The following is a 110,662-nucleotide window of genomic DNA, read 5'->3' as shown; positions in this document are numbered from 1 at the left end:
GGGCCTCTTCCGGCGCGACGCCCGGATCGTCCGGGAGATGCGGCAGCCCCGCACCCTGGTCGATTGTTTCCGCCTCACCAACAGTTTGAGCCGCCGCTCTATCCTTCTCGCCGCCATTCGTCGATGCCGGCTTCCCGGCCGGAGCATCGGCAACGATGTCAATCGCCTTTTCAGCGGGTGCGGCCGAAGGCGCGGCGGCAACCGCCGGCACCGCGACATCCGCGTCGCTTTCGATCAGGTGGCCGAGCCGCTCCATCGGCGCGCGCCAGGTGAAGGCGTCGAGCTTGCCGGTGACCGGCGACACCGGCGCCCAGCGCTCGGAGATGACGCCGTCCGCCACCCAGGCCGGATCGCGCGGGGCGCGCACGGCTTTGGACAGCAACTGCCGCACCTTGCCCTGGTCGCCAGTCTCGGCTTCCTCGATATCGGCGAGCAGAAGGTAGGCGCCTTCGCGGCGGTCCATGCGGATCGCGGCCTCCGCCTCGCGCCGCGCGGTGGCGTAGTCCTGCGCGTCGAGCGCCGCGCGCGCCACGGCCATCGACGACTCGGGGTGGTTTCTCTTCAATTCCTGCAGCTTCTTCGCCCGGTTGAGGCGGTCGAGCACCGCGTCGCCCGACCTCGCATGCGTGTAGAGCTCGGCAATGTCGGGATGCGGCTCGGCCTTCCACGCGGCTTCCAGGATCTTGGAGCCCTTGCGTACATCGTTTTGCCGGATAACCAGATCGGCGGCGATCACCGCCGCCGGCGCAAAATCGGGCGCCAGCTTGTTGGCTTCGAGCGCAGCGGTGCGAGCCGCGTTCGGGTCGCTGTCGACCAGCGCCTGCGCCTTGGCAGTCAGCAGCACGGCGCGGCGGCGGTTGGCGGCGTCGCGCTCGATCTGTCGCGTCGATTTCTGCGCCTCGACCAGCTTCAGCGCGCCATCCCAATCGCCGCGTTCGGTCAGCTCCTCGAGTGTCGATTCGGCCGCCCAGGCCAGCTGCGGCGCCACCGCGGCGGCACGGCCGGCATAGTGGCGCGCGGCGTTGCGGTCGCCGAGCCGCTCGGCCTCCAGATAGAGGCCGCGCAGGCCGAGCAGCCGCATCTCGGGATCGTCGAGCATGCGCTCGAATTTCTCGCGCGCGCCCTCATGGTCGCCTTCGAGCAGAGAGGCCTGCGCGTCGAGCAGGTTGATCAGCGGCTCCTGGTCGGAGCTGATCAGCTTCGCCGCTTCCTTGGTCTTCTTGCGCGCCAGCGCGCCGTCGCCGGCCCCGGCGGCGATCATGCCGGTCGACAGCGCCTGGTAGCCGCGGTCGCGGCGGCGCACCCGGAAATAGCGCGAGATCGTGTAGGGGCTGTTCCACAGCGACTTGATCAGCCACCAGACGATCATCACCGCGGCGACCACGGCGACGATCGCCACCGCCGCCACCATCAGCGTGAGCTGGTACTGGTAGCCGTTGAAGGTGACGAGCATCTCGCCCGGACGGTCGGCCAGCCAGGCAAAGCCGAGACCCAGCGCGAAGACGACGGCGAGGAAGGCGAGAAGGCGGATCATCTTGTCTTCCTCACGCCTTCGTCGCGCCGGCGATCAGCGCTTCGAGCTGCTTTTCGACCTCGAGCCGCGCCTTCAGTTTGCCGGCAAAATCGGCGCCGGCCGCCTTCACCGCATCGGGAAGCGTGTCGTACTCGCTGAGCGCCTTGGCGTAATCGCCCTTGTTGACCGCCACTTCCATGCGGGCGACGGTTTCCGGCGCGCCCTTGCCTTCGACGGCGCCGACCGGCCTTACCTTGACCAGCGATTCCGCGCTGGAGACAAGGCTCTGGAAGAAGCCTGCGTTCTGGTCGACCGGCGTCGCCGCCTCGACCATGGCATTGGCGGCGGCATCGACCTCCGAAGCGATGGCGGCGCGGGTCGGCACGCCCTTGTCGGCGTAAGACCGCAGGGCTGCGAGCTCCGGCGCATCCGGCGCGATGGCCGCGAAGGTGTCGAGCTCGGTGGCGAAGGGCGCGCCGCGATCGAGCGCCGACTTCAGCGCTGCGGCCGCGATCGCCAGCGCGATCTTTGGCTGCGAGGCCTGGGCCTCGACCTTGCTGGAAAGCTGCGACACCGATTGCTCAAGTGCTGCAACCCGGCCGTCCGCGGCCTTGGCCGCGTCGCCGGTCGATTTCACCAGCGCGTCGAGCCCGGCGATCTTCTCGTTGAGCGGCCCGAGATCGACGGGCGCCGCGTTGCCGTTCTTCTGCAGCTCGGCGATCGTCGTCTCGATCTGGCCGACCTTGTCGCTGAGCGCCTTGAGCGCGCTGCCGTCGCCGCTTTGACCGGCCGAGGATTTCAGCGCCGCGACATCGGTCTTGACCTGCTCCAGCGCCGAGGAAAGGCCCTCCACCTTGGCGAAAGCGCCGGTGTCGCCGTTTTCCTTCAGCGCCGCGATTTGGCCCTTCAGCGAAGCAATCTCGCCATTGACGCCGTCCAGCGATCCGCCGTTCGACCCCGGCGCGCCAATCAATCCGACCGCCTGCAGCAGGCCTGCGCCGGCAAGCGCGATCACGCCGCCGATGACGCCCGCGGCGATGGCGTTGACGCCGGCTTTGCGCGATGGCTGCGGCACACGATCCTCGCCCCGTGTCTCGCTTCTTGTCTCGCTTGGCTTCGCTGTCGAGGCGCCGGCGCTGGCAGCCGGTGCATCCTCGAAATTGTACTCGAAGCCCTTGGGTTTGCTTTTCGGCGCATCGGAGCCGCCGGGATACGGCGCTTCCGGCTCGTCCTTGCCGGCCTCGGGCTTGTCAGCCGCTGCCTGCGCGGCGTCGCTGTGCTCCCACGGCTCGATATCGGCCTGCTCGGCATGGATCGGCTCGTCCGGAGCCTCCGGCTGCGAAGCCGCGGCCGCCTCTTCCGCCTTCGCCTCGTCGGTCTGCGCGGCTTCAGCCTTGGCGGCATCCTCGTCGGTGATTCGCGAGACGGCGCCGGGCTCGAGTTCGATGGTCACCGGCTCGCGCCGGGTCTTCGAATGTCGCATCTTCGGCGTCTTGACCATGCTTAGGCTCCGCGAACTGGCTTGGGGATGGTTCAAAGGGTCTCGAGCGTCAGGATGCTCTAGCACATCACCAAGCGGTGAAAAGGGGCGGTGTGATGACGCGGTTTAGAGCAATTCCAGGAAAAGTGTGAGCGGTTTTCCGTCCGGAATTGCGTAAAAACAAAGAGATAGGGCATTTCACCGTTTCCGCGAAACGGTGAAATGCCCTAGCGCGGTTGCGACAAAAGCGCGAGAAGCGCGTCTTCATCCGGTCGCGGCGCGATCCGAATCCTGCGCCCGGCTGTCCCATCCAGCGGCTCGGCGACACGCGACGAAAGCGCCAGAAATTCTGTCTTTTCAAAGAGATGCTTCAGGGCCGGTCGCGCAATCAGGCTGGACAGCGCCGCACTGGCCTTGGCCGAATAGAGCAGCGCCGCCCCGACCGGCTGTTCCGACAGGCGGGCGAGCACCTCGGCATCGCCATAGTCGATCCGGGTCGTGTCGTAAGTCTCGATCGCCTGGACGCGCATGCCCGCTTCCGCCAGCCGCCGTTCGAACGCCGGGAAGCGGACACGGCCGCACAAATAGACGATCGCCTTGCCGGCAAGGCCGCCGGCGATGGCGTCGGCCAGCGCTTCGGCGTCGCCTTGCCCTTCCGTGACGGATGAAAATCCCGCCGCGCGGCAGGCTTCGGCCGTCCTTTTGCCAACCGCGTGGCATGGCAAGCGTGCGAGCGCCGCGATCAGCGCGTTCGGCGCATGGCGCACCGCATTGGCACTGGTGACGGCGACCGCCGCGGCATCGGCGGTGATGGTCGCCTCGACCGGCAAGGCGCGCGTCTCGGTCAGCGGCAGCAGGACAGACTGAAATCCCTCGGTTTCGAGGCGTCGCGCCGTGCGCGACGCGTCGGGCTCGGGCCTCGTCACCAGGACGCGGACCATGTCAGGCCCAGCCGTCGAAGAATTTCGCGCCAGCCCGGGCGCGCACCGTCCGCGCGGCATCCATGCCTATTTCCGCCGCGTCCGCGGCCTCGCCCTCCAGCCGCACCTCATGCGATTCCGTGCCGTCGGGCGAGATGATCAGCCCGGCAAAGGACAGTTTCTCGCCCGAGACCGTCGCATGGCCGGCGATCGGCGTGCGGCACGAGCCGTCGAGCGCGGCGAGAAAGGCGCGCTCGCAGGTGAGCGCCTGGCCGGTCGGCACGTGACGGATCGCCGCCAGCATTTTCTCGACGTCACGGTCGCCGATGCGGGTTTCGATGCCAATCGCGCCTTGCCCTGGCGCCGGCGGGAAATCCTCCAGCGGCATGAGGTCGGTGACGACATGTTCCAGCCCGAGCCGCTTCAGTCCGGCATAGGCGAGGATCGTGCCTTCGGCGACGCCCTCGTCCAGCTTGCGCAGCCTGGTCTGCACATTGCCGCGAAAGATCACCACATCGAGATCCGGCCGCATCCGACGGATCAGCGCCTGGCGGCGCAGCGACGAGGATCCAACCGTCGCGCCATGCGGCAGGTCGGCGATCCGCGTCGCCCTCTTGCCGATGAAAGCATCGCGCGCATCCTCACGCGGCAGGAAGGTGCAAAGCTCCAACCCGTCGGGCAGCACCGTCGGCATGTCTTTCGACGAGTGCACGGCGATGTCGATGCGGCGATCGAGCAGCGCCTCCTCGATCTCTTTGGTGAACAGGCCCTTGCCGCCGGCCTCCGACAGCGGCCGGTCCTGGATGCGATCACCGCTCGTCGAGATCGGCACCACCTCGAACGCCTGCTCCGGCAAGCCATGCGCCTTCATCAGCCGCGACCGCGTCTCATGCGCCTGAGCCAGCGCCAGCGGGCTGCCGCGTGTTCCGATTTTCAAAGTTTGCATGGCGCGCGGTCCGTGATAACCCCCGGGCATACGAGGTCTGCCGGGTTTTGTCCTATCTACTAAACGCCGGTCAGACAATCTTCGAGGATAGCGACCAATTGATCCGCGTTCTGGGCATTGAGACGAGCTGCGACGAGACCGCGGCCAGCGTTGTGGCGCTGGACAGCGTCTCCGCGCCCGAAATCCTGTCCAACGTGGTGCTGAGCCAGATCGAGGAGCACGCGGCCTTCGGCGGCGTCGTGCCGGAGATCGCAGCTCGCGCCCATGTCGAGGCGCTGGACGGGATTGTCGAGGCAGCACTTGAAGATTCCAACGTGTCGCTGGATGAGGTCGACGCGATTGCCGCGACCGCCGGTCCCGGCCTGGTCGGCGGCCTGATCGTCGGCCTGATGACGGCGAAAGCAATCGCCGCCGCCGCCAACAAGCCATTGATCGCTGTCAATCATCTCGAAGGCCATGCGCTGACGGCGCGGCTGACCGACGGTCTCGATTTTCCCTACCTGCTTCTGCTCGTTTCCGGCGGCCACACCCAGATCGTCGCGGTGCGCGGCGTCGGCGATTACCAGCGCTGGGCGACCACGATCGACGATGCGCTCGGCGAAGCCTTCGACAAGACGGCCAAGATGCTCGGCCTGCCCTATCCCGGCGGCCCGAATGTCGAGAAGGCGGCAGCGACAGGCGACGCCGGCCGCTTCCCATTCCCGCGCCCGATGAAAGGTTCGGCGCAGCCGGACTTTTCCTTCTCCGGCCTGAAGACGGCGGTGCGCCAGGCGGCGACCGCGATCGCGCCGCTGAGCGACCAGGACGTTGCCGACATCTGCGCCTCCTTCCAGGCGGCGGTGGCCGATGCGCTGGGCGATCGTGTCGCCCGCGCGCTTGCCCGCTTTCGCCAGGAATTCCCCGACCAGGCAAAGCCGGCGCTGGTCGTCGCCGGCGGCGTCGCCGCCAACCGCACCATCAAGGCGACGCTTGAAGCGCTGTGTTCGCAAGCCGGCTTCGCCTTCGTCGCGCCGCCGCAAAAGCTTTGCACCGACAACGCGGCGATGATCGCCTGGGCCGGCATCGAGCGGCTGCGCGCCGGCATCGCCGACGAAAACACCGCCGATTTCGTGCCGCGTTCGCGCTGGCCACTCGACAGCGTTTCGGCGCCCCTTGTCGGCTCTGGCCGTCGCGGTGCCAAGGCATGAGCGCGAAGGCAGCGAGCGGCCGGAAATCGGGCAACGGCTGGCGCGTTGCCGTGCTCGGCGGCGGTGCCTGGGGCACGGCGCTGGCGCTCGCCATGCTGCGCGCCGGCCATGATGTTCGACTCTATGCGCGCGACGCCGAGACCGTCGCCGCCGTCACCCGCGGCGAGAACCCGCGCTATCTGCCTGGCATCAGGATCGAGCTCGGCATCACGGTCACCAGCGATGTGGCTGCCGCGCTCGACGGCGCCGACTGCGTGCTGGCCGTGACGCCGGCGCAGTCGCTGCGCGCGGTCCTGGCCGCTGCTCGTAGCCATGTGCCTCAGGGAGCGCCGCTCGTGCTCTGCGCCAAGGGCATCGAGCGCGACACCGGGGCGCTGCTCTCGACCATCGTCGCCGAAACCCTGCCCAACAATCTCGTCGCAGCCCTTTCCGGTCCGAGTTTCGCCAGCGATGTCGCGCGCGGCTTGCCGACGGCGGTTGTTGTGGCCGCGAGCGACGGTGAACTGGCCGCCGAGCTGGCCGCCCGCTTTTCGGCCGAAAACCTGCGCTGCTATTCCAGCGACGATCTGATCGGCGTCGAGATCGGCGGCGCGCTGAAGAACGTCTTCGCCATCGCCGCCGGCGCCGTCACCGGTGCCGGGCTCGGGGCCAGCGCCCAGGCCGCCATGGTAACGCGCGGCTTCGTCGAATTGCGCCGCATCGGCGCCGCCTTCGGCGCCAGGCCGGAGACGCTGATGGGGCTTTCGGGCCTCGGCGACCTGCTGCTCACCTGCTCCTCGGCGCAGTCGCGCAATTTCGCCTATGGTCTAGCCCTCGGCCAGGGCAAGCCGCTTGCCGGCCTGCCGCTCGCCGAAGGCGTGCCGACGGCCGGCATCGCCGCCCGCATCGCCGCCGAGCGCGGCATCGAGGCGCCGATCATTTCCGCCGTCGCCGCCATCCTCGATGGCAAGGTGACCATCGATCAGGCCGTGACCGCGCTGATGACACGCCCGCTCAAGACCGAAACCGACATCTGAACCATCGGAGTTTGAAAGATGCTGTTTGCGTTGATTTGCAAGGACAAGCCCGGCAGCCTGCAACTGCGCGTCGACACGCGGCCGGCGCATGCGGCGTTCCTGGAAGGCCTGATCAGCGAAGGCAGGCTTGCCTTTGCCGGTCCCTTCCTCGACGCCGACGGCAAGCCGGACGGCAGCTTGGTGATGATCGAGGCGTCCGACATGGCTGGCGCCCAAGCGCTCGCCGCCGCCGATCCCTACGCCAAGGCCGGCTTGTTCGAAAGCGTCCAGATCCGTCCATGGAACTGGGTCTTCCAGAAGCCTGCCGGCGCATGATCGTTCGCCGCTCTCGCCGCGGCGACGGCGACAGAGTAAGCATAGACGGGAACGCCATGCGTGGCGGTGCGACAAAGCGAATGGGACAATCGATATGAACTACTGGCTGTTCAAGTCCGAACCCTCGGTCTTTTCCTTCGAGGCGCTGAAGGCCAAGGGCAAGGCCGGCACGCAGTGGGACGGTGTGCGCAACTACGCCGCCCGCAACAACATGAAGGCGATGCAGATCGGCGATCTCGGCTTCTTCTACCATTCCAACGAGGGTCTCGACATCGTCGGCATCGCGGAGGTCTGTGCGCTGGCGCATCCCGACAGCACCACCGACGATCCACGCTGGGAATGCGTCGACATCCGCGCCTTCAAGGACGTGCCGAAGCCGGTGACATTGGAACAGGTGAAGGCCAATCCCAAGCTCGCCGACATGGCGCTGGTGCGGCTCGGCCGGCTTTCCGTGCAGCCGGTGACGCCGGCCCAATGGAAAGAGGTCTGCCGCATGGCCGAGCTCAACCCGGCGCCGTGACGAAGCTCACGCCCAAGAACGCCAAAAAGTTCATCCTCGACAACACGGCGCTGATGGCGCCGCCGCACGTCCCGGAAGTGCTTTTGCATCTTGCCGACGAGGCGCATGACCTTTGGCTGCGCACCGAGGAGGAGCTGGCCGAGATCGGCCTGCCACCACCCTTCTGGGCCTTCGCCTGGGCCGGCGGCCAGGGTCTCGCCCGCTATGTGCTCGATCATCCCGGAACCGTGCGGGGAAAACGCGTGCTCGATTTCGCCTCCGGCTCGGGCCTCGTCGCGATCGCGGCGATGAAGGCGGGTGCTGCGGAAGTCATCGCCGCCGACATCGACCCGTTTTGCGCGACGGCGATCGCGCTCAACCTTGAAGCCAATGCAGTCGTAGTAGAATTCCTCGGCGCGGACTGTGTCGGCTCCGACGATGGCTGGGACGTCGTGCTTGCCGGCGACGTCTTCTACGACAAAGCCTTCGCCGACAGGCTCATGCCCTGGTTCGCGGACCTGCGGGCGCGCGGCGCCGAGATCCTCGTCGGCGACCCCGGCCGCGCCTACCTGCCCAGGACCGGACTGCAGCCGCTTGCCGCCTATGAGGTCCCGGTGACGCGGGTGCTGGAAGATGCCGAGGTCAAGCGCACGACTGTCTGGCGCCTTGCTTGACGCGACGGGCGAACAAGCGTTCCATCGCATTTCGATTTGGAGGGGAACGCATGGATTTTTCGGTCGTGAACTGGCTGGCGGTGATCGTCGCCGCCATCGTCGCATGGTTGTTCGGTGCTGTCTGGTACATGGGTTTGAGCAAGCCCTGGTTGAACGCGGCGAAGCTCGACCCGGCGACCATGAAGCGCTCGGCCCTTCCGTTCGTCGTCAGCTTCATCGCCGAGCTGGTCATGGCGCTTGTCCTGACATTGGTGGTGGGGGCAATCACCGGCGGGGAACCGAATCCGGTCGCCGGCCTGCTGTTCGGCTTCGTGCTCTGGCTCGGCTTCATCGCCACCACCTTGACCGCCAACCACCGCTATCAGGGCTTCGGCTGGACCCTGACGCTGATCGACGCCGGCCACTGGCTGGGCGTGATGCTGATCATCGGCGCCGTCATCGGCTGGTTCGGCGCGCCGGCAGCCCCAGCGGGCTGACGAAAAGGTCTTATGTCGGCGTTTTCGCCACCTCGTCCAACAGCCATTCGCGGAAGGCGATGACCCGCGCGTCGTCCTTCGCGGCCTCGGGATAGACCAGGAAATAGGCGAATTCCGGCGCGACCTTGATGCCGAGCTCGAAGGGCCGCACCAAGCGCCCCTGCGAAAGATCATTGGCCACCATGGCGAAGTCGGCGAGCGCCACAGCGTTGCCGTCGAGCGCCGCCTGGGTGGCATCGGTCGAGGAGCCGAAAACCAGCGTGCGGCTGTCGTCGAAATCGTCGACGCCGGCTGCGTGCATCCACATGCTCCAGTTCGGCCAGGTCACGCCCTGCCGCGACCATTCGATATGCGCGAGCGTGTGGTTGAAGAGGTCGCGCGGCTCCTTCAGCGGCGGACCCGACACCAGCAGCGCCGGGCTGCACACCGGGATGATGATGTTCTCGAACAGCCGGTGCGCGACGAGCCCCGGATATTTGCCGGTGCCGAAGCGGATGCCGATATCGACATCGTCGCGCTCGAAATCCCTGACGTCGTAGGTGATGTCGAAGCGCAGCTCGATACCGGGCTTCTGCTGGCGGAAATCGTCGACGCGCCGCATCAGCCACTTTGTCGCGAACTGCGCGTCGAGCGTCACTTTCAAAAGCGACGTGCCGCGCGTCATCTTGCGCGCGCGGCTGACCGCGCGATTGAGCAGATCGAGCGCATCGATCGACGCGTCGTGAAGCACGCTGCCCGCCTCGGTCAGCCGGATGGTGCGGCTGGTGCGCGTGAACAGCACCAGGTCGAGCTGATCCTCGATTTCCTTGATCTGGTGGCTGACCGCCGCCGGCGTCAGGCCAAGCTCGTCGGCGGCGCGGGTGAAATTGAGGTGCCTGGCGGCCGCCTCGAACGTCCTTAGAGCGCGCGTCCCGGGCAGCAGCTTGGACATCCGATCTCCAAATAAAACTTGATAATCAGAAAAGAACTACTCGTTTCCTGTTTGATTTTCAATCGGGCATTCTGGCTTCATCGAAACACCATCAAACCAGATTTGACGTCCGGAGAACACGGGATAAAGCCATGACCGAGATCGTTCTGAAGCCCTGCACCACCCTGGAATCCCCTTCCGGCCTCGCCCTTTGGCTGCGTTCAGCACGCGATTGGTTGCGCCAGGCCAGCGTCGCCGCCCGGCTTTCCCAGGAGTCGGTCGAAGACCTCTCCGACAGCCAGTTGCGCGACATCGGCGCCGAACGCCGGGATATCTCGAAGGCAATGGACAGGGAGCTTGGCCGCATCGGCTTGCTGGACGCCGGCTGGCAGCGTCCGCGTCGATCCCATCGCTAGAGCAATTCCAAGAAAAGTGTGACCGGTTTTCCGTCCGGAATTGCGTAAAAACAAAGAGGTAGAGCGTTTCGGCGTTTTCGTGAAACGGTGAAACGCTCTAACGCGGGCTTTGGGCCGCGGGTCAATTGACTCAAGGAGAATTCGCATGCGTGGCCACTGCTTGTGCGGCGCCATAGCTTTTGAAGTCGATGGTCCGGTACAGGCCTGCGTGGTCTGTCATTGTGAAAGTTGCCGGCGGCAATGTTCTGCGCCGATGACCGCCTACATTGGCGTCTTGGACGACCAATGGCGGTGGCTTAACAAGCCGCCAAAGGTTTTCAATTCTTCACCCGGCGTGGAAAGAACATTTTGCGATCACTGCGGCACGCCGCTGTCTTTCCGCTCGAAGAAGATGTCCGACGTCATGCATTTCTTTGCCGCGGCAATGGAAGAACCGGAAAAATATGCGCCCACGCTGCATGTCGCTTTTGAAGAGAAGCTCCCCTGGCTGAAACTCGCCGACGGCCTGCCGACACGTTTTGGGCCTGACTACACGAAAGGCTAGGGCACCGGACTCGCGAAGCGGCCAAATTCGGCGCCTCCCGAGACGGCCATTCGCAGGCCGGCCTCACCTTACCGCACCACCCTCACCACCGTCTTGTCCGACAACAGTGGAAGCAGCCTTGCCATGGTCCGCGCCGTCACCGCGACACAGCCTTGGGTCGGCGTGAAGCCCGGCCGCGCCAGATGGAAGAAGATCGCGCTGCCGCGCCCCCGCAAGCGCGGCGCGATGTTCCAGTCGAGCACCAGGCAGACATCGTAAAGCCGGTCGTCGCGCTTCATCCGCTCATGGCTCGCGCCATAGGGGATCTTCACCGGGCGGTTGTAATTGCGGTCGTCCGGCACCTCGCACCAGCCGAGATCCGGACCGATCGGCGCCATCGGCAGCCTTGTCCGGCGCCCGCCCGAAAAATGATCGTTGCGGAAATAGCCCGACAGGATGCGCATCGACGCCAGCGGCGTCGCGCCATCCCCTTCATGCTTGTTGGCGGTAATCCCGCTGCGCCCCAGGGAGCAGGGAAACACCGTTTTGCCGGCTTGCAGGAAGCCTTGCGCTGGATTGCCGGGCCGCGCCCGCACGACCAGAACACGCAGGCCTTTCGGCAAAAATTCGCCCGCCTCATTGCGCGCGCCTTTTTTCTTGTATGATTGTTTCACGGAACAAATCACTGTGATCGGCTGTTGCGCCGGTGAGCTTCCGCATAAATGGGGGGAGGTCAACTGAATATTCTTTTTAAAACAACGGATTGATATCCCATGACATCACGCACCATTCTGATCGTTGACGACGACGACGACTTGCGAGCCACGCTCGTCGAGCAGTTGGCGCTTTACGAGGAATTCGACGTCCAGCAGGAATCGACCGCCGCAAAAGGCGTTGCGGCGGCGCGCGGCGGTGTTGTCGACCTGCTCATCATGGATGTCGGCCTGCCCGACATGGACGGCCGCGAGGCGGTGAAGATCCTGCGCAAGGGCGGCTACAAGGCGCCGATCATCATGCTGACGGGACACGACACCGATTCCGACACGATTCTGGGTCTCGAGGCCGGCGCCAACGATTATGTGACCAAGCCCTTCCGCTTCGCCGTGCTTTTGGCGCGCATCCGCGCCCAGCTTCGCCAGCACGAGCAGAGCGAGGACGCGACCTTCTCGGTCGGTCCCTATACGTTCAAGCCCAGCCAGAAGCTGCTGATCGATCCGCGCGGCGCCAAGGTGCGGCTGACCGAGAAGGAAGCCTCGATCATCAAATATCTCTATCGCGCCGACCAGAAGGTGGTGACGCGCGATGTGCTTTTGGAGGAGGTCTGGGGATACAATTCCGGCGTCACCACGCACACGCTGGAGACCCATGTCTACCGGTTGCGCCAGAAGATCGAGCGCGATCCTTCCAATGCCGAAATTCTTGTGACAGAAAGCGGCGGCTACAAGCTGGTTCCTTAAACATTTCATGATCTAGAGCAATTCCAAAGGTGTGAAGCGGTTATCCGGCCGGAATTGCGTCAAAACAAACAGATGTTGCGGTCAGGGCGGGACCGCTTCGGGTACGATCCTGGTGCTGGAGGGTGATGGATCGGCTCGATGGACGCGTCACATGATGCGTGGACTGGAAATGTCGGAGCGTTTGTCGCGCGTCCTTAAAGGACGCGCCGCTCCAAAGGAGGGACTGGACTGACCGCTCGGGGACAAAGCTAGGATGGCGCTGGATGACGACATCCGCATCCTGTCCAGTGTGAAGCTTTTCCAGGGCTTCGCGCAGGAACAGTTGCGCCTGCTCGCTTTCGGCGCTGAGACCACCGTGCTGCAGGCCGACCATAAGCTCTACCGCGAGGACGACGTCGCCGATTCTGCCTACATCGTGGTCAGCGGCTTGATCACACTTTATCGCGAGCTAGGGGGCGAACGCGTCCCGATCGGCACTGCGGGTCCGGGCACCATGCTGAGCGAACTGGCGCTGATCGCCGACACCAACCGGCTGACCAGCGCCTCCGCGGCAGTCGACTCGGAAGTGATCCGGCTGAGCCGCAAGATGTTCCGCCGCATCCTGGAGGAATATCCGGAGATCGCGGTGCTGTTGCATGAGCGCATCCTGGAAGAGTTCCAGCAGATGATCGCCCGCATCGAGGCGTTGGCGCCGCGGTTTACGGGGTAGGCGCCGCCGGGAGGCGGGCTGAGATTCAGGTCAGGCCGAGTCGAAAATGGTGGGTTCCGAGGACCGGTCTACGCCGGCCGTAGCCTTCATCGAGCGAAGGCACTTATGAGGGCTTCGGCGGCGAAGGCCGGAGCGGAGCGTACTTGAAGTACGTGAGCACCGGAAGCGGAGGAAGTCGCCATTTGCAGGCCGGCCTCACCTGAATCTCAGCCCGCCCTAATCCAGGTCGAACCGCGCGATCACCGGCACATGGTCCGACGGCTTCTCCCAGCTGCGCGCCGCCTGCAGGATCTCGTAGCCGGTGAAATTCGGCACCAGATTGGCGGACGACCAGACATGGTCGAGACGGCGTCCCCGGTTCGACGCTTCCCAGTCCTTCGCGCGATAGCTCCACCAGGTGTAGAGCTTCTGCTCGGCCGGCACGTTGAGCCGCATCAGGTCGACCCAGCCGCCGGCCTTGCGCATCGCCTCGAAGTTTGTCGTCTCGACCGGCGTGTGGCTGACGACGTTGAGCAATTGCTTGTGCGACCAGACGTCGTGCTCCTGCGGCGCTATGTTCAGGTCGCCGACCAGGATCGACGCCGATGATTCGTCCCCGCTTGCCGGCACGCCGTTCATCTCATAGACGAAATCGAGCTTGTGCCTGAATTTGCGGTTGATCTCCGGATCCGGCTCGTCGCCGCCGGCCGGCACATAGAAATTATGCACCAGCACCGACCTGCCGCCTGCCTGGACTTTGACCGACAGATGCCGGCTGTCGTCGATTTCGCAGAAACGCCGCTTCTCGACCAGCTCTATCGGCCGGCGGGCGACGGTGGCGACGCCGTGATAGCCCTTCTGGCCGTGGAACAGGATGTGCTCGTAGCCCGCCTTGCGGAATGCCTTCTCCGGGAAGAGCTCGTCCGGTACCTTGGTTTCCTGCAGGCAGAGCACGTCCGGCGCATGCTCTTTCAGCAGCCGCTCGACGATCGGCATGCGCAGGCGCACGGAGTTGATGTTCCAGGTGGCGATGGTGAAGGGCATTCAGGCGAGTCCGGGACGGCTAAGTCGCCGAACTAGTGCCAGCCACGCGCCGGAAAGACAAGCCAACCTTTGCAGCGGCTATCTTGCACCAGCGGCCCTGATTCAGGTCAGGCCGAGTCGGAGCCGAAGACAGGCGCGAAGCGACCAAACTTGGTGGTCTCCGAGAACCGGCCTACGCTGGCCGTAGCCTTCATCGAGCGAAGGCACTTATGACGGCTTCGGCCGGCGAAGGCCGGAGCGGAGGGTACTTAAAGTACGTGAGCACCGGAAGCGCAGGAGACCGCCATTTGCAGGCCGGCCTCACCTGAATCTACCGGGTCTTGGTATTCAGCTCTCTGTTCGCCGTATAGTCGATGGCAAAAGTGTCCGGCGGGAAGCTGACGCCTTCCTTGGTGTTGAAGATCATCACCGTCGTATCTTTCCCTTGGGCATCCGTGATCGTCCACTGGCGCAGATCGTAGGTCTTGGGGTCGAACATCATGGTGATCATCGCATTGCCGAACACCGACTTGTCGGAAAGCTTGATCGTGGTGAGGTCGTCCTCTTCCTTGACGGCCTTGACGCGCCCGCCGGAGAGATCGATGCGGTCGTCGAGCAGCAGTTTCAGCGGCGTCTTCGACAGCGGATAGAGGTCGGAGGTGTTGAGCTTCTTGTTGAGGATCACCACCGACTTGCCGTCGGAGATGACGCGGAAGTTCGAGGCGCCGTCATAGTTGAAGCGGATCTTGCCCGGACGTTCGAGGAAGAACTTGCCGCCGGTCTGCTCGCCCTTCGGGCCGAACTGCACGAATTCGCCGCTCATCGACTTCACCGAGGAGAAGTGGTCGGCGATCTTCTGCGCCGCAGGCGGCACCGCCGCCTGCGCGGCCGCCACGAGCTGGTATCCGGGCACGAGGTTGAGAGCCGCGGCTCCGCCAAGCATCAAGCCGAGGCCGAGGAGCTGGCGGCGGGTGAGGGCGAGTTCGGTCGGGGTTTTCATGCCGGTCACATCCTGTGATTCGTGTCGCCGCAGTATCTGGGCTCCCACTAGGGCCTAAGTTTGGCGGGTACGCGACAGCTTCGCACAAACGCGCCAGACGATTTCCGGTTGCCTGAAGCAGGCAGCCGGAGCTGCCCAGCTAAAACTTGTCGTCCTCCGTCGGCACCAAAATCTCGCGTTTGCCGGCATGATTGGCCGGGCCGACAATGCCTTCCTTTTCCATCTTCTCGATGATCGAGGCGGCGCGGTTGTAGCCGATACCGAGCCGGCGCTGGATGTAGCTGGTCGACGCCTTGCCGTCGCGCAGCACCACCGCCACCGCCTGGTCATAGGGATCGTCGGAATCCTCGAAGTTGCCGCCGCCACCGCCGCCGGAACCGCCCTTGCCCGACGGGCCGTCCTCGTCCTCTTCCTCGTCGTCCTCGGTGATCGCGTCGAGATATTCCGGCACGCCCTGCAGCTTCAGGTGCCCGACGACCTTCTCGACCTCGTCGTCAGAGACGAACGGGCCGTGCACGCGCTGGATGCGGCCGCCGCCGGCCATGTAGAGCATGTCGCCCATGCCGAGCAGCTGCTCGGCGCCCTGCTCGCCAAGGATGGTGCGGCTGTCGATCTTCGACGTCACCTGGAAGGAGATGCGGGTCGGGAAGTTGGCCTTGATGGTGCCGGTGATGACGTCGACCGACGGGCGTTGCGTCGCCATGATGACATGGATGCCGGCCGCGCGCGCCATCTGCGCCAGGCGCTGCACTGCGCCTTCAATGTCCTTGCCGGCGACCATCATCAGGTCGGCCATCTCGTCGATGATGACCACGATATAGGGCATCGGCTCGAGTTCGAGATCCTCGGTCTCGTAGATCGCCTCGCCGGTCTGGCGATCGAAGCCGGTCTGCACCGTGCGCGAGATTTTTTCGCCCTTCTTCTCGGCTTGCTGCACGCGCGCGTTGAAGCCGTCGATGTTGCGCACGCCGACCTTGGACATCTTGCGGTAGCGGTCCTCCATCTCCCGCACGGTCCATTTCAGCGCCACCACGGCCTTTTTCGGATCGGTGACGACCGGCGTCAAAAGATGCGGGATACCGTCATAAACCGACAGTTCGAGCATCTTCGGGTCGATCATGATCAGCCGGCACTCCTGCGGCGTTAGCCGGTAGAGCAGCGACAGGATCATGGTGTTGATGGCGACCGACTTGCCCGAGCCGGTGGTGCCGGCGACGAGCACGTGCGGCATCTTGGCGATGTCGACGATGACGGCTTCGCCGTTGATGCTTTTGCCAAGGGCAAGCGCCAGCTTCATCTTGGTCGTCTCGAAGTCGCGGCTGGCCATGATCTCGCGCAGATAGACCGTCTCGCGCTTGGCGTTGGGCAATTCGATGCCGATGGCGTTGCGGCCGGGCACCACAGCGACGCGGCAGGCGATCGCGCTCATCGAGCGGGCGATGTCGTCGGAAAGGCCGATGACGCGCGAGGATTTGATGCCCGGCGCCGGCTCCAGCTCGTAGAGCGTGACGACCGGACCGGGGCGGACATGGATGATCTCGCCCTTGACGCCGAAATCCTCCAGCACGCCTTCGAGCAGACGCGCATTCTGCTCCAGCGCATCCTTCGAAAGGCTCGCATCCTTGGCGATGTTCTTCGGCTCCGACAGGAAATGCAGCGACGGCATTTCGAACGAGTCGGAGCCGATCAGCGACGTCTGCGCCTCGCGCTGGACACGTGAGCCGGGCACGGGACGTGCCGCCGGGGCCGCGACACGGGTAGCGGCGTCCGAGCGGAAATTCTGCACCCTGGCGCCTGCGCCGCGCCGCTGCACGGGCGCCTCGTCGTCGAAGCCGTCGAGATCGACCTCTTCGTCCTCTTCGTCATAGATATCCGCATCGACCGGATCGACCGAGGCGCTGCGGTCGTTGACCATGGCGGCGAAGAATTCCGGCTCGACGCGGGCGCGGCCGCCCGGACTCATGCGCGACTCGGCGAACTCGGCCGATTCCACCCGCTCGGCGGCGCGCCGCCAGGCGCTGGCCTTCGGCTCCATCGGCGGCTCGAACTCGTCGCGCTCCTGCCTGCGCCGCGCGGCGCGGCGATGCAGGAAGGCGCGGAACGACAGCCACCAGTGGGTGATGGCGCCGAGCGCCAGTATTCCCTCGTCGCCCTCGTTCTCGTCCTCGTCGAACAGCATCTCGTCCTGCTCGCGCGGATCGGGCTGGGCGACGCGCTCCATCACGGCAAAGCCGTTCTTGCGGGCAATCAGCGCCGAGCCATAGGCAAACAGCCACAAGGTGGGAGCGGCAAGGATGAGCGCGATGATGCTGGCGAAGAGCCCCTTCGGGTAGCCGCCGACGGCGATGCCGGGGATCTTCAGCACCATGTCGCCGAAGACGCCGCCAAGGCCGGTGGGCAGCGGCCAGGTGTTGGGCGGCGTCACGCAGCCGGCCATGGCCGCGGCAAGCAGTGCGAAGCCGAACCAGGCGAAGCCCCGCTTCGGCAATTTGTCGACGCCGCGCGCCGAAAACAGAAGGAAGCCCCAGATCACCGCCGGCACCAGGCCGGCGACGGCCGCTAGACCGAAGAACTGCATGGCGAGGTCGGAGAACACCGCGCCGGCATAACCCATCGCGTTGGTGACGACGTTGCTGGTGGCGTGCGAGAAGCTCGGATCGGCGACGTTCCAGGTGGCTAAAGCCGCGATGCCGAAGGCGGTGAACAGGAACAGGCCGGCGCCGACCAGCCGCCCGACCTGGCGTCGCGCGAATGCCTGGATGCCGTGCCCCGTATCGGTCAGCGCGAGCGGTGCTGAAGCGCCTGAACGCATGCTCTTCCCCGTGATCGTTGCCTGGCCGGGCGCATGGCGCACCTCGGCAGATTCGAACGCCAGACTATCGGGGGGAAGGTTAAGGCCGCATTAACCATGGCCTTTTACCGAACTTCATCCGCAACAAGGGATGGCGGGCTTGCAGCCCGCCATCCCTTGTGTAAACGGCGAAACGATCAGGCCCTTGCGGAACCCGATCCTCACAGGCGCGATCAAGTGAGAAACGGCTTGGATGGCCAGCTGACAAAAAAGGAGGCCCGGAAGAGTGTTCCGGGCCTCAAGGCGTGAGCCCCTTTCGAGAGCGTCACGACGGGATCTTGGGAGGACTTCCGGGCCGGCGGGAGGAGGATCCGCCGGCCCTCGGGGCAATTCCAGGAAAAGGATGAAATCTTCCGGAATTGCGCCCTGGTAAGGGGCAAAGGCGGCCTTACGGCACCACTTCGCCGTGCTGAGTGACGTCGAGACCTTCGACCTCTTCTTGGGTGGACGGACGCAGGCCGACCAGCGCCTTGACGATGTAGAGGATCACGAAGGTGGCGATCGCCGTCCACAGGATGGTGAAGATGATGCCGTAGATCTGCTTGCCGACCGAAGCATCCTTGCCGAGCGCGTTGATCGCCGGATCGGCGAGCGCGCCGGTGAGCAGAGCGCCGACGATACCGCCGATACCATGCACGCCGAAGGCATCGAGCGAGTCGTCATAGCCAAGCGCATGCTTGAGCTTGACCGCCGACAGGTAGCAGATGACGCCGGCGAGGATACCGACGATGAAGGCGCCGGTCGGGTTGACGAAACCGGAAGCCGGCGTCACCGCGACTAGGCCGGCGACGGCGCCCGAGATGATGCCGAGCACCGAAGGCTTCTTGGCGACGATCCATTCGGCGAACATCCAGGCCAGCGCTGCCGCGGCGGTGGCGACTTGCGTGTTCATCATCGCGGCACCGGCGAGGCCGTCGGCGGCAAGTTCCGAACCAGCGTTGAAGCCGAACCAGCCGACCCACAGCAGCGAGGCGCCGATCACCGAATAGACGAGATTGTGCGGCGCCATGTTGGTGGTGCCGTAGCCTTCGCGCTTGCCCAGCACCAGCGCGCAGACCAGGCCCGCGACACCGGCGTTGATGTGGACGACCGTGCCGCCTGCGAAGTCGAGCACACCAGCGGCGCCGAGGAAGCCGCCGCCCCATACCCAGTGCGCGATCGGCGCATAGACGAACACCAGCCACAGGCCCATGAAGAGCAGCAGCGCCGAGAATTTCATACGCTCGGCGAAGGCGCCGGCAATCAGCGCAGGGGTGATGATGGCGAAGGTCATCTGGAACATCGAGAAGACAAACTCGGGAATGTTCGAGACACCCGGCAGCCAAAGCGTCGAGACGGTGATGCCGTGGTGGAAGAAGCGCGAGAAGCCGCCGATATAGGCATTCATCGACGCCGAGTCATTGGTGGTGAAGGCGAGTGAATAGCCGAACATGAACCACAGCACCGTCACCAGGCAGGTGATGGCGAAGCTCTGCATGATCGTGGCCAGCACGTTCTTCTTGCGCACCATGCCGCCATAGAACAGCGCCAGGCCCGGGATGGTCATCATCAGCACAAGCGCCGTCGAGGTCAGCATCCAGGCGGTATTGCCGGTGTCGAGAACCGGGGTCGGCGCGGCCGGTGCCGCAGGCGCCGCCGCCGGAGCAGCCTCCTGCGCGAAGGCGGCGGCGGTGCTCAGCGCTACGAGAGCGAGCGAAGCGGCCGCGCGTCCCGTCGTCTTCAAGGTGGAAGGAATATTCATTGAACTCTCCGTTGGAATGGATGGTCGCCGCTCAGAGCGCGTCGGTGTCTGTTTCGCCGGTGCGGATGCGCACCGCCTGGTCGATGCCGAAGACGAAGATCTTGCCGTCGCCGATCTGGCCGGTCTTGGCGGCCGAGGTGATGGCTTCGACGGCCTTGTCGACGATGTCGGCGCCGACGGCGACCTCGATCTTGATCTTGGGCAGGAAGCTGACCGCGTATTCCGCGCCGCGATAGATTTCCGTGTGCCCCTTCTGACGCCCGTAGCCTTTGACTTCGGTGACGGTCAGGCCCTGGATGCCGACTGCGGTGAGCGCTTCGCGCACCTCGTCGAGCTTGAACGGCTTGATGATTGCCATCACGATTTTCATAAGGTTTCACCCTTTGCTGTTGCGGTCCCCCGCGATTGCACACCTACACCGATCCCGAGGAGAGCCGGAGAGTGATCCCCAGGATTCAAGCTCCGTGCCAATTCGATGAGCCGGGCGTTAACCCGTTGTAAAGAAAGGGAATGTGCGGCCGGTGCACATCATTCGCGCACAGCGGGGTCAACAGTACTGATTAAAAAATAGGCAGAAAATCAAAAAAGCCCGATTACCAGGCAATCGCTTGAAGCCGGCTCAACGCTTCAGCCGGATCAGGCCTTCCTGGGCGACCGAAGCGATCAGCGTCCCGTCACGCGCGAACAGCGATCCGCGCGTGAAGCCGCGCGAGCCTTGCGTCGACGGGCTGTCCTGATTGTAGAGGATCCAGTCGTCCAGCGAGTGGCTGCGGTGGAACCACATGGCGTGGTCGAGGCTGGCGGCCTGGATGTCGCGGTCGAAGATGGCGCGGCCATGCGCGAAGGTCGAGGTGTCGAGCAGCGTCATGTCCGAAAGATAGGCAAGCACAGCTGCCTGGATGGCACGGTTTTCCGGCACCGGGCCGGTGGTGCGGATCCAGATGTTTTGCTGAGGCTCCAGCTTCTCGCGGCTGGTATAGTGCTTCAGCATCACCGGCTTCATCTCGATCGGCCGGTCGCGCTCCCAGTAGTGCCTGATGCCTTCCGGCACCGCCTCGCCGAATTTTCCCAGAAGCTCGCGCTGGGAGAGCAGCTTGTCCGGCGCCGGCACGTCGCGCGGCATCGGCAGTTGATGTTCCAGCCCGACCTCGTCCTGCTGGAACGACGCCTCCAGCGAGAAGATCGCCTGGCCATGCTGGATCGCCACCACCCGGCGCGTGGTGAAGGAGCCGCCGTCGCGGATGCGGTCGACCTCATAGACGATCGGCAGCTTGGTGTCGCCCGGCCGCATGAAATAGCCGTGCAGCGAATGCACATGGCGTTCCGGCTCGACGGTGCGCTGCGCGGCGACCAGCGCCTGCGCGATCGTCTGGCCGCCGAACACGCGCTGCCAGTCGACCTTGGGGCTGCGACCACGATACAGATTGTGTTCGAGCTGCTCGAGGTCGAGAATGTCGAGAAGCTCGTCCATGGCCGCGGTCATGTTTGAAATCCTTCAAAGATGTGCCATGGCCGGTTTCGGACAGGACGTGCGGGCAGTCAAGACCGCAACGGCGCCAGAGCGAAGCCGCGAAAGGATGATGCCATGGTCAACCGCAAGCCGGATGAAGCAGGGGCCGATGGGAATCGCGAGCGTCCGCTCGACGTGCTCATCGCCGGGGCGGGCTATGTCGGCCTCACCACCGCCGTGTCGCTGAAGCAGGCCCGGCCGGGCCTCGGCATCGCCATCGTCGATGCTGCCCCCGCCGGCGTCTGGCAGAAAGACGGCCGCGCTTCGGCCATCGCGGCGGCCGCCAGCCGCATGCTGGAACAACTTGGCGTCTGGGACGAGATCGCGCCGCAAGCGCAGGCGATCACTGAAATGATCATCACCGACTCGCGCGCCGCCGATCCGGTGCGTCCGGTGTTCTTGACCTTCGACGGCGAGGTGGCGCCCGGCGAGCCTTTCGCCCACATGGTTGCCAACCGCGATTTGAACGGCGCGCTGCGCCGGCGCGCCGAAAAGCTCGGCATCGACATCATCGAAGGCATGGCGGTCAGCGCCTTCGATCTGAACGGCGCCGGCATCACGGTGCACCTGGCCGACGGCGCCACGCTGAGGGCGCGGTTGCTGATCGCCGCCGACGGCGTCAATTCCAAGCTGCGCGACATGGCCGGCATCAAGACGGTGAAATGGGAGTATGGCCAGTCCGGCATCGTCTGCACGGTGGCGCATGAGCGCCCGCACAACGGCCGCGCCGAGGAGCATTTTCTGCCCGCTGGCCCCATCGCCACGCTGCCGCTGAAGCCGGACAGTGATGGGACCAATCGCTCGTCGATCGTGTGGGTCGAGCGCACGGAAGATGCAAAGGTGCTGGTCGAGGGCGACGAGTTCGTCTTCGAGCACGATCTTGAGCAGCGCTTCGGCCTGAAGCTCGGCGATATCCGGGTCGTCGACAAGCCACGCGCGTGGCCGCTCGGCCTGACGCTGGCGCGCGCCTTCGTCGCGCCGCGCATCGCGCTCGCCGGCGACGCCGCCCATGGCATCCACCCGATTGCCGGCCAGGGCCTCAATCTTGGCTTCAAGGATGTGGCCGCGCTCGCGGAAGTCATTGTCGAGGCCGACCGCCTCGGCCAGGACATCGGCGCGCTCGACGTGCTCGAGCGCTACCAGCAATGGCGCCGCTTCGACACGCTGCAGATGGGCATCACCACCGATGTCTTGAACCGGCTGTTCTCCAACGACATCGGCCCGCTGCGCGCCGCGCGCGACCTTGGCCTCGGGCTGGTCGAGCGCATGCCGAGGCTGAAAGAATTCTTTATCCGCCAGGCCTCGGGCCTGTCCGGCGACACGCCGAGGCTGCTCAAGGGCGAGGCGATCTGAAGGTCTGGCGATTGCGTAGGCCTTCGCGGAGCGAGAGGCGTTTCGGCCAATCACGAAGGCAGGCGATCCGGCCGTTGCTGCTTCAGCTCAGTTCACTTCGAACCCCAGCTTCTGCCGCAGCCTCAGCATTCGCTGGTCCGGTATCTTCAAGCTCTGCCCGCCGCCCTGCGCGACACGGTTCAGCATCCTGAGCAGATCGTCGCGCTCATGCGGATCGAGGCGCTCGCGCAGGAAGGGTCCCAGCTTGTCGATGACAATCGTCGTGTCGTCGACCTGCGCGGCTGCCCATTTGCCATAGACGACGGCCTCGTCGGTCTTCTTCTTGGTGTCGGCGATCTGCGCGATCACCTCGCGCAGCACCGACTCGCGCTGCGGCAAGACCGGTCCTTGCTCGGCGACGATCGCGGTGATCAGCGTGGCGGCCGCCACCACCGGGTCGTCGATCGCGGTTAGCGGCGACAGCGCCGCCTGCTTGCGCAATTTCTTGCGCCGGATATTGCCTTGCACGCGGCCGACGACGTCGGCGACCTCACGCGCGGCGTCGCTCATATATTTCAGCCGGTACCACCAGATGGCGGCCGCTCCGAGCAGGCCAAGTATCGCAATAAGAATAGGCATGCCGAATTCCCCCGAAATCGCGGCGACGATAAGAGAAGCGCGGCCCTGCTTCAACACGCAACGGTTGCGACCGGTGAAGAAAAGCTGAACATCGCGCCGCAACCGCCGTAGGCCGGCATCATGAACCCGGTATGTCGTAGATCGCCCGGACCTCGACTGTGCCGAGCTCGGCCAGCGGAATGCCTTCCGCGATCTTCAGCGCCTCGGCAAGGTCGGCCGCCTCGATCATGACGAAGCCGAGCAGCTGCTCCTTGGTCTCGGCGAACGGCCCGTCGGTGATCACCGCCTTGCCCTTGCGCCGCCTCAGCGATTTCGATGTCTTCACCGATTGCAATGCCTGCGCGATGATCAGCTTGCCTTGCCGCTCGAGTTCCCTGTCATAGGCAAGCGAGTCGGCATCGAGCCTGGCCGCCCGTTTCGGGGTAAGCGCGTAAAGGTCCTTCTCCTCGCCATAGACCAGCAGGACATATTTCATCTCGAGCTCCCTTCGATGGCCACGTTATAAGAGGCAGAGGCGGTGGTGTCAGTTTTGCTTGCCGTGGCCATGTGATCGAGCAGGCATGCCGCGACGCCAACAATAGCGATTGCCGCAACCAGTCGACCGAGACCGGGCGCCGGCGGATCCAGCCAGAACTCTTCCGGTCGCCGGACTCCCGGCTTTCCCCAGATCGCAACAAACAGATTGTCCATCTCAAATCTCCATCGGCCGTGAGTGGCCGCCCGCAGGACGGTCGGGCCGATGCGAAGTCGACATTTTGCACGCACTTTTTTCGAGAATTTGCCCTGCCCAGTCAAAGCAGCGGGGAGGTGCGTTGAGATTCAGGTCAGGCCGTGTCGAAAATGGTGGCTTCCGAGAACCGGAGCGGAGCGTACTTTTCGTACGTGAGCACCTGAAGCGCAGGGAGCCGCCATTTGCAGGCCGGCCTCACCTGAATCTCAACGCGCCGGAGGATGGCCTTCCGCCGCGCCCGCGCTATAGTTCAGAAGAACGTCGGCACCCGCCGGCGCAACCCCGACAGACCAGGAGGACTCCATGGACCGCACCGCAAACGCCGTCTGGAAAGGCAATCTGAAGGAAGGCCAGGGCACGCTCGACACACAGAGCGGGACGCTGAAGGGCACGCCCTATTCGTTCAAGGCGCGCTTCGAGGACGAGAGCGGCAAGTCGGGCACCAATCCGGAAGAGCTGATCGCCGCGGCGCATGCGGGTTGCTACGCCATGCAGCTCTCGCACTTCCTGGCCGAGAACGGCACGCCGGCCGCCGAGCTCGACGCCAAGGCGGTGGTGACGCTGGTCCCCGGCACCGGCATCACCGGCAGCGCCATCACCCTGGTCGGCAAGGTGCCCGGCATCGACGCGGCGAAGTTCAAGGAATTGGCCGAGAAAGCCAAGGCCGAATGCCCGGTGTCGAAGGCGCTGGGAGCGATCAAGGTTTCGCTCGATGCAAGGTTGGGGTGACTGGTTTTAGAGGGCGACGATCCTTCGCCCCCCTCTCTGCCCTGCCGGGCATCTCCCCCTCGAGGGGGGAGATTGGCAGCTCGATTGCCGGCTCACCCATTTCAACGTTGGTGATTGGCGAAAGCCGGCGCGACATCTGATCTCCCCCCTTGAGGGGGAGATGTCCGGTAGGACAGAGAGGGGGGCCTCGCGCCAACGTTTCCGGTGAGCTTACCCGCCCAGCGCCTCGACCTTCGCTCGCAAAGCCGCGACCTCTTCCTCCAGCGCCTTGACCCGCGCTTCGAGATCAGCATCCACAGCTGACGCCGGCGGCTGCCACGGCGCCGCCACTGCGGCCGCTTCCACCGGTCCGCTCAGCAAATGAACGTACCGCTCCTCGCGCTGCCCCGGCGCGCGTTCGAGCAGCTGGATCAGCGGCGGCCGGCGGCCGATCATCAGGTCAAGATTGTCGCGCAGCTCGTCGATCGATGCAAAGCGCGCCATGCGCTCCGAACGGGCCAGCAGTTCATGGGCTGTCTGCGCCCCGCGCAGGAGCAGCAAGCCGACCACCGCGATCTGCGGCGTGGTCAGTGAAAAGCGCTGCGCCATCAGATGCTCGTAACGCTCGACGCGCGAGGCAAATGCCTGTCGCACCAGCCCTTTCTGCTCGAGGGTGCTCAGCGCCCGCCTGATCTCGGTCAGTTCCAGCGCCATCACCGGCTCGCGCGCGGTCTTCTGGTTGGCGGCCTGGTGCGCGCCGTTGAGCGTCAGCGGATAGACGTCCGGCGTCAATTCCTTCTTCTCGATCAGCGAGCCGAGCACACGCGCTTCGATGGCGGAGAGGATAGGAAGATCGGTCATTGGGTTTCTGCCTCCCTGCGATAGAAATCGGTCGCCAGGGCGCGATTGCGCGCCTGCCGCGCCTCGTCGCGGACCGAACCGGCCAGGTTCATCTCGTGATGACCATAGCGCGCTTCGAGATAGCGCGCGATCGCGGCCGGGATAGGCCCGGTGCCCAGCTCGCGCGTCTCGCGCTTCTTCTCGATCAGCCGGCGAATTTCACTGGCCGCCTGTGCCGGAACCGCGGTCTCGGCCAGGCAGTCGACCATGTTCATCGGCGGCAGCCTGGCGAAGTCGCGCTGTTCCATCCAGTCCAGCGCGACGATCGGCCGGATCAGGTAGAACAGCTTCTTCAATTTTACTTCGCCGGCGAAGCTTCCAGTCTTGGCGACATGCGAGCGCGCCAAGCCGAGATAGTGCCGCGACACCTTAGCGGGATCGACGATCTCGGCCAGCAGATCGAGCAGGCGCTGGCGGAAGCCGGGCATCTCTTCATAGACGATCAACGACTTCGCCCATTCCACGATGACCGCATTGCCGCCAAGCGCCAGAAGCAGGGCCTTGCGCAAATCCCAGCCGCCGGCATCGATCTCACCCTCAAGCGGAAACTCCAGCACGTCGCGCGGCTGCTCCAGCACCAGATGATCGGCGACCGGGCGGATATAGACGAAGCGGCAGTCGTAGTCGCTGTCCGGCGACGGAAACCCCCAGGCCCGGCTGCCGCTTTCGATAGCGAACAGGATTTTTGCGCCCTGCGCGCGGGCCATGTCCAGCCGCGCGCGGATCGCCGCGACCGCGTCCGGCGCGAAATCGGCAGGCAGGGACATTGCGGGGCTAGACGCGGCGCTCCACCATCATCTTCTTGATCTCCGCGATTGCTTTCGCAGGGTTCAGGCCTTTGGGGCAGGTCTGCGCGCAATTCATGATGGTGTGGCAGCGATAGAGCCGGAACGGGTCTTCGAGATTGTCGAGCCGTTCGCCCGTCGCCTCGTCGCGGCTGTCGATCAGCCAGCGATAGGCCTGCAGCAACGTGGCCGGGCCGAGATAGCGGTCGCCGTTCCACCAATAGCTCGGGCAGGAGGTCGAGCAGCACGCGCACAGGATGCACTCATAGAGCCCGTCGAGCTTCTCGCGGTCCTCATGGCTCTGCAGCCATTCCTTGGCCGGCGTCGGCGAGACCGTCTTCAGCCACGGCTCGATCGAAGCGTGCTGGGCGTAGAAGTTCGTGAGGTCGGGCACCAGGTCCTTGATCACAGCCATGTGCGGCAACGGATAGACCTTCACGGCGCCTGAGATGTCATCCGCGCCCTTGGTGCAGGCCAGCGTGTTCGAGCCGTCGATGTTCATGGCGCAGGAGCCGCAGATGCCTTCGCGGCAGGAGCGGCGCAGCGTCAGCGTCGGATCGATCTTGTTCTTGATCCACAACAGCGCGTCGAGAACCATCGGACCGCAATCGTCCATGTCGACGAAATAGGTGTCCATGCGCGGATTCTCGTCATCGTCCGGCGACCAGCGGTAGATGCGGTATTCGCGCAGATTGGTCGCGCCTTCCGGCTTCGGCCAGGTCTTGCCCTGCTGGACCTTGGAATTCTTGGGAAGCGTGAGTTCGACCATTACCTGCGGTCCTTTCGGATGACGAGCTTCAGCCCGGACCAGATTTCGTTGACGGCGGCGACCTTGACGTCGACCAGGTCGCGCTTCAGCGCTTCGGACCGGATGACGTCCTCGGTGACGTCGGTCGGCACTTTCGACGCTTTCTTCGGCCATGAGACCCAGACCATGCCGTCGCGCTTGATCGCCGTCTCGATGCCGGCCAAGCCGTCCTCGATCTCGGCGCGGTGCCGGGTGAAGGCATGGACGGCATCGTATTTCCGGTTGCCCGAGATCGCCGACCACTTTGACAGCCGATCGACGCCGGCAAAGGACACGGCCTCGGTCAATTCGTCGAGTTCCGGCGGCAGCGCGATGAAGGCGGCGACCATGCCGTCCTTCAGGCCGAGCTTGGCCGGAAGGGGCGTGCCGGAATATCCGGTGGCCGCGAGCGCCATGATCAGTATACCCGCGCCTTCGGCGCGATCTTGGCCGGGTTGATGCCGCCGTCCTTTTCCGCCAGCAGCGTCTCGGTGTGCACCGGCCGGTAGGTGAGCGTCACCTTGCCATCCTCGCTGAGGCGGGCAAGCGTATGCTTGCGCCAGTTGGCGTCGTCGCGCGCCGAGAAATCTTCCCGCGCATGCGCCCCACGGCTCTCCTTGCGCGCCGCGGCGCCATAGACCGTGGTGATCGCGTTGGCCATCAGGTTTTCCAGCTCCAGCGTCTCGACGAGGTCGGAATTCCAGATCATCGAGCGATCGAAGACCTTGATGTCCTTGAGCTCGCCCCAGATTTCGGAAACGCGCTTGCAGCCATTGTCGAGCGATTCCTGGGTGCGGAACACCGCCGCGTCCTCCTGCATCGCCTTCTGCATCTTTTCGCGCAGCACCGCCGTCGGCGTCGAGCCGTGGGCATGGCGCAGCCGGTCGAAGCGGTCCATGATCTTCTCGACCGAGGCCGCGTTGGGCGACGCGATCGCCGACTTGCGGTCGATCACCTGGCCGGCGCGCAGCGCCGCCGCGCGGCCGAACACGACAAGATCGATCAGCGAGTTCGAGCCCAGCCGGTTGGCGCCATGCACCGACGCGCAGCCGGCTTCGCCCACCGCCATCAGCCCGGGCAACACGCGATCCGGACTCTCAGGCGTCGGGCTGAGCACTTCGCCCCAATAATTGGTCGGCACCCCGCCCATATTGTAGTGCACCGTCGGCAGAACCGGGATCGGCTCCTTGGTGAGGTCGACGCCGGCGAAGATCTTGGCCGATTCCGAGATGCCGGGCAGCCGCTCATGCAGCACCGCCGGATCGAGATGGTCAAGATGCAGGAAGATGTGATCCTTCTTCGGCCCGACGCCGCGGCCTTCGCGGATCTCCATCGTCATGCAGCGCGAGACCACGTCGCGCGAGGCAAGGTCCTTGGCGGACGGCGCATAACGCTCCATGAAGCGCTCGCCTTCGGAATTGACCAGATAGCCGCCCTCGCCGCGCGCGCCCTCGGTGATCAGGCAGCCGGCACCGTAGATGCCGGTCGGGTGGAACTGCACGAACTCCATGTCCTGCAGCGCGAGCCCCGCGCGCGCGGCCATGCCGCCGCCATCGCCGGTGCAGGTATGCGCCGAAGTGGCGGAGAAATAGGCGCGGCCATAGCCGCCGGTCGCCAGCACCACCATCTTGGCCGAGAAGCGGTGGATGGTGCCGTCGTCGAGATTCCAGGCCACCACGCCGGTGCAGGTGCCGTCCGGCTCCGTGATCAGGTCGAGCGCGAAATATTCGATGAAGAACTGCGCATTGTTCTTCAGCGACTGTCCGTATAGCGTGTGCAGCATGGCATGGCCGGTGCGGTCGGCGGCCGCGCAGGTGCGCTGCACCGGCGGGCCCTCGCCGAAATTCATCATCATGCCGCCGAAGGGCCGCTGGTAGATCTTGCCCTCTTCGGTGCGCGAGAACGGCACGCCGTAATGCTCGAGCTCGTAGACCGCCGCGGGCGCCTCGCGCACCATATATTCCTGCGCGTCGATATCGCCCAGCCAGTCCGATCCTTTGACGGTGTCGAACAGGTGCCACTGCCAGTTGTCCGGGCCCATATTGGCGAGCGAGGCGGCGATGCCGCCCTGCGCGGCAACCGTGTGCGAGCGGGTCGGGAACACCTTGGTGATGCAGGCGGTGCGCAGGCCCTGCTCGGCCATGCCGAGCGTGGCGCGCAGGCCGGCGCCGCCGGCGCCGACGATCACGACGTCGAACTTATGGTCGACAAAAGTGTAGGCGGAAGCCGTGTTTGCGTTGGCCAAGACGTCAGCCTCCGAATGCGAGTTTGAGCAGGGCAAACAGCGAAGCGACGCCGATTGCCACGCAGAAGAAGGTGTTGAGCGCGATCAGCGCCAGCTTCATGCCTTCGCCATGCACATAATCCTCGATGATGACCTGCATGCCGATGCGCATGTGGTAGAGGCCGGAGACCAGCACCAGCGCCAGCACCAGCGCCACGAAGGGATTGGCGAGCGACGCCCGCACATCCGTGTAGCCGTGGCCGTTGACCGCGATCAGGAAGCCGACGAAGAACAGCAGCAGCGGGATGTTGGCGATCGCCGTCAGCCGCTGGCGCCAGAAATGTTGCGTGCCTTCGCGCGCCGAGCCCAGGCCGCGCACCTTGCCGAGCGGCGTGCGCATATCGGTGTTGTTCGCAGTCATCAGAAAGCCCCCCGCGCCGCGTAGCCGGCTACCCAGATCAGGAGCGTCAGCACGATCGAGCCGGCAAGCGTCGCCCAGGCGATCTTCGAGGCGGTGTGCTTTTCCAGCCCCGCGCCGGTGTCCCAGATGAGATGGCGCAACCCGCCAAGCATGTGGTGCATCAGCGCCCAGGTGTAGCCGAACAGGACCAGCCGGCCGAGCCAGGAACCGAAGGCCCAGTTGACCCAGTCGAAGGTGGCCTGCGAGCTCGAAGCGGCGATCAGCCACGCCGCCACGAGCAACGTGCCGAAATACAGCGCGCCGCCGGTGATGCGATGGATGATCGACATCGTCATCGTGATCGGCGGCCGGTAGATCGTCAGATGCGGCGAGAGCGGCCGTTCACGTCTGGCTACTGCGCGGGTGGCTGGTGATTTGCTCATGGCTGCCCCAGTTCGGCGTCCTGGATGCCGCTACCGAAGGAGCGGCGTTTTCCACTCTCATCTATGGCTCCGGACAGCCGGTTTCTAATGCTCTTTTTGCACCGCGTCAAAGCCGGAAAATCGTTTTGGAAACGTCATTTAGTCTGACAAACTGGCGGTCGCGCGCTTCAATCGATTAGCGGCTGTTTTGAAGCCGGCGCAGCGCTTCGCTGCAGTGCGATAAGATCGCGCGCCGGGTGGGTTGAGATTCAGGTCAGGCCGAGTCGAAAACGGCAGGTTCCGAGAACCGGAGCGGAGCTTACTTAAAGTACGTGAGCACCGGAAGCTGCCGTTTGCAGGCCGGCCTCACCTGAAGATCAGCCCACCCGCTATCTTCGACAAGTCTGCGGGGTGGATCCTCGCTTCATCACCAGCGCCTCGCGCCCGTCGATCACGATTGCGTCATGCGTCACCGCTTCCTGGTAGCGGCTGCTCTGATTGGCGGGCGAGGCGGCGAATTCCTCTGTCGTGCCGTCCGCCCGCGCCACGCGTAGCGCGCTGCCCAGATTCTGGATGGTGACCGTGCCGCCATTGCCGCATCTGTATGTGGCCGTGCCGATACCAGATCGCGGCGTGGTGAGGTCGGTAACGATCTTGGTTGGCGGCGCGGCGGGTGGCGCCACAGGTTTGGCCGGGGCCGCCGAGGGCGCCGCAAGCATCGGCGCTGCCGCGGCGGGTACGGCCGACTGTTGGACTGGCGCGGGCGAAGCCGCCGGCGCCGCGGCACTGGCCGCCTTCGGCGCGTTGTTCTGCGGCACGCAGGCCACGGCCGCGAGAAGCAGCGGGATGGTGATCGACACCCGAACCGTGTGGCAAAAACTCATGCGCTGCCCCTTTCGTGCGCGGCACGCTAGCTACGCGGCGCCGCAAGATCAAGTTCACCCGGATTCGGCCGGCTCCATGCCTGCCCCGCGGCAGGCAGGAACCGGACCCTCCAAAATTAACCATGTTCCTTAAGAACCGCCGCCGGAAGCCTCCGGCCTCTTAACAAAGGTTAAGAAACAGTTAATTTCCTGATTCGAACCGGATTTCCAGGCGCGATCTCGCGCCGATCAAGGGAGAGCGACATGCGTTCGAACTCAGTGCGGACAAGCATTGCCGCGGCAGTACTGACGGGACTGGTCTTGGCGATCGCCGCGCCGGCCGAAGCTGGCTTGCGCCATCACGACCGCGTCTATGCCGATTCCTTCGGCAACCTCGTCGTCGACAGCGCCGCCGGCTACAAGCGCATCATCGTCGGCGAAGGCAGGTTCGCGAAGAAGCTTTCCGAGTTCACCAGCGCCGGCCAGCCCGCCGTGGTCTATGACGATGCCGACGAGCCGGGCTCGCCCGGCTGCTATCAGCCGCCGGTGCTGGTGAAGGGCCGCTCCTATATGTACGGGCTTTCCGACGGCGAGATGCCCAATCTCAGCCCTTGCCGTTGACGACCGCCGGCGCATGGCGGCGCCACGCGGTGCCTGACACGCGCACGCAGTCGCGGCCGGCTTTCTTGGCTTCGTGAGCGAGGCGCCAGCGCGCCGCAAAAGATCGGGCAAAAGATTGGCGAAATCCTCGTCGGTAGCCAGCTCCGCCACGCCGAAGCTGGCGCTGCAGGCATGGCTGAAGGACCGCGGACCTCAGCGATCGGCTGCAAGGGTCAAGCCCGTGGATGACGAAGGCGGGGGTGTCCACCTGCCTCACCCAACGGCGAGCGGCACGGCAACGAACGACGTTTCGGGCCTCTCATAGGAAAGCCGGACGCTGTCGCGGCCGTTCTGCTTGGCCTTGTAGAGCGCCTCGTCGGCGCGCCGCATCAATGGCATCAGCCCCTCTTTGCCGGTGCGGGCAGCGACGCCGAAGCTTGCAGTGACCCTAGTGCCGGGCGGCAGGCCGTCGACCGTGCCGGCCGAATAGAGGGCGCGGATCGCTTCCGCGAAGAGCCTTGCCGCTGCGAGGTCGCTGAGCGGCAGAAGCACGGCGAACTCTTCGCCGCCGATGCGGCCGGCGGCTCCGCGCGCGCCGGTGGCGGAACGCAGCTTGGCGGCAAAGTCGGCAATCACCCGGTCGCCGGCCTCATGCCCGTGCCGGTCGTTCAGCGCCTTGAAGTGATCGAGGTCGGCCAGCACCAGGGCGACGGGAAAGCCGGCCTTGCCACATTGATCGAGCAGGAGCGTCGCCCGCTCCTCGAAGCCGCGGCGGTTGAGGATGCCGGAGAGCGGATCGGTGTGGGTCTCCGCCTTGAGCGCCCGCATCACATCGAGCGCCGCGGCGGTGAACAGGCAAAGCGCGATCAGCAGCGACATAAGCGCGTGCGAAAGCAGCGCCGTCGTCCAATAGGACGAGCCGTAGAAGCCGTCATAGCTCGGGAACGGGCCGTGCGCGATGACGACGACCAGCGTGCGGACGATGAAGTTCAGCCCGGAAAGCAGCGACAGCGCGAACAGGATCTTTTCGGTCGGACCGTTGTTGCGCACCGTTCTCAGTTCCGCCGCGACCAGCAGGCTGAGCGCGCCGAAGCCGAAATTCATGACGAGCACGCGCCAGGTGAGGTCCGGCTGGACGAACATGAACCACAGGAAGGCGGCGAGCCCGCCGCCGGTCATGACGGCGATGCCGACATAAGGCACGCGCCGCCCGTAGCGCGCGATGATCCCGCTGGAAAGGCAACAGGCCGCGATCGTGAAGCAGCCGTTGGAGACAAGCTTGGTCAGCGCAAGGCCGATCGGAAGCGTGAAATATTGCAGCAGGAACCCCGGCGCCGACAGGCAGTAGCTGGCGCCGAGCACGGCCAGATACGGACGATGGCGCTGATAGGACCACAGCACGAGGAACGCAGCGCCAAGCGCCAGCGCTATCGTCGGATTGAGCAGCGCTATGAGCAGACCGGTGTCCAAAGGACTGCGACTTTCCCCAACTTACCCAAGGGCAGATACTAGGAGTTAAGCCCAAACAAGCGGTTAAGCCCTCTCGATAAAAAGGTCGCAGAGCCATGCGGAACCGGCCTGCCGGAGCGGCGTTGTCCGGCCAGATCAGAGACGCCAGACAGGAGACGATCGAGATGGCCGGCACGATCACTTTGACCGATCATGATGAAATCCGCTCCTGGGCGGCGGCGCGGGCCGGCTTCCCGGCCATTGTCGACGTCTCGCCCGAGGCCGGTACGCAGCCCATGCTGCGGCTGGTTTTTGGACAGCAGGCCTATGAAGACACCGACCGTCCTGAACGTCCGATCAACGCCGGCGGCTACGAGCTTGTCGAATGGGACGAATGGTTCAGGATCTTCGACGAGCGGCAGCTGGCATTGGTCGTCGCCGCCGACGAACCCGGCCGGCGCGAGGAATTCCACGAGATCGTTCGCAGATAAGGATTGTTGAGAAGCAAAAGGCCCGGACAAAGCGTCCAGGCCCTTTGCATTTGAAGCCGGCGACTACTTCCAGTCGCGGATGTCGACGAAGTGGCCGGCGATCGCGGCGGCCGCGGCCATGGCCGGCGACACCAGATGGGTGCGGCCCTTGAAGCCCTGCCGGCCCTCGAAATTGCGGTTCGAGGTCGAGGCGCAGCGTTCATGCGGCTTCAGCCGGTCGTCATTCATGGCCAGGCACATCGAGCAGCCCGGTTCGCGCCAGTCGAAGCCGGCGGCGAGGAAGATCTTGTCGAGGCCCTCGGCTTCCGCCTGTTCCTTCACCAGGCCGGAGCCGGGCACGATCATGGCGTTGACGCGCGGATTGACCTTCTTTCCCTCGACCACCTTGGCGGCGGCGCGCAGATCCTCGATGCGGCCATTGGTGCAGGAGCCGATGAACACGCGATCGAGCTCAATGTCGGTGATCTTGGTTCCCGGCGTCAGCCCCATATAGTCGAGCGCGCGGATCTTCGAGCTGCGCTTGTTCTCGTCCGTGATCTCTTCCGGATTGGGCACGATGCCCTGCACCGAGACGACGTCCTCGGGCGAGGAGCCCCAGGAGACGATCGGCGGCAGTTTCTGCGCGTCGAGCACGACCACCTTGTCGAAATGCGCGCCTTCGTCCGAATGCAGCGTCTTCCAATAGGCGAGCGCCGCGTCCCACGCCGCGCCCTTCGGCGCGCGCGGCTTGTCCCTGACATAGGCGAAGGTCGTCTCGTCCGGCGCGATCAGGCCGGCGCGCGCGCCGCCCTCGATCGACATGTTGCAGATCGTCATGCGGCCTTCCATCGACAGCGAGCGGATCGCTTCGCCCGCATATTCGATGACGTAGCCGGTGCCGCCGGCGGTGCCGATCTCGCCGATGATGGCCAGAATGATGTCCTTGGCGGTGACGCCTTCCGGCAACTGGCCGTCGACGCGCACCAGCATGTTCTTGGCCTTGCGCTGGATCAGCGTCTGGGTGGCGAGCACATGCTCCACCTCGGACGTGCCGATGCCATGCGCCAAGGCGCCGAAGGCGCCATGCGTGGAGGTGTGGCTGTCGCCGCAGACGATGGTCATGCCGGGCAGCGTGAAACCCTGCTCCGGCCCGATGATGTGGACGATGCCCTGGCGGATATCGTTCTCGGAATAATATTCAATGCCGAAATCCTTGGCGTTCTTGGCCAGCGCCTCGACCTGGATGCGGCTTTCCTCGTTCTTGATGCCGAACTTGCGCTCCGGCGAGGTCGAAACGTTGTGGTCGACCACGGCCAGCGTCTTTTCCGGATGGCGAACCTTGCGGTTCGACATGCGCAGGCCTTCGAAGGCCTGCGGGCTGGTGACCTCATGCACAAGGTGGCGGTCGATATAAAGCAGGCAGGTGCCGTCGTCCTGGCGATCGACCGTATGGTCGTCGAAGATCTTGTCGTAGAGGGTGCGCGGTGCGCTCATGTGCGTAAATCCGTCGATATGAGAATGGGAAAAGCACGCCGGCAATCCGGCGCGACGACTGCGATCGGTCGGCTCAGCGAAGTCGGCTGGTCAGCGCGCCGCAAACGCGCGCGGAGAAACGCGACGGCAGGCGCTTTCTGTCCTGCAGCACGAAACCCTTATAGGCCGGATCGCTGAAAAGCTTTTCCATGGCGGGGTAGATAGCAATGTTTTGGCTTTTCGGCAATTGCGGCGGGGCGCCCCCTTCTCCCCTTGTGGGAGAAGGTGGATCGGCGCGCAGCGCCGAGACGGATGAGGGGTGTTCCAGCGGAGTGAGACGCCGGCATTCCCTGGAGCACCCCTCATCCGGCCGCTACGCGGCCACCTTCCCCCACAAAGGGGGGAAGAAGAGGCTGGCGCTCACACCACCTCGAACACGAACGTCTTCACCAGCGCTTCCGGATCGCCGATCGCGTAGCAGCGGAACCACGGGCTTTGCTCCACGAGCCGCCATCTCCCTACCCGCTCCAACTCATCGAACACCGACTTGAAACCGCCGCTCTCGAAAACCTGGTCGCGCACTGTGAAGATGGCGTGGCCGCCGGTCCGGGTGATGCGCACAAGTTCGTGCAAGCCGGAGGCCGGCGCGTGGCCGATGGTGAAGACGCCGGTCGAGAAGAAGGCTCGGAAATGCCGGTCGGGCCAGGGCAGCGGCCCGCCGAGCATTGCCTTTTTCAACACATTGTAAGCGCCGCGGCTGCCGGCGAGCTTCAGCATGTCGTCGGAAAGATCGAGGCCGGCGATGTCGCCATAGCCCAGCGCCTTCAGCGACGGCCCCGACAGGCCGGTGCCGCAGCCGGCGTCGAGCAGCGGGCCTTCGCCCGCCGGCACGTGCCGTGCCACCCAGGCGGTGATCAGGAACGGCAGTAGGTAGCCGAGCGAGGCGGTCTCGCTGTCATAGGTCGCCGCCCAGTCGGCATAGGCCTTGGCCAGCGCTTCCGGCGTTTCGGCCGCATAGACGGAATCCAGCGCCGCATTGGCCTTGTCGAAATTCATGGGGCGTCTCCTCCGCCGGATGCCTGTCGTCCAAGGTAGAGGAATTCCGGGAAAAGTGGGACCTGGTTTTCCGTCCGGAATAGCGTCAAAAACGAAGAGATGCCAGCTGGCTATTCCTGATGCTGCCGGCGCAGCCGCTGCTCCAGCGCCCTGAGCGCCAACGACAGGCCGACGGTCAGGATGAGGTAGATATAGGCGACGATCGAATAGGTCTCGAAAAAGCGGAACGAGCCGGCGGCATAGACCTTGCCGATCTGGGTGATGTCGGAAACGCCGAGCACCGACACCAAAGAGGAATCCTTGACCATGGCGACGAAGTCGTTGCCGAGCGGCGGCAGGATGGTGCGGATCGCCTGCGGGAACACGATCAACCGAAAGCGCTGCACCCGCGTCAGCCCGAGCGCCTTGGCGGCTTCGATCTGGCCTTTCTCGACCGACTGGATGCCGGCGCGGAACACTTCCGAGATGAAGGCCGAGTAGCCGATGGTCAGCGCCATGATGGCGCGCCACAGCAGCGAGACGTCGCGCACCAGAAGTTCGCCGATGAACCCGGCGCTCTGCAGCGGCGCGGTCAGCGCGTTCCAGGCGGCGACGACGGCCGGCGCGCCGGCAAAGGCGATCCAGAACAACAGCACCAGGATCGGCACGCCGCGGATGATCTCGACATAGAAGCGCGCGATCTGGCGCAGCCACTGCGATCCCGACAGCGCCATCAGCGCGATGCCGAGCCCGAGCGCGGAGGCGAGCGCGAAGGCGACCGCGGTGACGAAGATGGTGATGCCGATGCCCTTGGCAACGGTGGCGAAGACCTGCGCGTAGAGATCGCTGGACGCGATGGCAAGCGCCGCGGCCAATGCGAGGACGAGCGCGGCGGCAAGCCACCACGGGAATTCGGGTTTGGTGATGGTGGTAGCGGGTGTCGGCATCAGGCGGTGCCAGCAAGATAATTGCGAAGGTCGCGTTCCGGCACACCCCCCTCTGCCCTGCCGGGCATCTCCCCCGCAAGGGGGGAGATTGGCAGCTTCACCGCCGCTTTGCCTTCAACGTTGGAGATTGGCGAAAGCCAACGCGACATCCGATCTCCCCCCTTGCGGGGGAGATGTCCGGCAGGACAGAGGGGGGTGTGAAGGAATGAGGCCTCTGGATACTTAGCCCCGCTGTCGCGCATCATTGGCAACAACAGCGCTCACTGCCCCATCTTGTAATCGAGGAACCACTTCTTGTTGAGCTTGTCGAGCGTGCCGTCGGCCTTGAGCGAGGCGATCGCGGCGTTGACCGGCTTCACCAGGTCCGAGCCCTTCGGAAAGATGAACCCAAAGTCCTCGGTGCCGAGCGGCCCGCCGATCAGCTTCAGCTTGCCTTCGGAGGCGTCGACATAGCCCTTGCCGGCGGTGCCGTCGGTCAGCACCACGTCGACGTCGCCCGCCTTGAGCGCCTGCACGGTGGCGCCGAACGTCTCGAACAGCTTGATGCGCGGGTTCTGCTCGTTGCCGTCGAGCACGCTGTAGACGGCGGTGTAGAAGGGCGTGGTGCCGGGCTGGGCGCCGATCAACCCATCCTTGAAGGCGCCAAAACTCTTGGCGTCGGTGAAGCGGCTTTCATCGCCGCGCACCAGCATGAACTGCTCCGAGCGCATATACGGATCGGAGAAGTCGACCTTCTCCTTGCGGTCGTCCTTGATGGTGATGCCGGTCATGCCGATGTTGTACTGGTTGTCGGAAACCGCCTGGATCATCGCGTCCCAGGAGGTGTTCTGGTACTCGACCTTGAAATTCAGCCGCTTGGCGATCTCGTCCATCGCGTCATATTCCCAGCCGATCTGCTTGCCGGTCTTCTTGTCGATGAACTGCAGCGGCGGATAGGCGTTCTCCGTCACCACCACGACCTTCTTGCCGCCGAGATCGGGTAAATTGTCGGCGAGCGCGGCGACGGGCGCCAGAAGGCAGGCCACCATGGCGGCCAGCAGCAATTTCGACTTGGTCATGACAAATCTCCGAAGGTGCGACCGCGCTGCAATTTCGCGGCCTGAGAAAATCCGGCGCCGACTTTAGCTTGCCGCAAGCGCCTTGCAAGCCGGTGCGCTGCGACGTTGCGCGCTATACGCAAATCCAATGCTCTTCGGAAATGGTTTTGTGGATGGCCGTTGCCGGATCACTCCTGATCGGCGGTGGCCTCGCGCAACCCGGCGACCAGCCGTGTCAGCGTGCCGTGCAGAGCCTTCAGTTCGGCCCGGTCCAAAGGCATGGCGCAGCCCAGTCCTTCCTGCACGTCCTTCATCTTCGCCCGCAGCGCCTGACCCTTCGCGGTCGGCTCGACCAGGACCCGGCGCTCGTCGGCATGGTCGCGCCGGCGCGTCACCAACCCGCCGGCTTCCATGCGTTTGATCAGCGGCGTTAGCGTCGCCGAATCGAGACCCAGTGCCGCGCCAAGCTCGCCGATCGTGCTCGGCGAATGCTGCCACAGCGCCAGCATTGCCAGATATTGCGGATAGGTGAGGCCGAGCGGCTCAAGCAGCGGCCGGTAGAGCTTGGTCATCAGCCCGCTGGCCGAATAGAGCGCGAAGCAGAGCTGCTGGTCGAGGCGCGGCACGGCGATAGCCCCAGCGTCCTGAGCCGGGGCTATCTTGGCCATGGTTTCGGTTGTCGTCGTCATGCTGCCTTTGCCGGAAGCGCCGTGGCGGACAGCACCACGTCGATATTGCCCCGGATCGCGTTGGAATAAGGGCAGATCTTGTGCGCTTCCGATACAAGCGCCTCGGCGCTCGCCTGACCAAGCCCCTTGATTTCAGCCGCCAGCGCGACGCCGAGGCGGAAGCCGCCCTGGTCGTTCGGATGGAGGCTCACTGTGGAGGTAATCGAAGCGTCCTCTAGCGGCAGCTTCTGCTGACGGGCGACAAAACGCACCGCGCTCTCGAAGCAGGCGGCATAGCCCACCGCGAAAAGCTGCTCGGGATTGGTGGCGCCGCCCTTGCCGCCGAGTTCCTTCGGCATAGCAAGATCGACCTTGAGTAGGCCGTCGCTGGTTTCGCCGTGACCGTTGCGGCCGCCGCTAACGTGAGCCTGGGCGGTGTACAGTGCAGACATCTTGATCTCCATTTGATTTGTACACGATTATTTAGTGTACAAGATAATGATTGTCAACGATGGCGTCGCGGTTTTCCTGCGGCAAGCGATCACAGTTCGGTGAAAAAACGAAAAAGGCGGCCGAAGCCGCCTTTCCGAACCAATGCTGTCGAAGCGCCTTATTCGGCGGAAGCGGCCTCGGCGGCCTTCTTCTCGGCGGCTTCCTTGGCGGCCGTCTCGGCGGCCAGCGCTTGGGCGGCGGCGACCTTCTCGGCCTCGATGCGGGCGCGCTCGGCGTTCAGCGCGTCGCGCTCTTCGTCGTTCAGCTTGCGGGCGCGCACGCCGGTGTTTTCCGAAATGCGGGCCGACTTGCCGCGACGGTCACGCAGGTAATAGAGCTTGGCGCGGCGCACCTTGCCGCGGCGCACGATCTCGACGCCCTCGACCATCGGCGAGTAGACCGGGAAAACGCGCTCGACGCCTTCGCCGTAGGAAATCTTGCGGACGGTGAAATTCTCCTGGAAGCCGGAGCCGGAGCGGGCGATGACGACGCCCTCATAGGCCTGGACGCGGGTGCGGCTACCTTCGGTGACGCGCACCTGGACGCGCACGGTGTCGCCCGGCTGGAATTCGGGCAGCTTGCGCTTGGCTTCGATCTTGGCGGCCTGTTCGGCCTCGAGCTGACGGATGAGATCCATCTCAAATATCCACTTCTTGTTCTTCCGACAGTCAGAGCGTCCTCAACTCGCCTTGCAGTTCCAACGACCGCTCGGCTATGCCCTTTGTCCGCGATAGGACATTGGGCAGGGACGGCTACACCGTCATTTGTTGACGGGTCCAGAAGATCGTTCTTCCGGTTCGGGCGGCGACATACAGCTATTTCGGCGCTTTGTCACCTCTTCGAGGCATATTTTTTGCGCTTGATGGCCCCATGACATGGCCGCCGTGACAGGTTGCGCGCGCGCCGCAAGCTTTCTAAGCGGGGGAAATGAGTCTTTTCGATGCCGCCTTGCTGTTTCTCGCGGGTTTTGTCTCCGGCGCCGCCAATGCGGTCGCCGGCGGCGGCACTTTCCTCACCTTTGGCGCCATGACGCTGGTCGGGCTGCCGCCGATCGTCGCCAACGCCACCTCCTCGGTGACGCAGCTGCCGGGCTACATCACCTCGACGCTCGCCTATTGGACCGATATCCGGCATTTCTGGCGGGGCGCCCTGCTGCTTTGCCTGATCTCGGCGCTCGGCGCGCTGGCCGGCTCGCTCATCCTGCTCGCCCTCTCCAATCCGTCGTTCCGCGCCCTTGTGCCCTGGCTGCTGATCGCCGCGACCGCCCTGTTCGCCGCCGGACCGTGGCTGAAGCCGGCGGCGGGGCCGGAACACCAGGCCTCGGTCGGCTCGCTCGCCGGTTCAATCGCGCAATTCGCGACCGCGGCCTATGGCGGCTTCTTCGGCGCCGGCATGGGCGTGATGATGCTCGCCACCCTCGGCCTGACGCAGGCCGGCGACTACCACCGGCTCAACGCGCTGAAGAACATGCTGTCCATCGTGATCGCGGTTGTCGCCATCCTGGTGTTCGTTTCCGGGGGCGTCGTTGCCTGGCCGCAGGCGATCGTCATGATCCCGGGCGGGGCGCTCGGCGGCTATGCCGGGGTATGGATCGCCAAGCGCGTGCCGCAGGCCGTCGTGCGCGGTTTCGTCGTCGCGGTCGGCCTGTTTCTGGCTTTCTACTATTTCACCAAGGGCTGAGGCATAGCGCCAAGCAAGTCCGGCCGCCGTTCCCGCGTCAGCTTCTCGGCCTCGGCGCGTCGCCATTCGGCAATCTTCTTGTGGTTGCCCGAAATCAGCACATCCGGGATCGGCCGGCCCTCGAACTCCTGCGGCCGCGTATAGTGCGGATGCTCGAGCAGGCCGTTCTCAAAGCTTTCTTCGTCACCCGAGACCGCATTACCCATGACGCCCGGCAGCAGCCGCACCACGGCGTCGAGCAACACCAGCGCGGCCGGCTCGCCACCGGACAGGATGAAATCACCGACCGAGACCTCCTCCAGCGCCCGCGCCTCGATCAGCCGCTGGTCGACGCCCTCGAAGCGGCCGCACAGGATGACGGCGCCAGGCCCGGCGGCAAGCTCGCGTACGCGCGCCTGCGTCAGCGGCTTGCCGCGCGGGCTCATCAACAGGCGCGGGCGCGGATCGCCGGGCGGCGAGGCGTGGTCGATGGCCTTGGCCAGCACGTCGGCGCGCATCACCATGCCGGCGCCGCCGCCGGCCGGCGTGTCGTCGACGGTGCGATGCTTGTCGGTGGCGAAATCGCGGATCTGGATCGCTTCCAGCGACCATGTCCCGGCCTCCAGCGCTCGGCCGGCAAGCGACAGACCGAGCGCGCCCGGGAACATTTCCGGATAGAGCGTCAGCACCGAGGCGATAAAGTTCAACGGTTGCCCCCGGCATCCTTCGGTCCGCGCGGCCTGCCCTTCGGGTCGAAGCGGGAACGGCTCGGCGCTTCGTCCTCCTCGTCATCGACCAGTCCCGCCGCCAGCGGATCGACCTGGACGAAACCCTCGGCGATCGAGACATGCGGCACCGCGGCCTGTGTGAACGGGATCAGCACGCCCTTGCGGCCGGCAAGCGTGACATCGAGGATGTCGCCGCCGCCGAAATTATGCACGGCGACGACCTTACCGATGACGCCGGTATCGTCCCTGACATCGAGCCCGATGAGATCGGCGTGATAGAACTCGTCCTCCTCGCCGTCATCCGGCAGCACTGAGCGGTCGACGAAAAGCTCTGTGCCGGCCAGCGCCTCGGCGGCATTGCGATCGTTTATACCCTTGAAGCGCACGACGACGACGGTGCCCGCCGGCCTGATATCGTTGATCTGGAAGGCGCGGCCATCCTTGGCATAAAGCGGGCCATAGTCGGCCAGCGCCAGCGGATCGCCGGTAAAGGTCTTTACCCGGAGCTCGCCCTTGATGCCGTGCGCGGCACCGATGACGGCCATCTGTACGGGGTTTTCGAGCTTCGACATCGGCGGCGCTTCCTTTGCCCTGCTCTATCCCCCTCAAGCCGTCATTTCAATGACCGCCTCTTCACCGCTTCCTAACCCGGATGCGTGAAACTGGCGTGATGCAGGAATTCCTCATCCCGGCAAAACCCGACCTTCAGGCGGCGCGCGAGACCTGGCTGAAGACGCTGGCGCGTGAGCGCCGGCTGTCGCCGGAAACCGTCGAGGCCTATGAACGCGACACGCGCCAGTTCTTGCATTTCCTGACCGGACATTGCGGTGGCCCGCCGGGCATTTCCGACATCGCCGACCTGCGCCCTTCCGACCTGCGCGGCTTCCTCGCCAAGCGTCGCAATGAAGGCGCCGGCGCCCGCACGCTGGGGCGCGGCCTTGCCGGCATCCGCTCGCTGCTGCGCTTTCTCGAAAAACGCGGGATGGTCAACGCGGCTGGCGTTGCGGCACTGCGCGCGCCCCGCCAGCCGAAGTCGCTGCCCAAGCCGCTGACGGCAAGCGACGCCAGAAAGGTCGTGGCGATGGAGGGCCAACTCGCGGAAGAACCCTGGATCGCCGCCCGCAATGCCGCAGTGCTGACATTGCTTTACGGTTCCGGCCTGCGTATTTCGGAAGCGCTGGGGTTGGCCGGCGCCGATCTCGCTTCAGAAGACGATACCGTGCTGCGCGTCACCGGCAAGGGCGGCAAGACGCGACTGGTGCCGGTGCTGCCTGTGGCCCGCAAAGCGGTCGCCGAATACCGCCGGCTCTGCCCTTTCCATATCGACCCCAAGGGCCTTTTGTTCCGCGGCGCCCGCGGCGGACCGCTCAACCCGGCCATCGTCCAGCGCGAGATGGCGAAGCTGCGCTCGGCGCTGAACCTGCCCGACACGGCGACGCCGCATGCGCTCCGCCATTCCTTCGCCACCCATCTGCTCGGCCGTGGCGGCGACCTGCGCACCATCCAGGAACTGCTCGGTCACGCCAGCCTGTCGACCACCCAGATCTATACCGGCGTCGACACGGCCAGGCTGCTCGACATCTACGAGCGCGCGCATCCCCGCGCCTGATCCCCTGACGTCGTCATACCAGGGCGGAGCAGGAGCGAAGCTCCGTCGCGGAGACCCCTGGTATCCATGCGGTGACCCCGGCGCTCCGCAGCGGTGCAGAATTCTGCACCGCCGCATTCCTCGGCTCAGGTAACGGACTGGATCCTCGGGCCTCCGCGCGTCGCTCCGCTCCTTGCTCCGCCCGTGGATGACGACGCAATGGGCGTTTCAACCAATCGTCACGGTATTCGATCCGAATACCCGAGCGGACGTCAAAACCGACCGCACCGGGGACAATTTCATTCTCCGGATTAACCGTTTTGCCGCTTTTCAGCGCTATGACGCTTCCCCATGAAACGCGTCATCGCCATCGCCGACCGCGCGGCCCTTGTCTCGTTGAAGCTGCTTGCAGCGCTCAACCTGCTGTTTTTCCTGTCTTTCCTGGTCGTTCTGCTGCTCGCCAGCCGTGCTCATGCCGAGGTGCCCAATTGCGTCGGCACCGATCTTTTGGCCGCGCTGGAAAAGAGCGATCCCGCCGCCTTCGAGAAGGTCGAGACCGAAGCGGCGGCCGTTCCCAACGGCAAGGGCCTGTTGTGGAAGCTGGAGAAATCGGGCGAAAAGCCGTCCTACCTGTTCGGCACCATGCACATGACCGACACGCGTGTCACCACGCTGCCGGCGGCCGCCCAAAAAGCCTATGACGACGCCGGCACCATCATCATTGAAACAACCGATGCGCTCGACAAGGCCAAGATGATGGGCGCGATGGCCAGCGAGCCCGGCCTGATGATGTTCACCGACAACACCACGCTGTCGTCGCTGCTCTCGCCGGACGATGCGGCGGCGCTGAACAAGGGGCTCGACGCCCGCGGCATTCCGCCGGCGAGCGTCGCAAAGATGAAGCCGTGGATTCTGTCGGCGATGATGGCATTGCCGGCTTGCGAGGTGGCGCGCCAGAGCGCCGGCGAACCCGTGCTGGACGTCAAGCTCGCGTCGGATGCCAAGGTTTTAGGCAAGGACGTCGAGGGGCTCGAAACCGCAGTCGATCAGCTGCGCGCAATGGCCTCGCTGCCGCTCGAATTTCACATGAAGAGCCTGGTCGAGACGATGAAGCTCGGCGACAAGGTGAATGACGTCAACGAGACGATGATCGTGCTCTACCAGCGTGGCGAGGTCGGCATGTTCTGGCCGCTGTTCAAGGCCGTGCTGCCGGACTCCTCGGACGACAAGGCCGGCTATGCCGCCTTCGAGCAGACGATGATCACCAGCCGCAACAAGGTGATGGCGGCGCATGCCGGGCCGATTTTGGCCAAGGGCAATGTCTTCATGGCCGTTGGCGCCATGCATCTGCCCGGTCCGGACGGACTGGTCGAGGATTTTCGCAAGGCAGGGTATATTGTTACCGTCGTCAACTGAGTCGCCTGGCGATTGGCGGGCCCGAAAACGTCGGTTTTTCAGCGCTTTCGGTCCGTCCGTGTGAAACCCATTGCGGGATCCGCGCGTTGATGGCTGTTATTTTGATGCTTTCATCCAAGGAGGACACGTTTCATGGCGAACCCTAACGACCCCTTCACCCCTTCGAGCACGCCTCCCACATCGGGGGGTGGTGGCGGCAGCGGGTGGCTGATCGCCCTAGTTGTCATTATCCTGGCCATTGTTGCGTATTATGTCTTTGGCAGAAGCGGCGGCGAGCATGCCCCGGCTCCGGCTGAGCCGCCGGCCGCCAGCACGCCGGCCCCCCCGCCTGCGACGCCTGCCCCGGCTCCAGAGCCGGCACCAGCGCCTGCGCCCGCTCCGGCGCCAGCCCCGGCTCCTGCTCCCGCGCCGGCCCCCGCGCCAGCTCCTGCACCTGCGCCCGCTCAGTAATCGGGTTACAGCTTGAAAACGAACGGCCCGCCGAAAGGCGGGCCGCTTGTTTTGTGTCGCTGTCTCCAGCTCCGGAAACCGCCGTTGCACCATCCGGGAATTGCTCTCGAGCATGATGCCGAAAAGTGTGAGCGGTTTTCCGTCTGGAATTGCGTCAAAACAAAGAGCTAGTCATGCGGCATAGAACTGGCGGGCCAGGGCGACCGATGGCGCAGCTCTTCGACCAGGACCCGCTCATTCTCCGAATAGTCGATCGGAACGACGACGAGATTGACCCCGCCCGCGGCAAAGGCCTGCTCCAGGGCCGGTCTCAGCTCGGCGATGGCGCCTACCCTGGTGCCCTTCGCGCCGTAGGCTTCGGCATAACGAACGAAATCGGGATTCCCGAAGGTCATACCGAAATCGGGAAAGTCGTCCACCGCCTGCTTCCAGCGGATCATGCCGAAGGCATGGTCCTCAATGATCAGGACCACGAGGTTGAGCTTCAGCCTGACGGCGGTTTCCAGCTCCTGGCTGTTCATCATGAAGCCGCCATCGCCGCAAACCGCCATGACGCGGCGTTCCGGAAAAAGCATTGCCGCCATCATCGCCGACGGCAGGCCGGCGCCCATCGTGGCCAGCGCATTGTCGAGCAGCAGCGTGTTGGCGACGCGCGTGCGGTAGTTGCGCGCGAACCAGATCTTGTACATGCCGTTGTCGAGCGCCAGGATGCCGTCAGCCGGCATCACTGCGCGCACGTCGTGCACCAGGCGCTGCGGCGTGAAGCGGTCCTCGCTGTCGCGCGCCGCAGTGCGGCTCAATATCCCCTCGCGTAGCGGCAGCAGTGCCTGTGCGTTGGGGATGTTGCCTTCCAGGCGGTCGGCCAACAGCCTGAGCGACGCGCCGATATCCCCGATCACCTCGGTTTGCGGGAAATAGACCTGTTCGACAGTGGCCGGCTGGTAGCCGACATGAATGACCTTCGGCCCGTCGGCGCCCATGATGAAGGGTGGCTTCTCGACCGTGTCGTGGCCGATCGTAATAATGAGATCCGCCTGCTCGATCGCCTCATGCACGTAGTCGCGCTCGGACAGGGCGGCTGTGCCCATATAGAGCTCGGTCCCACCCGGCACCGTGCCCTTGCCCATCTGGGTGGTGAAATAGGGAATGCCGGTCCGCAGAACGAACTGGGCGAGGTCCGAGGTCGAGCGCGGCCGCGAGGCGGCGGCGCCCATCATCGCCAGCGGCCGCTCAGCCTCGATGATCATCCGCGCGGCGCGATCGAGCGCGAGCGGGCTCGCCAACGGCAGCTCGACCGGATGCGGCGGAATCGGCGCGACCGGGTCACACTCCTCGGCGGCGATGTCCTCGGGCAGCTCCAGATGCACCGGTCCCGGACGCTCTTCGCCCGCCACGCGGAAAGCCTCGCGCACCACGCCTGGGATCATCCTGGACGAAACGATCTGACGCGAAAGCTTGGTCAGGGGTTTCATCGCCGCGACGACGTCGACGATCTGGAAGCGTGCCTGCCTGGACGACCGGATCCCCTTCTGCCCAGTGATCATGACCATGGGCATGGCCCCGAGCAGCGCGTAGGCGGCGCCTGTCGTCAGGTTCAAGGCCCCCGGGCCAAGCGTGGTGATACAGACGCCGGGCCTGCCGGTGAGCCGGCCGTGGGTGGCGGCCATGAATGCGGCCGCCTGCTCATGACGGGTCAGGATAAGCTCGATCGAGGATTTGCGAATGGATTCGACAACGTCGAGGTTCTCCTCGCCCGGTATGCCGAAAATGCGGTCCACGCCTTCATTCTCGAGGGCAGCAACAAGCAGATCGGAGCCTTTGGACACGAGGTATCTCCTGGGCGAACCCTGCGAGACGAGCCATACCAATGCTGACGGGCGTATCGCCCTTCGGTTCGGATGACGCCCTAGATATGAATCGGCTTGAAGAACGTCGCCAGCGCCGCTTCCTTCACCGCTTCCGACATCGTCGGATGCGCGTGGCAGGTGCGGGCGAGGTCTTCCGACGAGCCGCCGAACTCCATCAGCACGGCCGCTTCGTGGATCATCTCGCCGGCGCCGAAGCCGACGATATGGACGCCGAGTACGCGGTCGCTGGCCTTGTCGGCCAGGATCTTCACGAAACCGTCGGTATGCAGCATGGCGCGCGCGCGTCCATTGGCGCTGAACGGAAACTTGCCGACCTTGTAGTCGATGCCGGCCTTCTTCAGCTCCTCCTCGGTCTTGCCGACCGAGGCGATTTCCGGGCTGGTGTAGACCACGCTCGGGATGACGTCATAATTCACGTGCCCGGCCTGGCCGGCGATGGTCTCAGCGACTGCCACGCCCTCGTCCTCAGCCTTGTGCGCCAGCATCGGGCCGGCGATGACGTCGCCGATGGCATAGATGCCCGGCAGGTTGGTCCTCAGATGCCCGTCGGTCTTGACCCGGCCGCGCTCGTCGATCTCGACGCCGGCTTCCTTCAGCCCGAGGCTGTCGGCATAGGGGCGACGTCCAGTCGCGACCAGAACGACATCGGCTTCGATGGTTTCGGCCGTGCCGCCCTTTACCGGCTCGAAGGTGACCGTCGCGCCTTTCTTGGTCTTAGCGACGCCGGTGACCTTGGCGCCAAGCTTGAACTCGAAGCCCTGCTTGGAGAGCAGCCGCTGGAACTGTTTCGACACCTCGCCGTCCATGCCGCCCAGGATGGTGTCGAGATATTCGACGACCGTGACTTTGGCGCCCAGCCGGGCCCAGACCGAGCCAAGTTCCAGCCCGATGACGCCGCCGCCGACCACCACGAGGCTGGCGGGCACCTTGGCCAACGACAGCGCACCGGTGGAGGACACGATGACCTTCTCGTCGAAATCGACTTTGACGCCCGGAATGCCGGCGACGTCCGAGCCGGTGGCGATGACGATGTTCTTGGTCTCGATCTCCTCGACCTTGCCGTCCTCGCCGGTCACCGAAACCTTGCCGGCGGAAATCACCTTGCCGGTGCCGCGGAATGAATCGATCTTGTTCTTCTTGAACAGGAAGGCGACGCCGTTGACGTTGGAGGCGACCGTCGTGTCCTTATGCGCCATCATCTTCTTCAGATTGAGCTTTGGCGCCGGTATCTCGACGCCCAGCGTATCGAAGGCATGGCCGGCTTCGGCGAACATCTCGGAGGCGTGGAGCAGCGCCTTAGACGGGATGCAGCCGATATTGAGGCAGGTGCCGCCGAAGGTGGCGTTCTTCTCGACCACCGCCGTCTTCAGGCCGAGCTGCGCCGCCTTGATGGCGCAGACGTAGCCGCCCGGCCCCGATCCGATGATAACGACGTCATAAGCCATAATAGAAACCCTTCTTATCCGGCCTTCAACGGCCGCCGCTCACATTGAGGATCGCGCCCGTTATATAGGAGGCCGCGTCCGACAGAAGATAGAGAACCGCGCTGGCGACTTCGTCCGCCGTGCCGGCGCGTTTCATCGGCAACAGCTCCTGCATCCGCGCCACGCGGTCGGGCTGGCCGCCGGAGGCATGGATTTCGGTCTCGGTGATGCCGGGGCTGACGGCATTGACGCGGACGCCTTCCAGCGCGACTTCACGCGCGAGCCCGATGGTCAGCGTGTCGATCGCGCCCTTGGAGGCGGCGTAGTCGACATATTCGCCTGGCGAGCCGAGCCTGGCCGCCGCCGACGAAATGTTGACAATGGCGCCGCCCTTGCCGCCATGCCGCGTCGACATGCGCTTCACCGCCTCGCGTGCGCACAGGAACGAGCCTACGACGTTGATGCGCATCATGCGCTCGAGCCGCTCCGCGCTCATCTCATCTACGCGCGCCTTGACGTCGACGATACCGGCATTGTTGACGAAGGCGTCCAGCCGGCCGGAGGCCCGGTCGACGGCTTCGAAAATCGCGATGACATCGGCCTCGTTGCCGACATCGCCCTTCACTGCGAAGGCATCGCCGTCCGCAGCCTTGAGCTCGTCGACCAGCGCATCCGCGGCCGCTTGGTTGGAAACGTAGTTGACCGCCACGCGATAACCGGCCTCACTCGCCTGCCGGCAGATCGCCGCGCCGATGCCGCGGCTGCCGCCGGTGACCAGCAGTGTTTTCTTGTCGGCGCTCATTCCTGGCAGCCTTTCAGCACGAAGATGTCCCATGACACTTTCGAAAAGCCGGCGGGGCCATAGGCGGCCGACATTTCGAGCGACGGCCCGAGATCGGGCAGGATCAGGCTTTTCGGCGCGTCGGCGCCCTCGGCCGGCAACAGGCCGACGCCACCTTTCTCATCGGCGCTGTAGATGACGCCTTCCCAGATCGTGCAGGCGGCGAGTTCTTCGCCGGTGACGTCGCCGGTCGGGCATTTGTACATCAGCGAGCCATGGGGCCGCCCGGCCGAGCCTTCGGTCCACATCGCGATGCCGTCGAGCACGACATTGTTGTCGAGGATCACGCGGAAGGCATTGGTGATCGTCGCCGAGGTGCCGGCCGGCGTGAAGTCGATCTCGGCCCCGCTCTGCGCCTCGCCATAGACGGCAAGCTGGATCGGGCAGGCGGCTTGGGCATCGACGGCCGCGAGAGCTATGCCGGCCGCAAGCGAGACCGGTCTTGCGGCGCCGAGCAAATGGGTTCTCATTCGCCGCCCCGGCCGCATGCCGCCATCACGCCACCTCAGAGATCAAGCACCAGCCGCTCGGGATCCTCCAGGCTTTCCTTGACGCGCACCAGGAAGGTCACCGCTTCCTTGCCGTCGACAATGCGGTGGTCGTAGCTGAGCGCCAGATACATCATCGGGCGGATGACGATCTGGCCGCCGACCACCACCGGCCGGTCCTGGATCTTGTGCATGCCGAGGATGCCGGACTGCGGGGCGTTGAGGATCGGCGTCGACATCAGTGAGCCATAGACACCGCCATTGGAGATGGTGAAGGTGCCGCCCTGCATGTCGGCCACCGACAGCTTGCCGTCGCGCGCGGCAAGGCCGAGGCGTCCGATCTCCTTCTCGATCTCGGCGATCGACATCTGGTCGGCGTCGCGCACCACCGGCACCACCAGGCCCTTGTCGGTGCCGACGGCGACGCCGACATGGGCAAAGTTCTTGTAGATGATGTCGGTGCCGTCGATCTCGGCGTTGACCGCCGGGATCTCCTTCAGCGCATGCGTCACCGCCTTGGTGAAGAAGCCCATGAAGCCGAGCTTCACGCCATGCTTCTTCTCGAACACGTCCTTGTACTTTGCCCTGAGCGCCATCACCGCGCTCATATCCACCTCGTTGAAGGTGGTGAGCATTGCGGCGGTCGACTGCGCTTCCTTCAAGCGGCGCGCGATGGTCTGGCGCAGCTTGGTCATGCGCACGCGCTCCTCGCGCGGTGCATCCTCGGCCGTCGACGGCGCACGGGCAGCGACCGGCGCCGGAGCGGCCTTCGGCGTCTCGGCCGGCTGCGACGGGGCGCCCTTGGCGATGGCGTCGAGCACGTCGCCCTTCAGCACCTGGCCGCGCTTGCCCGAGCCGGACAGTTGGTCGACCGAGAGATTATGCTCCGCGATCAGCTTGGCCGCAGCGGGCGCCGGCGGCATGGTGCGCGGCTCGATCTGGCCGGCGTCACCGGCGACCTTGGCGGTCTCGGCGGCGGCCTGCTTGGTGGTGGAAGCGGCATCCGGGCTGGAGGCCTGCGCCACCGCCTGCGGCTTGGTCGTCGGGGCGGCGGCGCCGCCAGCCGAAATCGAGCCGAGCAGCGCGCCGACATTGACCGTCTCGCCTTCCTTGACGGTGATCTCAGCCAGTGTTCCGGCGCCCGCGGCAGGCACTTCCACCGTCACCTTGTCGGTTTCGAGCTCGACCAAGGGTTCATCGGCGGCGATCGCGTCGCCGACCTTCTTGAACCACTTGCCGACGGTCGCCTCGGTGACGGATTCACCCAGCGTGGGGACGCGGATTTCGGTAGCCATTGTGCCTGTCCGTTGTCTTCTTGAGGTCTGTTTCGTCCGGTCTGCCTATTCGCCCAGCGCGCTATTCGCCGAGAGCATCATCGAGCAACGCGGCGAGTTGGCTGAGATGCTTCGACATCAAGCCGGTCGCCGGCGAGGCCGAGGCTGGTCGGCCGGTGTAACGCACCCGCTGATGCTTGGCGTCGATATGCGCCAGCACCCATTCGAGATAGGGATCGATGAACGACCAGGCGCCCATGTTCTTGGGCTCCTCCTGGCACCACACCATCTCGGCGTTGCGGAAACGTGACAATTCGGTGATCAGCGCCTTGGCCGGGAACGGATAGAGCTGTTCGACGCGCAGCAGATAAATGTCGTTGATGCCGCGCTTCTCGCGCTCTTCGTAGAGGTCGTAATAGACCTTGCCCGAGCACAGCACGACGCGGCGGATCTTGGAATCCTTGACCAGTTTTATCGGCTGGTTCGGCAGGAGCTGCGCGTCGTCCCACAGCAGCCTGTGGAACGAGCTTTCGCCCGCCATTTCCGACAGCATCGACACCGCCCGCTTGTGGCGCAGCAGCGACTTCGGCGTCATCAAGATCAGCGGCTTGCGGAAGTCGCGCTTCAGCTGCCGGCGCAGAATGTGGAAATAGTTAGCCGGCGTGGTGACGTTGGCGACCTGCATATTGTCTTCCGCGCAGAGCTGCAGGAAGCGCTCCAGCCGCGCCGACGAATGTTCCGGCCCCTGGCCTTCATAGCCATGCGGCAAAAGGCAGACGAGGCCCGACATTCTGAGCCACTTGCGCTCGCCCGACGAGATGAACTGGTCGAACACCACCTGGGCGCCGTTGGCGAAGTCGCCGAACTGCGCTTCCCACAGCGTCAGCGCCTTGGGCTCTGCCAGGCTGTAGCCATATTCGAAGCCCAGCACCGCCTCTTCCGACAGCATCGAGTTGATGACTTCGTAGCCGGCTTGCGCCGCCGACAGATTGTTGAGCGGGATATAGCGGGTCTCGTCGCGCTGGTCGTAAAGCACCGAATGGCGCTGCGAGAAGGTGCCGCGCTCCGAATCCTGGCCGGAGAGCCGGATCGGGTTTCCGTCGAGCAGGATGGCGCCGAAGGCCAGCGCCTCGGCCGTCGACCAGTCGATGCCTTCGCCGGACTCGATCGCCTGGCGGCGGTTTTCGAGGAAGCGCAGGATCGTCTTGTGCGCGTCGAAATCCTTCGGCACCTCGGTCAGCTTTTTGCCAATCTCCTTCAGCGTGCGCACCGGCACGGCGGTCTTGCCGCGGCGCTGTTCGTCCTGGTTGTCGGCGGTGCGCAGGCCGGACCACGCGCCATCCAGCCAGTCGGCCTTGTTCGGCTTGTAGCTCTGGCCGACTTCCCATTCTGATTCCAGATGCGCGCGCCAGTCGGCCCGCATCTTGTCGACCTCGGCCTGGGTGATGTGGCCTTCGGCGATCAGCCGGTCGGCATAGATCTGAACCACCGTCTTATGGGTGCGGATGTTGCGGTACATGATCGGCTGGGTGAAGGCCGGCTCGTCGCCCTCATTGTGTCCGAAGCGGCGGTAGCAGAACATGTCCACCACCACAGGCTTGTGGAACTTCATGCGGAACTCGGTCGCGACCTTCGCCGCATGCACCACGGCCTCCGGGTCATCGCCGTTGACGTGGAAGATCGGCGCCTCGATCATCTTGGCCACATCCGACGGATAGGGCGAGGAACGCGAGAAGCGCGGATTGGTGGTGAAGCCGATCTGGTTGTTGATGATGACATGCAGCGTGCCGGCGACGCGGTGGCCGCGCAGGCCCGACAGGCCGAGGATCTCGGCGATCACGCCCTGCCCGGCGAAGGCGGCGTCGCCGTGCAGCAACAGCGGCATCACCTTGGCGCGCTCCGACAGCGGCACGACCTCGCCACGCTCGCGGCCGGCGAACTGGTCCTGCTTGGCGCGCGCCTTGCCCATCACCACCGGATCGACGATTTCCAGATGCGAGGGGTTGGCCGTCAGCGACAGATGCACCTTGTTGCCGTCGAACTCACGGTCCGACGAGGCGCCGAGATGGTACTTCACGTCGCCCGAGCCTTCGACCTCGTCGGGCGCGGCCGAGCCGCCCTTGAATTCGTGGAAGATGGCGCGGTGCGGCTTCGCCATCACCTGGGAAAGCACGTTGAGGCGGCCGCGATGCGCCATGCCGAGCACGATTTCCTTGAGACCGAGCTGGCCGCCGCGCTTGACGATCTGCTCCAGCGCCGGAATCAGCGATTCACCGCCGTCGAGGCCGAAGCGCTTTGTGCCCTTGTACTTGACGTCGATATACTGCTCGAAGCCCTCGGCCTCGACCAGCTTCGACAGGATCGCCTTCTTGCCGGTTGCAGTGAAGGTGATCTCCTTGTCGGCGCCTTCGATGCGCGCCTGGATCCACGCCTTCTCTTCCGGATCGGAAATGTGCATGAACTCGACGCCGAGCGTCGAGCAATAGGTGCGGGCCAAGATGTCCAGCATCTGCCGGATGGTGCCGAATTCGAGGCCCAGCACATTGTCGAGGAAGATCGGCCGGTCGTAATCGGCTTCGGTGAAGCCGTAATTCTCCGGCGACAGCTCGTTGTAATCCTCGAGCGGCTTGGCGATACCCAGCGGATCGAGATTGGCATGCAGATGGCCGCGCATGCGATAGGCGCGGATCATCATGATGGCGCGAACCGAATCGCGCGTCGCCTGGTGCACATCGGCGTCAGAAAGCACGGCGCCGTTGACAACCGCCTTTTCCTTGACCTTCTTTTCGATCGTCTTTTCGACGAGGCCCCAATTGCCGTCGAGCGCCGAGACCAGCTCGCCATTGGCGGTGAGCGGCCAGGAGGGCTTCGCCCAGGAGGCGCCCTTGGCGTTCTTGCGCACATCGCCCGCGTCATCCTTCAGCGCCGCGAAGAAATCCTGCCATTCCGGATCGACCGAGGCCGGATTGTCCTCGTAAGCCGCGTAGAGCGCGTCGATATAGTCGGCATTGCCGCCATAGAGGAATGAGGTGAGCGAGAATTGGTCGTTGGCCTGATCTTGTCTTGCCATTTTCGTCTGCGGAGCCTGGCTCCGTCTCCTTAGTTGGAGGGGAGTAGGGCAGTAGGGGAGTAAGGCAGTAGGGAAACTGGCAATTGTCGCCGCGCGTCCCGTTCTTCCTATTCCCTTACTCCCCTACTGCCCTACTCCCTTACTGCCTTAACCCTTGATCGCCTCGACCAGCGTCGTGCCGAGCCGCGCCGGCGAGGGCGAAACCTTGATGCCGGCCGATTCCATCGCCGCGATCTTGTCTTCCGCGCCGCCCTTGCCGCCGGAGATCACCGCACCCGCATGGCCCATCGTGCGGCCGGCCGGCGCGGTGCGCCCGGCGATAAAGCCCGCCATCGGTTTCTTGCGGCCGCGCTTGGCTTCGTCCTTGAGGAACTGCGCGGCGTCTTCCTCGGCCGAGCCGCCGATCTCGCCGATCATGATGATCGACTTGGTCTCGTCGTCGGCGAGGAACATCTCCAGCACATCGATGAATTCGGTGCCCTTGACCGGGTCGCCGCCGATGCCCACCGCCGTGGTCTGGCCGAGGCCGACATTGGTGGTCTGGAAGACTGCCTCATAGGTAAGCGTTCCCGAGCGGGAAACAACGCCGACCGAGCCCTTGCGGAAGATGTTGCCGGGCATGATGCCGATCTTGCATTCGTCGGGCGTCAGCACGCCAGGGCAGTTCGGTCCGATCAGCCGCGAGGTGGAGCGGTCGAGCCGCGCCTTGACCTTGACCATGTCCATCACCGGGATGCCTTCGGTGATGCAGACGATCAGCGGGATCTCGGCCTCGATCGCCTCGATGATGGCTTCGCCTGCGCCCGCCGGCGGCACATAGATGACCGAAGCGTTGGCGCCAGTCTTCGCCTTGCCTTCGGCGACCGTGGCGAAGATCGGCAGGCTCTCGCCCTTCGAGCCCGTCCAGGTCTCGCCGCCCTTCTTCGGATGGATGCCGCCCACCATCTTGGTGCCGTGATAGGCCAGCGCCTGTTCGGTGTGGAACGTGCCGGTCTTGCCGGTCAGACCCTGCACCAGCACCTTGGTATTCTTGTCGATGAGAATGGACATCGCGGCCCTTTTCTAAAAACCGTTGATCGTGGAAGGCGAGACGCGCCGGTAGAGGCCGCTCACCATGTCTTGCCAGGCATCGCTGCCCGCTGGTCTGAACTCAAGTTTCATGCGGTAGGTATCGGCGCCTTCAAAACCATACGAAACGCGGGCGGCGCCGCGCGGCGACGATCGTTCGAGCGTAAGCTCGCTGCCGTTCCACATGCCCGTGGCCGGCGATATCGGCACGAACCCCATCGAGTCGAACTGATGCATGCTGACGAGGCCGTTCTGCTGGTCGAAGCCGAACACATTATGCGCGCCGAACGAGATTGTGCCGTCGCGGCGCTGGCGATAGCGCTGCACCACGAACAGGCCGCCGAACTGGGCCTCCGCCAGCACTTCCGAGGTAGCCGTGCCGGCATCGGTCCATTGCGTCGCCGCGACCTCTTCCTCGCCACGCCACGCGCCGACCAGCGCCTGCAGGCGTTGGTGACCGTCCGAAAGAGAGGAGAAGGCGTTCATGGCTCAGAGCCGCTTGAGGTCGGTGACGGTCAGATCGCTCTTGGCGTTGCCGGTGTTCAAGGTCGTCGCCGGCTCGAACATCAGCACCACCGGCTCCTTGGTCAGCGAACGCGGCCGGTGCTCGACCCCGCGCGGCACGACGATGAAGTCGCCCTCGGCGAGCTCGACCGGCCCGTCGCGGAAATCGATGGCGATCCTGCCGCGCAGCACGAGGAACGCTTCGTCCTCATTGTCATGCGCGTGCCAATCGAAGATTTCGCCGAACTTGGCGACCTTGGCCTGGGCATCGTTGACGTCGCCGGCAATATGCGGATCGAAGACCTTGGCGATCTTCTGATCCGCCGCCTCGACCAGGTTTATCTTGCGCGGAGGCATCGACTTGCTTCCTCATTCACAGTTGCAGGGGATTTGCTGATAGAGCACGACGGCATCCGAAACCTCTCCCGCATGCGCCTGCATGGCTATGCCGCCAAACACAATCGCACACAGAAGCCGGGACGAAATCATCGACTCCTCAACCCTTCACCGCCTTGACGATCTTCTTGGCCGCGTCATCGAGATCGTCGGCCGAGACGACGTTGAGGCCGCTGTCGTTGATGATCTTCTTGCCGAGCTCGGCGTTGGTGCCCTCGAGGCGCACGACCAGCGGCACCTTCAGGCCCACTTCCTTGACAGCCGCGATCACGCCCTCGGCGATGACATCGCACTTCATGATGCCGCCGAAAATGTTGATCAGAATGCCTTCGACCGCCGGATCCTTGGTGATGATCTTGAACGCCGCCGTGACCTTTTCCTTCGAGGCGCCGCCGCCGACATCGAGGAAGTTAGCCGGCTCAGCACCATAGAGCTTGATGATGTCCATCGTCGCCATGGCGAGGCCAGCGCCGTTGACCATGCAGCCGATATTGCCGTCGAGCGCGACATAGGCGAGGTCGTATTTCGACGCCTCGATCTCCTTCTCGTCCTCTTCGGTGGTGTCGCGCAGTTCCATCACGTCCGGGTGGCGGAAGAGTGCGTTGTTGTCGAACGACACTTTGGCGTCGAGCACGCGCAGATGCCCATCCCTCATGACGATCAGCGGATTGACCTCGAGCAGGCTCATGTCCTTCTCGACAAAGGCCTTGTAGAGCGTCGGGAACAGCGTGCCGCCGTCCTTGGCCGCGTCGCCGTCGAGCTTCAGCGCGCCGTTCAGCGTCTTCACGTCATCGGCCGTCACGCCTTTTTCCGGGTCGATGGCGACGGTGACGATCTTTTCCGGCGTGTCATGCGCGACCGTTTCGATGTCCATGCCGCCCTCGGTCGAGACGACGAAGGCGATGCGCCCGACCGAACGGTCGACCAGGATCGATAGATAGAGCTCGCGCTCGATGTCGGCACCGTCCTCGATATAAAGGCGGTTGACCTGCTTGCCGGCCGGGCCGGTCTGCTTGGTGACCAGCGTGTGGCCGAGCATCTCGTTGGCGTTGGTGACGACCTCGGCCGCCGACTTCGCCAGCCGCACGCCGCCCTTGGCGTCGGCGCCGAGCTCCTTGAACTTGCCCTTGCCGCGGCCGCCGGCATGGATCTGGCTCTTCACGACATAGAGCGGGCCGGGCAGCGCCTTTGCGGCGGCTTCCGCCTCGCTTGCCTTGAACACCGGAACGCCGCTTGCCACCGGCGCGCCGAACGTCTTCAGCAGCGCTTTGGCCTGATACTCATGAATGTTCATGCGCTTGATCTCCGAAGAGGACGGTTACTTGCCGGCGAGATGCGGGGCGATCTTGGTGCAGGCCTCGGTCAGGCCCTGCACCGCCGCCACCGAATTGTCGAACATCTTCTGCTCGGCCTTGGAGAGGTCGATCTCGATGACGCGCTCGACGCCGCCGGCGCCGATCACCACCGGAACGCCGACATAGGTGCCCTTGACACCATACTGTCCTGACAGGTGCGCGGCGCAGGGCAGCACGCGCTTCTTGTCCTTGAGGTAGGATTCGGCCATGGCAATCGCCGAGGCCGCCGGCGCGTAATAGGCCGAGCCGGTCTTCAACAGGCCGACGATCTCGGCGCCGCCGTCACGCGTGCGCCGCACGATCTGATCGAGCTTCTCCTTCGAGGTCCAGCCCATCTTGACGAGGTCGGGCAGCGGGATGCCCGAGACGGTCGAATAGCGGATCATCGGCACCATCGAGTCGCCATGGCCGCCGAGCACGAAGGCGGTGACGTCCTCGACCGAAACCTTGAACTCTTCGGCCAGGAAGTAGCGGAAGCGGGCGCTGTCGAGCACGCCGGCCATGCCGACGACATGGCTGGTCGGCAGTCCCGAGAATTTCTGCAGCGCCCACACCATCGCGTCGAGCGGGTTGGTGATGCAGATGACGAAAGCCTTTGGCGCGTACTTCTTGAGGCCCGCGCCGACCTGCTCCATGACCTTGAGATTGATGCCGAGAAGATCGTCGCGGCTCATGCCCGGCTTGCGCGGCACGCCGGCCGTGACGATGCAAACATCCGCGCCCTCGATGCCGGCATAGTCGTTGACGCCGGTCAGTCGGGAATCGAAGCCGTCGACAGGGGAAGACTGCGCGATATCGAGGCCCTTGCCCTGCGGAATGCCCTCGGCGATGTCGAACAGCACCACGTCGCCGAGATCCTTGAGGCCGATCATATGGGCGAGCGTACCGCCGATCATGCCCGAGCCGATGAGCGCTATCTTATTGCGTGCCATGTGAGGATGTTTTCCCTTGTCTATGACGAGACGGTGACGTGGCCGGGGAGGCCGAAAGGATGCGAAGAACCGCAAGAATTAGCCGCACCGAATAACTCCGGCCGAAGCAAAATTCAAACGATTATTTTGAGCCCAGTGTTTTCAATCGGTTAGATGCTTCGGGAGTTACGTAAACGTCAAAGTTTGTGAGCCGACTGAGGAGAATTTACACGATAAACGTCGAAATCCGAAGGCTTCATCCCGGCGATGACGCCCTTGTGACCTGGCGACGGGATACTCTGAAAAGCGGCGAGGCGGATGGCGTTGGCCTATGCCTGCCTTGCTTCGGCGGCAGGCGCCTCGTCGCGCCGTTCAGCCCAGCCGTCCAGCCAGTCGCGGCTCTGCATCTCGACCAGGCGGGAGGCGGTGCGCTCGAATTCGAACACTTCGTTGCCGCGCCTGGCGGTGTAGAGCCCTTGCGGAGGCGCCGCGGCGCTCATCACCAGCCGCATGCGATGGTCGTAGAGCGTGTCGATCAGCAGGATAAAACGCTTGGCCTCGTTGCGCTTGCCTTCGCCAAGCACCGGCACATGGTCGATGAACACGGTCGAGAAACGGTCGGCGATCGCCAGATAGTCGCGCGCGCCGAGCGCCTTTTCGCACAGATCCGCAAAGGAAAAGCGCGCCGCGTCGCCGACGGCGCGCGGCACGACCAGATGACGGCCCTTGAGCGTCAAAATGACCTCACCGGCCGGCTGGCCATGGGTCATCGCCTTCCAGGCCTCGTCCAGCGCGCGGTCGGCCGCCGCATCGTCCGGCGTGACATAGACGGGCTGGCGGTTGAGCTTTTCCTGCCGGTAGTCCTTCTCGGCATCGAGCGTCATCACTCGGGCATTGCGCTCGAGTAGCGAGATGAACGGCAGGAAGAGCTGGCGGTTTAGCCCGTCGCGATAGAGGTTCTCCGGCGCGACATTGGAGGTGGCGACCAGCACCACGCCCTCGGCGAACAGCGCCGAGAACAGCCGCGACAGGATCATCGCGTCGGCGATGTCGGTGACCGAGAATTCGTCGAAGCACAGCACCCAGGCCTCCGCGGCGAGCGCGCGTGCCACCGGCGGGATCGGATCGTCCTCCTTGACATCGCCGTTCTTGCGCGCAGCCCGATGCTTCTGGATACGATCCTGCACGTCGGCCATGAAGTCGTTGAAATGCACGCGGCGCTTGCGCCGCACCGGCAACAGCTCGAAAAACATGTCCATCAGCATGGTCTTGCCGCGACCGACGCCGCCATGGATGTAGAGGCCCCTGACCGGCTCGCGCGGCTGCCGTTTGGCCGCGAACAGCCAGCCCAGCGCGCTCGATTTCTGCGCCAGCCTTTTGGACGAGATCTCGTCGATCAACCGGTCGAGCGCGGCAACGATCTGCTCTTGTGCCGGATCGCGCGCGACCGCACCGCTTTCAACCAGATGGTCGTAGCGCTGCCTGACGGTCGCATGGGTCTGGATGCCGTCACGCAGATGCATGGGTCCGGTCATTTGCTTTTTGAGCGGCACGCTCGAGGAATGGCCAGAGTGTGTTGAGATTCAGGTCAGGCCGACTCGAAAATGGTGGTTTCCGAGAACCGGAGCGGAGCGTACTTTTCGTACGTGAGCACCGGCCTACGCCGGCCATAGCCTTAATTTGACTTCCGCGCCAGTCATAAGTGCTTCGGCCGGCGAAGGCCGGAAGCGCAGGAAGCCGCCATTTGCAGGCCGGCCTCACCTGAATATCAGCACACTCTCGCCCTACCTTGTAAGCGAGATCGGCTGCCCATTGGAAGTCTGGCCGTCGAACTTTTCGCCGCCCGAGGAATACAGCCTGGCCAGCGTGCCGCCGTTTTCGTCGTAAAGCGTCAGCTGCTTGCCGGCGACATTCCAGGACTTGATGCCGTCGATGGGCGCCGGGCAGTGCAGCGGACCGGCGCGGTAGCCGGCGCCGAACTTGGTCTGCGGCGTCGCCACCTTGCAGCTCTGCCCGGAGACATTGGCGTTCCACACTCCGGCGACGCTAGCCGCGGTGAGATCCGTTGCGCCGGCGGGCGGCGCGCCATCCGCCGGCAGCGAGGCGACCTGAGTGTTCTTCGGCGCGGTCGGGAATTGCGACGCATCGGCGGTGCCGGGAGCTGCCGGCGGCGGCAACTGGTTCTGCGTCACCGTGCCGGACGGAGCCGGCGTCAGCGGCGCCGGCTGCTGGTCATCCATCGACGAGAAGCGCGAGGTCGTGCAGCCGCTCGCAACCAGCGCGGCCAGCGATACGGCCGCAAGACCGCTCTTTGAAAAGAGGCTGGGCCTCGAAAAGGGGCGGGTCATTGAAAATTTCATCCAAACCTCCGTCGGATCCGGCCGGGGGAGCCCATCCGCGTAATCTCCGCTCCACCAAGATGGCGAAGGTGGCAGAATTTCAACCTGATATGGTTAAAATAGGGTTTTCGGAGCTGCTGTTGCAAATTTATCGCAGCCGGGGACCGGCGCCGGAGAGTCGTCGGTAGCAACCGTTTAAGCGATTGAAATATAACTATTATATTCGCGAGCTCGGCACGAACACATAGCCGTCCGGGCCGACGATGTAGCATTCGCGTAAGCCATGCAGCTTGTCGATCGAGCCGGCCAGCACGATGTGGCCGAGCGCCGCCGCCTTTTTCTCGACCATATCCGGATCGGCGCCGTAAAGGCGAAGTTCGATCCCGGCCCCGCGCGTTTCGGCGTCTGCGGTGACGCCGGTCATCGGGTTGTCGAGATAGGAATGATCGGCATGCAGCATGAAAACCGAGCCCAAAAGCTCGATCGCCGCGAAATCCTCGTCCGCATAGATGATCCGGGCGCCGAGCACGTCGCGGCAGAAGGCCTCCATCTCCGCCATGTCGGTGACCAGCAGGTTGACGCCCAGCCCAAGCGGTAGCGAGCGACCGAAATCCTCGGCCTTCATCCACGGTGTCTTGGTTCGCTTCATCGCCATGGCGGTCGTCCCCCGTCCCGCGATCCTAGATGAAGCGGGCTTCGCCCATTGGCATTCGCCAGCAAAATGCTTGCGCCAGCCAGGCGCGCCCTTATTTCAGGAAGAACCGAGCCGGCGGGAGAGAGAATGGCCGCGAGAACGAGAACCGCCAACCGCTACTATAACGGCCCCCTGAGCGATCATTTCGACGGCAGCTTGTTCTTCAACCCCGGCGGCAGGCCGCCCGGGCGCTTCGCCGATCTCCTCAAATGGCAATTTGGCGGCGGGCGGGCGAAATGGCCGGCCACCTTTCCGAGCCCTTATCCGCCGGCAAAGCCAGAGAGCCGGGTGGACGGCGGCGCGCTCAGGCTGACGATGGTCGGCCACGCCTCGCTGCTCATCCAAACCGCCGGACTGAACATCCTGACCGACCCCGTCTGGTCCGAGCGCGCCTCGCCTTTCGCCTTCGCCGGCCCGAAAAGGGTCAATGCGCCGGGGATTGCATTCGCCGACCTGCCGCCGATCGATCTCGTGTTGGCCAGCCACAATCACTATGACCATCTCGACCTCGCCACGCTGAAGCAGCTGAAGAAGAGCCACGACCCGCTGGTGATCACGCCGCTCGGCAATGACGCTGTCATCGGCCGCGCCGTGCCCGGCTTGCGGCTCGCCGTGCATGATTGGGGCGACAGGATCGATTTCGGCGCGGCCACCATCCATGTCGAACCGGTGCATCACTGGTCTGCGCGCGGCGGACGTGACCGCCGCATGGCGCTGTGGGCGGGCTTTGTCATCGAAACGGCCGCCGGCAAGATCTATTTTGCCGGCGATACCGGCTTCCATGACGGCATCAACTACCGGCTGATGGCGCAAAGGCATGGCGGCTTTCGCCTCGCAATCCTGCCGATCGGCGCCTATGAGCCGCGCTGGTTCATGGCGCCGCAGCACCAGAACCCGGACGAGGCCGTGCAGGGCATGAAGCTCTGCAACGCCGCCTTCGCCGCCGGTTGCCATTGGGGCACCTTCCACCTCACCGACGAGCCGATCGAGGAGCCGGCGCGGAAGCTGGCCGAGGCATTGGCGGCCGAAGACCTGCCGCCGGAGCGCTTTCGTGCCATGCGGCCGGCGGAGGTGTGGGACGTGCCGGGCATCTGACGAAGGAACCCTACCCGATGAAACGCGTTGGTTCACAACGCAATTTCGCTCGGAGTCTTCCATGATCAGGTGGATCATTATCCTTTTAATTGTCGCCGCCGCCGCGAGCCTGCTCGGCATGCCGGCGCTGGCCGGAGCCGCCGCCATGGGCGCGCGCGTGCTGATCGGCATAGTGCTGATCCTCTTCCTGCTGCTCGTGCTCGGCGTCTTCGCGGTAACATAGGCGCGACCACTTGGTCGTCGCGGCGTGACCCCTTGGTCGTCGCGGCGCGACCACTTGGTCGTCGCGGCAACCCTCTGGGTCGTCGCCAAGGCGCGATGTATTCGTCGTCGCACATGCGCCGGACTGGTAATTCCCGCCCGTTTCCGCCATATAGCGGCCAGACGGATTGGAATGACCGGTTAAATGGCAGGCACCGCCCCCTTCGCCAAGATGAACGGCATCGGCAACGAGATCATCGTTGCCGATATGCGCGGTCGTGCCGACAGGGTCACGCCGGCCGCGGCGATCGCGCTTAATGCCGACGCGGCGACCAAGTTCGACCAGATCATGGCGATCCATGATGCGCGAACGCCCGGCACCGCCTATTACATCGATATCCTGAATTCCGATGGATCCGGAGCCCAGGCCTGCGGCAACGGCACGCGTTGCGTCGTCCAGGCCCTGGCCGCCGAGACCGGACAGAAGACCTTCACCTTCGAGACCCGCGCCGGCATTTTGAATGCCGAGGAGCATGCCGACGGCACGATCTCGGTCGACATGGGCAAGCCGCGCTTCGGCTGGCAGGACATCCCGCTCGCCGAGGAGTTTCGCGATACCCGCATGATCGAACTGCAGATCGGCCCGATCGACGCGCCGGTGCTGCATTCGCCCTCGGCCGTGTCGATGGGCAACCCGCACGCCATCTTCTGGGTCGACAACGACGTCTGGTCCTACGAGCTCGACCGTTTCGGCCCGCTGCTCGAAAACCACCCGATCTTCCCCGAGCGCGCCAACATCACCGTGGCGCAGGTCACGTCGCCCGAGACCATGATCATCCGCACCTGGGAGCGCGGCGCCGGCCTCACCAAGGCCTGCGGTTCGGCCGCCTGCGCCGCCGTGGTTGCCGCCGCCCGCACCAAGCGCACCGGCCGCAGCGTGACGCTGATGACCCCCGGCGGCGGCGAGCTGCATGTCGAATGGCGCGACGACGATCACGTCATCCTGACCGGCGCGGCCGAATGGGAATTTTCCGGCAGCTTCGATCCATCGACCGGCGCCTGGGCCCGCGACACCGAAAGCGCCGCCTGATGTCCGCCCTTGAAAAAGGCGTGCCCAAAGGTATCGACGTCGTCACCTTCGGCTGCCGCCTCAACACTTATGAATCGGAGGCGATGCGCCGTGAGGCCGAAAGCGCCGGACTCGGCGCGCTCCACGGCGGCGCCGTCATCTTCAACACCTGCGCCGTCACCGCCGAAGCGGTGCGCCAGGCCAAGCAGGCGATCCGCAAGGCGCGCCGCGAAAACCCTGAAGCGCGCATCATCGTCACCGGCTGCGCGGCGCAGACCGAGCCACAGAATTTCGCCGCGATGGACGAGGTCGACCTCGTGCTCGGCAATGAGGAGAAGCTCAAGGCCAACTCCTACCGCGCGCTGCCCGATTTCGGCGTCAACGATACCGAGAAGGCACGCGTCAACGACATCTTTTCGGTGCGCGAGACGGCAAGCCACATGGTCGACGCCATCGAGGGCCGGGCACGCGCCTTCGTGCAGGTGCAGAATGGCTGCGACCATCGCTGCACCTTCTGCATCATCCCTTATGGACGCGGCAATTCGCGCTCCGTGCCGATGGGCGCAGTGGTCGAGCAGGTCAAGCGCCTTGCCGGCAACGGCTATGCCGAGATCGTGCTGACCGGCGTCGACATGACGAGTTTCGGCGCCGACCTGCCGGGCAGTCCGAAGCTGGGAAAACTGGTGAAGACCATTCTCAAGCAGGTGCCGGACGTTAAGCGGCTGCGGCTGTCCTCGATCGATTCCATCGAGGCCGATGACGACCTGCTCGACGCCATCGCCACCGAGCCAAGGCTGATGCCGCATCTGCATCTGTCGCTGCAATCAGGCGACGACATGATCCTGAAGCGCATGAAGCGGCGCCATCTGCGCGACCAGTCGATCCGCTTCTGCGAGGACGTGCGCAAGCTGCGCCCCGGTATCGTCTTCGGCGCCGACATCATCGCCGGCTTCCCGACCGAGACCGAGGCGATGTTCGAGAATTCGGAACGGATCGTCGAGGAATGCGGCCTGACGCATCTCCACGTCTTCCCGTTCTCGCCGCGCGAGGGCACGCCGGCGGCGCGGATGCCGCAGGTTCGCCGCGAGGTGGTGAAGCAGCGCGCCGCGAGGTTGCGCGCCGCGGGCGAGGCCGCGTATCGCCGTCACCTCGCCTCGCTCCCCGGCACGCGGCAGTCGATCCTGATCGAGCGCGACGGGCTTGGCCGCACCGAAGGGTTTACGCTGGCCGCGATCGATGCCGGCGCGGCCGGCGAGATTGTCGAAGCCATCATTATCGGCCATGACGGCGCCCGACTGATTGCGGCCCCGATTGCCGCGCAAGCCGCCTGAGAAACTGCGAGACGCATGGCTGGTTTTTTCAAGAAGATATTTTCGTTCGGCAAGAAAGAGGTCGTCGAGGAGCGCGTCGACGAGGCGGCCCCGCTGCCGCCAATCAAATGGGATCACCTGGACGCGCTGAAGCCGGAAGCCGATCAGGCCACACCCTACCCTCCCCTCGATGGGGAGGGTCGCCACGAAGTGGCGGGGCGGGGTGACGGCGCCGACGCTGGCGGCAGTCACCCCCACCCGCGAGCTGCGCTCGGGACCTCCCCCATCGAGGGGGAGGTAGGGGCCGCGCCGCAGCCGCTGCCAGAAGAGCCGAAGCCCGAACCTGTGCCGGGCATTCCGCCTGCGCCGGAGCCCATTATCCCCCCCGAGCCGGAACCGCTGCCGGAGCCTAAGCCAGAGGAAGAGCCACAACCGGCGCCCGAGAAGCCCGAGCCGCCGGCGCCCGAGGAAGTGCCGCCGGCACGGCCCGAGCCCTTGCCCGCGCCGACACCGACGCCTGAACCCGCGCCGCAGGAAGTGCCCACACCCGCGCCGGCTCAGCCGGACATCGAGCCTTCGCGTCCGGAACCGCTGCCTGATCCGGCGCCTGTGGAGGTGCCGACGCCGCCGAGCGAGGTTCCGGTCGAAACGCCGGCACCGATCGAGGTGCCGCCAGCGGAGGCACCTTTCGTAGAGCCATCCGCCGAAGCCGACGCGGAAATCGCGCCTCCCATTCGGCAGCCGGCGCCCGTCGAGCCGCAGCCGATCCATGCCGAGATCGCGCCTGAGCCCGAAGCCGCGCCAACGCCCCACCCTCCCTTTGATGGGGAGGGTCGCCACGAAGTGGCGGGGCGGGGTGACGGCGCCTACGCTGGCGCTAGTCACCCCCACCCCCGAGCTGCGCTCGGGACCTCTCCCATCGAGGGAGAGGTAGGGGCGCCGCCGCCATCCCCGTCCGCCGGCAAGGTGACAGTCGCCAAAAAGGTCGAGCAGAAGGCCGAGCCGGTAAAGCCGCCGGAGCCGGCGCCGCGACGCTCCTGGTTCCAGCGCATGCGCGACGGGCTGGCCCGCTCCTCGCGCGAGCTCACCGGCAACATTGCCGGCGTCTTCACCAAGCGCAAATTGGACGAGGACACGCTGCAGGACCTGGAGGACGTGCTGATCCGCGCCGATCTCGGCGTGGAAACGGCGCTGCGCGTCACCGATTCGCTTGCTTCCAGCCGTTATGGCCGCGACGTTTCCGACTCCGAGGTCCGCGCCGTGATGGCGGCGGAGGTGGAGAAAGTGCTGACGCCGGTGGCGAAGCCGCTCGAGCTCGACCTCAGCCACAAGCCGCATGTCATTCTGGTCGTCGGCGTCAACGGCACCGGCAAGACCACCACCATCGGCAAGCTGGCGGCAAAACTTACTGATGGCGGCCTGAAGGTGATGCTGGCCGCCGGCGACACGTTCCGCGCCGCCGCGATCGAACAGCTGAAGATCTGGGGCGAGCGCACGAAATCGCCGGTCATTGCCACCAAGCTCGGCGCCGATGCCGCGGGCCTCGCCTATGACGCCTTCGAGAAGGCGAAGGAAGCCGGCTCGGACGTTTTGATCATCGACACGGCCGGCCGGCTGCAGAACAAGACCGAGCTGATGGCGGAACTGGAAAAGATCGTGCGCGTGCTGGGCAAGCTCGATCCGGAAGCGCCGCACACCGTGCTGCAGACGGTCGACGCCACCACCGGCCAGAATGCGCTGAACCAGGTTGAGATCTTCCGCAACGTCGCCGGCGTCAACGGCTTGGTGATGACCAAGCTGGACGGCACGGCGCGCGGCGGTATTCTGGTGGCGATAGCCGCCAAGCACCGGCTGCCGGTCTATTTCATCGGCGTCGGCGAGCAGGTCGACGACCTCGAGCCGTTTTCCGCCAGTGAATTTGCGAGAGCGATCGCCGGCGTGGCGTGAACAAAGCGCGATCTTTTGAAATTGGCCCGCTTTTCGGCCAGATCATGCGCGAGAAGGGTTTTTATGAACATCATCGAACGCGACCCGTCCGATCCACGCCGCAAGCCGATGAATCCCGGCTTGAAGTTCCTGCTCGAGCTGGGTCCGGGCCTGGTGTTCTTCTTCACCACGATCCGCGGCGAATGGCTGGCCGAAAAATTCCCGGTGCTCAGCCATCTCGGCGAACCGATCCTGATCGCCACTGCCTTCTTCATGGTCGCGACCGCGCTTTCGCTCAGCGCCTCCTGGCTGCTGACGCGCAGCCTGCCGCTGATGCCGCTGGTGTCGGCGATCGTCGTCTTCGTGTTCGGCGCGCTGGCGCTCTACCTGCAGGACAAGACCTTCGCCTTCATGAAGCCGACGATCATCAACTCGCTGTTCGGCGTCACGCTGCTCGGCGGCCTGCTGTTCGGGCGGTCGCTGCTCGGCTATGTCTTCGATTCCGCCTTCCAGCTCGACACCGAAGGCTGGCGCAAGCTGACGTTCCGCTGGGGGCTGTTCTTCCTGTTCCTGGCCGTGCTCAACGAGGTGGTGTGGCGCAACTTCTCGGAAGCGACCTGGCTATATTTCAAGGTTTGGGGCACGATCCCGATCACCTTGGCCTTCACCTTCAGCCAAATGCCGCTGATCATGCGCCATTCGCTCGAGGACAAGCCGGGCAAGGAAGAGAAGGCCGGGAAGTAGGGCAATCCCAGGAAAAGTGGCTGCCGGTTTTCTGTCCGAATTGCGTCAGAACAAGAGAGGGACGGCATGGAATTCCTCACCACGCATGACGAGCTGAGGACGATCTACAAAACGCCCCGGCCGACCGACGGCTCGATCCGCAAGGAACTGAAAAGTCTCGACGGCCATTGTCGTTCCTTCATCGGCAAGAGCCCGTTCGTGCTGATCGGCTCCTCCGACGGCGCCGGCAATGCCGACGTCACACCCAAGGGCGACAAGCCCGGCTTCACCGCGATCCTCGATAACAACACCATCGCCATCCCCGACCGTCCCGGCAACAACCGGCTGGACACTCTGGAAAACATCATCCGCAATCCGTCGGTCGGGCTGCTCTTCCTGATCCCCGGCATGAACGAGACGCTGCGCGTCAATGGCGACGCCCGCATCACCGTCGACCCCACCTTGCGCGAACGCCTGGCCGTCGACGGCAAGGAGCCGCAGAGCGTCATCGTGGTGACGGTCAAGGCCGCCTATATGCACTGCGCCAAAGCCTTCATGCGCTCCGACCTGTGGAAGCCGGAGACCTGGTACGACCGCGCGACCTTGCCGACGCTCGGCCAGATCATCCGCGACCAGCTGGCATTAACCGAAAGCGCCGGCGAGATCGACCGCGAGCTGGACGACGATTACCGGCAGACCATGTGGTAGGCTTTGCGGACGACTCACTTTCGTCCGGCTCCCTCCCTTGATCGAGATCATCGCCATATCCGGCAGCCTGCGCGCCGCCTCGACCAATTCGGCCCTGATATCGGCACTGGCCGCCAATGCCCCCGACAACTGCCGCATCGAGATTTACGACGGTATTGGCCGCCTGCCGATCTTCAATCCCGACGATGAGGGCGAGCGAACGCCGCCCGAAGCGGCGCGTCTGATCGAGATGATCACCCAGGCGGACGGCGTCATCGTTTCCTGCCCGGAATATGCGCATGGCGTGCCCGGCGGCATCAAGAATGCGCTGGACTGGCTGGTGTCGCGCGACGCCGCCGTCGGCAAGCCGGCGATGCTGGTCCACGCCTCGACCCGCTCGTTCTATGCGCGGGCGGCGCTGGCCGAGGTGATGCGGACGATGTCGTTCGCGATATACGAAGAGAGGGCGCTGGAGATCGCGCTGCTGGGCAAGAGGCCTGCGGAGATGGAGGCTATCCTGGCGGAGCCGGCGAGCCGGCAGGCGATGCGCGAGGCGGTGCAGACCTTCGTGGGGTTTATACGCGGGCGGTGAGTGGCGCGTCTTCCCCTTCTCCCCTTGTGGGAGAAGGTGGATCGGCGCGCAGCGCCGAGACGGATGAAGGGTGTTCCAGCGGAGTGAGGCGTTGGTGTCTTCTGGTCGATCTGGGCTATTAACGTATCGCCAAGCTGGAGCATCCCTCATCCGACCTCGCTTCGCGAGGCCACCTTCTCCCACAAGGGGAGAAGGAAGAAGCTACCCCTTCCGCCGCGTCTCGACGTCGGTCTTGCCGACATACCAGTCGCGGGCGTTGACTTCCTCGAACACCACCCAGACGTCGTCATTGCCGAGCCCGGTGGCGTCCATAATGGCCGAAGTCACTTTCCTGGCGATGTCAGCCTTCTTGCCGGCCGGATCGGCGGCGATCACTTCCTTGACGATGCGGATGTTGACGAATGGCATGATGTCCTCCCCTTGGATTCTGCCGGTTGGCGTCAGGCGTGGGCTTGGCAATTCGCTCCGGCGAGTCGGACAGCGCCGGTTGCGGGAACCGCAGCGCGGCCGGCGCCGCCGGGATGCGCAGAAAGGCCAGCAAGGGCCAGAAAAGCGCCTCCAGCAGCCTCAATATGTCTTCGCTCCGTTGACCATCAGCCGCACTACATAGAGCGAGGTGGTGCCGGCGATGTAAAGACAGTTCAGCTTGTTGCCGCCGAACACGCAGTTGGCGGTCACTTCCGGCACTTTCACCTTGCCGATCAGCGTGCCGTCCGGGTCGTAGCAATGGATGCCGTCGGCAGCACTTGTCCAGATGCGCCCGTCGGCATCGAGCCGGAAGCCATCGAACAGGCCGGCGGTGCAGTCGGCGAACACCTTGCCGCCGGAAACCTTTTTGCCATGCTTGCCGACATTGAAGACGCGCATATGCGCCGGGTTCTTCTCGCCATGCGTGCGGCCGGTGTCGGCGACATAGAGCAGGCTTTCGTCCAGCGAGAAGGCGAGCCCGTTGGGCCGCACCATGTCGGTGATGACGGCCTCGACATCGCCCGTGTCCGGATCGACGCGATAGACGTTGCAGTTGCCGATCTCGCTCTCGGCCTTGTCGCCCTCATAGTCGGTGTCGATGCCGTAGCTCGGATCGGTGAACCAGATCGAGCCGTCGGAACGCACCACCACGTCGTTGGGCGAGTTCAGCCGCTTGCCTTTCCATTTGTCGGCGATGGTGGTGATCGAGCCATCGAATTCGGTGCGGCTGACGCGGCGGCCGGAATGCTCGCAGGTCACCAGCCGACCCTGCCGGTCCACCGTGTTGCCGTTGGAATTGCCGGACGGCTGGCGGAACACGCTGACGCTGCCATCGGTCTCGTCATAGCGCAGCATGCGGTTGTTCGGGATGTCGGACCAGACGACATAGCGGCCGGCGGCGAACCAGGCCGGCCCTTCCGCCCAGCGGCATCCGGTGAACAGCTTCTCCACCTGCGCGCTGCCGTTGAACAGGCGCGCGAAGCGCGGATCGAGAACTTCGTAATAGTCAGCGGCCGCCATGCGTTTCCTCCCGGCATCGGTTCGGGGTGGATCAAGCCAGCCCGCGACCGTTCTGGCAAGACGGCTGGCCTGCAATTTGTACGACAAAAACGGATGAGACCTGCGCGAAGTGGGGCCAATCCTGGCCGCCGTATCGCGCGTGACGCGTTAGCCCGGAATTAACCGGCTATGCGCTGGCTGCAATGGTGCATTGCAACATCTTCCTTTTGCAGCGCACAATTCCTATGTCATGCTTGCAATCGTCAGGGAGGAACAACCGGCCGCAGCAGTGCGGCATGAAAGGAACCCTGTCATGTTCGACAATCTTGTCTCCCGCGCCCGCGCCAGCATCGCCAAGCGCCGTCATTACAACCGCCTCGTCGCCGAAATCGAGAACCTGTCCAGCCGCGATCTCGCCGATCTGCGCGCCGACCGTTCCGAGATGCTCTACCAGATCCACAAGCAGATCTACGGCTGAGCTTCGACGCTTCGTCATCCTCGGGCTTGACCCGAGGATTCATGCCGTGACTTGCGAGCGCAGCAGCGGTGCAGACACGCGCGCCCACAAGCGCCAATTCTGGACCGCAGTGTTCTACGATCAACGTCACGGAATGGATCTAGGGTCTGCGCTGCGTCGCTTCGCTCCCTGCTTCGCCCTAGAATGACGAAGGAAGGGAAGGCGCACCTCAACCCGGCGCCGCCAACGCCTTTTCGATCTGCGGCAACAACAAATACCTTGTCGATTCAGGCGTCAGCGGCCCGACATGCTTGTAGGCGATCTTGCCGTCCTTGCCGATGACGAAGGTCTCCGGCACGCCGTAGACGCCCCAGTCGATCGCCGCGCGTCCAGCCGGATCGACGCCGATCGCCTGATACGGGTTGCCGAGATCGCCAAGGAAGCGGCGGGCGTTTTCCGGCTGGTCCTTGTAGTTCAGCGCCGCAAGCCTGAAACGCCTGTCCTGCGACAGGCCGAGCAGCACCGGATGCTCTTCACGGCATGGCGCGCACCAGGACGCGAACACATTGACCAGCGTCACCTTGCCGGCGAAGGACTTCGAATCCAATCCCGGCAGGCTCGATCCTTCGAGCGGCGGCAGGTTCGTCTGCGGCGCCGGCAGTCCGATCAGCGCCGAGGGGATTTCCGAGACGTCGCGACCTGACAGAAGCTGCGACAGGAATAGCCCCGCCAGCCCCAAAAATACCAAAAGCGGCAAAAGCACGAACAGGCGGCGGCGCGGCGCCGGCGCTTCGGTCCCGGTGCTCATGGCTTGGCGGCCTTATCCGAGCGCCGCCTTACCCCGGCAGCTTCCAGCGCGGCGAGCTCGCGTTTGCGCGCTCGCTGGTCGAGCAGGATCCACCCGATCAGCCCGGCCAGCACGATCGCCGTGATGGCATAGGCGGCGGTGACGAACAGGGCGTGCGCGCTCACAGCGACCGCTCCGTGCTCCTGGCCATGTCAACCGTTCCGATCATAGCTTTCCATAACCTCGCACCGGCCGCTCCGCAATTCGCCGCGGTGCCGCAGTGGGGCAACGTCTTCGTCGCCTCAGTCCGTTCCATGCCGCAACGCCAGCGCCGCCGCCAAGGGCCCGACCACGGCAAGAAACAAGGTCAGCGCGGCAAGAATGAGGAAGGGCTGCAGGAACGGGGCCGGATCGGCGATGGCGCCGTAGCTTGCCGAAACGCCGAAGATCAGCACCGGAATGGTGAGCGGCAGCACCAGCACCGAGATCAAGAGCCCGCCGCGCGGCAGCGCCACCGCCACCGCCGCACCCGCCGCGCCGATGAAGGTGATGGCCGGCGTGCCGACGAGAAGGGTCAGCGCCGTGGCGCCGATGCCCAGCGGCTCCATGTTCATGAACAGGCCGAGCAGGGGCGCCGCGACCACCAGCGGCAGCACGCTGCCGGTCCAATGCGCCAGGCATTTCGTCAGCACCGTCAGCGCCAGCATGTGACGGTCGCCGTTGAGCACCAGAAGGTCGAGCGAACCGTCCTCGCGGTCGGCCTGGAACAGCCGGTCGAGCCCGAGCAGGCAGGCGAGCAGCGCCGCGATCCACAGGATTGCCGGGCCGATGCGGGACAACAGGTTGAGGTCGGGCCCGACGCCGAACGGGATCGTGACGATGACGGCGAGGAAGAAGATAACGCCGATCAGCGCCCCGCCGCCGGCGCGGATGGAAAGGCGGATATCGCGCAGGAAGAGGGACCACATTACGTCGTGGTTCCTTTGCAAGGTTTGCGTTCCTTCGCGCCCCCCTCTGTCCTGCCGGACATCTCCCCCACAAGGGGGGAGATCAGCCGTCGCAGGCGATTTCGCCAATCACTAACGTTGGCAGGGTGAGCGGGGCGCCGAAGCTGCCAATCTCCCCACAAGTGGGGGAGATGGCCGGCAGGCCAGAGGGGGACGCCGTAGAGCACCGACATCAAAGAACCTGCCCCATCCTCAATGCCTTCGCCCCTTCCAACCCCAGCGGCAGATGCGTCGCCGCCACCACGATCCCCCCATCGTCGAGATGCCCTCGCATCAACCCGGCAAACCGCTCCTCCGAAGCCTTGTCCAGCCCCGCCGTCGGCTCGTCCAGCAGCCAGATCGGCCGCCGGCTGACCAGAAGCTTGGCGATCGACGCCCGCCGCCTCTGCCCGGTCGACAGATAGCCGAAGGGCAGATGTCCGAGACCGCCGAGCGCCACCGTCTCCAGCGCTTCCTCGACGCTCAACCCCGGCTCGCTCTGAAACGCGCGCCAGAAACCCAGATTCTCCTCAACGCTGAGCACCGTCTTCATCGCATTGAGATGGCCGAGATAGTGCGCGGCCGAGGCGACCGTCGGAAACGCCTCGCCGCCGCCCTCGACAAGCACTTTGCCTGCGGCGGCCGGCAGCAAGCCGGCGACGATCCTCAGCAGCGTCGATTTGCCGGCGCCGTTCGGCCCGGTGACGATGAGCGCCTCGCCCTTGTCGATCGCGAAGCCGATGTTGGAAAAAACCGTCTCGCCGCCGCGCTCGCCGCCCAAATTTTCGGCGATCAGCCGCATCCTTGCCCGTCCCGAAAGCATCGTTTCGCGGCCGCCGCCGCATCGCACAAATTTGCCTTTCGACTGTCTAGAACTATTCCAGGAAATTCTCTATATGCGGATCATCCGTGCCAGCGGTCGGCGCGGGAACAGAATTAGCGCCGAACCAGCGCACGCGCCGCCTTGAACGGCTCGGGTTGCTTGGGAGCGGACAGCGGAAATGGCCGTACCCGCACCTTTGCGCGTGATTGCATGCCATCGGCGTCCGTTCCCTTTCAGGCTGAACAGACAAGGACGGATCGCACGTGTCAAAATCCCTCGACAGTTTCAAATGCCGCCGCACCCTGACCGCGGGTGGCGCGGACTATGTCTATTTCGACCTCGTCGAGGCCGAGAAGAACGGCCTCGCCGGCATCGCCCAGCTGCCCTATTCGATGAAGGTGCTGCTGGAGAACCTGCTTCGCAATGAAGACGGCCGCTCGGTCACCAAAGAGAGCATCCAGGCCGTCGCCGCCTGGTTGACCGACAAGGGCACCGCCGGCGTCGAGATCGCCTATCGCCCCGCCCGTGTGCTGATGCAGGATTTTACCGGCGTTCCGGCCGTGGTCGATCTAGCCGCCATGCGCGACGGCATCAAGGCGCTCGGCGGCGATCCGGAAAAGATCAATCCGCTGGTGCCGGTCGACCTCGTCATCGACCATTCCGTCATCGTCGACGAGTTCGGCACGCCGATGGCCTTCGCCCGCAATGTCGAGCTCGAATATGAGCGCAACGAAGAGCGCTACAAATTCCTGAAATGGGGCCAGCAGGCCTTCCGCAACTTCCGCGTCGTGCCGCCCGGCACCGGCATCTGCCACCAGGTCAACCTCGAATATCTAGGACAGGTGGTGTGGACCAACAGCGAGGACGGCGAGACCACCGCCTATCCCGACACTTGCGTCGGCACCGATTCGCACACCACCATGATCAACGGCCTCGGCGTGCTCGGCTGGGGCGTCGGCGGCATCGAGGCCGAGGCGGCGATGCTCGGCCAGCCGGTCTCCATGCTTCTGCCAGAGGTGATCGGCTTCCGCCTCACCGGCAAGCTGAAGGAAGGCGTTACCGCCACCGACCTCGTCCTCACCGTCACCCAGATGCTGCGCAAGAAGGGTGTCGTCGGCAAGTTCGTCGAGTTCTTCGGCCCCGGACTTTCCAACATGACGCTGGCCGACCGCGCCACCATCGGCAACATGGCGCCCGAATATGGCGCGACCTGCGGCTTCTTCCCGGTCGACTCCGAAACCATCCGCTACCTCACCATGTCCGGCCGCGAGGAGAACCGCATCGCGCTGGTCGAGGCCTATTCGAAGGCGCAAGGCATGTGGCGTGATGCCGGCTCCGCCGATCCGGTCTTTACCGACCTGCTCGAGCTCGACCTCGGCGATGTCGTGCCGTCGATGGCCGGCCCGAAACGACCCGAGGGCCGCGTCGCCCTGCAGGACATCCCCGCGGGCTTCGCCAAGGCGATGGAGACCGAATACAAGAAGGCGGCCGAAATCTGGAAGCGCTATGCCGTGGAGGGCACCGGCTACGATCTCGGCCATGGTGATGTCGTCATCGCCGCCATCACCTCCTGCACCAACACCTCGAACCCGAGCGTGCTGATCGGCGCCGGCCTCTTGGCCCGCAACGCCAACCGGCGCGGTCTGAAGCAGAAGCCCTGGGTCAAGACCTCGCTCGCCCCCGGCAGCCAGGTGGTGGCCGAATATCTCGAGAAGTCGGGCCTGCAGAAGGAGCTCGACCAGATCGGCTTCAACCTGGTCGGCTTCGGCTGCACCACCTGCATCGGCAATTCTGGTCCGCTGCCGGCACCGATCTCGAAGACCATCAACGATAAAGGTTTGATCGCTGCCGCCGTCTTGTCCGGCAACCGCAACTTCGAAGGCCGCGTCTCGCCGGACGTGCAGGCCAACTACCTCGCCTCGCCGCCACTGGTGGTGGCGCATGCGCTGGCCGGCACGGTGACCAAGGACCTAACCACCGAGCCGCTCGGCGAGGGCAGCGATGGCAAGCCGGTCTATCTCAAGGACATCTGGCCGACCTCGGCCGAGATCCAGGAGTTCATCGAGAAGAACGTCACGCGCGAGCTGTTCGCGCGCAAATATGCCGACGTCTTCAAGGGCGACGCCTACTGGCAGAAGGTCAAGGCGCCGGAAGGCCAGACCTATGCCTGGGACGATCACTCGACCTATGTGCAGAACCCGCCCTATTTCGCCGGCATGGGCCGCGCCTTCGGCAAGGTCGGCGACATCAAGGGCGCGCGCGTGCTCGGTCTCTTCGGCGACAAGATCACCACCGACCACATCTCGCCGGCGGGTTCGATCAAGGCCGCCTCGCCGGCCGGCAAGTATCTGACCGAGCACGGCGTCGGCGTCGCCGACTTCAACCAGTACGGCACGCGGCGCGGCAACCATGAGGTGATGATGCGCGGCACCTTCGCCAACATCCGCATCCGCAACCACATGCTTGGCGAGAACGGCCGTGAGGGCGGCTACACGATCCACTACCCTTCGAAGGAGGAGATGTCGATCTACGACGCCGCGATGCAATACAAGCAGGAAGGCGTGCCGCTGGTGATCTTCGCCGGCGTCGAATACGGCAACGGCTCCTCGCGCGACTGGGCGGCCAAGGGAACGAATCTCCTTGGTGTCCGCGCGGTCATCGCCCAGTCCTTCGAGCGCATCCACCGCTCGAACCTGGTCGGCATGGGCGTCATCCCCTTCGTCTTCGAGGACGGCACCTCCTGGGCCTCGCTCAACCTCAAGGGCGATGAGCTGGTCGAGATTGACGGGCTGGACGCGATCAAGCCGCGCCAGAAGATGGTCGCCAAGGTGACCTTCGGCGACGGGACGGTGAAGAACGTGCCGATCATCTGCCGCATCGATACGCTGGACGAGCTCGACTACTTCAAGAACGGCGGCATTTTGCAGTACGTGCTGCGGGACTTGGCTGCTTAGCAGCAGCCAGCGAGTAGGGGAGTAAGGGAATAGGGCAGTAGGGAAAGTCACCCGCTGCCCGATCCTCTTCCCCTACTCCCCTACTGCCTTCTCCCCTACTCCCCTCATCTTCCCGAACCTCACCACCGCCGCCAGCAGCACGGCGAGCATCAGCCCGTTGAAGACGTGCCAGAGAAAATGCGTGCCGAGCAGGAAGTCGGCGCAGACCAGCGGATCGACCATGCGGCAGATGACCGAGACGACGAAGATCGCCGATCCGGTCAGATTGTACCAGCCGGCCCGGTTGCCACTGGCCGCCGCCCACACCCCGAAGAAGGCGAGCGCCAGGAAAGGCGGCAGATAGCTTGTGGTGCCGTTCGACGCCTGGCGCAGCCAGTCCGGCACCGCGTAGGTGACCAGCCCGGCAACGACATAGAAGGCGACGAAAACGAGGATCGCCTTGCCCCATGACATGCCGAGGAAACGGCGCAGATTGAACAGCGTGCAGGCCAGCGTGAAGCCGGCGATCGGCAGGATGTCAGCGTGCCCTTGCTGGCGAAGGTGTGGAACACGGTCGAGCCGATGCCGATCGCCACCACCCACCAGGCCAGCACTTCGGCGAAGGTGCCGGTCTTGTATCGCCGCACCTGCCAGACACCCCGCAGTCCCGCAGCAATGAAAGCCAGGTTGCTCGAAGCATTAGCCGGCTCGGCCCAAAGTCCTGAACCGGTGCGTTCGCAATAGAGATCGACTGGGGTCAGGAGAGTTTGCCACATGGTGAGGATGCTGCTCCCGAATCGAACCGCGCCGTGAAATGCAACAGCCTCTCCTATTGCGCCCTTACCTGGGGTCGCAACTGCAAAATTTCACCGCAACGTGACTTCCCGTTGACTGGCGCTTCTGCCACATATTTTAGCAATCAGAACAAGGCCGGCGTCACCGGCGGGAATTGGAAAAGTCATGGCATTTCGAGGACGATTGCGGCTTGCGGCAGTAGCGCTGGCCCTGACGGCGTTGGGCGGCGTGGGCCTTGCAGCCGAGCCCGAGAAGGCCGCGACCGGCAAGTCGCAAAGCGAAAAGCCTTTGGGCGTGGTCGAATTGTTCACCAGCCAGGGCTGCAGCTCCTGTCCGCCGGCCGACGAGTTCTTCGCCGAGCTCGCCGGCAAGGACGACATCATCGCGCTCGCCTACCACGTCAATTACTGGGATTATCTCGGCTGGCGGGACACGCTGAGTACCAAGGAAAACACCGATCGCCAGTATGACTATATGCGCGCGTTCGGCAGCCGCTCGGTCTATACGCCGCAAGCCATCATCAACGGCCGCAGTCACGTCAACGGTGCCAGCCGCAAGGAAGTCGACGGCGCGCTCGCCCGCATGGACCGGACCGGCGAGGGCATGCGTGTCGGCATCAAAGTGAGCCGCACCAGCGACCGCGTGATGATCGACGCAGGCGACGCCGGCAACGGCCCAAGCGACGCCCATGTGGTGATCGTCTATTTCGACCCGCCGCAGATGGTGCAGATCGGCCAGGGCGAGAACAGCGGCCGCAGCCTGACCTACTGGAACGCCGTCTCCGACATCCAGACCGCCGGCATGTGGCATGGCAAGGCCCAGCGCTACGAATTGCCGATGACCGAGATCGCCAAGAAGGGCGGTTGCGCAGTGCTGCTGCAGTCGGTCGGAAAGGACGGCATGCCCGGCCCGATCCTAGGCGCCGCATTTATTCGCAAGCCGGATCGTCTTAAGCTCCCCCTTCTCCCCTTGTGGGAGAAGGAAAAATAAAAAACCGGCGTCAGCTTGCTTCTGACGCCGGTCATTCAGGTTTTGGGATCGTCGCACCTGATTTTTCCAAGGAAAAACCGAGGTTGGTTCGATCCGACGCTGACCCGTGGGCGGGGGGCTTGGGGTTTACGAGCCGGTGCCGGACCGAACCGTCTCAGGCAACGCGGGTAAACTCGTTGGACATTGGGGCATGAGCGCGGATTATTTGTGGCGAGAATGTGGCGGAGCATCACCAATTCCAACATGTGTTTCGCAAACGTGACTGGACGTTTGGGAAACCGCGCGAGCCTGCGCATGCATAGCCGGCCCTCGCAATTCCTTCGCCCTTGCAATTCCATCGTGAAAGCGCGAACCTTGGCCGGCGCATGATTCAATCGAAGGATCGAGGCATGACCGATCACAGCAGCGGGACGGAGGATGGGGAAGCATCCGGAATACTGATCCCGTTGCACGAGGCGCGCAACGCACGCCTCGACCAGCCGGTGCGATTCGACCGGCGCGAGCTCGACCAGATCCTGAGGCTTTACGGGCGCATGGTGGCAGCCAATGAATGGCGCGACTACGCGATCGACCATCTCACTGATCGCGCTGTCTTTTCCGTCTTTCGCCGCGCCAGCGAAGTGCCGCTGTTCCAGATCGTCAAGGACCCGAAACTGGCGCGCCGGCAAGGCGCCTTCGCCGTCATCGCGGCCGGCGGCCGTATCCTGAAACGTGGCCAGGAACTCGGCCGCGTGCTCGGCGTGTTCGATGCCAAGCTGAGGGTCGTCGAGGCGTGATTCGGGAAAGAGGAATTGAGGAACTGAAGAATTGAAGAACTGAGGAAAAAGACTGCAGTTCCGTCAGGTCCCGAGCCCCTTTCTTCAATTCTTCAGTTCCTCATTTCCCATTTCCCTCATTTCCCTCCGAGCCTGAACCTCCGCTCCGGCAGCGAATCAGGATCCGGCGGCAGCTCGGCGCCGCCATTCAGGGACAGCTGCATGAACACCGTGTCCAGCCAGCGTCCGTGCTTGTAGCCAGATCCCTCCAGGCGTCCGGAATGGCGAAAGCCGAGCTTTTCATGCAGCCGCACCGAGGCGCTGTCGGCGTGGCCGTCGCCGATCACCGCTATGATCTGGCGAAAGCCCGCCTTGCGCGCCGTCTCGATCAGCGCCCGCATCAGCAGCGAGCCCACCCCCTGCCCCTTGGCCTCGGGCGCGACATAGACCGAATCCTCGATGACGAATCGGTAGGCGGGGCGGGGCCGGAAGGGTCCGGCATAGGCATAGCCAAGCACGACGCCATTCTTTTCCGCTGCCAGATAGGGAAAGCCGCCGGCCGCTAAGCTGTCGAATCGACTGCCCATTTCGGCGCGGCTAGGCGGATCCAGCTCGTAGCTTGCGGTGCCGTGCGCGACCGCGTCGGCATAGATTTCGGTGATTCGGTCGAGGTCGGCCGGGGTGGCGGCCCTGATCGCAATGGTGCTCATAATTTATGCAGTTCGATTTGCTGCCTCGATGAGAGCAGAGGCGCGCGCAAAAGGAAAGGGCGGCCGGTTGGCCGCCCTTTCGCAAATGTATGGTCCAACGAGACCGGGGAACCGCCTTAGCGGCGGTCGCCCATGAACTGCAGCAGGAACATGAACAGGTTGATGAAGTCGAGATAGAGCTGCAAAGCGCCCATGATCGCCTTGCGGCCGGCCACGTCGGCAACGTCGCCCTCGAAATACATCTCCTTGATCCGCTGCGTGTCGTAGGCGGTGAGGCCGGCGAAGATAAGCACGCCGATCGCCGAGATGGCGAAGGCCAGCGCCGACGAGTGCAGGAAGAAGTTGATCAGCATCGCGATCAGCAGGCCGATCACGCCCATGATCAGGAACGAGCCGAACGCCGACAGGTCGCGCCGGGTCGTGTAGCCATAGAGCGACAGGCCGCCGAAGGCAGCGGCCGTGGCGAAGAAGGTCTGGGTGATGCTGGTGCCTGTGTAGACGAGGAAGATCGTCGACAGCGACAGGCCGACAAGGCCGGCATAGACCCAGAACGTGGTCTGCGCCGCGCCTACGCTCATCGACTGGATGCGGAACGACAGGAACATCACGGCGGCGAGCGGCGCCAGGATGACGACCCAGCGGAACGCGCTGGCATAGATGAGCTGGCCGAAGGCGGTCAGCTGGCCGTCGCCGGTGATGGCGAGTTGGAACGCGCCCCAGGCGGCAAGGCCGGTGATTAAAAGGCCAAGCCCCATGAGGTTGTAGACTTTGATCATATAGGCGCGCAGGCCCTGATCGATATCGACGCGCGCGCCCGAGGCGGCGCCCGTCTGGTAGTTGCGAATGGGATCAGCCATTGGAAATCCTCTGTTGCTTCTGCCCCGTCCGGTGACAGGTCCGCCCGGGGTCATCCGCCGAACCAGGCGCCGCTGGCGGGGCTCCAGCATGCCTGCCGCGAAATATGATGGTTCTTGACGTCAAGAACAAGACGGTAACGGGCCGTAACGCTTTGTGAGATGGCGAAAGGCCGGTTTTCAGGCCTTCCGCGCGGCATTCTTACAAAGATTTAACCGGACGGACGCCTGGAAGCCCCTTCTGTCAGAGGTTGCGCAGCACCGGCGCCGCCTTGTGGCCGAGCACCCGCCAGGTGCCGGCAAGGCCGATGCCGACCGTCACGGTCAGCGAAACCAGGATCGTTGCCACCGCGACTTCCGGCATGAAGTGCGAGGGCAGCGTCATGATATGCGCCACGACGAACCAGGCGGCGATGCCGCCGGCGGCAAGCGCGAACAGCGCGGTTGCGAGACCGATCAGCACATATTCCAGCGAGAAGGCGGCAATCAGTGTTTGCCTTGTCGCGCCGAGCGTCTTCAGCACCACCGCGTCATGGATGCGCGCCCGGTTGCCTGCGGCAAGCGCCCCGGAGAGCACCAGCACCGAGGCGATCAGCGCCACGCCGGCGGCGGCGCGGATCGCCATGCCCAATTGCGCGACCAGCCGGTTGACGATGTCGAGTGCGTCCTTGACGCGCACCGTCGTCACCGCCGGGAAGGCACGGGTGACGGCGTTGAGCAGCCGCGCGTCGTCGGCGGTGGTGGCTTGTTTGTCGGTCAGCGTCGCCAGCCAGCCATGCGGCGCCCCGGCAAAGCTGTTGGGCGAGAACACCATGACGAAATTGATGCCGATCGTCTCCCATTGCACCTGGCGGAAATTGGCGATCTTGGCCGTGACATTGCGTCCGAGCACATTGACGGTCACGCTGTCGCCGAGCTTCAGCCCGATCGCCTTGCCTTCCTCGGCCGAGAATGACACCAGCGGCTCGCCGGAATAGTCCTGCGGCCACCACGTGCCCTCTGTCATCGTCGCGTTTTCCGGCTGTTTCGCGTCATAGGTCAGGCCACGGTCGCCGCGCAGCACCCAGGCGCCGTTGGCCGGGATCTTCACCTTGTCGACGTCGACGCCGTTGAGCGCCATGATGCGGCCGCGCAGCATCGGCACCTTGACCAGCGTTCCCCGAGGCGCCTCCTTGCCCACCAGGCTCGCGAAGGCGTCGACATCGCTGCTCTGGATGTCGACGAAGAAGAAGTTCGGCGCCCGCTCCGGCAGGCTGCCGGAAATCTGCCGCCTGAGGTTCCCGTCGATCAGCGCCAGCGTCACCAGCAGCGTCAGCCCCAGCCCAAGCGACAGCACCACCGACGGCGTCAGCGCGCCGGGCCGATGAATATTGCCGAGCGCCAGCCGCAGCGGAACCGAGCGCACGCGTGGGGTTTTGCTGGCGAGCCACTGCACCAGCACCGCCACCAGCCGCAGCACCAGGAAGGCAAAGACGGTGGCGCCGACGAAGATCGAGGCGATGCGGTAGTCGTTGGCCGAAAGGATCGCCAGCGCCGCCAGCGCGATGACGATCGCCAGCGCGGTACCCGCATAGGGCAGGCGCGGCAGGCCGCGGCTCTCGAACCCCATTTCGCGGAACAGCGCGGTTGCCGGCACGTCGCGGGCGCGGCCGAGCGGCAAAAGCGCGAAGGCCAGCGTCACCAGCAGGCCGAACAGCGCCGCAATCGCGAGCGCCCCTGGATAGAAGCCACCTTGCGCCGGCACGGGAATGACCGACTGCAGAAGCGCGCCCGCCACGAACGGCATCGCGGCGGCAAGGATCAGCCCGAGCACGATGCCGAGGCCCGCGATCAACAGGATCTGCACCAGATAGACGGTGAAGACGAAGCCGCCCGAGGCGCCGAGGCTCTTGAACGTGGCGATGACGCCGCGCTTACCGTCGAGATAGGCGCGCACGGCATTCGCCACGCCGACGCCGCCGACCACCAGCGCCGTCAGCCCGATCAGGGTCAGGAACTGCGAAAAGCGCTCGATGTTGGCGGAGAGCGCGGGCGCCGCATTGCTGCGCGTGCGGATCGACCAGCCCGCCTGCGGGAAATCCTTCGCGGCTTGAGTCTGGATATCCTTGATCCGCGCCTCGGACGTGCCGTCGGACAGCCGCACCTTGTAAGCGTTCTCGACCAGGCTGCCCGGCTGCACCAGGCCGGTCGCGCCAAGCCCCTGGCTGGAGATCATCAGCCTTGGCGCAAAGCCGAACCCGTCCGACACCGCATCCGGCTCGCTGATCAGCCTCGCGCGCAGCTCGAAGATGGCGCTGCCGAGCTTCAGCCTGTCGCCGATATGAAGATTGAGCCGCTCGAACAAAAGGTCGGGCGCGGCGGCGCCGAACACGCCTGATCTTTCGCCGAACAATTGCTCCTTCGGCAGCGCCGGATCCGTCTCCAGCGCGCCGTAGAGCGGATAGGCGTCGTCGACCGCCTTGGCTTCGACCAGCGCCTGGTCGGAGCCGTCCTCCAGCCGCGCCATCGAGCGCATGCCGGAGGTCTGCGAAACCGTGCCGAGGCCTCGGATGAAGCCGAGCTCGGCATTCGAGGCGCTGCGCTGGTTGATCTGGAAGCGCAGGTCGCCGCCAAGCAGCGTCTGGCCCTGATTGGCGACGCCGGCGGAGATCGCCTGCGCCACCGAATTGACGCCGCCGATCGCCGCGACGCCGAGCGCGATGCAGGCCAGGAAGATCATGAAGCCGGACAGCCCGCCGCGCATCTCGCGCAGCGAGATGCGGATGGCGAGCTTCAACGTCCGCATCAAGCAGGCACCTTCACCGGTTTGGCCGCGTCCTCGATGCGTCCCGAACGCATCGACACCTGGCGCGAACATCGGGCGGCAAGTGCCGGATCATGCGTGACCAGCACCAGCGTCATGCCGCGTTCCGCCGCCTTGGCGAACAGAAGATCGGCGATTTGCTTTCCCGTCGCCTGGTCGAGATTGCCGGTCGGCTCGTCGGCGATGAGGATGCGCGGCGACGGCGCCAGCGCGCGGGCGATCGCCACGCGCTGCTGCTCGCCGCCGGAAAGCTCGCCCGGATAGTGCGTCACACGGTCGCTCAGGCCGACCGCCGCAAGCTCGCGCGCGGCGACGCCGAACGGATCGACATGGCCGGCAAGCTCGAGCGGCACCGCGACATTCTCGAGAGCCGTCATGTTCGGGATGAGATGGAAGGACTGGAACACGATGCCAATGTTTCGGCCACGAAACGAAGCAATCTGGTCCTCGCTTTTGCCGTTGAGAAGCTCGCCGGCGATCCGTACCGTGCCCGAATCAACCCGTTCCAGACCGGCCAAAACCATCAGCAGAGTGGACTTGCCCGAACCCGACGGTCCAACAATGCCGGTGGCTTGCCCAGCCGCCACGTCGAGGCTCACGCCCTTCAGCACATGGACGGAGGACGCGCCCTCGCCGAGCGTCAGCGATACGTCCCTCAACGCGATGACGGCTTCTGTCACAATGAAAGCACCCTATATGTGGAAAAAGGAGACAGCTCGTGTCTCCTCATTCGGGTTGTATCGGTCATATGGGGCTCGCCGCATGGCATTCAAACATCGTTTTGCCGCAGCGCCCGTTGTTTTCGCAGCCCTCATCCTTTTCCTTGGCCTTTGCGGCGCCATTTCGTCGGCGCGCGCCGCCACCTTCACCGTCGTCGGCTTCGGCGACAGCCTGATGGCGGGCTACAGCCTTGGCCCGGGCCAGGGTTTCACCGACAGGCTGCAGGCGGCACTGAAGGCGAAGGGCCTCGACGTCACCGTCGCCAATGCCGGCGTCTCGGGCGACACGTCGAGCGGCGGGCTGGCGCGGCTCGACTGGTCGGTACCGGACGGCACAAGGCTGGTTATCCTCGAACTCGGCGCCAACGACATGCTGCGCGGCGTCTCGCCTGACATCGCCGAAAAGAACCTCGACGCCATGCTGGGCAAGCTGAAGCAGCGCAAGATCCCGGCAATGCTCGCCGGCATGCGCGCCGCGCCCAATCTCGGCGCAGACTACCAGAAGTCCTTCGACGACATTTATCCCAGGCTTGCCGAAAAATACGGCGTTCCGCTCTATCCGTTCTTCCTCGACGGCGTCGCCGGCCACCCCGACCTGCAGCTGGAAGACGGCCTACATCCCAATCCCCGGGGTGTCGACGTGATGGTCGAGCGCATCTTGCCCACCGTCGAGAAGGCCATTGCCGCGAATGGCGGTGCGTCGTGAGACCGAAAAAGTCACGCTTTCCGCTGGGGAAACTTTGTGGATAACAAACCGCTTGCCCCGCGCTTGCATCGATGATTCGCTAAGGCTGAGAGTTTCGATTCGAGGACAGGAGGCTTCACATGCCACGTCTTTTCACCGCCCTCGAAATTCCGCGTGATGCCGCTCTCTCGCTGTCCCTGCTCCGGGGCGGGTTGCCCGGGGCGCGCTGGATCGATGTCGAAAACTACCATCTGACCTTGCGCTTCATCGGCGATGTCGAAGGCCATGTCGCCGACGAGATCGCCAACGCCCTCGACAGGGTTCACCGCCTATCCTTCCAGATGACGCTCTCCGGCGTCGGCGCCTTTGGCGGCAAGAAACCGCATGCTGTATGGGCCGGCGTATCGGCCTCGCCGGATTTGACGGCGCTGCAGGGCGAAATCGACCGCATCTGCCAGCGGCTCGGTCTTCCGGCCGATCCGCGCAAGTTCTCGCCGCATGTGACGCTGGCGCGGCTGCGCAACGCAAGCCCGCTTGATGTCGCGCAATATCTGTCGGCGCGCGGCAACTTTTCCGCGCTGCCCTTCCGCGTCGGCCGCTTCGTGCTGATGTCGTCGCGCGATTCGGTGGGCGGCGGCCCCTACATCGTCGAGGAAGCGTGGCCACTGGTCGGCGAAACGCTGGCCTCGAGCCGCTTCGCCAGCGCCTCCGACGCCTCGCGGATCATGCGGTAGACGGAGGCGAAGGCCTCGGCGCCGTCATAATAGGGATCCGGCACGTCCACGGCCTTTCCCGTCGCGAAGTCCAGATAGAGATGGATCCGGTCGCGCGCGGCCGGCGGCGCCAGTGCCTTGAGGTCGCGCACGTTGGCCCTGTCCATGCCGAGGATCAGGTCGAAACGCGAAAAATCCTCCGGCAGCACCTTGCGCGCCCGCTGTCCCGAAAGGTCGACGCCATGCAGGGCGGCGACCGCGATCGAGCGCCGGTCGGGCTGCTCGCCGGCGTGCCAGCCGCCGGTTCCGGCCGAATCGATCAACAGGTCCCGGCCATGTCCGGCCAGAACGCCGCGAAACACGCCCTCAGCCAGCGGCGAGCGGCAGATGTTGCCGAGGCAGACGAACAGAATGGAATTTATGGGCTTTGCACTCATCGATCCGGCGGTTGTTCTCATGCATGTCGTCATCCCAAAACCGCCACGCACTTTTGGGCGACATGCACTATGGTGCGGGTCATTTTCCCGAATAGCACAGGAAACCGACATGACCAGAGAGAAACTCAGCAAGGACGCGATCGCCACTGCTCTGGCGGAACTCGAGGGCTGGTCGCTCGCCGCCGACGGCGCTTCCATCAAGCGCAGCTTCGTCTTCAAGAATTTTTCCGAGGCCTTCGCCTTCATGACCCGCGTGGCGCTGGCGGCCGAGAAGATGGACCATCACCCGGATTGGTCGAATGTCTACAAGACCGTCGACGTGACGCTGAACACCCATGACGCCGGCGGCGTGACGGCGCTCGATATCGAGCTCGCCAAGCGGATGAACCGGTATTTCGAGTAAGTTCGTGAAGCAGCGGCGCAGTGCAGGAGCGAAGGCATGTTGGGATGGGGTGAATACCAAAGCTGCTGAGACGCCGCATTCCCTCACACCCCCTCTGTCCTGCCGGACATCTCCCCCGTAAGGGGGAAATCAGGTGTCACCGCCGCTCTCGCCAATCGCAGACGTTGTAAGAAGAGCGCCGGCGACGAAGCTGCCAATCTCCCCCCTTGCGGGGGAGATGGCCGGCAGGTCAGAGGGGGGTGCTGTCCCGCCAGCATTTCGGATTTCTGAACCAATGCTGCGTTCTGAAGTCGCGAACTCTTGCAGCAGCCCCCCGCTTTCACCACATCTCCCCGCGGCGGCGGGCCGTTGCAACCATGCGCCCGGTCGCCAAGGAGCGATGGATGACGCAAGGTTCCGGTTTCGATTTTTTCGGCTTCGGCGATAAGTTGGCCAGCGAGGGTGAGGTCCGCGAGAAATTCTGGCGCACCGCCAAGAAGGCGGCGCGGCAGATTCCGTTCATGGACGAAGTGGTCGCCGCCTATTATTGCGCCCTGGACAAGGACACGCCGCTGCGCGCCAAGGCTACCCTGCTCGGCGCTTTGGGCTATTTCGTCCTGCCGTTCGATTTCATTCCCGATTTCGTCGTTGGCCTCGGCTACACCGACGATCTTGCCGTGCTGACCGCGGCCATCGCCGCCGTCAGCGCCCATATCACGCCTGCCCACAGGCAGGCCGCCAGGGACGCGCTGGCCGACAGGAACTGACCGCGGCTTGGCTTCACGCCAGCAATCAGCGCGTGCGAAAAGACAAACTCTTGCCGTTTTCGTGGCCTCCAACTCCGCGCCGGGACGTCGCGCCAGCCGCTTTCATCGGTGGCGGCGTGAATGGTGGCGGTTTCCTGGGGTGGGTTCCTTTTCTTCGAGGGCAATTCACCGTTTGGTAACCCTGATTAAATCAAAATGAAGCGACGGCAGGACGCTAGGCGATCCGCCTCCGCACCATTTGGAATACGGGAAGAACGATGCGCGGATTGATTGCTACAGTTTCCAGCCTGGTCCTGGTGGCCGCCTTCGCCGCGCCGGCCCTGGCGCAGCAGGCGACCAAGATCGGCCAGCACAATGCCTGGGGCACCTACAGCTATCAGTCGAAGGCCGGCAAGGTCTGTTACGTGCTGACCGTGCCCACCGACAAGCAGCCCCCATCGCTCGATCATGGCGACATGTTCTTCTTCGTCAGCCAGCGGCCCGGACAGCAGGTCTCCTACGAGCCGCAGTTCATCGCCGGCTACAACTTCCAGGAAGGTTCGAAGGCAACCGTCACCATCGACAAGAAGTCGTTCTCGATGTTCACCCGCGGCAAGTCCGCCTGGGTCGAGAACGCCGCGGAAGAGCCGGTGCTGATCGCCGCCATGAAGACCGGCACCGACATGAAGGTGCAGGCGAAGTCCGGTCGCGGCAACCCCACCTCCTACGTCTTCTCGCTAAAGGGCATCTCGGCCGCGCTGTCCTCGATCGCCAAGTGCAAGTAAGCAGGAACCTGACAAAAGGGCGGCCTTGATGGCCGGCCTTTTGCTTTGGAATGGCGTTCAGCCCTGTGCCGGAATCTCCGCCCTGCGTCGCCGGATCGCTTCGGCCACAAAGACGCGCGACAACGCATGATAGAGCGGCTCGTTGGAAATCAGCCTGGCCGTGCCGTAACCGAGCATCGCCGCGCACATCAGTGCGATCACATTGTCGTGGTTGCCGGTCATTTCGAGAATGATGACGAAGGCCGTCATCGGCGCCTGCACGACGCCGGCGAAGTAGCCCGCCATGCCGAGCAGCGCCGCAGTTCCCGCGGCCGCGCCGAAGACCAGCCCGAGCGTGCTGCCGAGACCGGCGCCGACCGCCAATGACGGGGCGAAAATGCCGCCCGGAATGCCGGATACCATCGACAAGAGGCCGGCGGTGAATTTCTCGACGAAGAAGATTGCCGGCAGTGGCGTGCCTTCGATCGCGCCGCGCGCCTGCGTGTAACCGGTGCCGAAGGTCAGCCCTCCCGAGGCGATGCCGATCGCGGCCACGGCCAGTCCGCAGACGCCCGCCACGAGCAGCGTGCGCGGCAGCGGCTGCAGCGCGTTCCAGCGCCGGATACGCCGCATGACCTTCAGCGCCAGCAGCGAGAACAGCGCGCCGACACCGCCGCCGATGATGCCGCAGGCCAGCACCAGCGGCCAGTCGCTGGCAAACGCCACCGTATCCTTGGCGACGCCGAAATAAGTGTAGTTGCCGAGCAGCCCCAGCGAGGCGAGGCCGGCCAGGATCACCGCCGTCAGCACCAGCCCATTGGTGCGCGCCTCATAAGCGCGGCCCATCTCCTCGATCGCGAAGACGATGCCGGCGAGCGGCGTGTTGAAGGCGGCGGCGATGCCTGCCGCCGAACCAGCCAGGATCAGGCCGCGTGCCTGCGCCATGCAGCCCCAGCGCGCCGCCTGCAGCATCACCGAAGCGCCGACCTGCACCGTCGGCCCTTCGCGGCCGATCGAGGCGCCGCAGGCGAGGCCGACGACGGTGAGCGCGATCTTGCCCACCACCAGCCTGAGCGACAGGATATGGCTGCGATCGTCCTCGTCGCGCAGATGCCGCGCCGCGATCGCCTGCGGAATGCCGCTGCCTTGCGATCCCGGGAAGAAGGCATGCGCCAACCAGGCGCAGACGACGAAGCCGATCGGTGTCACGACCAGCGGCAGATAAAAACGCCAGCCGTCATTGCCGGTCATGACATGGAACAGGGCCTGCGCGCGGTCGGCCAGCAATGCGAACAGGACGCTGATCAGGCCGATCGAGATGGCACCGGCCCAGAAGACCAGACGCGGTTGCCAGACGCGCCGCGATATCCACATGGCGTGGGAACGCCGCAGCAAGCGGTATTTTCGGGATATGCCGGCCATGACGAGCCTCTTGGTGGTAGGCCCGGCCTAGCACAATAACGCAGCCGATCAACCCGCGAGGGTAGACGCGATGCTATGCCAATCGGTCAAGGAGCGGTGATGAAGGATCACAGCTCGAGGGATTGCCGGATGGCGGATAAACCCGCCGGCGTACCGGCCGGCGGGGAGGTCGGCACGCGGGATCGGCGAGTTCACATCGCCATTTTTTCACATTCCGCCTGGGCCTTCTTGGTCGACGTGTCGATCATATAGGCTTTGCCCTTGGCATCGGTGATCATCATCATGCAGTGCTTGATCGGCTTGGCCATTTTCATCATTTCGGCGCTCATCTTGGCGTCCGGCATCATGGTGCCCATGTGACCGTCCGGCATGATCGCCGTCACCTGGCCACCCTTCATCATGGTCATGGCGCCCATCGTGTCTTCGGCCAAGGCCTGCGAAGCGGAAAGACCGACGAGGCCGGCAATGAGAACGAGCTTGATCGAATGCATCCGGAAACTCCCATTGTTGAGGGGCATGGTCGCCCCTTTCAGGTTCGTGGACGCGCTTCGATTGGTTACATCAACACGAATATGTGATCGATTTTCAGCCGACAGCAGCCGGTCGCATTCCACCCGGCACGGGTCAAGATTTGTTGACCTCTGTGCCAGCCGAAATCGCTACCGCTTCGCATCGGATGGCCGCGCGAAGCTCCGCTCGGATGAGGGGTGCTGCAGCGGATTGGGACGTTGGCGTCCCCGAAACACCCTCAATCGTCTCGGCGCTGCGCGCCGATCCACCGCAAGGGGAGAAGGAAAGCCAGGCGCATGACTCCGCCGCCAAGCTGTGCTATGCGCCGCGCTTCCTGTCCGGCCGGTGCTGAAATCGGCCGCAAATCGCTTATATTGGCGCCACCATGACCGTTTCGCTTGACCTTACCGCCGAAGGCGCCCGTGACGCTTTGCGCCGCGCAACGCAAGCTGAGAAGCCGTCGCTGATCGGCCTGACCCGTGCAGAGCTCGGCGAAGCGCTTGTCGGGGCCGGCATCGTGCCGCAGCGCCAGGCGAAAATGCGCGCCCAGCAGCTCTGGCACTGGATGTATGTGCGCGGCGTCTCCGACTTCGCGCATATGTTCAACATCTCCAAGGACCTGCGCGCCGCGCTCGACAAGCATTTCACCGTGGCGCGGCCCGAGATCGTCGAGGAGCAGATCTCTTCCGACGGCACGCGCAAATGGCTGTTCCGCTTTCCGCCGCGCGGCGCCGGCCGCCCGGTCGAGATCGAGACCGTCTACATTCCCGAGGAGGGCCGCGGCACGCTCTGCATCTCCTCGCAGGTCGGCTGCACGCTGACCTGTTCCTTCTGCCACACGGGCACGCAGAAGCTGGTGCGCAACCTGACGACGGAAGAGATCCTGGCGCAGCTGCTCACCGCGCGCGACCGGCTCGGCGACTTCCCCGACCGAGACACACCGGACGGCGCCATCGTGCCGGCCGAGGGCAGAAAAGTTTCCAACATCGTCATGATGGGCATGGGCGAGCCGCTCTACAATTTCGAGGCGGTGAAAAAGGCGCTTTTGATCGCATCCGACGGCGACGGGCTGTCGCTGTCGAAGCGCCGCATCACGCTGTCGACTTCCGGTGTCGTGCCCGAGATCGCCCGCACCGGCGAGGAGATCGGCGTCATGCTGGCGATCTCGCTGCACGCCACCAATGACGACCTGCGCGACCTTCTGGTGCCGATCAACAAGAAGTTCCCGCTGAAAGAGCTGATCGCCGCGTGCAAGGCCTACCCCGGCCTCTCCAATGCCAAGCGCATCACCTTCGAATATGTGATGCTGAAGGACGTCAACGATTCCCTCGAGGATGCCAAGGCGCTGGTCAAGCTGCTCAAGGGCATTCCGGCCAAGATCAACCTGATCCCGTTCAACCCCTGGCCCGGCACCAACTACCAGTGCTCGGACTGGGAGACGATCGAGAAGTTTGCCGACTACATAAACAATGCCGGCTACGCCTCGCCGATCCGCACCCCGCGCGGCCGTGACATACTCGCCGCCTGCGGCCAGCTCAAGTCGGAGTCCGAGCGCATGCGCAAAGTCGACCGGCTGGCGCTGGAAGCCATGATGATCGCGGGGCACGGCGAGGCGTGAGGCGCATTATCGCCTATCTCGTCCGCTTCGCCATCATCCTGATCGGCTATCTCGTTGGCTCGCTGGCGGCGAGCGCTTTCCTCAACGCGCTTTTCCTCGGCCATTTCGGCTATGCGCTGGAGCCAGGCCACCCGACGATCGCGCCGGCGCTCTATTTCTCGGTGCCGTTCGTGGCGCTGTTCGTCGCCTATTTCGCCTTCATGCCGGCGGCCGTCGTGATCCTGGCGGCCGAGGTGCTTGGCCGGCGCGACTGGCTGTTTTACGCGCTGGGCGGCGCGGCCGTCGCCATCGTCTTTCTCGGCTTCGTGCATAATGTGGGCGATGCCGATTTCGATGTGACCGACACCAGCGTGAGGTTGGCCGTGATCGGCAGCGGCATGGTCGGCGGCATCTTTTACTGGCTCTCCGCCGGCCGCTGGGCCGGAAGCTGGCGCCGCGAGGCGTTGCCGGATCCTGAGCCCTGAGCTTTTGGGATCGGGCTCGCCTGGATTGATGCAAACTTCGCCTTGACCGGCGCTGCATGCTCTCGCATCAGTGTATTCATGCCTAAAATGCCGCAACCGGGCGCCAAGCCCCTAATCACCCCACTTGCAGCACAGGGACTGAGGCCTGTCTTTGTCGACCGGTGGAGTGACAAGATCCGAATCCGCACGCTGAGGCCAGCCGACGTGACAACTGAGATCGCGGCCTGGCTTACCGATCCCGCTGTGATGGAAGGATTGAATGCGCCGCAAAAGGCGATGGGCCTCGATGCCTTCCGGACCTATGTCGCAAGCTTCGACAATCTGAAGCGCAATCTCATGACGATCCTCGGCCTGCCACACGGCCAGCCGCTTGGCCTGGCCGTCATGGAAGTCGACCTCAGGCACCGGCTCGGCTCTCTGCATTTGATCGTCGGCGATCCGGAGAACCGGGGTAAGAATGTGGCATTTGAGGCATCGGCCGTTCTTCTCCGGCACTTCTTTCGCGAAAGAAAACTCGAGAAGGTGACCTTTCAGCCATTGGCCCGGAACAAAGCCGCGATCGCCGTATGCGAACGGTCTGGGCTGCGCCTCGAGGGTACGCTGCGAGCGCATCGCATAGATGGTCGCACCGGCGAACGCCTCGACCAGATGCTCTATGCGCTGACCTTGGAGGAATACGACGAACGCATTCGGTCGTTGGAGGCGGCGGGTATGGTTCGCCCGTTCTCCGGCCCGGGCCTCCCGGCATGAGGACTGTTCTAGAACCGGTACGCTAAGCCGAACTTTATCGTGTCGAGGGATGGTCGAAAGCTCGCGCCTGCCGTGCCGCCCGGCCCTGGTTCGATCTCATCGAATATGTAGTGGAGATATTCCGCTTTCAGCGACCATTTGTCGGCCAATGCGTATTCGGTGCCGATGCCGAAGACGCCGCCCAACTTTACACCGGAAAAATCCGAGCGCGAAGCCGAGGAAAATGGAGGAAACGGAACGAAAACGCTTGAATAGGATGTCGCCTGAAAGTGACCTGCCGCTATACCACCCGTCGCAAAAGCGAGCCAACGGTCAGTCACCGCGTAGCCCGCGCGCGCTCGTGCGGTCGCGACCCAGTCGACATCGTAGGTATAGGCCTCACCCTTTCCGCCGGTGAATGCAGCCTGGTCGCCAAATTCCGTGTCGTGCATGCCGACGAAATCGAAATCGCCGACGACGCCGTAGACGAACTTTCCGCTCTGCCAATCATGCCCGGCATAGATGCCGCCGAGATACCCGTCTTTGTGGTAGGTGTCGTCGAAGTTGGTCGTATCGGCGCCGAAGTGGACCGAGGAACCAGCATAGCCACCTTCGATACCGATGTAGGATCCTGACCAATTGTAAGATGCGTCCTGGGCATGAGCCCCGCCAACCAGCCCGATCACTGCGGCCGACGCCAACAATATGATTCTCATGCAATCCCCCGAACCCTGGAGCCTTCTTAACGCAGGCCGATTTGCGGTTGCAATATCAAAAGACATGCGCCGTCGCGGCTATATGGACATTCTGAAGAACGGCTTACTTCGCCTGCGCCGTCAGGATCTTGAGCGCGAAGGCCGAGAACACGCCACAGAACAGATAGTCGAGCACACGCGTCATACGCGGGCTGGCCTTCATCGCCGCCGAGAACTTCTCCGCCGCCAGCACCATCGGCACGGTCACCGGGGTCGACAGCACGACGAACATCACGCCGAGGAAGAGCAGCTTTCCGGACGCGTTGGGATCGTGCGCGGAGACGAATTGCGGCAGGAAGGTCATGAAGAACAGGATGATCTTCGGGTTGAGCAGGTTGATGCCGAGCCCTGCCACCCAGCTGCGCAACAGCGAAACTTGTGGTCCCGTGCTCTTCTGCGGCGAGAAGGCCGACCCCTTCGTCACCGCCTGGAAAGCCAGGACCACCAGATAGCCGGCGCCGAAAATCTTGAGGACGAAGAAGGCCATCGGCGAGGCGACGATCAGCGCCGAGATGCCGACCACCACCAGCATGGTGTGGATCAGCGTGCCGGTGAGCGCGCCGGCCAGGGAGGCGAAGCCAGTGGCGCGGCCCTGGCTCAGCGTGCGCGACACGAACAGCGTCATATCCGGTCCCGGCGTGATCGCCAGGATGATTGTGGCAATGGCGAACTGGATAAGGGTCGAAGTGTCGGGAATGAAGGACATGGGGCGCCTCGCAATGGGGTCGCGCGGCCTATAACGCGGCGTCTTTTGCCTCGCCAGGGTCTGCCTCGGCAAACATCTGGCCCAGCCCGCGTCATGGCCATGCGCCCCTTCGTCTCTTGCGCCGCCCGGAAGGGCCGTGATACCTCGCCCGCGAAACTTTTCCCTGCGGACCCGTCAAAATGTCGAAGATCAAGAACGTCAAGAAAGTCGTGCTCGCCTATTCCGGCGGTCTCGACACCTCCATCATCCTGAAATGGCTGCAGACCGAGCTCGGCGCCGAAGTCGTCACCTTCACGGCCGATCTCGGCCAGGGTGGCGAGCTGGAGCCGGCGCGCAAGAAGGCCGAGATGATGGGCATCAAGGATATCCGCATCGTCGATGTGCGCGAGGAGTTCGTCGCCGACTTCGTCTTCCCGATGTTCCGCGCCAACGCCGTCTATGAAGGCACTTACCTGCTCGGCACTTCGATCGCCCGGCCGCTGATCTCCAAGCATCTGGTCGAGATCGCGAAAGAGACCGGCGCCGACGCCATTGCCCATGGCGCCACCGGCAAGGGCAACGACCAGGTCCGCTTCGAGCTTTCGGCCTATGCGCTCAACCCCGATATCAAGGTCATCGCGCCGTGGCGCGACTGGTCCTTCAAGTCGCGCACCGACCTGATCAACTTCGCCGAGCAGCACCAGATCCCGGTGGCGAAGGACAAGCGCGGCGAAGCGCCCTTCTCGGTCGACGCCAACCTTTTGCACTCCTCCTCAGAGGGCAAGGTGCTCGAGGATCCGTGGGGCGAGCCTCCGGAATTCGTGCATCAGCGCACCGTCTCGCCGATGGACGCGCCCGACGCCGTCACCGAAATCGAGATCGAGTTCCTGAAGGGCGACCCGATTGCGCTGAACGGCAAGAAGCTGTCGCCGGCCACGATGCTGGCGGCGCTGAACGACCTCGGCCGCGACAACGGCATCGGCCGCCTCGACCTGGTCGAGAACCGCTTCGTCGGCATGAAGTCGCGCGGCGTCTATGAGACGCCCGGCGGCACCATCCTGATCGCCGCTCATCGGGCGATCGAATCGATCACGCTCGACCGGGGCGCGGCGCACCTCAAGGACGAGTTCATGCCGCGCTATGCCGAACTCATCTATAACGGATTCTGGTTCTCGCCCGAGCGCGTCATGCTGCAGGCGATGATCGACAAGAGCCAGGAAGACGTCGAAGGCACGGTGCGGCTGAAGCTCTACAAGGGCAATGTCATCGTCACTGGCCGCAAGTCGAAAAAGACGCTTTATTCCGACGCGCTTGTCACCTTCGAGGACGACCGCGGTGCCTACGATCAGAAAGACGCCGAGGGTTTTATCCGGCTGAACGGACTTCGGCTGCGGACGCTGGCTGCGAGAAACCGCAAGCACTGATATATTTTGCCGATACGGCAGCGATCAAACGACCCGGCGGAAACGCCGGGTTTCTATTTCGGGTATCTAATATAAGAAAAGTTCAGACCGCTTCCGAGAAATTATCGTTTGACCTTTCCGCCGCTCAAATTAAGTTCACCAGTGGGACGCGGGGAGTTTTGACAGTGAAAAGCAGTATTTCTCTTTTGATTGCGGCAGCATTGACCTTGATGACGTGCGGATCCTCGCAAGCAGGCGCGAAGCAGGCGCCTGAGGCTAATTTGGACGGGTGCGTCTCCGCTGTCCATTTATGGAGCATCACGTTCAAGCACGAAATGGCCTCTTTCATGGGCGTCTCGCAAGAACGCATGCCGGCCTTGTTCTGCCAGCGCATAGCCGAGGGGATACGCAGCGGGCGGATCAGCTACTCCGACATAAACAGGTTGCAGCTCGACCAACCGACCGAAATCTGGTTGGTCATCAAGGGTAAGTCAAAGGCGGCGGCTGCGGCCACGCCGGCGCCGCAAACGTCCAGCTTCCGTACCTGCTACCGCGACAACGGCGCTTTCCAAGTTCCCATTTCGCAGCAATGCCCGTTGAGTGGCCACGCGCGTTCCGACCAACCAACAGAAATGGACACTAGGGTCAGCGCGAAGCCGGCCTCGGCGCCACGATCGTCCCGGTTCCGCAACTGCAGCGGTATTGATGGCGCGTTCCAGGTTCCCATTTCCCAGAAATGCCCGTTGAGCGGCTGGGCGCATTATTGAGGGCGATGATCGTCGTTCGGGTTCGACGCGTGCTCCACAAACAAAAGCCCGGCGCATGGCCGGGCTTTTTCGCGAAATGACTTATGTACATCAGGGAGCGTCGATCGCCTCGGCGATGTTGGCGATCGCCTGCTGATAGACGCTTGCCGAATTCCAGCCGGCGATCGCGCCCATATTGGCCTGATAGCTCGCTCCGGCACGCCAGCCATGCCCCTTGAGGAAGTTTGCGGTCGAGGCGAGCGCGGTGTTGCGATCGCGCAGATTGCCGCTGCCTACGCCATATTTCAGCACGTTTCCGGGCAGGAACTGCGTATGGCCGATCTCACCATGCATGGCGCCGACCGAGGAGGCGCTGAGCGCGCCGCGATCGACCAGCTTGAGCGCGGCGATGGCATGTGGTTTGAAATAATCCGGGCGGCGGCAATCATAGGCCAACGTCACGATCGCCGAAACCGTGTTCTGGTTGCCCATGGAGGCGCCGAAACCGGTTTCCATGCCCCAGATGGCCAGCAGCACGCCCGGCGGCACGCCATAGGTTTGCTCGATATTGGCGAACATCGCCGCGTTCGCCTTCTTCAGCGCGCGTCCCCTCGAGATGATTGCGGATGCGCCGCGTCGCTGCATGAAGCTTTCCACCGAGCCGCTGAACGCCTTGTGGATCGCCCGGTCGGCGGCGATCGTCCTGGTTGCGTAGGTGGCACCCGCCAGCGCGGACAGGCCCCTCTGGCCGACACCCTCGGCTCTGGCCTCGCCGGCAAAATCCTGTTTCCAGGCGTCAAACCCGGCGCCGTTCTTCCCACAGCTCGGAGCCGCCTCGGCGCCCGCCGCCAGCCCAAGCACCACCGCCGCGGCGGCCACAAAAATCCTACCCTTGGCAAAAAATGCCATGCCTTTCTCTCCTGGTTGCCTGAATCACGTCCCGGTTGCGAATCTGCCAGCGAAACGCCGGGTTGTCACCGCCCCCACCGGGGATGCGGCGCCCGACACTGGCGAAAGACAGGCAATTTGCCTACGATCAAGGACTAACTGTGGCGGGCTTGCCTCATGGAAGACGTTGATGTCGTGATCATGGCGCCGGTTGGGCGGGGCTTGCTGCGGCGAAGACGCTTCGCGCGGCGAGATAGCACTGGAACGTCGGATGTCGGCAGGCGTTAGAGCCCGAGTCCATCTCCACGTTCCGACCTTGCGGGATCACGCATGAAGCTGTTCGACTGTCCCTATTGCGGGCATCGCCTCTATTTCGAGAATGCCCAATGCCTGAACTGTTCCAGCCTGGTGCTCTATGACCCAGAGCGAGCAAACTTCGTGCTCAGCGGCAAGGACGGCGTTTTGCCGTGCGGCAATGCCGACGAATGCGCTTGCAACTGGCGCGCCGAGAGTGGCCGGACTTTCTGCCGCGCCTGCGCCCTCAACCAGGTCATCCCCGACCTTTCCATCGACGGCAACCGCCAGCGCTGGATCCGGGTCGAGGCGGCAAAAAAACGCGCCGTCTATTCGCTTCTGGCTTTTGGCTTGCCGGTCGTGCCCAAGGTCAATCCAGAGGACGAGGCCGGCCTCGCCTTCGACTTCCTCGCCGATCCGATCGGCGCCGGTCCGGGCGGCGAGCGCATACTGACCGGCCACGACAATGGCCTGATCACGCTCAACGTCGCCGAGGCGGATTCGGCCGAGCGTGAAAGGCGGCGGATCGAGATGGGCGAGAATTACCGCACCTTGCTCGGTCATTTCCGCCACGAGCTCGGCCATTATTACTGGGATCGGCTTATCCGCGACGATGCGGATCGACTTCTGGCGTTCCGCGCCTTGTTCGGCGACGAACGGGCCGGTTACGAGGAGGGCCTGAAGGCCTATTACGCCAATGGCGCGCCGCCCGACTGGCAGCAGCGCCACATCTCGGCCTATGCGACGTCGCATCCTTGGGAGGACTGGGCCGAGACCTTCGCGCATCACCTCCACATAACCGACACGCTTGAAATGGTGCATGCGCTGAGTTTTCCGCTGGGGCGGCTGGAGACGGTGGATGCCGATGCCATCCCACGCGGCGACACTGGCGGGCGCTTGCAGCCTGCGCCCACCGATCCCGATCCGGCACCGGAACCGTTCGAAAAAATCCTGGCCCGCTGGCTCGTGCTCTCTGAAGCCTCCAACTCCATCAACCGCTGCATGGGCCTGCCGGACCTTTACCCCTTCGTGATTTCCGAGGTGACGGCGAAGAAGCTGAGCTTCGTGCACGATCTTTTGACCGGTTCGCCGACAAACCCTGGAACAATTCGTGAGCGGGCGACTGCGCTTTAGCCGGAACGCATAAGCCTCTGTTTCGTTTCCGAGCCCTAGAGCATGATCCCAAAAAGTGGAAACCGGTTTTCGGAAAAGATCGTGCTCAACAAAGGAGCTGGATCAGGATGACGTTTCAACGAGGCGTCATCCTGATCCAGGGAGCGTTGAAAACGGAGTGAAAAACCATGAAACGCATGTTGTTTCCGGCGCTTGCCGGTGCGCTGCTTACTATCTCGAGCGCCGCTTTCGCCGACACCCCCGTCTCGGCCGTGACCGATCTCAACGTCCGCGCCGGCCCCGGCCCGCAATATCCGGTCATCGGCGTGTTGGCGGCCGGCCAGTCGGCCACCCTTAACGGCTGCATCGAAGGCAGCAAATGGTGCACGATCGCCGAAGCCGGCGGCAAGGGCTGGGTTTATTCCGACTATGTGACGGGTGATTTCGGCGGCAGCCGCGTTGTCGTGACACGCCGGCCGGCCAATGCCGGCATCGCCGTCGTGGCCCCGCCGACCGACAACATCTACACGACGGACACCTACACCGGCGCTATCGTTTCGGGCGACGACGCAGATGCCATCGAGTCGATCGGGAGGCCGCCGGCCGAGGTCGGCACCTATGTCACCACGCACCGGGTCGATCCGGTCTATCTCGACGGCGAGGTGGTGACCGGCGCCACGCTGCCCGACACGGTCGAGCTGCGCGAAATCCCGGACTACCGGTACCGCTACGTCTATGTGAACAACCAGCCGGCGCTGGTCGATCCTGGCACGCGACGCATCGTCTATGTGATGCGCTGATTGAGCGGGATTGCTGCGAAAAGAGCGGCCGCCAGCGATGGTGGCCGTTTTCGTTGGCACGTGCCGCCGTGCTCGCAGGCAGGGTAATTGCGCGGTAACCACTGATCGCCAAGATCACACGGCCAAAGCGTTCGGCAGGGGAACCGCGTGACGATCGAAAATGCCGCCTTCGAGGGCTATCGCCGCTCGCCGAACGCCAGGACCAATCTACTTCGCCTGTTCGTCGGGACGATGATCGTCGTCGCCTTCTGGATGGCCGCGACGGCATTGGTGCTGTTCGCCGGCACCTATGCCTACATCGTGTGGCGTCTTCCCGGCCCCTCGACCGGGCGCTACATGCAGGACTTTCTGGCATCGCCCGTCGGAATCTTGAGCGCCCTGACCTCCTTTGCCGGTATCTGGATCGGCCTGTGGGTGGCGATGCGCTTCGTTCACGGCGAGCCGCTTTCGGCGCTTTTCGGCGTCACCCGCCGCATCGCCCGCGGCGATTTCCTCAAGGGCCTGATCGCTGTCCTGATCACCTCGCTGTTTTCTGAGGTGCTGCTTTATTGGCTGCAGCCGGAGATCGCGCGCGGACCGATCGCCTTTTCGTCCTGGTTGCTCTTCCTCGTGCCGATCGTGCTGCTCGCGTTCCTGCAGACCTCTTCGGAGGAAATGCTGTTTCGCGGCTATCTGCTGCGCGGGCTTGCCTGTCGCTTCAGAAGCCCGCTGATCTGGGCGGTGCTGCCTGGCCTGCTGTTCACCTCGCTGCATTGGAATACGGCCTCGACGCTGGCCATCAATGCCAGTGTCTTCATCTCGATCGGCATCTTTGCCCTGCTGCTCACGCTGCTGGTCCATGTCACCGGCAATCTCGGCGCCGGCTTCGGCGCGCATCTCGGCAACAACCTGACCGGCTTCCTGCTGATCTCGCACCAGGAGGGCTATAATGGCTTCGCCCTCCTCAATGCCAAGCCGCTCGAAGGCCCCGGCTGGACCGGTTGGGACGCGGTGCTCATCGCCGCCATCGGCATCGTCAGCACGCTTTTGACGATGCTTTTGCTTTTGCATCGGCGTTCGCCGCTCAGGGTCGGGGCGAGCAGCCAAGGCGCCCTTTAAGCCGCCTCAGATCGCGGCGTTTGGCCCGGATTTGGGTCTTTGTTTTTGATATATGTCGTTGCCGCAAAACCGCTGCGCACTTTTGCGCGACATGCATTGGCCTTGACTCCGCGGCGGATTTCCTGTCTAGAGCCGCTGAATTTCCGCGACGAGTTTTCTTTCGCGAAAGCCGACCAGGACGCCGAAGCCTCTTTGAGGCAAGAGCTGTAAAGAGATCCTGGAGGCCAACACCCGGCAGCGCGATGCGCCCCCGGGTGCTTTTTGGCTTTGCGCTTTTGCTTGGCGACCCGGCGCGAACGCACTACCTCTCGGTTCGACCCCCGAACCGAGATCGAAGGACGGCAGATGTTTGAATCCCTCCAGGAGCGCCTTGGCTCCATCCTGAACGGCCTGACCGGCCGCGGCGCGCTGTCCGAGGCGGATGTCTCGGCGGCGCTGCGCGAGGTGCGCCGTGCGCTGCTCGAGGCCGACGTCGCGCTGGAAGTGGTTCGCTCCTTCACCGACAAGGTGCGCGAAAAGGCGGTCGGCGCCGCGGTGCTGAAGTCGATCAAGCCCGGACAGATGGTCGTCAAGATCGTCCATGACGAGCTGGTCGAGATGCTCGGCGCCGAAGGCGTCGCCATCGATCTCAACGCGCCGGCGCCCGTCGTCGTCATGATGGTCGGTCTGCAGGGCTCCGGCAAGACGACGACCTCGGCCAAGATCGCCAAGCGGCTGACCGAGCGCCAGAACAAGAAAGTCCTGATGGCCTCGCTCGACACGCGGCGTCCCGCCGCACAGGAGCAGCTGCGCCAGCTCGGCGAGCAGACCAAGGTCGCGACGCTGCCGATCATCGCCGGCCAGAGCCCGGTCGACATCGCCAAGCGCGCCGTGCAGGCGGCCAAGCTCGGCGGTCATGACGTCGTCATCCTCGACACCGCCGGCCGCACCCATATCGACGAGCCGCTGATGGTCGAGATGGCCGACATCAAGAAGGTGTCGAGCCCCCACGAAATCCTGCTGGTCGCCGACTCGCTGACCGGCCAGGACGCCGTCAACCTGGCGAAAAGCTTCGACGAGCGCGTCGGCATCACCGGCCTGGTGCTCACCCGCATGGACGGCGACGGCCGCGGCGGCGCGGCCCTTTCCATGCGCGCCGTCACCGGCAAGCCGATCAAGCTCATCGGTACCGGCGAGAAGATGGACGGGCTGGAGGAATTCCACCCCAAGCGCATCGCCGACCGCATCCTCGGCATGGGCGACATCGTCAGCCTCGTCGAGAAGGCCGCCGAGACCATCGACGCCGAGCAGGCGGCGGCCATGGCCAAGAAGATGCAGTCGGGTAAGTTCGACCTGAACGACCTCGCCCAGCAGCTTCAGCAGATGTCCAAAATGGGCGGCATGGGCGGCATCATGGGCATGATGCCCGGCATGGGCAAGATGAAGGACCAGCTTGCCGCCGCCGGCTTCGACGACAAGATGTTCCGCCGCCAACTCGCCATCATCTCCTCGATGACCAAGGCCGAGCGCGCCAACCCTGATATCCTGAAGCATTCACGCAAGAAGCGCATCGCCGCCGGCTCCGGCACCGACGCGGCCGAGATCAACAAGCTCTTGAAGATGCATCGCGGCATGGCCGACATGATGAAGGCGATGGGCGGCAAGGGCAAAGGCGGCGGCCTCATGCGCGGCATGATGGGCGGCCTTGCCTCGAAAATGGGCCTCGGCGGCATGGTGCCTAGCGGTATGGGCGGGATGCCGGATCTTTCCAAGATGGACCCCAAGCAGCTCGAAGCCTTGCAGAAGCAGGCGCAGGCGGCCGGTCTCGGCAAGGGCCTGCCGGGCGGTTTGCCCGGTGGACTCCCCGGTGGCGGCGGACTGCCGGGTCTGCCCGGCGGCTTGAAGCTTCCGGGCCTTCCAGGTCTCGGTGGCGGTGGACTGCCGGGCCTCGGCAAGAAGAAATGAGGGGGCGATGAACGAGGAAAAAGACATGGCCGATGCACGCGCCATTCTGGCTGGCTACCGCGCTTCGATCGACAACATCGACGCCGCCCTCATCCATATGCTGGCCGAGCGCTTCCGCTGCACCAAGGCGGTCGGCGTGCTGAAGGCCGAGCATGGCCTGCCGCCCGCCGATCCGGCGCGCGAGCAGCAGCAGATCGCCCGCCTCCGCCAACTGGCAAAGGATGCGAATCTCGATCCCGATTTCGCGGAGAAGTTTTTGAACTTCGTCGTCCGTGAAGTCATCCGCCACCACGAACAGATCGCCGCCAACAACGGCGCTGCTAAAGCCGGCTGAGAATTCAGCGGCAATCACAATCAAACGAAATCAGAGCTTTTTAGGAGAAAAGAATGGCACTGAAGATCAGACTGGCCCGCGCGGGTTCGAAGAAGCGTCCTTACTACCACGTCGTCGTTGCCGACGCCCGTTCGCCGCGCGACGGCCGTTTCATCGAGTCGCTGGGCTCGTGGAACCCGCTGCTGCCGAAGGACGGCGAGCGCGTCAAGGTCGACACCGAGCGCGTTAAGCATTGGCTGTCGCACGGCGCGCAGCCGACCGACCGCGTGCTGCGCTTCCTGGACGAGGCCGGCCTCGCCAAGCGCGAAGCCCGCTCGAACCCGAACAAGGCGCTGCCCGGCAAGAAGGCGCAGGAACGCGCCGCGCTGCTGAAGAAGGCCCAGGAGGATGCGGCCGCTGCCGCCGCCGCGGCGACCGCCGCTCCGGCCGAAGCCGCCACCGCCGAGTAATCGCGGTCCCTTATTCGCAAACAAAAACGGCGGGCATGTGCCCGCCGTTTTTATTTGGATCGACCCGGGCGTCTCAGTAGCCGGACGGGCAGCGCGCCACATAGACGCGTCCGTAGCGGTCACGATAACGGCACTGGCCGCTTTCGCTGGCATGACCTATCAGCGCGCCGGCTATGGCGCCGACAGCGCCCCCGACGACGGCCCCCTGGGTCGGGTTGTTGGCAACGGCAGCGCCGACGGCCGCGCCGCCCAGGCCGCCAATCGCCGCTCCTTTTTCTGTTTGCGAACAGGCGCCCAAGGCGATGGTCAGCACCAGAATAGTAATTGCTTTCTTCATAGCTGTTCCTCTCTCACACGCCGTCTCGCCGCCATGGCTTAAACTCGCAAACGGCTAATTTGATCCCTGGAACAACGACAATTGGCCGGCTCGGCACCGGCCAAAACCAGATAGATGCGGTCAGACAATTGAAATTACTCGGTTTTCAGCGCTCAACAGCGCGTTTCAGATTGTCGAGCCCGGCCTCGAAATCCTTGCCTATGAGTTTGTCGAAATCCATGAACAGGCCCATCAGCTTGGCGATGAAGGGTCTGGCGCCGCGCATGGCCCAGGTGACCGTCGTGCCGTCGCCGGACGGCGAGAGCGAGAAATCGACCGTGTTGTTGGCCCGGAACGGCCTTTCGAAATCGAGCTTCAGCGCGACCTGCGAGGACGGCACCGAGCCGGTGATCTCCATGCGGCCCTTGCCGGCCTTGGAATTGCCTTCCCAGGCATAGGCCGCGCCCTTGCCGCTGTCGGCACCGGAAAGCGTGCGCTGCATCCCGGGGTCGAGCTTTTCGAAAGGCGACCATTCGGGCCAGCGCTTGAAGTCGTTGATCAGCGGAAAGATCGCCTCGGCCGGCGCCTTGATGCTGGCCGAGCGGGTGACGACGAAGTCGTTCGGCCGCGTCGCGGCATAGACCAGCACGGCGGCGATGATGACGACGAGGATGATGAGGATGGTGGTGAACATCGTGGTTTCCCTCGCTCAGCGATTGAACGGGATCAGTGCGCGTACTCTTTGGTCGCGCAGATAGAGCCCGCCCCACAAGATAACGCCGAGATAGACGCCGAACAGCGTGTGCGAGAAGAGCGGGTTGCCGATCCGCAGATGGGTCGAGATCGCGCCGCCCATATAGGCGGTGAGCAGGATAGCGCCGAGCACCGAGGTGCGCGGGATGGCATAGAGCGCGGTCGAGATCAGCCCGACGACCCCGATCAGGCGCGCGACGTTGGCGTCCGCCGGCCAGCCGAGCTCGGTCATCGTCTGGGTGACGATTTCGAGCGGCGGCAGCTTGATGACGCCGTCGAAGATCATGAACAGGATCACGACGGCGCTCAGCGCGCGCCCGGTCCACAACGCGCCTTTTGAAGCAGGCGCGGCTTCGGAAATGCTCATGGATGTTCCCTCCAAGGTTTCGATGCGGCCATTTTGCCGGTTCGATCCAAGGACGGAGGAGCGGACCGCGATCCTACACGGCCGGCGCTTTTGCCCTGAACCTCGGGATGGTGACGCAGCCCCTCACGAAAAATAGAACTTGTCGGCCGCGATCATCTTCGGCGGCGCCTCGTCCAGCGCCTCGAACGCAGAAATCTCGCAGACGCGGCAGAGGCCGTCCAGCGCAAGATCGTTGGCCTCGATGCCGAACGGATCTTCGAGCTCTTCCGACAGCGCGTCGAGGCCGAAGAAGGTGTAGGCGATCAGCGCCGTGAACAGCGGCGTCGCCCAGCCCGTGGTCGAGATCAGGCCGATCGGCAGGAGCAGACAGACGACATAGGCCGTGCGATGCACCAAGAGCGTATAGGCGAAGGGCAGGGGCGTGCCGGCGATGCGCTCACAACCGGCCTGGATGGCGGCAATCGCGGCGAGCCTTTCATCGAGGATGCGGAAGCCGATCGGGTCGAGCGCGCCTGCCTCGCGCCGCGCTTTGGCACGCCGCCCCATGCGGCGGACCATGTCGTCGGCCGGATTGGTGCGGGCGGCTGCCTTATCGACCTCGTCGCCGATGAAGGCGCGGGCGTCGTCCTTGCTGTCGATCCGGCGCAATTGGCCGCGCAGCAGATGGCAGAAGGCGAGCGCCTCCATCAGAAGCGCGCGCTGCTCGGCGCGGTCGCCGATCAGGCTGGTGGTGGCGCGCGCCAGGTTGCGGATCTCGAAAACCAGCGCGCCCCAGAGTTTGCGGGCTTCCCACCAGCGGTCGTAGGCGGCGTTGTTGCGGAACGACAGATAGATCGACAGCGTCACGCCGACGAGGCCGAACGGCGCGATGCTGAAGGCGCTGAGATCGAGCTGCAAGTGCCGCGCCAGCACCAGGATGACCGCCGAATAGATGGCAAAGCCGAAAATCTGCGGCAGGATACGCGGCACCACCGAGCCGCGCATGATGAAGAAGAGCTGCAGGAATGTCGGGCGCGGACGGACGATCATTTGGGCGAACCTTTGCGAACCGTTATGTCTCTACGGCGATAACGAGCCCGCGGCCTAGCCGCCAGCGACATCGCCATGTCGTCCAGGCGTCGGACCCGTTGACGTTTCGAGCAGGACTGTCGAGAACGTCGCAGAGCGCCAGATGATGGGACAAAACATGAGCGGCGAAACGGACCTGCAAAAGCTGCTGGCATCGATGACACCGCAGCTGCTCGCCGGAACCTATGTCTTCGCGACGCTGAAGCCGGGCGCCTCGGTCCCCGACGGGCTCGAAACCGTGATGCAATTTCGCGAGCGCGAGGGCGTGACGCTGATCGTGGCGGAAGACGAGGCGAAAGCCGCCGGCCTTGCCGGCACGTTCCGCTGCCGGATGATCACGCTCGACATCCACTCCTCGCTGGAGGCCGTGGGCTTCCTGGCCGCCATCACGACACGGCTGGCAGCGGCCGGCATGGGCGTCAATCCGGTCTCGGCCTTCTATCACGATCATCTGTTCGTACCGGCGGAGCGAGCGGAGGAAGCGTTGGCTATCCTGCGGCAGCTGGCGGCGGAAAGTGGTGCCTGAGCTCAGCGCTCAAGAACGTAAAGAATATCCGGCAGGCCTTCTTCATTGGTCGAGCCGTCGCCGAAGGCTTCGGCGCGAAAACCATGGCGTTCGTAGAAGCGGCGCGCGCCGGTGTTGGCCTGGAAGCAATGCAGCCGGACCACCGGCATCCCGGCGGTGGCGTGGGGAAGCAGCCGGCTGCCGATGCCTTGGCCTGTCCAGGCCGGATCGAGATAGAGCTGCTCGACCCATTCTCCGTTGACGGCGATGAAGCCGACGATGTGTTCGCCGGCGACGGCGACGGTCACCTGCTGATTGGGCAACAGGATGTCACGGATGAAGAACAGGTCTTCCTCCGGAGTATGCAGCGCCGGCATCCAGTCCAAGGCATTGAGCGACGCGCGCAGGACCTTGGCGATGGCGGCGGCGTCAGAGTCTGTGGCTGGGCGAAGGGTGATTTTGGTGCGATCGCTCATAGACTGGCGCTGCCCCTCATCCGCCCTTTGGGCACCTTCTACCCGTTGAACGGGAGAAGGAAGAAGCACCCCGGCCGGAGGCCGAGCCCGCGACTGCGGGCCGCCGGTCGTCCGGCGCCCCCGCGGAGGGCCCGCCGCGGCAGCGGCGATACGGCCCGTGAGCGAGATTAAGCCGCCTTCTTCTTCGGCTGGATCAGGCCGCGCTCGACCAGCAATTCCGCGATCTGCACGGCGTTGAGCGCCGCGCCCTTGCGCAGATTGTCGGAGACGACCCACATCGACAGGCCGTTGTCGACAGTCGAATCCTCGCGGATGCGCGAGATGAAGGTGGCGTCCTCGCCGGCCGATTCCAGCGGCGTGATGTAGCCGCCATTCTCGCGCTTATCGAGCACCTGGCAGCCCGGCGCCTCGCGCAGGATCTCGCGCGCCTCCTCCGCCGTGATCGGCTTCTCGAACTCGATGTTGACCGCTTCCGAATGGCCGATGAACACTGGCACGCGCACGCAGGTTGCCGTGAGCCTGATCTTGGGATCGAGCATCTTCTTGGTCTCGGCGACCATCTTCCACTCTTCCTTGGTGAAGCCGTCGTCGAGGAAGACGTCGATATGCGGGATGACGTTGAAGGCAATGCGCTTGGTAAACTTCTTGACGTCGACCTGATCGGCGACGAACACCGCGCGGGTCTGGGTGAACAGCTCATCCATGCCTTCCTTGCCGGCGCCCGACACCGACTGATAGGTGGCGACGACGACGCGCTTGATGGTGGCGACGTCATGCAGCGGCTTCAGCGCCACGACCAGCTGCGCCGTCGAGCAGTTCGGGTTGGCGATGATGTTCTTGCGCGAGAACAGCGAGATCGCGTCCGGGTTCACTTCCGGCACGATCAACGGCACGTCCGGGTCGTAGCGAAAGGCCGACGAATTATCGATGACGACGCAGCCCTGCTTGCCGATCTTGGGCGACCATTCCTTGGAGACGTTGCCGCCGGCCGACATGACGCAGAGATCGGTGTCGGAAAAGTCGTAAGTGTCGAGCGCCTTGACCTTCAGCGTGCGGTCGCCGAAGGACACTTCGGTGCCCTGGCTGCGCCGCGAGGCCAGCGCCACCACCTCGCTCACCGGGAAGCCGCGCTCGTCCAGAATGTTGAGCATTTCGCGGCCCACATTGCCCGTGGCGCCGACTACCGCAACCTTGAAACTCATCGATATCTCCTGTCCCTCTCCGCTTGGTTGTTGGAGAAAACCCGCTGGCCTCATGCGGGTTTCGTCCCCCGGGCCGGACCCGGGAGAGGGTGGTTAGGCCAAGGGAATCACACCGTTTTGGTGGTGGTTTTGGCCGTAGTTTTGCTGGAACGAGGCGACGCGCCGAAGCGCCCGGCCCAATGCTTCGCATTGCGGCTGGGGGCATCGAATGCAAGAAGAGCCATCAAAAGGCCGCGCATCGAAAAACAATCCCGTTCGAAGCGGGCTTTTACGCGGTTTGGCAAAAGAGTCAATTGGCGGCAGGCGCTGCTCTCCCCTTCCCTTTGGGGGGAAGGTGGCCGAGCGAAGCTAGGTCGGATGAGGGGTGCTCCAGGGAAAGCAGCGTCTCACTCCGCTGGAACACCCCTCATCCGTCTCGGCGCTGCGCGCCGATCCACCTTCTCCCGCAAGGGGAGAAGGGAAAGGCGGTGCCGCTTGCCCTGTACAATGGCGACTGCAGGAAGTAGGAACGCCGCAAATACCTTTTCGCTGGCGCAGTGCCGGCCTCGTGCTCCGCGACGAGCACTGAACTCCGAATTCCGAAAGAAGAAAATGTCCAGTTTCGAAACGATTGTTCCTGCGCTGGCAGAGGCGCTGGAAAAGCGCGGTTATTCAGCGCTGACGCCGGTGCAGAAGGCGGTGCTGGGGCCTGAACTCGGCGAGGCTGACGCGCTGGTGTCGGCCCAGACCGGGTCCGGCAAGACCGTCGCCTTCGGCCTTGCCGTCGCGCCGACGCTTCTCGGCGGTGCCGACCGCTTTGCCGATGCCGGCGCGCCGCTGGGCTTGGTCGTGGCGCCGACGCGCGAACTGGCGCTGCAGGTGCGGCGCGAGCTGGAATGGCTCTACGAGCTGACCGGCGCCCAGATCGCTTCCTGCGTCGGCGGCATGGACATGCGCACCGAGCGGCGCGCGTTGGAGCGGGGCGCCCACATCGTCGTCGGCACGCCGGGCCGGCTGCGCGACCACATCACCCGCGGCGCGCTCGACATGTCGGCGCTGAAGGCCGTGGTGCTCGACGAAGCCGACGAGATGCTCGACCTCGGTTTTCGCGAGGACCTCGAATTCATCCTCGACGCCGCCCCCGCCGAGCGCCGCACGCTGATGTTTTCCGCCACCGTGCCGCGCTCCATCGCCACGCTGGCCAAAAGCTACCAGCGCGATGCGGTGCGCATCTCGGCCGGCGGCGAGGAGAAGCAGCATCTCGACATCGAATACCGCGCGCTTTCCGTCGCGCCGGCCGATCGCGAGAACGCCATCATCAATGTGTTGCGCTATTACGAGGCCACCAACGCGATGGTGTTCTGCAACACCCGCGCCGCCGTCAACCATCTCACCGCGCGCTTCAACAACCGCAATTTCTCCGTCGTGGCGCTGTCCGGCGAGCTCAGCCAGAACGAGCGCAGCCACGCGCTGCAGGCGATGCGCGACGGCCGCGCGAGGGTCTGCATCGCAACGGATGTCGCCGCGCGCGGCATCGACCTGCCGAACCTCGAGCTGGTCATCCACGCCGACCTGCCGAGCAACCCGGAAACGCTGCTGCATCGCAGCGGCCGCACCGGCCGCGCCGGACGCAAAGGCGTCAGCGCCCTGATCGTGCCGGGCAATGCCCGCCGGCGCACCGAGCGGCTGCTTGCCAATGCCGGCCTGACCGCGACCTGGGCGAGCCCACCCTCGGCCGACGAGGTGCTGCGGCGCGACGACGAGCGCATCCTGGCGGACCCATCCTTCGGCGAGCCGGTCAAGGACGAGGAACGCGACTTCGCCGCCGCACTTCTCGAGCGGCACGGCGCCGAACTGGTGGCCGCCGCTTTCGTGCGGCTTTGCCGCGGCAGCCGGTCGGCGCCCGAAGACCTGATCGACGTCGTGCCTTTTGCGCCGTCGAAGGAGAAATTCGCGCGCCGGGAGGAAACACTTGGTCGCAAGGAAGAAACATCGGGCCGCCGTGACGATTTCGGCTACAGCGTCTGGTTCTCGCTTTCGGTCGGCCGCCGCCAGAACGCCGAGCCGCGCTGGCTGATCCCGATGCTGTGCCGCACCGCGGGCATGTCCAAGCGCGAGATCGGCGCCATCAAAATGCAGCCGGAAGAGACCTTCGTGCAGATCGCCGCCGACTGGGCCGACAGGTTCGTCGCCGCGGTCGGCCCCGACAGCAAGCTGCAGGGCAGCATCGCGGTAAGGCGCATCGACGGCACGCCGGACCTGTCCCGCGCCGGCTACCAGCCGCCCAAGCCGGAGAAAAAGCCGCATCGCGGCAAGCGCGCTTTCGATCAGGACGCCCGCGGATTCGAGAAACGAGCGTCGGGCGAGCGTCAGCACGCAGGGGCGCCGGATTCGAAACTCTGGGCGAAGAAGCCCGGCAGGGCGAAATTCGACAAGCCCAAGTTCAACGAGCCGAAATCCGACCAGCCGGCAAAGCGCAAGAAGCAGAAGAAGCGGCCGGCTTAGAGTCGCCAGGTTGGAAGCCGAACCACGACGAATGCTCGACGCTAAGTCGCCAACGCCGGATGCTAGCCCGAAGCGTCCGAACTTCGTCATCCACGGGCGGAGCGGGAGCGAAGCCGACGCGCCTTGCTCCGCCCGTGGATGACGAAGGCGTGGTGGCTGCGGTGCGCTTCATCGCACGCCCCTTGCGAATGGCCGCGACTTTCAACAGTCTGGACCCACGCGACGCGGGGACACGACATGCGCGGCGAAGTTCTTCACTATGACGAGGAGCAGGGTTTCGGCTTCATCGCCGGCGCCGACGGCAACCGCTACACTTTCGCGCGCGAGGACCTGCGCCGCGACATGGCGCTGGCGAGAGGCGCCGAGGTCGAATTCCAGCCAAACGGCGAGCGGGCCGCCAGTATCTTTTCGGTTCGGGCTGGCGCCGCCGGTCCGGCGGACGAGGTGGCCGCAAAGGGCAGGTCGCCGGCGCATTTCGGTCGCAACGCCGAAAATGGCGCCGAATCCACCGGTCTCTGGAGCTATTTCTGGCGCGGCCTGACGGCGAATTATCTGAACGTCACCGGGCGCGCGCGGCGCAAGGAGTTCTGGAGCTTTTGCCTGTTCTGGCCGATCGGCCTGGCCGTCCTCGTCGCGATCGGGGTCTCCTTC

The 110,662-nt window shown here is 64.5% G+C and carries 117 protein-coding genes and 1 pseudogene (2 of these 118 running past the window's edge); 48 read left to right on the top strand and 70 right to left on the bottom strand.

The window, feature by feature from the left end; translation table 11 throughout:
- The 4 genes from EN869_RS24860 to hemC form a co-directional block, all read right to left on the bottom strand.
- Positions 1 to 1,534: the 5' portion of a heme biosynthesis protein HemY gene (locus tag EN869_RS24860; RefSeq protein WP_127229022.1), read on the bottom strand. It extends 35 nt beyond the left edge of the window; the window shows 1,534 of its 1,569 coding nt (coding positions 1-1,534); it begins with the start codon at positions 1,532 to 1,534; its stop codon lies beyond the left edge, outside the window.
- Positions 1,535 to 1,544: 10 nt separating this feature from the next.
- Positions 1,545 to 3,014, bottom strand: coding sequence for a COG4223 family protein (locus EN869_RS24855; protein ID WP_127229023.1), 1,470 nt, complete (start codon positions 3,012 to 3,014; stop codon positions 1,545 to 1,547).
- Between the two features lie 206 nt (positions 3,015 to 3,220).
- On the bottom strand, positions 3,221 to 3,934 hold the full coding sequence (locus tag EN869_RS24850) for a uroporphyrinogen-III synthase (RefSeq protein ID WP_127229024.1): 714 nt from the start codon (positions 3,932 to 3,934) through the stop codon (positions 3,221 to 3,223).
- A 1-nt stretch (position 3,935) separates the two neighbouring features.
- Positions 3,936 to 4,859, bottom strand: a complete 924-nt coding sequence (gene hemC, locus EN869_RS24845; RefSeq protein WP_127229025.1) for a hydroxymethylbilane synthase — start codon at positions 4,857 to 4,859, stop codon at positions 3,936 to 3,938.
- A 101-nt stretch (positions 4,860 to 4,960) separates the two neighbouring features.
- Here hemC and tsaD point away from each other — a divergent pair, with 101 nt between their 5' ends.
- From tsaD to EN869_RS24815, 6 genes are all read left to right on the top strand, one after another.
- Positions 4,961 to 6,046 (top strand): tRNA (adenosine(37)-N6)-threonylcarbamoyltransferase complex transferase subunit TsaD, encoded by a 1,086-nt coding sequence (gene tsaD, locus EN869_RS24840; RefSeq protein WP_189341264.1) that lies wholly within the window; start codon positions 4,961 to 4,963, stop codon positions 6,044 to 6,046.
- Entirely contained in the window at positions 6,043 to 7,062 is a 1,020-nt protein-coding gene (locus tag EN869_RS24835; protein ID WP_127229027.1) for an NAD(P)H-dependent glycerol-3-phosphate dehydrogenase, read from the top strand. The genes tsaD and EN869_RS24835 overlap by 4 nt, the downstream gene beginning before the upstream one ends.
- 18 nt (positions 7,063 to 7,080) lie before the next feature.
- The gene (locus EN869_RS24830; protein WP_127229028.1) at positions 7,081 to 7,377 is read left to right on the top strand and encodes a YciI-like protein; all 297 of its coding nucleotides are present in this window, start codon (positions 7,081 to 7,083) and stop codon (positions 7,375 to 7,377) included.
- Between the two features lie 94 nt (positions 7,378 to 7,471).
- Entirely contained in the window at positions 7,472 to 7,897 is a 426-nt protein-coding gene (locus EN869_RS24825) for an EVE domain-containing protein (protein ID WP_127229029.1), read from the top strand.
- Entirely contained in the window at positions 7,852 to 8,550 is a 699-nt protein-coding gene (locus tag EN869_RS24820) for a methyltransferase (protein ID WP_189341262.1), read from the top strand. The genes EN869_RS24825 and EN869_RS24820 overlap by 46 nt, the downstream gene beginning before the upstream one ends.
- 50 nt (positions 8,551 to 8,600) lie before the next feature.
- Complete coding sequence (locus EN869_RS24815) at positions 8,601 to 9,026, top strand: DUF1761 domain-containing protein (protein WP_127229031.1); 426 nt, start codon at positions 8,601 to 8,603, stop codon at positions 9,024 to 9,026.
- A 10-nt stretch (positions 9,027 to 9,036) separates the two neighbouring features.
- On the opposite strand, the gene gcvA is transcribed toward EN869_RS24815, so the two are convergent.
- Positions 9,037 to 9,957, bottom strand: coding sequence for a transcriptional regulator GcvA (gcvA, locus tag EN869_RS24810; RefSeq protein WP_127229032.1), 921 nt, complete (start codon positions 9,955 to 9,957; stop codon positions 9,037 to 9,039).
- Positions 9,958 to 10,088: 131 nt separating this feature from the next.
- On the opposite strand from gcvA, the gene EN869_RS24805 reads away from it, so the two are divergent.
- Together EN869_RS24805 and EN869_RS24800 are read left to right on the top strand one after the other, a co-directional pair.
- A complete protein-coding gene (locus tag EN869_RS24805; RefSeq protein WP_127229033.1) occupies positions 10,089 to 10,352 on the top strand; it encodes a hypothetical protein in 264 nt (87 codons plus the stop codon).
- Positions 10,353 to 10,497: 145 nt separating this feature from the next.
- Positions 10,498 to 10,896: a GFA family protein gene (locus EN869_RS24800; RefSeq protein WP_127229034.1), complete on the top strand. Its 399-nt coding sequence runs from the start codon at positions 10,498 to 10,500 to the stop codon at positions 10,894 to 10,896.
- Positions 10,897 to 10,964: 68 nt separating this feature from the next.
- Here the strand turns inward: EN869_RS24800 and EN869_RS24795 are convergent, their stop codons facing one another.
- Positions 10,965 to 11,561, bottom strand: a complete 597-nt coding sequence (locus EN869_RS24795) for a L,D-transpeptidase (RefSeq protein ID WP_127229035.1) — start codon at positions 11,559 to 11,561, stop codon at positions 10,965 to 10,967.
- An 87-nt stretch (positions 11,562 to 11,648) separates the two neighbouring features.
- On the opposite strand from EN869_RS24795, the gene EN869_RS24790 reads away from it, so the two are divergent.
- Both EN869_RS24790 and EN869_RS24785 read left to right on the top strand, forming a co-directional pair.
- The gene (locus EN869_RS24790; RefSeq protein ID WP_040991447.1) at positions 11,649 to 12,332 is read left to right on the top strand and encodes a response regulator transcription factor; all 684 of its coding nucleotides are present in this window, start codon (positions 11,649 to 11,651) and stop codon (positions 12,330 to 12,332) included.
- Between the two features lie 253 nt (positions 12,333 to 12,585).
- Positions 12,586 to 13,041 (top strand): Crp/Fnr family transcriptional regulator, encoded by a 456-nt coding sequence (locus tag EN869_RS24785; RefSeq protein WP_127229036.1) that lies wholly within the window; start codon positions 12,586 to 12,588, stop codon positions 13,039 to 13,041.
- Positions 13,042 to 13,257: 216 nt separating this feature from the next.
- On the opposite strand, the gene xth is transcribed toward EN869_RS24785, so the two are convergent.
- The 6 genes from xth to tesB all read right to left on the bottom strand — a co-directional run bounded on the left by xth (position 13,258) and on the right by tesB (position 21,118).
- Positions 13,258 to 14,064, bottom strand: coding sequence for an exodeoxyribonuclease III (gene xth, locus EN869_RS24780; RefSeq protein WP_127229037.1), 807 nt, complete (start codon positions 14,062 to 14,064; stop codon positions 13,258 to 13,260).
- A 310-nt stretch (positions 14,065 to 14,374) separates the two neighbouring features.
- Positions 14,375 to 14,986: an outer membrane lipoprotein carrier protein LolA gene (locus EN869_RS24775; protein WP_245489561.1), complete on the bottom strand. Its 612-nt coding sequence runs from the start codon at positions 14,984 to 14,986 to the stop codon at positions 14,375 to 14,377.
- A gap of 196 nt (positions 14,987 to 15,182) precedes the next feature.
- The gene (locus EN869_RS24770) at positions 15,183 to 17,855 is read right to left on the bottom strand and encodes a DNA translocase FtsK (protein WP_127229039.1); all 2,673 of its coding nucleotides are present in this window, start codon (positions 17,853 to 17,855) and stop codon (positions 15,183 to 15,185) included.
- 427 nt (positions 17,856 to 18,282) lie between these two features.
- Positions 18,283 to 19,635, bottom strand: a complete 1,353-nt coding sequence (locus EN869_RS24765) for an ammonium transporter (protein WP_127229040.1) — start codon at positions 19,633 to 19,635, stop codon at positions 18,283 to 18,285.
- 31 nt (positions 19,636 to 19,666) lie between these two features.
- Positions 19,667 to 20,005 (bottom strand): P-II family nitrogen regulator, encoded by a 339-nt coding sequence (locus EN869_RS24760; RefSeq protein ID WP_127229041.1) that lies wholly within the window; start codon positions 20,003 to 20,005, stop codon positions 19,667 to 19,669.
- A gap of 249 nt (positions 20,006 to 20,254) precedes the next feature.
- Positions 20,255 to 21,118, bottom strand: a complete 864-nt coding sequence (gene tesB, locus EN869_RS24755) for an acyl-CoA thioesterase II (RefSeq protein ID WP_127229042.1) — start codon at positions 21,116 to 21,118, stop codon at positions 20,255 to 20,257.
- A gap of 102 nt (positions 21,119 to 21,220) precedes the next feature.
- Here tesB and EN869_RS24750 point away from each other — a divergent pair, with 102 nt between their 5' ends.
- Positions 21,221 to 22,498, top strand: coding sequence for a ubiquinone biosynthesis hydroxylase (locus tag EN869_RS24750; protein WP_127229043.1), 1,278 nt, complete (start codon positions 21,221 to 21,223; stop codon positions 22,496 to 22,498).
- A gap of 87 nt (positions 22,499 to 22,585) precedes the next feature.
- Here EN869_RS24750 and EN869_RS24745 read toward each other — a convergent pair whose 3' ends face one another.
- The 3 genes from EN869_RS24745 to EN869_RS24735 all read right to left on the bottom strand — a co-directional run bounded on the left by EN869_RS24745 (position 22,586) and on the right by EN869_RS24735 (position 23,806).
- The gene (locus EN869_RS24745) at positions 22,586 to 23,116 is read right to left on the bottom strand and encodes a hypothetical protein (protein ID WP_127229044.1); all 531 of its coding nucleotides are present in this window, start codon (positions 23,114 to 23,116) and stop codon (positions 22,586 to 22,588) included.
- A 118-nt stretch (positions 23,117 to 23,234) separates the two neighbouring features.
- A complete protein-coding gene (locus tag EN869_RS24740; RefSeq protein WP_127229045.1) occupies positions 23,235 to 23,591 on the bottom strand; it encodes a YciI family protein in 357 nt (118 codons plus the stop codon).
- The gene (locus EN869_RS24735) at positions 23,588 to 23,806 is read right to left on the bottom strand and encodes a hypothetical protein (RefSeq protein ID WP_127229046.1); all 219 of its coding nucleotides are present in this window, start codon (positions 23,804 to 23,806) and stop codon (positions 23,588 to 23,590) included. Before EN869_RS24735 ends, EN869_RS24740 begins: the two co-directional genes overlap by 4 nt.
- Before the next feature lie 343 nt (positions 23,807 to 24,149).
- Here EN869_RS24735 and EN869_RS24730 point away from each other — a divergent pair, with 343 nt between their 5' ends.
- Positions 24,150 to 24,575 (top strand): OsmC family protein, encoded by a 426-nt coding sequence (locus EN869_RS24730; RefSeq protein WP_127229047.1) that lies wholly within the window; start codon positions 24,150 to 24,152, stop codon positions 24,573 to 24,575.
- A gap of 210 nt (positions 24,576 to 24,785) precedes the next feature.
- Here EN869_RS24730 and EN869_RS24720 read toward each other — a convergent pair whose 3' ends face one another.
- The 8 genes from EN869_RS24720 to EN869_RS24685 all read right to left on the bottom strand — a co-directional run bounded on the left by EN869_RS24720 (position 24,786) and on the right by EN869_RS24685 (position 30,956).
- Positions 24,786 to 25,415: a DUF480 domain-containing protein gene (locus EN869_RS24720; protein ID WP_127229049.1), complete on the bottom strand. Its 630-nt coding sequence runs from the start codon at positions 25,413 to 25,415 to the stop codon at positions 24,786 to 24,788.
- Positions 25,412 to 26,221: a nucleotidyltransferase domain-containing protein gene (locus EN869_RS24715; protein ID WP_127229050.1), complete on the bottom strand. Its 810-nt coding sequence runs from the start codon at positions 26,219 to 26,221 to the stop codon at positions 25,412 to 25,414. The genes EN869_RS24720 and EN869_RS24715 overlap by 4 nt, the downstream gene beginning before the upstream one ends.
- 7 nt (positions 26,222 to 26,228) lie before the next feature.
- Complete coding sequence (locus EN869_RS24710) at positions 26,229 to 27,008, bottom strand: succinate dehydrogenase iron-sulfur subunit (RefSeq protein ID WP_127229051.1); 780 nt, start codon at positions 27,006 to 27,008, stop codon at positions 26,229 to 26,231.
- Entirely contained in the window at positions 27,008 to 27,442 is a 435-nt protein-coding gene (locus tag EN869_RS24705) for a DUF3052 family protein (protein WP_127229052.1), read from the bottom strand. The genes EN869_RS24710 and EN869_RS24705 overlap by 1 nt, the downstream gene beginning before the upstream one ends.
- Before the next feature lie 2 nt (positions 27,443 to 27,444).
- Complete coding sequence (sdhA, locus tag EN869_RS24700; protein WP_127229053.1) at positions 27,445 to 29,271, bottom strand: succinate dehydrogenase flavoprotein subunit; 1,827 nt, start codon at positions 29,269 to 29,271, stop codon at positions 27,445 to 27,447.
- Positions 29,272 to 29,275: 4 nt separating this feature from the next.
- Positions 29,276 to 29,671, bottom strand: a complete 396-nt coding sequence (gene sdhD, locus EN869_RS24695; RefSeq protein WP_127229054.1) for a succinate dehydrogenase, hydrophobic membrane anchor protein — start codon at positions 29,669 to 29,671, stop codon at positions 29,276 to 29,278.
- Complete coding sequence (gene sdhC / locus EN869_RS24690; protein WP_127229055.1) at positions 29,671 to 30,093, bottom strand: succinate dehydrogenase, cytochrome b556 subunit; 423 nt, start codon at positions 30,091 to 30,093, stop codon at positions 29,671 to 29,673. The genes sdhD and sdhC overlap by 1 nt, the downstream gene beginning before the upstream one ends.
- 368 nt (positions 30,094 to 30,461) lie before the next feature.
- A complete protein-coding gene (locus EN869_RS24685; protein ID WP_127229056.1) occupies positions 30,462 to 30,956 on the bottom strand; it encodes a hypothetical protein in 495 nt (164 codons plus the stop codon).
- A gap of 243 nt (positions 30,957 to 31,199) precedes the next feature.
- On the opposite strand from EN869_RS24685, the gene EN869_RS24680 reads away from it, so the two are divergent.
- Positions 31,200 to 31,556, top strand: a complete 357-nt coding sequence (locus EN869_RS24680) for a hypothetical protein (RefSeq protein WP_127229057.1) — start codon at positions 31,200 to 31,202, stop codon at positions 31,554 to 31,556.
- Between the two features lie 252 nt (positions 31,557 to 31,808).
- On the opposite strand, the gene EN869_RS24675 is transcribed toward EN869_RS24680, so the two are convergent.
- A complete protein-coding gene (locus EN869_RS24675) occupies positions 31,809 to 33,005 on the bottom strand; it encodes a GGDEF domain-containing protein (RefSeq protein WP_127229058.1) in 1,197 nt (398 codons plus the stop codon).
- A 164-nt stretch (positions 33,006 to 33,169) separates the two neighbouring features.
- Here EN869_RS24675 and EN869_RS24670 point away from each other — a divergent pair, with 164 nt between their 5' ends.
- Positions 33,170 to 33,475, top strand: a complete 306-nt coding sequence (locus tag EN869_RS24670) for a hypothetical protein (protein ID WP_112129082.1) — start codon at positions 33,170 to 33,172, stop codon at positions 33,473 to 33,475.
- A gap of 63 nt (positions 33,476 to 33,538) precedes the next feature.
- Here EN869_RS24670 and leuC read toward each other — a convergent pair whose 3' ends face one another.
- The 7 genes from leuC to rplS all read right to left on the bottom strand — a co-directional run bounded on the left by leuC (position 33,539) and on the right by rplS (position 39,743).
- Positions 33,539 to 34,948: a 3-isopropylmalate dehydratase large subunit gene (gene leuC, locus EN869_RS24665; RefSeq protein ID WP_127229059.1), complete on the bottom strand. Its 1,410-nt coding sequence runs from the start codon at positions 34,946 to 34,948 to the stop codon at positions 33,539 to 33,541.
- A gap of 399 nt (positions 34,949 to 35,347) precedes the next feature.
- Entirely contained in the window at positions 35,348 to 35,983 is a 636-nt protein-coding gene (locus EN869_RS24655; protein WP_127229060.1) for a methyltransferase domain-containing protein, read from the bottom strand.
- Positions 35,984 to 36,093: 110 nt separating this feature from the next.
- Positions 36,094 to 36,909 carry an amino acid ABC transporter permease gene (locus tag EN869_RS24650; RefSeq protein WP_127229061.1) on the bottom strand — a complete coding sequence of 272 codons (816 nt, stop codon included), beginning with the start codon at positions 36,907 to 36,909 and terminating at the stop codon, positions 36,094 to 36,096.
- Positions 36,910 to 37,169: 260 nt separating this feature from the next.
- Entirely contained in the window at positions 37,170 to 37,967 is a 798-nt protein-coding gene (locus EN869_RS24640) for a transporter substrate-binding domain-containing protein (RefSeq protein ID WP_127229062.1), read from the bottom strand.
- Between the two features lie 167 nt (positions 37,968 to 38,134).
- Positions 38,135 to 38,635 (bottom strand): MarR family transcriptional regulator, encoded by a 501-nt coding sequence (locus EN869_RS24635; RefSeq protein WP_127229063.1) that lies wholly within the window; start codon positions 38,633 to 38,635, stop codon positions 38,135 to 38,137.
- Complete coding sequence (locus EN869_RS24630) at positions 38,632 to 39,066, bottom strand: organic hydroperoxide resistance protein (RefSeq protein WP_127229064.1); 435 nt, start codon at positions 39,064 to 39,066, stop codon at positions 38,632 to 38,634. The genes EN869_RS24635 and EN869_RS24630 overlap by 4 nt, the downstream gene beginning before the upstream one ends.
- A gap of 158 nt (positions 39,067 to 39,224) precedes the next feature.
- Entirely contained in the window at positions 39,225 to 39,743 is a 519-nt protein-coding gene (gene rplS, locus EN869_RS24625; RefSeq protein WP_040996377.1) for a 50S ribosomal protein L19, read from the bottom strand.
- A gap of 290 nt (positions 39,744 to 40,033) precedes the next feature.
- Here rplS and EN869_RS24620 point away from each other — a divergent pair, with 290 nt between their 5' ends.
- Entirely contained in the window at positions 40,034 to 40,786 is a 753-nt protein-coding gene (locus tag EN869_RS24620; protein ID WP_127229065.1) for a sulfite exporter TauE/SafE family protein, read from the top strand.
- On the opposite strand, the gene trmD is transcribed toward EN869_RS24620, so the two are convergent.
- Positions 40,768 to 41,472, bottom strand: coding sequence for a tRNA (guanosine(37)-N1)-methyltransferase TrmD (gene trmD / locus EN869_RS24615; RefSeq protein ID WP_127229066.1), 705 nt, complete (start codon positions 41,470 to 41,472; stop codon positions 40,768 to 40,770). The genes EN869_RS24620 and trmD overlap by 19 nt on opposite strands.
- Positions 41,469 to 42,065, bottom strand: coding sequence for a ribosome maturation factor RimM (gene rimM / locus EN869_RS24610; protein WP_127229067.1), 597 nt, complete (start codon positions 42,063 to 42,065; stop codon positions 41,469 to 41,471). The genes trmD and rimM overlap by 4 nt, the downstream gene beginning before the upstream one ends.
- A 98-nt stretch (positions 42,066 to 42,163) precedes the next feature.
- On the opposite strand from rimM, the gene EN869_RS24605 reads away from it, so the two are divergent.
- Together EN869_RS24605 and EN869_RS24600 are read left to right on the top strand one after the other, a co-directional pair.
- On the top strand, positions 42,164 to 43,102 hold the full coding sequence (locus tag EN869_RS24605; protein ID WP_127229185.1) for a tyrosine recombinase XerC: 939 nt from the start codon (positions 42,164 to 42,166) through the stop codon (positions 43,100 to 43,102).
- A gap of 330 nt (positions 43,103 to 43,432) precedes the next feature.
- Positions 43,433 to 44,497, top strand: coding sequence for a TraB/GumN family protein (locus EN869_RS24600; protein ID WP_127229068.1), 1,065 nt, complete (start codon positions 43,433 to 43,435; stop codon positions 44,495 to 44,497).
- 617 nt (positions 44,498 to 45,114) lie between these two features.
- On the opposite strand, the gene EN869_RS24590 is transcribed toward EN869_RS24600, so the two are convergent.
- The 14 genes from EN869_RS24590 to EN869_RS24525 form a co-directional block, all read right to left on the bottom strand.
- Positions 45,115 to 46,773, bottom strand: coding sequence for an acetolactate synthase large subunit (locus EN869_RS24590; protein ID WP_127229069.1), 1,659 nt, complete (start codon positions 46,771 to 46,773; stop codon positions 45,115 to 45,117).
- An 80-nt stretch (positions 46,774 to 46,853) separates the two neighbouring features.
- Complete coding sequence (gene lpdA / locus EN869_RS24585; RefSeq protein ID WP_127229070.1) at positions 46,854 to 48,260, bottom strand: dihydrolipoyl dehydrogenase; 1,407 nt, start codon at positions 48,258 to 48,260, stop codon at positions 46,854 to 46,856.
- A 25-nt stretch (positions 48,261 to 48,285) separates the two neighbouring features.
- On the bottom strand, positions 48,286 to 49,041 hold the full coding sequence (locus EN869_RS24580) for an SDR family oxidoreductase (RefSeq protein WP_127229071.1): 756 nt from the start codon (positions 49,039 to 49,041) through the stop codon (positions 48,286 to 48,288).
- A complete protein-coding gene (locus EN869_RS24575) occupies positions 49,038 to 49,550 on the bottom strand; it encodes a hypothetical protein (protein WP_127229072.1) in 513 nt (170 codons plus the stop codon). The genes EN869_RS24580 and EN869_RS24575 overlap by 4 nt, the downstream gene beginning before the upstream one ends.
- A 35-nt stretch (positions 49,551 to 49,585) precedes the next feature.
- On the bottom strand, positions 49,586 to 50,863 hold the full coding sequence (gene odhB, locus EN869_RS24570) for a 2-oxoglutarate dehydrogenase complex dihydrolipoyllysine-residue succinyltransferase (RefSeq protein WP_127229073.1): 1,278 nt from the start codon (positions 50,861 to 50,863) through the stop codon (positions 49,586 to 49,588).
- A gap of 61 nt (positions 50,864 to 50,924) precedes the next feature.
- Positions 50,925 to 53,912, bottom strand: a complete 2,988-nt coding sequence (locus EN869_RS24565; RefSeq protein WP_127229074.1) for a 2-oxoglutarate dehydrogenase E1 component — start codon at positions 53,910 to 53,912, stop codon at positions 50,925 to 50,927.
- A 147-nt stretch (positions 53,913 to 54,059) separates the two neighbouring features.
- Positions 54,060 to 54,962: a succinate--CoA ligase subunit alpha gene (sucD, locus tag EN869_RS24560; protein ID WP_127229075.1), complete on the bottom strand. Its 903-nt coding sequence runs from the start codon at positions 54,960 to 54,962 to the stop codon at positions 54,060 to 54,062.
- A 12-nt stretch (positions 54,963 to 54,974) separates the two neighbouring features.
- Complete coding sequence (locus EN869_RS24555; protein WP_127229076.1) at positions 54,975 to 55,466, bottom strand: DUF1579 family protein; 492 nt, start codon at positions 55,464 to 55,466, stop codon at positions 54,975 to 54,977.
- 3 nt (positions 55,467 to 55,469) lie between these two features.
- Positions 55,470 to 55,841: a cupin domain-containing protein gene (locus EN869_RS24550; protein ID WP_127229077.1), complete on the bottom strand. Its 372-nt coding sequence runs from the start codon at positions 55,839 to 55,841 to the stop codon at positions 55,470 to 55,472.
- Positions 55,842 to 55,980: 139 nt separating this feature from the next.
- A complete protein-coding gene (gene sucC / locus EN869_RS24545) occupies positions 55,981 to 57,174 on the bottom strand; it encodes an ADP-forming succinate--CoA ligase subunit beta (protein ID WP_127229078.1) in 1,194 nt (397 codons plus the stop codon).
- Positions 57,175 to 57,198: 24 nt separating this feature from the next.
- Positions 57,199 to 58,167, bottom strand: a complete 969-nt coding sequence (gene mdh, locus EN869_RS24540; RefSeq protein WP_127229079.1) for a malate dehydrogenase — start codon at positions 58,165 to 58,167, stop codon at positions 57,199 to 57,201.
- Positions 58,168 to 58,475: 308 nt separating this feature from the next.
- Positions 58,476 to 59,669, bottom strand: a complete 1,194-nt coding sequence (zapE, locus tag EN869_RS24535) for a cell division protein ZapE (protein ID WP_127229186.1) — start codon at positions 59,667 to 59,669, stop codon at positions 58,476 to 58,478.
- A gap of 261 nt (positions 59,670 to 59,930) precedes the next feature.
- Positions 59,931 to 60,494, bottom strand: coding sequence for a protease inhibitor Inh/omp19 family protein (locus tag EN869_RS24530; RefSeq protein ID WP_127229080.1), 564 nt, complete (start codon positions 60,492 to 60,494; stop codon positions 59,931 to 59,933).
- A 208-nt stretch (positions 60,495 to 60,702) separates the two neighbouring features.
- Entirely contained in the window at positions 60,703 to 61,140 is a 438-nt protein-coding gene (locus EN869_RS24525; RefSeq protein WP_127229081.1) for a VOC family protein, read from the bottom strand.
- Between the two features lie 126 nt (positions 61,141 to 61,266).
- On the opposite strand from EN869_RS24525, the gene EN869_RS24520 reads away from it, so the two are divergent.
- The 8 genes from EN869_RS24520 to EN869_RS24485 all read left to right on the top strand — a co-directional run bounded on the left by EN869_RS24520 (position 61,267) and on the right by EN869_RS24485 (position 68,782).
- The gene (locus EN869_RS24520) at positions 61,267 to 62,274 is read left to right on the top strand and encodes an MBL fold metallo-hydrolase (protein WP_127229082.1); all 1,008 of its coding nucleotides are present in this window, start codon (positions 61,267 to 61,269) and stop codon (positions 62,272 to 62,274) included.
- 61 nt (positions 62,275 to 62,335) lie between these two features.
- Positions 62,336 to 62,497 (top strand): DUF1328 family protein, encoded by a 162-nt coding sequence (locus EN869_RS24515; RefSeq protein ID WP_127229083.1) that lies wholly within the window; start codon positions 62,336 to 62,338, stop codon positions 62,495 to 62,497.
- Positions 62,498 to 62,680: 183 nt separating this feature from the next.
- Positions 62,681 to 63,565 carry a diaminopimelate epimerase gene (gene dapF, locus EN869_RS24510; protein WP_127229084.1) on the top strand — a complete coding sequence of 295 codons (885 nt, stop codon included), beginning with the start codon at positions 62,681 to 62,683 and terminating at the stop codon, positions 63,563 to 63,565.
- Entirely contained in the window at positions 63,565 to 64,875 is a 1,311-nt protein-coding gene (mtaB, locus tag EN869_RS24505) for a tRNA (N(6)-L-threonylcarbamoyladenosine(37)-C(2))-methylthiotransferase MtaB (RefSeq protein ID WP_127229085.1), read from the top strand. Before dapF ends, mtaB begins: the two co-directional genes overlap by 1 nt.
- A gap of 15 nt (positions 64,876 to 64,890) precedes the next feature.
- Positions 64,891 to 66,801, top strand: a complete 1,911-nt coding sequence (gene ftsY / locus EN869_RS24500; RefSeq protein ID WP_127229086.1) for a signal recognition particle-docking protein FtsY — start codon at positions 64,891 to 64,893, stop codon at positions 66,799 to 66,801.
- A gap of 63 nt (positions 66,802 to 66,864) precedes the next feature.
- Positions 66,865 to 67,524, top strand: a complete 660-nt coding sequence (locus EN869_RS24495; RefSeq protein ID WP_127229087.1) for a septation protein A — start codon at positions 66,865 to 66,867, stop codon at positions 67,522 to 67,524.
- A 66-nt stretch (positions 67,525 to 67,590) separates the two neighbouring features.
- Positions 67,591 to 68,211 (top strand): pyridoxamine 5'-phosphate oxidase family protein, encoded by a 621-nt coding sequence (locus EN869_RS24490; RefSeq protein WP_127229088.1) that lies wholly within the window; start codon positions 67,591 to 67,593, stop codon positions 68,209 to 68,211.
- 37 nt (positions 68,212 to 68,248) lie between these two features.
- Positions 68,249 to 68,782, top strand: a complete 534-nt coding sequence (locus EN869_RS24485) for an NADPH-dependent FMN reductase (RefSeq protein WP_127229089.1) — start codon at positions 68,249 to 68,251, stop codon at positions 68,780 to 68,782.
- Positions 68,783 to 68,983: 201 nt separating this feature from the next.
- On the opposite strand, the gene EN869_RS24480 is transcribed toward EN869_RS24485, so the two are convergent.
- The gene (locus tag EN869_RS24480; RefSeq protein WP_127229090.1) at positions 68,984 to 69,190 is read right to left on the bottom strand and encodes a 4-oxalocrotonate tautomerase family protein; all 207 of its coding nucleotides are present in this window, start codon (positions 69,188 to 69,190) and stop codon (positions 68,984 to 68,986) included.
- 159 nt (positions 69,191 to 69,349) lie between these two features.
- Entirely contained in the window at positions 69,350 to 70,270 is a 921-nt protein-coding gene (locus tag EN869_RS24475) for an SMP-30/gluconolactonase/LRE family protein (protein ID WP_127229091.1), read from the bottom strand.
- 292 nt (positions 70,271 to 70,562) lie between these two features.
- Between EN869_RS24475 and EN869_RS24470 the strand changes: the two genes are divergently transcribed.
- Entirely contained in the window at positions 70,563 to 70,727 is a 165-nt protein-coding gene (locus EN869_RS24470) for a hypothetical protein (RefSeq protein WP_224532113.1), read from the top strand.
- Between the two features lie 208 nt (positions 70,728 to 70,935).
- Here the strand turns inward: EN869_RS24470 and EN869_RS24465 are convergent, their stop codons facing one another.
- From EN869_RS24465 to ccmA, 4 genes are all read right to left on the bottom strand, one after another.
- Complete coding sequence (locus EN869_RS24465; RefSeq protein WP_127229092.1) at positions 70,936 to 71,514, bottom strand: DsbE family thiol:disulfide interchange protein; 579 nt, start codon at positions 71,512 to 71,514, stop codon at positions 70,936 to 70,938.
- The gene (gene ccmD, locus EN869_RS24460; protein WP_127229093.1) at positions 71,511 to 71,678 is read right to left on the bottom strand and encodes a heme exporter protein CcmD; all 168 of its coding nucleotides are present in this window, start codon (positions 71,676 to 71,678) and stop codon (positions 71,511 to 71,513) included. The genes EN869_RS24465 and ccmD overlap by 4 nt, the downstream gene beginning before the upstream one ends.
- 117 nt (positions 71,679 to 71,795) lie before the next feature.
- The gene (gene ccmB / locus EN869_RS24455; protein WP_127229094.1) at positions 71,796 to 72,461 is read right to left on the bottom strand and encodes a heme exporter protein CcmB; all 666 of its coding nucleotides are present in this window, start codon (positions 72,459 to 72,461) and stop codon (positions 71,796 to 71,798) included.
- A 211-nt stretch (positions 72,462 to 72,672) separates the two neighbouring features.
- Complete coding sequence (gene ccmA, locus EN869_RS24445) at positions 72,673 to 73,281, bottom strand: heme ABC exporter ATP-binding protein CcmA (protein WP_127229095.1); 609 nt, start codon at positions 73,279 to 73,281, stop codon at positions 72,673 to 72,675.
- Between the two features lie 284 nt (positions 73,282 to 73,565).
- Here ccmA and acnA point away from each other — a divergent pair, with 284 nt between their 5' ends.
- Positions 73,566 to 76,256 carry an aconitate hydratase AcnA gene (acnA, locus tag EN869_RS24440; RefSeq protein WP_127229096.1) on the top strand — a complete coding sequence of 897 codons (2,691 nt, stop codon included), beginning with the start codon at positions 73,566 to 73,568 and terminating at the stop codon, positions 76,254 to 76,256.
- Positions 76,257 to 76,328: 72 nt separating this feature from the next.
- Here acnA and EN869_RS24435 read toward each other — a convergent pair.
- Positions 76,329 to 77,011: pseudogene (locus EN869_RS24435) on the bottom strand (ceramidase domain-containing protein).
- A 184-nt stretch (positions 77,012 to 77,195) separates the two neighbouring features.
- On the opposite strand from EN869_RS24435, the gene EN869_RS24430 reads away from it, so the two are divergent.
- Positions 77,196 to 78,020 (top strand): thioredoxin family protein, encoded by an 825-nt coding sequence (locus EN869_RS24430; RefSeq protein ID WP_127229097.1) that lies wholly within the window; start codon positions 77,196 to 77,198, stop codon positions 78,018 to 78,020.
- Positions 78,021 to 78,409: 389 nt separating this feature from the next.
- Complete coding sequence (locus EN869_RS24425; protein WP_127229098.1) at positions 78,410 to 78,796, top strand: DUF2794 domain-containing protein; 387 nt, start codon at positions 78,410 to 78,412, stop codon at positions 78,794 to 78,796.
- Positions 78,797 to 78,912: 116 nt separating this feature from the next.
- On the opposite strand, the gene EN869_RS24420 is transcribed toward EN869_RS24425, so the two are convergent.
- The 4 genes from EN869_RS24420 to EN869_RS24405 all read right to left on the bottom strand — a co-directional run bounded on the left by EN869_RS24420 (position 78,913) and on the right by EN869_RS24405 (position 83,822).
- Complete coding sequence (locus tag EN869_RS24420; RefSeq protein WP_127229099.1) at positions 78,913 to 79,485, bottom strand: GNAT family N-acetyltransferase; 573 nt, start codon at positions 79,483 to 79,485, stop codon at positions 78,913 to 78,915.
- Positions 79,486 to 79,601: 116 nt separating this feature from the next.
- Positions 79,602 to 80,342, bottom strand: a complete 741-nt coding sequence (locus tag EN869_RS24415) for a Bax inhibitor-1/YccA family protein (RefSeq protein WP_127229100.1) — start codon at positions 80,340 to 80,342, stop codon at positions 79,602 to 79,604.
- 241 nt (positions 80,343 to 80,583) lie between these two features.
- Positions 80,584 to 83,124, bottom strand: coding sequence for an ABC transporter permease (locus EN869_RS24410; protein ID WP_127229101.1), 2,541 nt, complete (start codon positions 83,122 to 83,124; stop codon positions 80,584 to 80,586).
- Positions 83,124 to 83,822 (bottom strand): ABC transporter ATP-binding protein, encoded by a 699-nt coding sequence (locus EN869_RS24405; protein WP_127229102.1) that lies wholly within the window; start codon positions 83,820 to 83,822, stop codon positions 83,124 to 83,126. The genes EN869_RS24410 and EN869_RS24405 overlap by 1 nt, the downstream gene beginning before the upstream one ends.
- Positions 83,823 to 83,904: 82 nt before the next feature.
- On the opposite strand from EN869_RS24405, the gene EN869_RS24400 reads away from it, so the two are divergent.
- Together EN869_RS24400 and thpR are read left to right on the top strand one after the other, a co-directional pair.
- Positions 83,905 to 84,567, top strand: a complete 663-nt coding sequence (locus EN869_RS24400; protein ID WP_127229103.1) for an arylesterase — start codon at positions 83,905 to 83,907, stop codon at positions 84,565 to 84,567.
- A 119-nt stretch (positions 84,568 to 84,686) separates the two neighbouring features.
- Positions 84,687 to 85,280, top strand: a complete 594-nt coding sequence (gene thpR, locus EN869_RS24395; protein WP_127229104.1) for an RNA 2',3'-cyclic phosphodiesterase — start codon at positions 84,687 to 84,689, stop codon at positions 85,278 to 85,280.
- On the opposite strand, the gene EN869_RS24390 is transcribed toward thpR, so the two are convergent.
- Positions 85,187 to 85,696, bottom strand: a complete 510-nt coding sequence (locus EN869_RS24390) for a low molecular weight protein-tyrosine-phosphatase (protein ID WP_127229188.1) — start codon at positions 85,694 to 85,696, stop codon at positions 85,187 to 85,189. The genes thpR and EN869_RS24390 overlap by 94 nt on opposite strands.
- A gap of 109 nt (positions 85,697 to 85,805) precedes the next feature.
- Between EN869_RS24390 and EN869_RS24385 the strand changes: the two genes are divergently transcribed.
- From EN869_RS24385 to EN869_RS24370, 3 genes are all read left to right on the top strand, one after another.
- Positions 85,806 to 86,099: a 4a-hydroxytetrahydrobiopterin dehydratase gene (locus EN869_RS24385; protein WP_127229105.1), complete on the top strand. Its 294-nt coding sequence runs from the start codon at positions 85,806 to 85,808 to the stop codon at positions 86,097 to 86,099.
- Positions 86,100 to 86,482: 383 nt separating this feature from the next.
- Positions 86,483 to 86,845: a YkvA family protein gene (locus EN869_RS24375; protein WP_127229106.1), complete on the top strand. Its 363-nt coding sequence runs from the start codon at positions 86,483 to 86,485 to the stop codon at positions 86,843 to 86,845.
- A 257-nt stretch (positions 86,846 to 87,102) separates the two neighbouring features.
- Positions 87,103 to 87,609: an invasion associated locus B family protein gene (locus tag EN869_RS24370; RefSeq protein WP_127229107.1), complete on the top strand. Its 507-nt coding sequence runs from the start codon at positions 87,103 to 87,105 to the stop codon at positions 87,607 to 87,609.
- 57 nt (positions 87,610 to 87,666) lie between these two features.
- Here EN869_RS24370 and EN869_RS24365 read toward each other — a convergent pair whose 3' ends face one another.
- The gene (locus tag EN869_RS24365) at positions 87,667 to 89,010 is read right to left on the bottom strand and encodes a chloride channel protein (protein ID WP_127229108.1); all 1,344 of its coding nucleotides are present in this window, start codon (positions 89,008 to 89,010) and stop codon (positions 87,667 to 87,669) included.
- A 191-nt stretch (positions 89,011 to 89,201) separates the two neighbouring features.
- Entirely contained in the window at positions 89,202 to 89,501 is a 300-nt protein-coding gene (locus EN869_RS24360) for a hypothetical protein (protein ID WP_127229109.1), read from the bottom strand.
- Between the two features lie 404 nt (positions 89,502 to 89,905).
- Between EN869_RS24360 and rlmN the strand changes: the two genes are divergently transcribed.
- Genes rlmN through EN869_RS24345 form a run of 3 tightly spaced genes read left to right on the top strand, consistent with a single transcriptional unit; the run spans position 89,906 to position 92,352 of the window.
- Positions 89,906 to 91,138, top strand: coding sequence for a 23S rRNA (adenine(2503)-C(2))-methyltransferase RlmN (gene rlmN / locus EN869_RS24355; protein WP_127229110.1), 1,233 nt, complete (start codon positions 89,906 to 89,908; stop codon positions 91,136 to 91,138).
- The gene (locus tag EN869_RS24350) at positions 91,135 to 91,602 is read left to right on the top strand and encodes a hypothetical protein (protein WP_127229111.1); all 468 of its coding nucleotides are present in this window, start codon (positions 91,135 to 91,137) and stop codon (positions 91,600 to 91,602) included. The genes rlmN and EN869_RS24350 overlap by 4 nt, the downstream gene beginning before the upstream one ends.
- A 42-nt stretch (positions 91,603 to 91,644) precedes the next feature.
- Complete coding sequence (locus EN869_RS24345) at positions 91,645 to 92,352, top strand: GNAT family protein (protein WP_127229112.1); 708 nt, start codon at positions 91,645 to 91,647, stop codon at positions 92,350 to 92,352.
- Between the two features lie 8 nt (positions 92,353 to 92,360).
- On the opposite strand, the gene EN869_RS24340 is transcribed toward EN869_RS24345, so the two are convergent.
- Positions 92,361 to 93,047 carry an outer membrane protein gene (locus EN869_RS24340; RefSeq protein WP_167498666.1) on the bottom strand — a complete coding sequence of 229 codons (687 nt, stop codon included), beginning with the start codon at positions 93,045 to 93,047 and terminating at the stop codon, positions 92,361 to 92,363.
- Positions 93,048 to 93,150: 103 nt separating this feature from the next.
- A complete protein-coding gene (locus tag EN869_RS24335) occupies positions 93,151 to 93,792 on the bottom strand; it encodes a LysE family translocator (RefSeq protein WP_127229114.1) in 642 nt (213 codons plus the stop codon).
- Positions 93,793 to 93,971: 179 nt separating this feature from the next.
- On the opposite strand from EN869_RS24335, the gene EN869_RS24330 reads away from it, so the two are divergent.
- Positions 93,972 to 95,195: an argininosuccinate synthase gene (locus tag EN869_RS24330; RefSeq protein ID WP_127229115.1), complete on the top strand. Its 1,224-nt coding sequence runs from the start codon at positions 93,972 to 93,974 to the stop codon at positions 95,193 to 95,195.
- A 164-nt stretch (positions 95,196 to 95,359) separates the two neighbouring features.
- A complete protein-coding gene (locus tag EN869_RS24325; RefSeq protein WP_245489557.1) occupies positions 95,360 to 95,941 on the top strand; it encodes a hypothetical protein in 582 nt (193 codons plus the stop codon).
- Positions 95,942 to 96,031: 90 nt separating this feature from the next.
- On the opposite strand, the gene EN869_RS24320 is transcribed toward EN869_RS24325, so the two are convergent.
- Positions 96,032 to 96,829, bottom strand: a complete 798-nt coding sequence (locus tag EN869_RS24320) for a lytic transglycosylase domain-containing protein (RefSeq protein ID WP_127229116.1) — start codon at positions 96,827 to 96,829, stop codon at positions 96,032 to 96,034.
- A gap of 309 nt (positions 96,830 to 97,138) precedes the next feature.
- Between EN869_RS24320 and EN869_RS24315 the strand changes: the two genes are divergently transcribed.
- The 6 genes from EN869_RS24315 to rpsP all read left to right on the top strand — a co-directional run bounded on the left by EN869_RS24315 (position 97,139) and on the right by rpsP (position 102,840).
- Complete coding sequence (locus EN869_RS24315) at positions 97,139 to 98,236, top strand: putative zinc-binding metallopeptidase (protein ID WP_127229117.1); 1,098 nt, start codon at positions 97,139 to 97,141, stop codon at positions 98,234 to 98,236.
- A gap of 167 nt (positions 98,237 to 98,403) precedes the next feature.
- The gene (locus EN869_RS24310; protein WP_127229118.1) at positions 98,404 to 99,015 is read left to right on the top strand and encodes a DUF1236 domain-containing protein; all 612 of its coding nucleotides are present in this window, start codon (positions 98,404 to 98,406) and stop codon (positions 99,013 to 99,015) included.
- A gap of 147 nt (positions 99,016 to 99,162) precedes the next feature.
- Positions 99,163 to 100,113 (top strand): type II CAAX endopeptidase family protein, encoded by a 951-nt coding sequence (locus EN869_RS24305; RefSeq protein ID WP_127229119.1) that lies wholly within the window; start codon positions 99,163 to 99,165, stop codon positions 100,111 to 100,113.
- 345 nt (positions 100,114 to 100,458) lie between these two features.
- The gene (gene ffh / locus EN869_RS24300; RefSeq protein ID WP_127229120.1) at positions 100,459 to 102,057 is read left to right on the top strand and encodes a signal recognition particle protein; all 1,599 of its coding nucleotides are present in this window, start codon (positions 100,459 to 100,461) and stop codon (positions 102,055 to 102,057) included.
- Positions 102,058 to 102,064: 7 nt separating this feature from the next.
- Positions 102,065 to 102,391: a chorismate mutase gene (locus EN869_RS24295; protein ID WP_041000445.1), complete on the top strand. Its 327-nt coding sequence runs from the start codon at positions 102,065 to 102,067 to the stop codon at positions 102,389 to 102,391.
- A 53-nt stretch (positions 102,392 to 102,444) separates the two neighbouring features.
- Positions 102,445 to 102,840 (top strand): 30S ribosomal protein S16, encoded by a 396-nt coding sequence (gene rpsP / locus EN869_RS24290; RefSeq protein ID WP_127229121.1) that lies wholly within the window; start codon positions 102,445 to 102,447, stop codon positions 102,838 to 102,840.
- Positions 102,841 to 102,913: 73 nt separating this feature from the next.
- Here the strand turns inward: rpsP and EN869_RS24285 are convergent, their stop codons facing one another.
- From EN869_RS24285 to EN869_RS24270, 4 genes are all read right to left on the bottom strand, one after another.
- Positions 102,914 to 103,177 carry a YMGG-like glycine zipper-containing protein gene (locus EN869_RS24285; protein ID WP_127229122.1) on the bottom strand — a complete coding sequence of 88 codons (264 nt, stop codon included), beginning with the start codon at positions 103,175 to 103,177 and terminating at the stop codon, positions 102,914 to 102,916.
- Between the two features lie 145 nt (positions 103,178 to 103,322).
- Complete coding sequence (locus tag EN869_RS24280; protein ID WP_127229123.1) at positions 103,323 to 103,850, bottom strand: SRPBCC family protein; 528 nt, start codon at positions 103,848 to 103,850, stop codon at positions 103,323 to 103,325.
- Positions 103,851 to 103,865: 15 nt separating this feature from the next.
- Positions 103,866 to 104,276, bottom strand: coding sequence for a DoxX family protein (locus EN869_RS24275; RefSeq protein ID WP_127229124.1), 411 nt, complete (start codon positions 104,274 to 104,276; stop codon positions 103,866 to 103,868).
- A 123-nt stretch (positions 104,277 to 104,399) separates the two neighbouring features.
- Positions 104,400 to 105,305, bottom strand: coding sequence for a bestrophin family ion channel (locus EN869_RS24270; RefSeq protein ID WP_127229125.1), 906 nt, complete (start codon positions 105,303 to 105,305; stop codon positions 104,400 to 104,402).
- Between the two features lie 157 nt (positions 105,306 to 105,462).
- Between EN869_RS24270 and EN869_RS24265 the strand changes: the two genes are divergently transcribed.
- Complete coding sequence (locus tag EN869_RS24265) at positions 105,463 to 105,870, top strand: ACT domain-containing protein (protein ID WP_127229126.1); 408 nt, start codon at positions 105,463 to 105,465, stop codon at positions 105,868 to 105,870.
- A gap of 2 nt (positions 105,871 to 105,872) precedes the next feature.
- Here the strand turns inward: EN869_RS24265 and EN869_RS24260 are convergent, their stop codons facing one another.
- Both EN869_RS24260 and EN869_RS24255 read right to left on the bottom strand, forming a co-directional pair.
- A complete protein-coding gene (locus EN869_RS24260; RefSeq protein WP_127229127.1) occupies positions 105,873 to 106,325 on the bottom strand; it encodes a GNAT family N-acetyltransferase in 453 nt (150 codons plus the stop codon).
- 167 nt (positions 106,326 to 106,492) lie between these two features.
- The gene (locus EN869_RS24255; RefSeq protein ID WP_127229128.1) at positions 106,493 to 107,527 is read right to left on the bottom strand and encodes an aspartate-semialdehyde dehydrogenase; all 1,035 of its coding nucleotides are present in this window, start codon (positions 107,525 to 107,527) and stop codon (positions 106,493 to 106,495) included.
- A gap of 591 nt (positions 107,528 to 108,118) precedes the next feature.
- On the opposite strand from EN869_RS24255, the gene EN869_RS24245 reads away from it, so the two are divergent.
- Both EN869_RS24245 and EN869_RS24240 read left to right on the top strand, forming a co-directional pair.
- Complete coding sequence (locus EN869_RS24245; protein WP_127229130.1) at positions 108,119 to 110,011, top strand: DEAD/DEAH box helicase; 1,893 nt, start codon at positions 108,119 to 108,121, stop codon at positions 110,009 to 110,011.
- A gap of 237 nt (positions 110,012 to 110,248) precedes the next feature.
- Positions 110,249 to 110,662, top strand: the 5' portion of a protein-coding gene (locus EN869_RS24240; protein WP_127229131.1) for a DUF805 domain-containing protein. Its footprint extends 264 nt past the window's final position; 414 of the gene's 678 nt are visible here — the first part of the coding sequence; the start codon lies at positions 110,249 to 110,251; the stop codon falls past the right edge of the window.

It is taken from the genome of Mesorhizobium sp. M2D.F.Ca.ET.226.01.1.1 (genome assembly GCF_004022705.2).
Classification (GTDB): domain Bacteria; phylum Pseudomonadota; class Alphaproteobacteria; order Rhizobiales; family Rhizobiaceae; genus Mesorhizobium.
This window is presented reverse-complemented; position numbering and strand designations above follow the sequence as displayed.

Coding starts and splice junctions, on each gene's coding strand:
- EN869_RS24855 (WP_127229023.1), bottom strand. CDS start 3,014: ATGGTCAAGACGCCGAAGATGCGACATTCGAAGACCCGGCGCGAGCCG.
- EN869_RS24850 (WP_127229024.1), bottom strand. CDS start 3,934: ATGGTCCGCGTCCTGGTGACGAGGCCCGAGCCCGACGCGTCGCGCACG.
- hemC (WP_127229025.1), bottom strand. CDS start 4,859: ATGCAAACTTTGAAAATCGGAACACGCGGCAGCCCGCTGGCGCTGGCT.
- EN869_RS24835 (WP_127229027.1), top strand. CDS start 6,043: ATGAGCGCGAAGGCAGCGAGCGGCCGGAAATCGGGCAACGGCTGGCGC.
- EN869_RS24830 (WP_127229028.1), top strand. CDS start 7,081: ATGCTGTTTGCGTTGATTTGCAAGGACAAGCCCGGCAGCCTGCAACTG.
- EN869_RS24825 (WP_127229029.1), top strand. CDS start 7,472: ATGAACTACTGGCTGTTCAAGTCCGAACCCTCGGTCTTTTCCTTCGAG.
- EN869_RS24820 (WP_189341262.1), top strand. CDS start 7,852: ATGGAAAGAGGTCTGCCGCATGGCCGAGCTCAACCCGGCGCCGTGACG.
- EN869_RS24815 (WP_127229031.1), top strand. CDS start 8,601: ATGGATTTTTCGGTCGTGAACTGGCTGGCGGTGATCGTCGCCGCCATC.
- gcvA (WP_127229032.1), bottom strand. CDS start 9,957: ATGTCCAAGCTGCTGCCCGGGACGCGCGCTCTAAGGACGTTCGAGGCG.
- EN869_RS24805 (WP_127229033.1), top strand. CDS start 10,089: ATGACCGAGATCGTTCTGAAGCCCTGCACCACCCTGGAATCCCCTTCC.
- EN869_RS24800 (WP_127229034.1), top strand. CDS start 10,498: ATGCGTGGCCACTGCTTGTGCGGCGCCATAGCTTTTGAAGTCGATGGT.
- EN869_RS24790 (WP_040991447.1), top strand. CDS start 11,649: ATGACATCACGCACCATTCTGATCGTTGACGACGACGACGACTTGCGA.
- EN869_RS24785 (WP_127229036.1), top strand. CDS start 12,586: ATGGCGCTGGATGACGACATCCGCATCCTGTCCAGTGTGAAGCTTTTC.
- xth (WP_127229037.1), bottom strand. CDS start 14,064: ATGCCCTTCACCATCGCCACCTGGAACATCAACTCCGTGCGCCTGCGC.
- EN869_RS24775 (WP_245489561.1), bottom strand. CDS start 14,986: ATGCTTGGCGGAGCCGCGGCTCTCAACCTCGTGCCCGGATACCAGCTC.
- EN869_RS24770 (WP_127229039.1), bottom strand. CDS start 17,855: ATGCGTTCAGGCGCTTCAGCACCGCTCGCGCTGACCGATACGGGGCAC.
- EN869_RS24765 (WP_127229040.1), bottom strand. CDS start 19,635: ATGAATATTCCTTCCACCTTGAAGACGACGGGACGCGCGGCCGCTTCG.
- EN869_RS24760 (WP_127229041.1), bottom strand. CDS start 20,005: ATGAAAATCGTGATGGCAATCATCAAGCCGTTCAAGCTCGACGAGGTG.
- tesB (WP_127229042.1), bottom strand. CDS start 21,118: ATGACCGCGGCCATGGACGAGCTTCTCGACATTCTCGACCTCGAGCAG.
- EN869_RS24750 (WP_127229043.1), top strand. CDS start 21,221: ATGGTCAACCGCAAGCCGGATGAAGCAGGGGCCGATGGGAATCGCGAG.
- EN869_RS24745 (WP_127229044.1), bottom strand. CDS start 23,116: ATGCCTATTCTTATTGCGATACTTGGCCTGCTCGGAGCGGCCGCCATC.
- EN869_RS24740 (WP_127229045.1), bottom strand. CDS start 23,591: ATGAAATATGTCCTGCTGGTCTATGGCGAGGAGAAGGACCTTTACGCG.
- EN869_RS24735 (WP_127229046.1), bottom strand. CDS start 23,806: ATGGACAATCTGTTTGTTGCGATCTGGGGAAAGCCGGGAGTCCGGCGA.
- EN869_RS24730 (WP_127229047.1), top strand. CDS start 24,150: ATGGACCGCACCGCAAACGCCGTCTGGAAAGGCAATCTGAAGGAAGGC.
- EN869_RS24720 (WP_127229049.1), bottom strand. CDS start 25,415: ATGACCGATCTTCCTATCCTCTCCGCCATCGAAGCGCGTGTGCTCGGC.
- EN869_RS24715 (WP_127229050.1), bottom strand. CDS start 26,221: ATGTCCCTGCCTGCCGATTTCGCGCCGGACGCGGTCGCGGCGATCCGC.
- EN869_RS24710 (WP_127229051.1), bottom strand. CDS start 27,008: ATGGTCGAACTCACGCTTCCCAAGAATTCCAAGGTCCAGCAGGGCAAG.
- EN869_RS24705 (WP_127229052.1), bottom strand. CDS start 27,442: ATGGCGCTCGCGGCCACCGGATATTCCGGCACGCCCCTTCCGGCCAAG.
- sdhD (WP_127229054.1), bottom strand. CDS start 29,671: ATGACTGCGAACAACACCGATATGCGCACGCCGCTCGGCAAGGTGCGC.
- sdhC (WP_127229055.1), bottom strand. CDS start 30,093: ATGAGCAAATCACCAGCCACCCGCGCAGTAGCCAGACGTGAACGGCCG.
- EN869_RS24685 (WP_127229056.1), bottom strand. CDS start 30,956: ATGAGTTTTTGCCACACGGTTCGGGTGTCGATCACCATCCCGCTGCTT.
- EN869_RS24680 (WP_127229057.1), top strand. CDS start 31,200: ATGCGTTCGAACTCAGTGCGGACAAGCATTGCCGCGGCAGTACTGACG.
- EN869_RS24670 (WP_112129082.1), top strand. CDS start 33,170: ATGGCCGGCACGATCACTTTGACCGATCATGATGAAATCCGCTCCTGG.
- leuC (WP_127229059.1), bottom strand. CDS start 34,948: ATGAGCGCACCGCGCACCCTCTACGACAAGATCTTCGACGACCATACG.
- EN869_RS24655 (WP_127229060.1), bottom strand. CDS start 35,983: ATGAATTTCGACAAGGCCAATGCGGCGCTGGATTCCGTCTATGCGGCC.
- EN869_RS24650 (WP_127229061.1), bottom strand. CDS start 36,909: ATGCCGACACCCGCTACCACCATCACCAAACCCGAATTCCCGTGGTGG.
- EN869_RS24640 (WP_127229062.1), bottom strand. CDS start 37,967: ATGACCAAGTCGAAATTGCTGCTGGCCGCCATGGTGGCCTGCCTTCTG.
- EN869_RS24635 (WP_127229063.1), bottom strand. CDS start 38,635: ATGACGACGACAACCGAAACCATGGCCAAGATAGCCCCGGCTCAGGAC.
- EN869_RS24630 (WP_127229064.1), bottom strand. CDS start 39,066: ATGTCTGCACTGTACACCGCCCAGGCTCACGTTAGCGGCGGCCGCAAC.
- rplS (WP_040996377.1), bottom strand. CDS start 39,743: ATGGATCTCATCCGTCAGCTCGAGGCCGAACAGGCCGCCAAGATCGAA.
- EN869_RS24620 (WP_127229065.1), top strand. CDS start 40,034: ATGAGTCTTTTCGATGCCGCCTTGCTGTTTCTCGCGGGTTTTGTCTCC.
- rimM (WP_127229067.1), bottom strand. CDS start 42,065: ATGTCGAAGCTCGAAAACCCCGTACAGATGGCCGTCATCGGTGCCGCG.
- EN869_RS24605 (WP_127229185.1), top strand. CDS start 42,164: ATGCAGGAATTCCTCATCCCGGCAAAACCCGACCTTCAGGCGGCGCGC.
- EN869_RS24600 (WP_127229068.1), top strand. CDS start 43,433: ATGAAACGCGTCATCGCCATCGCCGACCGCGCGGCCCTTGTCTCGTTG.
- lpdA (WP_127229070.1), bottom strand. CDS start 48,260: ATGGCTTATGACGTCGTTATCATCGGATCGGGGCCGGGCGGCTACGTC.
- EN869_RS24580 (WP_127229071.1), bottom strand. CDS start 49,041: ATGAGCGCCGACAAGAAAACACTGCTGGTCACCGGCGGCAGCCGCGGC.
- EN869_RS24575 (WP_127229072.1), bottom strand. CDS start 49,550: ATGAGAACCCATTTGCTCGGCGCCGCAAGACCGGTCTCGCTTGCGGCC.
- odhB (WP_127229073.1), bottom strand. CDS start 50,863: ATGGCTACCGAAATCCGCGTCCCCACGCTGGGTGAATCCGTCACCGAG.
- EN869_RS24565 (WP_127229074.1), bottom strand. CDS start 53,912: ATGGCAAGACAAGATCAGGCCAACGACCAATTCTCGCTCACCTCATTC.
- sucD (WP_127229075.1), bottom strand. CDS start 54,962: ATGTCCATTCTCATCGACAAGAATACCAAGGTGCTGGTGCAGGGTCTG.
- EN869_RS24555 (WP_127229076.1), bottom strand. CDS start 55,466: ATGAACGCCTTCTCCTCTCTTTCGGACGGTCACCAACGCCTGCAGGCG.
- EN869_RS24550 (WP_127229077.1), bottom strand. CDS start 55,841: ATGCCTCCGCGCAAGATAAACCTGGTCGAGGCGGCGGATCAGAAGATC.
- sucC (WP_127229078.1), bottom strand. CDS start 57,174: ATGAACATTCATGAGTATCAGGCCAAAGCGCTGCTGAAGACGTTCGGC.
- mdh (WP_127229079.1), bottom strand. CDS start 58,167: ATGGCACGCAATAAGATAGCGCTCATCGGCTCGGGCATGATCGGCGGT.
- zapE (WP_127229186.1), bottom strand. CDS start 59,669: ATGCATCTGCGTGACGGCATCCAGACCCATGCGACCGTCAGGCAGCGC.
- EN869_RS24530 (WP_127229080.1), bottom strand. CDS start 60,494: ATGACCCGCCCCTTTTCGAGGCCCAGCCTCTTTTCAAAGAGCGGTCTT.
- EN869_RS24525 (WP_127229081.1), bottom strand. CDS start 61,140: ATGGCGATGAAGCGAACCAAGACACCGTGGATGAAGGCCGAGGATTTC.
- EN869_RS24520 (WP_127229082.1), top strand. CDS start 61,267: ATGGCCGCGAGAACGAGAACCGCCAACCGCTACTATAACGGCCCCCTG.
- EN869_RS24515 (WP_127229083.1), top strand. CDS start 62,336: ATGATCAGGTGGATCATTATCCTTTTAATTGTCGCCGCCGCCGCGAGC.
- dapF (WP_127229084.1), top strand. CDS start 62,681: ATGGCAGGCACCGCCCCCTTCGCCAAGATGAACGGCATCGGCAACGAG.
- mtaB (WP_127229085.1), top strand. CDS start 63,565: ATGTCCGCCCTTGAAAAAGGCGTGCCCAAAGGTATCGACGTCGTCACC.
- ftsY (WP_127229086.1), top strand. CDS start 64,891: ATGGCTGGTTTTTTCAAGAAGATATTTTCGTTCGGCAAGAAAGAGGTC.
- EN869_RS24495 (WP_127229087.1), top strand. CDS start 66,865: ATGAACATCATCGAACGCGACCCGTCCGATCCACGCCGCAAGCCGATG.
- EN869_RS24490 (WP_127229088.1), top strand. CDS start 67,591: ATGGAATTCCTCACCACGCATGACGAGCTGAGGACGATCTACAAAACG.
- EN869_RS24480 (WP_127229090.1), bottom strand. CDS start 69,190: ATGCCATTCGTCAACATCCGCATCGTCAAGGAAGTGATCGCCGCCGAT.
- EN869_RS24475 (WP_127229091.1), bottom strand. CDS start 70,270: ATGGCGGCCGCTGACTATTACGAAGTTCTCGATCCGCGCTTCGCGCGC.
- EN869_RS24470 (WP_224532113.1), top strand. CDS start 70,563: ATGTTCGACAATCTTGTCTCCCGCGCCCGCGCCAGCATCGCCAAGCGC.
- EN869_RS24465 (WP_127229092.1), bottom strand. CDS start 71,514: ATGAGCACCGGGACCGAAGCGCCGGCGCCGCGCCGCCGCCTGTTCGTG.
- ccmB (WP_127229094.1), bottom strand. CDS start 72,461: ATGTGGTCCCTCTTCCTGCGCGATATCCGCCTTTCCATCCGCGCCGGC.
- ccmA (WP_127229095.1), bottom strand. CDS start 73,281: ATGCGGCTGATCGCCGAAAATTTGGGCGGCGAGCGCGGCGGCGAGACG.
- EN869_RS24430 (WP_127229097.1), top strand. CDS start 77,196: ATGGCATTTCGAGGACGATTGCGGCTTGCGGCAGTAGCGCTGGCCCTG.
- EN869_RS24425 (WP_127229098.1), top strand. CDS start 78,410: ATGACCGATCACAGCAGCGGGACGGAGGATGGGGAAGCATCCGGAATA.
- EN869_RS24420 (WP_127229099.1), bottom strand. CDS start 79,485: ATGAGCACCATTGCGATCAGGGCCGCCACCCCGGCCGACCTCGACCGA.
- EN869_RS24415 (WP_127229100.1), bottom strand. CDS start 80,342: ATGGCTGATCCCATTCGCAACTACCAGACGGGCGCCGCCTCGGGCGCG.
- EN869_RS24410 (WP_127229101.1), bottom strand. CDS start 83,124: ATGCGGACGTTGAAGCTCGCCATCCGCATCTCGCTGCGCGAGATGCGC.
- EN869_RS24400 (WP_127229103.1), top strand. CDS start 83,905: ATGGCATTCAAACATCGTTTTGCCGCAGCGCCCGTTGTTTTCGCAGCC.
- thpR (WP_127229104.1), top strand. CDS start 84,687: ATGCCACGTCTTTTCACCGCCCTCGAAATTCCGCGTGATGCCGCTCTC.
- EN869_RS24390 (WP_127229188.1), bottom strand. CDS start 85,696: ATGAGTGCAAAGCCCATAAATTCCATTCTGTTCGTCTGCCTCGGCAAC.
- EN869_RS24385 (WP_127229105.1), top strand. CDS start 85,806: ATGACCAGAGAGAAACTCAGCAAGGACGCGATCGCCACTGCTCTGGCG.
- EN869_RS24375 (WP_127229106.1), top strand. CDS start 86,483: ATGACGCAAGGTTCCGGTTTCGATTTTTTCGGCTTCGGCGATAAGTTG.
- EN869_RS24370 (WP_127229107.1), top strand. CDS start 87,103: ATGCGCGGATTGATTGCTACAGTTTCCAGCCTGGTCCTGGTGGCCGCC.
- EN869_RS24365 (WP_127229108.1), bottom strand. CDS start 89,010: ATGGCCGGCATATCCCGAAAATACCGCTTGCTGCGGCGTTCCCACGCC.
- EN869_RS24360 (WP_127229109.1), bottom strand. CDS start 89,501: ATGCATTCGATCAAGCTCGTTCTCATTGCCGGCCTCGTCGGTCTTTCC.
- rlmN (WP_127229110.1), top strand. CDS start 89,906: ATGACCGTTTCGCTTGACCTTACCGCCGAAGGCGCCCGTGACGCTTTG.
- EN869_RS24340 (WP_167498666.1), bottom strand. CDS start 93,047: ATGAGAATCATATTGTTGGCGTCGGCCGCAGTGATCGGGCTGGTTGGC.
- EN869_RS24335 (WP_127229114.1), bottom strand. CDS start 93,792: ATGTCCTTCATTCCCGACACTTCGACCCTTATCCAGTTCGCCATTGCC.
- EN869_RS24330 (WP_127229115.1), top strand. CDS start 93,972: ATGTCGAAGATCAAGAACGTCAAGAAAGTCGTGCTCGCCTATTCCGGC.
- EN869_RS24320 (WP_127229116.1), bottom strand. CDS start 96,829: ATGGCATTTTTTGCCAAGGGTAGGATTTTTGTGGCCGCCGCGGCGGTG.
- EN869_RS24315 (WP_127229117.1), top strand. CDS start 97,139: ATGAAGCTGTTCGACTGTCCCTATTGCGGGCATCGCCTCTATTTCGAG.
- EN869_RS24310 (WP_127229118.1), top strand. CDS start 98,404: ATGAAACGCATGTTGTTTCCGGCGCTTGCCGGTGCGCTGCTTACTATC.
- ffh (WP_127229120.1), top strand. CDS start 100,459: ATGTTTGAATCCCTCCAGGAGCGCCTTGGCTCCATCCTGAACGGCCTG.
- EN869_RS24295 (WP_041000445.1), top strand. CDS start 102,065: ATGAACGAGGAAAAAGACATGGCCGATGCACGCGCCATTCTGGCTGGC.
- rpsP (WP_127229121.1), top strand. CDS start 102,445: ATGGCACTGAAGATCAGACTGGCCCGCGCGGGTTCGAAGAAGCGTCCT.
- EN869_RS24285 (WP_127229122.1), bottom strand. CDS start 103,177: ATGAAGAAAGCAATTACTATTCTGGTGCTGACCATCGCCTTGGGCGCC.
- EN869_RS24280 (WP_127229123.1), bottom strand. CDS start 103,850: ATGTTCACCACCATCCTCATCATCCTCGTCGTCATCATCGCCGCCGTG.
- EN869_RS24275 (WP_127229124.1), bottom strand. CDS start 104,276: ATGAGCATTTCCGAAGCCGCGCCTGCTTCAAAAGGCGCGTTGTGGACC.
- EN869_RS24270 (WP_127229125.1), bottom strand. CDS start 105,305: ATGATCGTCCGTCCGCGCCCGACATTCCTGCAGCTCTTCTTCATCATG.
- EN869_RS24265 (WP_127229126.1), top strand. CDS start 105,463: ATGAGCGGCGAAACGGACCTGCAAAAGCTGCTGGCATCGATGACACCG.
- EN869_RS24260 (WP_127229127.1), bottom strand. CDS start 106,325: ATGAGCGATCGCACCAAAATCACCCTTCGCCCAGCCACAGACTCTGAC.
- EN869_RS24255 (WP_127229128.1), bottom strand. CDS start 107,527: ATGAGTTTCAAGGTTGCGGTAGTCGGCGCCACGGGCAATGTGGGCCGC.
- EN869_RS24245 (WP_127229130.1), top strand. CDS start 108,119: ATGTCCAGTTTCGAAACGATTGTTCCTGCGCTGGCAGAGGCGCTGGAA.